At 56.8% G+C, this 114,273-nt stretch carries 105 protein-coding genes and 1 riboswitch (1 of these 106 only partly in view); of the genes, 55 read left to right on the plus strand and 50 right to left on the minus strand.

The window, feature by feature from the left end:
• Positions 1 to 134: 134 nt before the first annotated feature.
• Positions 135 to 2,153 (plus strand): excinuclease ABC subunit UvrB, encoded by a 2,019-nt coding sequence (gene uvrB, locus WFN75_RS02530; protein WP_046886944.1) that lies wholly within the window; start codon positions 135 to 137, stop codon positions 2,151 to 2,153.
• A gap of 51 nt (positions 2,154 to 2,204) precedes the next feature.
• On the opposite strand, the gene yvcK is transcribed toward uvrB, so the two are convergent.
• Positions 2,205 to 3,113: a uridine diphosphate-N-acetylglucosamine-binding protein YvcK gene (yvcK, locus tag WFN75_RS02535; RefSeq protein WP_207293268.1), complete on the minus strand. Its 909-nt coding sequence runs from the start codon at positions 3,111 to 3,113 to the stop codon at positions 2,205 to 2,207.
• 225 nt (positions 3,114 to 3,338) lie between these two features.
• A riboswitch (molybdenum cofactor riboswitch) is annotated at positions 3,339 to 3,475 on the plus strand.
• On the opposite strand from yvcK, the gene moaA reads away from it, so the two are divergent.
• The 6 genes from moaA (at position 3,463) to WFN75_RS02565 (ending at position 6,929) form a co-directional block, all read left to right on the plus strand.
• The gene (moaA, locus tag WFN75_RS02540; protein ID WP_046886942.1) at positions 3,463 to 4,452 is read left to right on the plus strand and encodes a GTP 3',8-cyclase MoaA; all 990 of its coding nucleotides are present in this window, start codon (positions 3,463 to 3,465) and stop codon (positions 4,450 to 4,452) included. It overlaps the preceding riboswitch by 13 nt.
• 19 nt (positions 4,453 to 4,471) lie before the next feature.
• Complete coding sequence (moaB, locus tag WFN75_RS02545; RefSeq protein WP_336995570.1) at positions 4,472 to 4,984, plus strand: molybdenum cofactor biosynthesis protein B; 513 nt, start codon at positions 4,472 to 4,474, stop codon at positions 4,982 to 4,984.
• 3 nt (positions 4,985 to 4,987) lie between these two features.
• Positions 4,988 to 5,473 (plus strand): cyclic pyranopterin monophosphate synthase MoaC, encoded by a 486-nt coding sequence (gene moaC, locus WFN75_RS02550; protein WP_336995571.1) that lies wholly within the window; start codon positions 4,988 to 4,990, stop codon positions 5,471 to 5,473.
• Entirely contained in the window at positions 5,466 to 5,711 is a 246-nt protein-coding gene (moaD, locus tag WFN75_RS02555; RefSeq protein ID WP_207293271.1) for a molybdopterin synthase sulfur carrier subunit, read from the plus strand. The genes moaC and moaD overlap by 8 nt, the downstream gene beginning before the upstream one ends.
• Before the next feature lies 1 nt (position 5,712).
• The gene (gene moaE, locus WFN75_RS02560; RefSeq protein ID WP_325946438.1) at positions 5,713 to 6,165 is read left to right on the plus strand and encodes a molybdopterin synthase catalytic subunit MoaE; all 453 of its coding nucleotides are present in this window, start codon (positions 5,713 to 5,715) and stop codon (positions 6,163 to 6,165) included.
• Between the two features lie 56 nt (positions 6,166 to 6,221).
• Positions 6,222 to 6,929 carry a Bax inhibitor-1/YccA family protein gene (locus tag WFN75_RS02565; RefSeq protein WP_040076479.1) on the plus strand — a complete coding sequence of 236 codons (708 nt, stop codon included), beginning with the start codon at positions 6,222 to 6,224 and terminating at the stop codon, positions 6,927 to 6,929.
• Between the two features lie 35 nt (positions 6,930 to 6,964).
• Here WFN75_RS02565 and WFN75_RS02570 read toward each other — a convergent pair whose 3' ends face one another.
• Genes WFN75_RS02570 through WFN75_RS02580 form a run of 3 tightly spaced genes read right to left on the minus strand, consistent with a single transcriptional unit; the run spans position 6,965 to position 9,929 of the window.
• Entirely contained in the window at positions 6,965 to 7,930 is a 966-nt protein-coding gene (locus WFN75_RS02570) for a lysylphosphatidylglycerol synthase domain-containing protein (RefSeq protein WP_046886938.1), read from the minus strand.
• A complete protein-coding gene (gene clsB, locus WFN75_RS02575) occupies positions 7,930 to 9,171 on the minus strand; it encodes a cardiolipin synthase ClsB (RefSeq protein WP_046886937.1) in 1,242 nt (413 codons plus the stop codon). Before clsB ends, WFN75_RS02570 begins: the two co-directional genes overlap by 1 nt.
• Positions 9,168 to 9,929 (minus strand): endonuclease/exonuclease/phosphatase family protein, encoded by a 762-nt coding sequence (locus WFN75_RS02580; protein ID WP_046886936.1) that lies wholly within the window; start codon positions 9,927 to 9,929, stop codon positions 9,168 to 9,170. The genes clsB and WFN75_RS02580 overlap by 4 nt, the downstream gene beginning before the upstream one ends.
• A gap of 133 nt (positions 9,930 to 10,062) precedes the next feature.
• Here WFN75_RS02580 and WFN75_RS02585 point away from each other — a divergent pair, with 133 nt between their 5' ends.
• A complete protein-coding gene (locus WFN75_RS02585; RefSeq protein ID WP_336995572.1) occupies positions 10,063 to 10,473 on the plus strand; it encodes a YbhQ family protein in 411 nt (136 codons plus the stop codon).
• On the opposite strand, the gene WFN75_RS02590 is transcribed toward WFN75_RS02585, so the two are convergent.
• Genes WFN75_RS02590 through cecR form a run of 5 tightly spaced genes read right to left on the minus strand, consistent with a single transcriptional unit; the run spans position 10,435 to position 16,075 of the window.
• Positions 10,435 to 11,541, minus strand: a complete 1,107-nt coding sequence (locus tag WFN75_RS02590; protein ID WP_046886935.1) for an ABC transporter permease — start codon at positions 11,539 to 11,541, stop codon at positions 10,435 to 10,437. The two genes, WFN75_RS02585 and WFN75_RS02590, sit on opposite strands and share 39 nt — an antisense overlap.
• Positions 11,542 to 11,550: 9 nt before the next feature.
• Complete coding sequence (locus WFN75_RS02595; RefSeq protein WP_040076473.1) at positions 11,551 to 12,684, minus strand: ABC transporter permease; 1,134 nt, start codon at positions 12,682 to 12,684, stop codon at positions 11,551 to 11,553.
• Positions 12,674 to 14,413 carry an ATP-binding cassette domain-containing protein gene (locus WFN75_RS02600; protein ID WP_336995573.1) on the minus strand — a complete coding sequence of 580 codons (1,740 nt, stop codon included), beginning with the start codon at positions 14,411 to 14,413 and terminating at the stop codon, positions 12,674 to 12,676. The genes WFN75_RS02595 and WFN75_RS02600 overlap by 11 nt, the downstream gene beginning before the upstream one ends.
• Positions 14,406 to 15,401: a secretion protein HlyD gene (hlyD, locus tag WFN75_RS02605; RefSeq protein ID WP_286933421.1), complete on the minus strand. Its 996-nt coding sequence runs from the start codon at positions 15,399 to 15,401 to the stop codon at positions 14,406 to 14,408. Before hlyD ends, WFN75_RS02600 begins: the two co-directional genes overlap by 8 nt.
• On the minus strand, positions 15,401 to 16,075 hold the full coding sequence (cecR, locus tag WFN75_RS02610; protein WP_233801288.1) for a transcriptional regulator CecR: 675 nt from the start codon (positions 16,073 to 16,075) through the stop codon (positions 15,401 to 15,403). Before cecR ends, hlyD begins: the two co-directional genes overlap by 1 nt.
• A gap of 232 nt (positions 16,076 to 16,307) precedes the next feature.
• On the opposite strand from cecR, the gene rhlE reads away from it, so the two are divergent.
• A complete protein-coding gene (gene rhlE / locus WFN75_RS02615; RefSeq protein ID WP_040076469.1) occupies positions 16,308 to 17,672 on the plus strand; it encodes an ATP-dependent RNA helicase RhlE in 1,365 nt (454 codons plus the stop codon).
• Between the two features lie 96 nt (positions 17,673 to 17,768).
• Entirely contained in the window at positions 17,769 to 19,946 is a 2,178-nt protein-coding gene (dinG, locus tag WFN75_RS02620) for an ATP-dependent DNA helicase DinG (protein ID WP_336995574.1), read from the plus strand.
• Here the strand turns inward: dinG and WFN75_RS02625 are convergent.
• The 5 genes from WFN75_RS02625 to WFN75_RS02645 all read right to left on the minus strand — a co-directional run bounded on the left by WFN75_RS02625 (position 19,933) and on the right by WFN75_RS02645 (position 25,298).
• Positions 19,933 to 20,436, minus strand: a complete 504-nt coding sequence (locus WFN75_RS02625; RefSeq protein ID WP_212477382.1) for a fimbrial protein — start codon at positions 20,434 to 20,436, stop codon at positions 19,933 to 19,935. The two genes, dinG and WFN75_RS02625, sit on opposite strands and share 14 nt — an antisense overlap.
• 5 nt (positions 20,437 to 20,441) lie before the next feature.
• Positions 20,442 to 21,431 (minus strand): fimbrial protein, encoded by a 990-nt coding sequence (locus tag WFN75_RS02630; RefSeq protein WP_046886931.1) that lies wholly within the window; start codon positions 21,429 to 21,431, stop codon positions 20,442 to 20,444.
• Between the two features lie 20 nt (positions 21,432 to 21,451).
• The gene (locus WFN75_RS02635) at positions 21,452 to 23,995 is read right to left on the minus strand and encodes a fimbria/pilus outer membrane usher protein (RefSeq protein WP_336995575.1); all 2,544 of its coding nucleotides are present in this window, start codon (positions 23,993 to 23,995) and stop codon (positions 21,452 to 21,454) included.
• A 24-nt stretch (positions 23,996 to 24,019) separates the two neighbouring features.
• Complete coding sequence (locus WFN75_RS02640) at positions 24,020 to 24,694, minus strand: fimbrial biogenesis chaperone (protein WP_263617095.1); 675 nt, start codon at positions 24,692 to 24,694, stop codon at positions 24,020 to 24,022.
• A 67-nt stretch (positions 24,695 to 24,761) separates the two neighbouring features.
• On the minus strand, positions 24,762 to 25,298 hold the full coding sequence (locus WFN75_RS02645) for a fimbrial protein (protein ID WP_212477388.1): 537 nt from the start codon (positions 25,296 to 25,298) through the stop codon (positions 24,762 to 24,764).
• Positions 25,299 to 25,516: 218 nt separating this feature from the next.
• Here WFN75_RS02645 and ybiB point away from each other — a divergent pair, with 218 nt between their 5' ends.
• Positions 25,517 to 26,479 carry a DNA-binding protein YbiB gene (gene ybiB / locus WFN75_RS02650; RefSeq protein ID WP_336995576.1) on the plus strand — a complete coding sequence of 321 codons (963 nt, stop codon included), beginning with the start codon at positions 25,517 to 25,519 and terminating at the stop codon, positions 26,477 to 26,479.
• A gap of 97 nt (positions 26,480 to 26,576) precedes the next feature.
• Here the strand turns inward: ybiB and ybiJ are convergent, their stop codons facing one another.
• The 4 genes from ybiJ to WFN75_RS02670 form a co-directional block, all read right to left on the minus strand.
• The gene (ybiJ, locus tag WFN75_RS02655; RefSeq protein ID WP_040076463.1) at positions 26,577 to 26,837 is read right to left on the minus strand and encodes a DUF1471 family protein YbiJ; all 261 of its coding nucleotides are present in this window, start codon (positions 26,835 to 26,837) and stop codon (positions 26,577 to 26,579) included.
• Positions 26,838 to 27,122: 285 nt separating this feature from the next.
• Complete coding sequence (locus WFN75_RS02660; protein WP_212477390.1) at positions 27,123 to 27,389, minus strand: DksA/TraR family C4-type zinc finger protein; 267 nt, start codon at positions 27,387 to 27,389, stop codon at positions 27,123 to 27,125.
• Positions 27,390 to 27,459: 70 nt separating this feature from the next.
• Positions 27,460 to 28,137 (minus strand): PKHD-type hydroxylase YbiX, encoded by a 678-nt coding sequence (gene ybiX / locus WFN75_RS02665; RefSeq protein WP_336995577.1) that lies wholly within the window; start codon positions 28,135 to 28,137, stop codon positions 27,460 to 27,462.
• A gap of 59 nt (positions 28,138 to 28,196) precedes the next feature.
• Positions 28,197 to 30,485: a catecholate siderophore receptor Fiu gene (locus tag WFN75_RS02670; protein ID WP_336995578.1), complete on the minus strand. Its 2,289-nt coding sequence runs from the start codon at positions 30,483 to 30,485 to the stop codon at positions 28,197 to 28,199.
• A 425-nt stretch (positions 30,486 to 30,910) separates the two neighbouring features.
• Between WFN75_RS02670 and WFN75_RS02675 the strand changes: the two genes are divergently transcribed.
• The gene (locus WFN75_RS02675) at positions 30,911 to 31,546 is read left to right on the plus strand and encodes a recombinase family protein (protein ID WP_336995579.1); all 636 of its coding nucleotides are present in this window, start codon (positions 30,911 to 30,913) and stop codon (positions 31,544 to 31,546) included.
• 103 nt (positions 31,547 to 31,649) lie between these two features.
• On the opposite strand, the gene mcbA is transcribed toward WFN75_RS02675, so the two are convergent.
• Entirely contained in the window at positions 31,650 to 31,913 is a 264-nt protein-coding gene (gene mcbA / locus WFN75_RS02680) for a DUF1471 family periplasmic protein McbA (protein ID WP_046886924.1), read from the minus strand.
• A 240-nt stretch (positions 31,914 to 32,153) separates the two neighbouring features.
• Here mcbA and rlmF point away from each other — a divergent pair, with 240 nt between their 5' ends.
• Positions 32,154 to 33,065 carry a 23S rRNA (adenine(1618)-N(6))-methyltransferase RlmF gene (rlmF, locus tag WFN75_RS02685; RefSeq protein ID WP_336995580.1) on the plus strand — a complete coding sequence of 304 codons (912 nt, stop codon included), beginning with the start codon at positions 32,154 to 32,156 and terminating at the stop codon, positions 33,063 to 33,065.
• Here the strand turns inward: rlmF and ybiO are convergent.
• The 6 genes from ybiO to rhtA form a co-directional block, all read right to left on the minus strand.
• Positions 33,062 to 35,287 carry a mechanosensitive channel protein gene (gene ybiO / locus WFN75_RS02690; RefSeq protein ID WP_046886923.1) on the minus strand — a complete coding sequence of 742 codons (2,226 nt, stop codon included), beginning with the start codon at positions 35,285 to 35,287 and terminating at the stop codon, positions 33,062 to 33,064. The two genes, rlmF and ybiO, sit on opposite strands and share 4 nt — an antisense overlap.
• A 128-nt stretch (positions 35,288 to 35,415) precedes the next feature.
• Entirely contained in the window at positions 35,416 to 36,138 is a 723-nt protein-coding gene (gene glnQ, locus WFN75_RS02695) for a glutamine ABC transporter ATP-binding protein GlnQ (RefSeq protein ID WP_040076456.1), read from the minus strand.
• Positions 36,135 to 36,794: a glutamine ABC transporter permease GlnP gene (glnP, locus tag WFN75_RS02700; RefSeq protein WP_040076455.1), complete on the minus strand. Its 660-nt coding sequence runs from the start codon at positions 36,792 to 36,794 to the stop codon at positions 36,135 to 36,137. The genes glnQ and glnP overlap by 4 nt, the downstream gene beginning before the upstream one ends.
• Before the next feature lie 74 nt (positions 36,795 to 36,868).
• Positions 36,869 to 37,615, minus strand: coding sequence for a glutamine ABC transporter substrate-binding protein GlnH (gene glnH, locus WFN75_RS02705; protein ID WP_040076454.1), 747 nt, complete (start codon positions 37,613 to 37,615; stop codon positions 36,869 to 36,871).
• A gap of 360 nt (positions 37,616 to 37,975) precedes the next feature.
• The gene (dps, locus tag WFN75_RS02710) at positions 37,976 to 38,479 is read right to left on the minus strand and encodes a DNA starvation/stationary phase protection protein Dps (RefSeq protein ID WP_040076453.1); all 504 of its coding nucleotides are present in this window, start codon (positions 38,477 to 38,479) and stop codon (positions 37,976 to 37,978) included.
• 301 nt (positions 38,480 to 38,780) lie between these two features.
• A complete protein-coding gene (rhtA, locus tag WFN75_RS02715) occupies positions 38,781 to 39,671 on the minus strand; it encodes a threonine/homoserine exporter RhtA (RefSeq protein ID WP_046886922.1) in 891 nt (296 codons plus the stop codon).
• A 354-nt stretch (positions 39,672 to 40,025) separates the two neighbouring features.
• Between rhtA and ompX the strand changes: the two genes are divergently transcribed.
• Entirely contained in the window at positions 40,026 to 40,547 is a 522-nt protein-coding gene (ompX, locus tag WFN75_RS02720; RefSeq protein WP_207293289.1) for an outer membrane protein OmpX, read from the plus strand.
• 67 nt (positions 40,548 to 40,614) lie between these two features.
• On the opposite strand, the gene WFN75_RS02725 is transcribed toward ompX, so the two are convergent.
• Both WFN75_RS02725 and mntS read right to left on the minus strand, forming a co-directional pair.
• Complete coding sequence (locus tag WFN75_RS02725; protein ID WP_336995581.1) at positions 40,615 to 42,198, minus strand: phosphoethanolamine transferase; 1,584 nt, start codon at positions 42,196 to 42,198, stop codon at positions 40,615 to 40,617.
• 278 nt (positions 42,199 to 42,476) lie between these two features.
• Positions 42,477 to 42,605 (minus strand): manganase accumulation protein MntS, encoded by a 129-nt coding sequence (mntS, locus tag WFN75_RS02730; protein WP_046886919.1) that lies wholly within the window; start codon positions 42,603 to 42,605, stop codon positions 42,477 to 42,479.
• A gap of 184 nt (positions 42,606 to 42,789) precedes the next feature.
• Here mntS and mntR point away from each other — a divergent pair, with 184 nt between their 5' ends.
• From mntR to WFN75_RS02775, 9 genes are all read left to right on the plus strand, one after another.
• Positions 42,790 to 43,263: a manganese-binding transcriptional regulator MntR gene (gene mntR, locus WFN75_RS02735; RefSeq protein ID WP_040076448.1), complete on the plus strand. Its 474-nt coding sequence runs from the start codon at positions 42,790 to 42,792 to the stop codon at positions 43,261 to 43,263.
• The gene (locus WFN75_RS02740) at positions 43,260 to 44,369 is read left to right on the plus strand and encodes an anion transporter (RefSeq protein WP_046886918.1); all 1,110 of its coding nucleotides are present in this window, start codon (positions 43,260 to 43,262) and stop codon (positions 44,367 to 44,369) included. Before mntR ends, WFN75_RS02740 begins: the two co-directional genes overlap by 4 nt.
• A 101-nt stretch (positions 44,370 to 44,470) precedes the next feature.
• The gene (locus tag WFN75_RS02745) at positions 44,471 to 45,565 is read left to right on the plus strand and encodes an HlyD family secretion protein (RefSeq protein WP_336995582.1); all 1,095 of its coding nucleotides are present in this window, start codon (positions 44,471 to 44,473) and stop codon (positions 45,563 to 45,565) included.
• Positions 45,562 to 47,133, plus strand: a complete 1,572-nt coding sequence (locus tag WFN75_RS02750; RefSeq protein WP_286933152.1) for a DHA2 family efflux MFS transporter permease subunit — start codon at positions 45,562 to 45,564, stop codon at positions 47,131 to 47,133. Before WFN75_RS02745 ends, WFN75_RS02750 begins: the two co-directional genes overlap by 4 nt.
• Positions 47,133 to 48,656 (plus strand): efflux transporter outer membrane subunit, encoded by a 1,524-nt coding sequence (locus tag WFN75_RS02755; RefSeq protein ID WP_233801309.1) that lies wholly within the window; start codon positions 47,133 to 47,135, stop codon positions 48,654 to 48,656. Before WFN75_RS02750 ends, WFN75_RS02755 begins: the two co-directional genes overlap by 1 nt.
• 99 nt (positions 48,657 to 48,755) lie before the next feature.
• Positions 48,756 to 49,796, plus strand: a complete 1,041-nt coding sequence (locus WFN75_RS02760; protein WP_336995583.1) for an aldo/keto reductase — start codon at positions 48,756 to 48,758, stop codon at positions 49,794 to 49,796.
• A gap of 157 nt (positions 49,797 to 49,953) precedes the next feature.
• Positions 49,954 to 51,330: a glycoside hydrolase family 1 protein gene (locus WFN75_RS02765; protein WP_336995584.1), complete on the plus strand. Its 1,377-nt coding sequence runs from the start codon at positions 49,954 to 49,956 to the stop codon at positions 51,328 to 51,330.
• 49 nt (positions 51,331 to 51,379) lie between these two features.
• Positions 51,380 to 52,702: a PTS sugar transporter subunit IIC gene (locus WFN75_RS02770; protein ID WP_288821362.1), complete on the plus strand. Its 1,323-nt coding sequence runs from the start codon at positions 51,380 to 51,382 to the stop codon at positions 52,700 to 52,702.
• 16 nt (positions 52,703 to 52,718) lie between these two features.
• Complete coding sequence (locus WFN75_RS02775; RefSeq protein WP_046886912.1) at positions 52,719 to 53,435, plus strand: GntR family transcriptional regulator; 717 nt, start codon at positions 52,719 to 52,721, stop codon at positions 53,433 to 53,435.
• Positions 53,436 to 53,477: 42 nt separating this feature from the next.
• Here WFN75_RS02775 and ldtB read toward each other — a convergent pair whose 3' ends face one another.
• Entirely contained in the window at positions 53,478 to 54,398 is a 921-nt protein-coding gene (gene ldtB / locus WFN75_RS02780; protein ID WP_040076439.1) for a L,D-transpeptidase, read from the minus strand.
• 222 nt (positions 54,399 to 54,620) lie between these two features.
• Here ldtB and WFN75_RS02785 point away from each other — a divergent pair, with 222 nt between their 5' ends.
• A complete protein-coding gene (locus WFN75_RS02785; protein WP_040076438.1) occupies positions 54,621 to 56,216 on the plus strand; it encodes an ABC-F family ATPase in 1,596 nt (531 codons plus the stop codon).
• 253 nt (positions 56,217 to 56,469) lie between these two features.
• Here WFN75_RS02785 and WFN75_RS02790 read toward each other — a convergent pair whose 3' ends face one another.
• Both WFN75_RS02790 and WFN75_RS02795 read right to left on the minus strand, forming a co-directional pair.
• A complete protein-coding gene (locus tag WFN75_RS02790) occupies positions 56,470 to 58,833 on the minus strand; it encodes a glycoside hydrolase family 31 protein (RefSeq protein ID WP_336995585.1) in 2,364 nt (787 codons plus the stop codon).
• Positions 58,834 to 58,850: 17 nt separating this feature from the next.
• Positions 58,851 to 60,152 carry an MFS transporter gene (locus WFN75_RS02795; RefSeq protein ID WP_046886910.1) on the minus strand — a complete coding sequence of 434 codons (1,302 nt, stop codon included), beginning with the start codon at positions 60,150 to 60,152 and terminating at the stop codon, positions 58,851 to 58,853.
• Between the two features lie 287 nt (positions 60,153 to 60,439).
• Here WFN75_RS02795 and WFN75_RS02800 point away from each other — a divergent pair, with 287 nt between their 5' ends.
• The gene (locus WFN75_RS02800) at positions 60,440 to 61,513 is read left to right on the plus strand and encodes a LacI family DNA-binding transcriptional regulator (RefSeq protein WP_336995586.1); all 1,074 of its coding nucleotides are present in this window, start codon (positions 60,440 to 60,442) and stop codon (positions 61,511 to 61,513) included.
• Here the strand turns inward: WFN75_RS02800 and WFN75_RS02805 are convergent.
• From WFN75_RS02805 to WFN75_RS02820, 4 genes are all read right to left on the minus strand, one after another.
• A complete protein-coding gene (locus tag WFN75_RS02805; protein ID WP_336996220.1) occupies positions 61,510 to 62,772 on the minus strand; it encodes a DUF1479 domain-containing protein in 1,263 nt (420 codons plus the stop codon). The two genes, WFN75_RS02800 and WFN75_RS02805, sit on opposite strands and share 4 nt — an antisense overlap.
• 160 nt (positions 62,773 to 62,932) lie before the next feature.
• Positions 62,933 to 63,748, minus strand: coding sequence for a Cof-type HAD-IIB family hydrolase (locus WFN75_RS02810; protein WP_336995587.1), 816 nt, complete (start codon positions 63,746 to 63,748; stop codon positions 62,933 to 62,935).
• A 209-nt stretch (positions 63,749 to 63,957) separates the two neighbouring features.
• Positions 63,958 to 66,390 carry a formate C-acetyltransferase/glycerol dehydratase family glycyl radical enzyme gene (locus tag WFN75_RS02815; protein ID WP_336995588.1) on the minus strand — a complete coding sequence of 811 codons (2,433 nt, stop codon included), beginning with the start codon at positions 66,388 to 66,390 and terminating at the stop codon, positions 63,958 to 63,960.
• A 4-nt stretch (positions 66,391 to 66,394) separates the two neighbouring features.
• The gene (locus tag WFN75_RS02820; RefSeq protein WP_336995589.1) at positions 66,395 to 67,294 is read right to left on the minus strand and encodes a glycyl-radical enzyme activating protein; all 900 of its coding nucleotides are present in this window, start codon (positions 67,292 to 67,294) and stop codon (positions 66,395 to 66,397) included.
• A gap of 128 nt (positions 67,295 to 67,422) precedes the next feature.
• Here WFN75_RS02820 and fsa point away from each other — a divergent pair, with 128 nt between their 5' ends.
• Positions 67,423 to 68,085 (plus strand): fructose-6-phosphate aldolase, encoded by a 663-nt coding sequence (fsa, locus tag WFN75_RS02825; protein WP_046886905.1) that lies wholly within the window; start codon positions 67,423 to 67,425, stop codon positions 68,083 to 68,085.
• A 98-nt stretch (positions 68,086 to 68,183) separates the two neighbouring features.
• Here fsa and moeB read toward each other — a convergent pair whose 3' ends face one another.
• Positions 68,184 to 68,936 (minus strand): molybdopterin-synthase adenylyltransferase MoeB, encoded by a 753-nt coding sequence (gene moeB, locus WFN75_RS02830; RefSeq protein ID WP_336995590.1) that lies wholly within the window; start codon positions 68,934 to 68,936, stop codon positions 68,184 to 68,186.
• Position 68,937: 1 nt separating this feature from the next.
• The gene (gene moeA, locus WFN75_RS02835; RefSeq protein ID WP_046886903.1) at positions 68,938 to 70,170 is read right to left on the minus strand and encodes a molybdopterin molybdotransferase MoeA; all 1,233 of its coding nucleotides are present in this window, start codon (positions 70,168 to 70,170) and stop codon (positions 68,938 to 68,940) included.
• A gap of 180 nt (positions 70,171 to 70,350) precedes the next feature.
• Here moeA and iaaA point away from each other — a divergent pair, with 180 nt between their 5' ends.
• From iaaA to gsiD, 5 genes are read left to right on the plus strand one after another with little or no spacing between them, the layout of a single operon-like run.
• A complete protein-coding gene (iaaA, locus tag WFN75_RS02840; RefSeq protein ID WP_046886902.1) occupies positions 70,351 to 71,292 on the plus strand; it encodes a beta-aspartyl-peptidase in 942 nt (313 codons plus the stop codon).
• A gap of 11 nt (positions 71,293 to 71,303) precedes the next feature.
• The gene (gene gsiA, locus WFN75_RS02845; protein ID WP_233801328.1) at positions 71,304 to 73,175 is read left to right on the plus strand and encodes a glutathione ABC transporter ATP-binding protein GsiA; all 1,872 of its coding nucleotides are present in this window, start codon (positions 71,304 to 71,306) and stop codon (positions 73,173 to 73,175) included.
• 36 nt (positions 73,176 to 73,211) lie between these two features.
• Positions 73,212 to 74,750, plus strand: coding sequence for a glutathione ABC transporter substrate-binding protein GsiB (gene gsiB, locus WFN75_RS02850; protein WP_212477427.1), 1,539 nt, complete (start codon positions 73,212 to 73,214; stop codon positions 74,748 to 74,750).
• A 48-nt stretch (positions 74,751 to 74,798) separates the two neighbouring features.
• Positions 74,799 to 75,719: a glutathione ABC transporter permease GsiC gene (gsiC, locus tag WFN75_RS02855; protein WP_040076424.1), complete on the plus strand. Its 921-nt coding sequence runs from the start codon at positions 74,799 to 74,801 to the stop codon at positions 75,717 to 75,719.
• Position 75,720: 1 nt separating this feature from the next.
• On the plus strand, positions 75,721 to 76,632 hold the full coding sequence (gsiD, locus tag WFN75_RS02860) for a glutathione ABC transporter permease GsiD (RefSeq protein WP_040076423.1): 912 nt from the start codon (positions 75,721 to 75,723) through the stop codon (positions 76,630 to 76,632).
• A 243-nt stretch (positions 76,633 to 76,875) separates the two neighbouring features.
• On the opposite strand, the gene WFN75_RS02865 is transcribed toward gsiD, so the two are convergent.
• On the minus strand, positions 76,876 to 77,616 hold the full coding sequence (locus WFN75_RS02865; RefSeq protein WP_046886899.1) for a nitroreductase family protein: 741 nt from the start codon (positions 77,614 to 77,616) through the stop codon (positions 76,876 to 76,878).
• A 112-nt stretch (positions 77,617 to 77,728) separates the two neighbouring features.
• A complete protein-coding gene (locus WFN75_RS02870; protein WP_233801334.1) occupies positions 77,729 to 80,158 on the minus strand; it encodes a membrane-bound PQQ-dependent dehydrogenase, glucose/quinate/shikimate family in 2,430 nt (809 codons plus the stop codon).
• A 241-nt stretch (positions 80,159 to 80,399) separates the two neighbouring features.
• Here WFN75_RS02870 and WFN75_RS02875 point away from each other — a divergent pair, with 241 nt between their 5' ends.
• Positions 80,400 to 80,837 (plus strand): GNAT family N-acetyltransferase, encoded by a 438-nt coding sequence (locus WFN75_RS02875; protein ID WP_336995591.1) that lies wholly within the window; start codon positions 80,400 to 80,402, stop codon positions 80,835 to 80,837.
• A gap of 46 nt (positions 80,838 to 80,883) precedes the next feature.
• Here WFN75_RS02875 and rimO read toward each other — a convergent pair whose 3' ends face one another.
• The gene (gene rimO / locus WFN75_RS02880; protein ID WP_040076420.1) at positions 80,884 to 82,209 is read right to left on the minus strand and encodes a 30S ribosomal protein S12 methylthiotransferase RimO; all 1,326 of its coding nucleotides are present in this window, start codon (positions 82,207 to 82,209) and stop codon (positions 80,884 to 80,886) included.
• Positions 82,210 to 82,422: 213 nt separating this feature from the next.
• Between rimO and bssR the strand changes: the two genes are divergently transcribed.
• Both bssR and WFN75_RS02890 read left to right on the plus strand, forming a co-directional pair.
• Positions 82,423 to 82,806: a biofilm formation regulator BssR gene (bssR, locus tag WFN75_RS02885; protein WP_336995592.1), complete on the plus strand. Its 384-nt coding sequence runs from the start codon at positions 82,423 to 82,425 to the stop codon at positions 82,804 to 82,806.
• 106 nt (positions 82,807 to 82,912) lie between these two features.
• The gene (locus WFN75_RS02890) at positions 82,913 to 84,031 is read left to right on the plus strand and encodes a PQQ-dependent sugar dehydrogenase (RefSeq protein ID WP_040076418.1); all 1,119 of its coding nucleotides are present in this window, start codon (positions 82,913 to 82,915) and stop codon (positions 84,029 to 84,031) included.
• Here the strand turns inward: WFN75_RS02890 and WFN75_RS02895 are convergent, their stop codons facing one another.
• On the minus strand, positions 84,032 to 84,658 hold the full coding sequence (locus tag WFN75_RS02895) for a glutathione S-transferase family protein (RefSeq protein ID WP_046886895.1): 627 nt from the start codon (positions 84,656 to 84,658) through the stop codon (positions 84,032 to 84,034).
• A 255-nt stretch (positions 84,659 to 84,913) separates the two neighbouring features.
• On the opposite strand from WFN75_RS02895, the gene dacC reads away from it, so the two are divergent.
• Positions 84,914 to 86,119, plus strand: coding sequence for a serine-type D-Ala-D-Ala carboxypeptidase (dacC, locus tag WFN75_RS02900; RefSeq protein ID WP_286808652.1), 1,206 nt, complete (start codon positions 84,914 to 84,916; stop codon positions 86,117 to 86,119).
• A 65-nt stretch (positions 86,120 to 86,184) separates the two neighbouring features.
• On the opposite strand, the gene deoR is transcribed toward dacC, so the two are convergent.
• From deoR to WFN75_RS02915, 3 genes are all read right to left on the minus strand, one after another.
• Complete coding sequence (deoR, locus tag WFN75_RS02905) at positions 86,185 to 86,943, minus strand: DNA-binding transcriptional repressor DeoR (protein WP_040076415.1); 759 nt, start codon at positions 86,941 to 86,943, stop codon at positions 86,185 to 86,187.
• 65 nt (positions 86,944 to 87,008) lie between these two features.
• Positions 87,009 to 87,617 carry an undecaprenyl-diphosphate phosphatase gene (ybjG, locus tag WFN75_RS02910; RefSeq protein WP_336995593.1) on the minus strand — a complete coding sequence of 203 codons (609 nt, stop codon included), beginning with the start codon at positions 87,615 to 87,617 and terminating at the stop codon, positions 87,009 to 87,011.
• A gap of 7 nt (positions 87,618 to 87,624) precedes the next feature.
• A complete protein-coding gene (locus WFN75_RS02915; RefSeq protein WP_263617204.1) occupies positions 87,625 to 88,353 on the minus strand; it encodes a phosphatase PAP2 family protein in 729 nt (242 codons plus the stop codon).
• A gap of 166 nt (positions 88,354 to 88,519) precedes the next feature.
• Between WFN75_RS02915 and WFN75_RS02920 the strand changes: the two genes are divergently transcribed.
• A complete protein-coding gene (locus tag WFN75_RS02920) occupies positions 88,520 to 89,755 on the plus strand; it encodes an MFS transporter (protein ID WP_336995594.1) in 1,236 nt (411 codons plus the stop codon).
• A 35-nt stretch (positions 89,756 to 89,790) separates the two neighbouring features.
• On the opposite strand, the gene WFN75_RS02925 is transcribed toward WFN75_RS02920, so the two are convergent.
• Positions 89,791 to 90,603 (minus strand): Cof-type HAD-IIB family hydrolase, encoded by an 813-nt coding sequence (locus WFN75_RS02925; RefSeq protein ID WP_040076412.1) that lies wholly within the window; start codon positions 90,601 to 90,603, stop codon positions 89,791 to 89,793.
• The gene (locus WFN75_RS02930) at positions 90,603 to 91,811 is read right to left on the minus strand and encodes an MFS transporter (RefSeq protein ID WP_040076411.1); all 1,209 of its coding nucleotides are present in this window, start codon (positions 91,809 to 91,811) and stop codon (positions 90,603 to 90,605) included. Before WFN75_RS02930 ends, WFN75_RS02925 begins: the two co-directional genes overlap by 1 nt.
• An 81-nt stretch (positions 91,812 to 91,892) precedes the next feature.
• On the opposite strand from WFN75_RS02930, the gene WFN75_RS02935 reads away from it, so the two are divergent.
• The 7 genes from WFN75_RS02935 (at position 91,893) to crtB (ending at position 99,030) form a co-directional block, all read left to right on the plus strand.
• Positions 91,893 to 92,444: a TetR/AcrR family transcriptional regulator gene (locus WFN75_RS02935; protein ID WP_207293317.1), complete on the plus strand. Its 552-nt coding sequence runs from the start codon at positions 91,893 to 91,895 to the stop codon at positions 92,442 to 92,444.
• A 223-nt stretch (positions 92,445 to 92,667) separates the two neighbouring features.
• Entirely contained in the window at positions 92,668 to 93,246 is a 579-nt protein-coding gene (locus WFN75_RS02940; protein ID WP_046886889.1) for a YrbL family protein, read from the plus strand.
• A 260-nt stretch (positions 93,247 to 93,506) separates the two neighbouring features.
• Positions 93,507 to 94,421 (plus strand): polyprenyl synthetase family protein, encoded by a 915-nt coding sequence (locus tag WFN75_RS02945; protein ID WP_336995595.1) that lies wholly within the window; start codon positions 93,507 to 93,509, stop codon positions 94,419 to 94,421.
• Positions 94,418 to 95,449 (plus strand): type 2 isopentenyl-diphosphate Delta-isomerase, encoded by a 1,032-nt coding sequence (gene fni, locus WFN75_RS02950; protein WP_212477443.1) that lies wholly within the window; start codon positions 94,418 to 94,420, stop codon positions 95,447 to 95,449. The genes WFN75_RS02945 and fni overlap by 4 nt, the downstream gene beginning before the upstream one ends.
• Complete coding sequence (crtY, locus tag WFN75_RS02955; RefSeq protein ID WP_336995596.1) at positions 95,446 to 96,624, plus strand: lycopene beta-cyclase CrtY; 1,179 nt, start codon at positions 95,446 to 95,448, stop codon at positions 96,622 to 96,624. Before fni ends, crtY begins: the two co-directional genes overlap by 4 nt.
• Positions 96,617 to 98,095 carry a phytoene desaturase gene (locus WFN75_RS02960; protein ID WP_336995597.1) on the plus strand — a complete coding sequence of 493 codons (1,479 nt, stop codon included), beginning with the start codon at positions 96,617 to 96,619 and terminating at the stop codon, positions 98,093 to 98,095. Before crtY ends, WFN75_RS02960 begins: the two co-directional genes overlap by 8 nt.
• Complete coding sequence (gene crtB, locus WFN75_RS02965; protein WP_040076405.1) at positions 98,092 to 99,030, plus strand: 15-cis-phytoene synthase CrtB; 939 nt, start codon at positions 98,092 to 98,094, stop codon at positions 99,028 to 99,030. Before WFN75_RS02960 ends, crtB begins: the two co-directional genes overlap by 4 nt.
• Here crtB and WFN75_RS02970 read toward each other — a convergent pair.
• Both WFN75_RS02970 and WFN75_RS02975 read right to left on the minus strand, forming a co-directional pair.
• Positions 98,957 to 99,505, minus strand: a complete 549-nt coding sequence (locus tag WFN75_RS02970) for a sterol desaturase family protein (RefSeq protein WP_040076404.1) — start codon at positions 99,503 to 99,505, stop codon at positions 98,957 to 98,959. The genes crtB and WFN75_RS02970 overlap by 74 nt on opposite strands.
• A 250-nt stretch (positions 99,506 to 99,755) precedes the next feature.
• The gene (locus tag WFN75_RS02975) at positions 99,756 to 101,441 is read right to left on the minus strand and encodes an aspartate:alanine antiporter (RefSeq protein ID WP_336995598.1); all 1,686 of its coding nucleotides are present in this window, start codon (positions 101,439 to 101,441) and stop codon (positions 99,756 to 99,758) included.
• 278 nt (positions 101,442 to 101,719) lie between these two features.
• Here WFN75_RS02975 and WFN75_RS02980 point away from each other — a divergent pair, with 278 nt between their 5' ends.
• Positions 101,720 to 102,109, plus strand: a complete 390-nt coding sequence (locus WFN75_RS02980; protein ID WP_040076400.1) for an inner membrane protein YbjM — start codon at positions 101,720 to 101,722, stop codon at positions 102,107 to 102,109.
• A 13-nt stretch (positions 102,110 to 102,122) separates the two neighbouring features.
• Here the strand turns inward: WFN75_RS02980 and WFN75_RS02985 are convergent, their stop codons facing one another.
• Entirely contained in the window at positions 102,123 to 102,392 is a 270-nt protein-coding gene (locus WFN75_RS02985; protein WP_040076399.1) for a GrxA family glutaredoxin, read from the minus strand.
• A 183-nt stretch (positions 102,393 to 102,575) separates the two neighbouring features.
• Here WFN75_RS02985 and nfsA point away from each other — a divergent pair, with 183 nt between their 5' ends.
• The 11 genes from nfsA (at position 102,576) to WFN75_RS03040 (ending at position 113,234) form a co-directional block, all read left to right on the plus strand.
• Entirely contained in the window at positions 102,576 to 103,298 is a 723-nt protein-coding gene (gene nfsA, locus WFN75_RS02990; protein ID WP_046886879.1) for an oxygen-insensitive NADPH nitroreductase, read from the plus strand.
• A gap of 72 nt (positions 103,299 to 103,370) precedes the next feature.
• A complete protein-coding gene (gene rimK, locus WFN75_RS02995) occupies positions 103,371 to 104,273 on the plus strand; it encodes a 30S ribosomal protein S6--L-glutamate ligase (protein ID WP_046886878.1) in 903 nt (300 codons plus the stop codon).
• Between the two features lie 61 nt (positions 104,274 to 104,334).
• On the plus strand, positions 104,335 to 104,811 hold the full coding sequence (locus tag WFN75_RS03000) for a YbjN domain-containing protein (RefSeq protein ID WP_040076396.1): 477 nt from the start codon (positions 104,335 to 104,337) through the stop codon (positions 104,809 to 104,811).
• A gap of 346 nt (positions 104,812 to 105,157) precedes the next feature.
• On the plus strand, positions 105,158 to 106,270 hold the full coding sequence (gene potF, locus WFN75_RS03005; RefSeq protein ID WP_040076395.1) for a spermidine/putrescine ABC transporter substrate-binding protein PotF: 1,113 nt from the start codon (positions 105,158 to 105,160) through the stop codon (positions 106,268 to 106,270).
• A 94-nt stretch (positions 106,271 to 106,364) separates the two neighbouring features.
• The gene (gene potG / locus WFN75_RS03010) at positions 106,365 to 107,498 is read left to right on the plus strand and encodes a putrescine ABC transporter ATP-binding subunit PotG (RefSeq protein WP_286777757.1); all 1,134 of its coding nucleotides are present in this window, start codon (positions 106,365 to 106,367) and stop codon (positions 107,496 to 107,498) included.
• Positions 107,499 to 107,507: 9 nt separating this feature from the next.
• Positions 107,508 to 108,458: a putrescine ABC transporter permease PotH gene (gene potH, locus WFN75_RS03015; RefSeq protein ID WP_336995599.1), complete on the plus strand. Its 951-nt coding sequence runs from the start codon at positions 107,508 to 107,510 to the stop codon at positions 108,456 to 108,458.
• Complete coding sequence (gene potI, locus WFN75_RS03020) at positions 108,455 to 109,300, plus strand: putrescine ABC transporter permease PotI (protein WP_040076392.1); 846 nt, start codon at positions 108,455 to 108,457, stop codon at positions 109,298 to 109,300. Before potH ends, potI begins: the two co-directional genes overlap by 4 nt.
• Before the next feature lie 57 nt (positions 109,301 to 109,357).
• Positions 109,358 to 109,846: a YbjO family protein gene (locus tag WFN75_RS03025; protein ID WP_336995600.1), complete on the plus strand. Its 489-nt coding sequence runs from the start codon at positions 109,358 to 109,360 to the stop codon at positions 109,844 to 109,846.
• Between the two features lie 40 nt (positions 109,847 to 109,886).
• A complete protein-coding gene (gene rlmC / locus WFN75_RS03030) occupies positions 109,887 to 111,017 on the plus strand; it encodes a 23S rRNA (uracil(747)-C(5))-methyltransferase RlmC (protein WP_336995601.1) in 1,131 nt (376 codons plus the stop codon).
• A 70-nt stretch (positions 111,018 to 111,087) separates the two neighbouring features.
• Complete coding sequence (locus WFN75_RS03035) at positions 111,088 to 111,780, plus strand: response regulator transcription factor (RefSeq protein WP_040076389.1); 693 nt, start codon at positions 111,088 to 111,090, stop codon at positions 111,778 to 111,780.
• On the plus strand, positions 111,777 to 113,234 hold the full coding sequence (locus WFN75_RS03040; RefSeq protein ID WP_286808630.1) for a sensor histidine kinase: 1,458 nt from the start codon (positions 111,777 to 111,779) through the stop codon (positions 113,232 to 113,234). The genes WFN75_RS03035 and WFN75_RS03040 overlap by 4 nt, the downstream gene beginning before the upstream one ends.
• Before the next feature lie 32 nt (positions 113,235 to 113,266).
• Here the strand turns inward: WFN75_RS03040 and artJ are convergent, their stop codons facing one another.
• Entirely contained in the window at positions 113,267 to 113,998 is a 732-nt protein-coding gene (gene artJ / locus WFN75_RS03045; protein WP_040076387.1) for an arginine ABC transporter substrate-binding protein ArtJ, read from the minus strand.
• A 171-nt stretch (positions 113,999 to 114,169) separates the two neighbouring features.
• Positions 114,170 to 114,273: the 3' portion of an arginine ABC transporter permease ArtM gene (artM, locus tag WFN75_RS03050; protein ID WP_040076386.1), read on the minus strand. The gene runs 565 nt beyond the window's last position; only the last 104 of its 669 coding nucleotides appear in the window; its start codon lies beyond the right edge, outside the window; the stop codon is at positions 114,170 to 114,172.

Here is a 114,273-nt window from a genome sequence, read left to right on the forward strand (position 1 = left end):
GGTTAAAGAGTAGGCGGTAACAGAAATGGCAATTCACGTTACTGGTTTTTCATCCAGTATAATTTACTGGCAAAAAACCGTATCGCGAGTAAAATTACTCACCTGCCGTATAATTGATCATCAGGTCGTCGTTAATGAGTAAACCGTTCAAACTGAATTCCGCTTTCCGTCCTTCTGGCGATCAGCCAGAAGCGATTCGCCGTTTGAAAGAGGGGCTGGAGGATGGTCTCGCGCATCAGACGTTGCTGGGGGTAACCGGCTCGGGTAAAACCTTTACCGTTGCCAACGTCATTGCCGACCTGCAACGTCCGACCATGGTGCTGGCGCCAAATAAAACCCTGGCGGCGCAGCTGTACGGCGAGATGAAAGAGTTCTTTCCTGAAAACGCCGTTGAGTATTTCGTCTCTTACTACGACTACTATCAGCCTGAGGCCTATGTCCCGAGTTCGGACACCTTTATCGAGAAAGATGCCTCGGTAAACGAACATATTGAGCAGATGCGACTCTCTGCCACCAAAGCGCTGCTTGAGCGTCGCGATGTGGTGGTGGTGGCCTCGGTATCGGCGATTTACGGTCTGGGCGACCCGGATCTCTATCTGAAAATGATGCTGCACCTGACGGTGGGCATGATTATCGATCAGCGCGCCATTTTGCGCCGTCTGGCCGAGCTGCAGTACACCCGTAACGATCAGGCCTTCCAGCGCGGTACATTCCGCGTGCGCGGCGAGGTGATTGATATCTTCCCCGCCGAGTCCGACGATATCGCCCTGCGCGTGGAACTGTTTGATGAAGAGGTAGAGCGGCTGTCGCTGTTCGACCCGCTTACCGGTCATGTGGAGTCGGTGATCCAGCGTTACACCATCTATCCAAAGACCCACTACGTGACCCCACGCGAGCGTATCGTACAGGCGATGGAAGAGATTAAAGTCGAGCTGGGCGATCGCCGTAAGGTGCTGCTTGCCAACAATAAATTGCTGGAAGAGCAGCGCCTGAGCCAGCGCACCCAGTTTGATCTGGAGATGATGAACGAGCTGGGGTACTGCTCCGGCATCGAAAACTACTCCCGTTACCTCTCCGGGCGCGGGCCGGGCGAGGCGCCGCCAACCCTGTTTGACTACCTGCCGGCGGATGGCCTGCTGGTGGTGGATGAATCCCACGTAACCATTCCGCAAATCGGCGGCATGTATCGCGGTGACCGGGCGCGTAAAGAGACGCTGGTGGAGTATGGCTTCCGCCTGCCTTCCGCGCTGGACAACCGCCCAATGAAATTTGAAGAGTTCGAGGCACTGGCACCGCAAACCATCTACGTTTCAGCGACGCCGGGCAACTATGAGCTCGAAAAGTCGGGCGGCGACGTAGTGGATCAGGTTGTACGTCCGACCGGTCTGCTTGATCCAATCATCGAGGTGCGCCCGGTGGCGACGCAGGTCGACGATCTGCTCTCTGAGATCCGCGCCCGGGCGTCTATCAACGAGCGCGTGCTGGTAACGACCCTCACCAAGCGCATGGCGGAAGATCTGACCGAATACCTGGAAGAGCATGGCGAAAAGGTACGTTATCTGCACTCGGATATCGATACCGTCGAGCGTATGGAAATTATCCGCGACCTGCGTTTGGGCGAGTTTGACGTGCTGGTGGGCATCAACTTACTGCGAGAAGGGCTGGACATGCCTGAGGTGTCGCTGGTCGCGATTCTGGACGCTGATAAAGAGGGCTTCCTGCGCTCTGAGCGTTCACTGATTCAGACCATTGGCCGTGCCGCGCGTAACGTAAACGGTAAGGCGATTCTCTACGGCGATAAGATCACCCCGTCGATGGCGAAAGCGATTGGTGAGACCGAGCGTCGTCGTGAGAAGCAGCAACAATACAACGAAGAGCACGGCATCACGCCACAGGGTCTGAACAAGAAAGTGGTGGATATTCTGGCGCTGGGTCAGAACATTGCCAAGACCAAAGCCAAAGGCCGCGGTAAAGCGCGCCCGGTCATAGTGGAAGACGATTCCGCATTACTGACGCCAAAAGCGTTGCAGCAGAAAATACACGAACTGGAAGGGCAGATGATGCAGCATGCGCAGAACCTCGAGTTCGAAGAGGCGGCGCAGATCCGCGATCAGCTGCATCAGTTGCGAGAGTTGTTTATTGCGGCGTCGTGATTAACGTCGGTTCCCTCGCCCGAGAGGTGAGGGAACCGGTCAAAACGTCATTCAGCCCAATGCCTGAATGGCGCTTTCCAGCGCGACACGCAGCAGATGTCGATCGTGACGATATTTGATATCGCTGGCCTCCAGCGGCTCCTGGATCACCACGCGTCCCTCCATTCCTGAAGTATCCACTTTGGGCCCCACGACCACCGCATCGATAATTTTCTTACCGACCCGCTCCTCCATCAGCTGCAATTTGTTCGCCAGCGTTAAGCTGGCCGCGGCCGGGCTGAGTTCGCGCCCCAGGTTACCGATATAGACCACCGGTGCCGGTGTACGGCGTAGCGCCTGCGCCAGCTCGTTAATCAACAGCAGCGGCATCAGGCTGGTATAAAAGCTGCCGGGGCCAATCAGAATCAAATCTGCTTCGCCTATCGCTTCTACCGCTTCGCGGGTGGCAGGCACGCTGGGGTAGATCATCAGCTCTTTTGGCGCTACGGTGAGCTGATCAATATTCACTTCGCCATAGACTTCGTGGCCGTCGGCATCAATAGCCATCAGATCAACCGGCAATTCGGACATCGGAATCAAAAACGCATCCACTTTAAGCAGGTTGCGAATGAGATTGATCGCCTCCAGAGGCCTGACGCTGAGATGGTCCAGCGCCTTTAACATGAGATTTCCGAGGTTATGACCCGAAAGCTCGCCATTACCGCCAAAACGGTACTCAAACATGGCCGAGGCGACGCTGGGTTCGGTAATTAACTGGTTTAAGCAGTTACGCATATCGCCCCAGGCGATCCCCCCTTCAGAGCGGCGAATTCGACCCGTTGAGCCCCCATTATCAGTGGTAGTTACAATCCCTGTCAGGCGTGAGCCGAGAGATGACAGAGATGACATCACTCGTCCCAGGCCGTGCCCTCCACCGAGGGCCACCACGCGATCGAGGTCGGCAAAAGTGCGGTTGCGCATAAACATTCCTTCAAATTACGAACCCGCTAACAGTAACCTAACTACCCCTAAAAGACGATGCCCGTCCGGAGGCAAAATGACGTACATCAATGCAAAAACAGGGTATTTGCGTATTCTGTAGCGAAAATAGACGATAAGCGCGTTATATATAATTTTATATAGCGAAAGCGCGGGATGGCGAATTCCGCTTTAACGCGCTACTATCGGCTTAACCACGTTTTCATTACTGAAAACATACACTCTAGCCTTAACGCCTGTGTCCACAATGATATGGCGTTCTGGCCGTGGCGGTTCCGCCACCAGGGTACAGAAAGAAATGACTGTGCCTCCCATATTTGGAAAGGTGTACATGGCTTCACAACTTACCGATGCTTTCGCGCGTAAGTTTTATTACTTACGTTTGTCGATTACCGATGTGTGCAACTTTCGTTGCACCTATTGCCTGCCCGAGGGTTACAAACCGGGTAGCGTAACCAATAACGGCTTTCTCTCCGTGGATGAAGTGCGCCGCGTGACGCGCGCCTTTGCTGCAATGGGCACCGAAAAGGTTCGCCTTACGGGAGGAGAGCCCTCACTGCGCCGTGATTTTGTCGATATTATTGCCGCTGTGCGTGAAAACGACGCCATTCGTCAGATTGCGGTCACGACCAACGGATACCGTCTTGCACGCGACGTCGCCCAGTGGCGCGATGCGGGCCTGACGGCAATTAACGTTAGCGTCGATAGCCTCGATGCCCGTCAGTTCCACGCCATCACTGGGCAGGACAAGTTTCAGCAGGTGATGGAGGGGATCGATGCCGCCTTTGAGGCGGGTTTCGACAAGGTTAAAGTCAACACCGTGCTCATGCGTGATGTAAATCATCATCAGCTCGACACCTTCCTGGCGTGGATCAAACCGCGTCGCATTCAGTTGCGTTTTATCGAGTTAATGGAGACCGGTGAAGGTAGCGAGCTGTTCCGCCGTCATCATATCTCTGGCATGGTGCTGCGCGATGCGCTGCTCAAACGTGGCTGGATCCATCAGATTCGTCAGCGCAGCGACGGCCCGGCACAAGTCTTTTGCCATCCTGATTACGAAGGCGAAATTGGGCTGATCATGCCTTATGAGAAAGATTTCTGTGCCAGTTGTAACCGCCTGCGCGTTTCGTCGGTGGGTAAACTGCACCTCTGTCTGTTTGGCGATGGCGGCGTGGATCTGCGCGATTTGCTTGCCGAGGATGCACAACAGCAGGCGCTTGAAGCGCGTATCTCCGAGGCATTGACGCACAAAAAACAGACCCACTTCCTGCATCAGGGCAATACCGGAATCACCCAGAACCTCTCTTATATTGGCGGTTAAGCGCATAAGGAAGCAGAACATGAGCCAGGTTAACGCCGAATTTATCCCGACGCGGATAGCCATTCTTACCGTCTCTGAACGCCGCGGCGAAGAGGATGACACCTCTGGTCACTGGCTGCGCGAGGCGGCGCATGATGCGGGCCATCAGATTGTCGATAAAGCCATTGTTAAAGAGAATCGCTACGCCATACGTGCGCAGGTCTCTCAGTGGATCGCCAGCGAAAATGTGCAGGTGGTACTGATCACCGGTGGCACCGGTTTTACGACCGGGGATCAGGCACCGGAAGCGCTGCTCCCGCTCTTCGATCGCGAAGTCGAAGGTTTTGGCGAGGTGTTCCGTATGCTCTCCTTTGAAGAGATTGGCACCTCCACGCTGCAGTCGCGCGCAGTGGCTGGCATCGCCAATAACACCCTGATTTTTGCTATGCCGGGCTCCACGAAAGCCTGTCGTACCGCGTGGGAGAACATTATCGCTCCGCAGCTTGATGCCCGTACGCGCCCGTGCAATTTCCATCCTCATCTTAAGAAGTAAGCTATGTCGCAACTGACCCATATTAACGCCGCGGGCGAAGCCCATATGGTGGATGTCTCCGCCAAAGCGGAAACCGTACGCGAAGCGCGCGCAGAAGCCTTCGTCACCATGTTGCCAGAGACTCTGGCGATGATTATTGATGGCAGCCACCACAAAGGCGACGTCTTTGCCACGGCGCGTATCGCAGGCATTCAGGCCGCTAAACGTACCTGGGAGTTAATTCCGCTTTGTCATCCGTTGATGTTAAGCAAAGTCGAAGTGAATCTGCAGGCCCAGCCGGAACAGAGCCGGGTGCGTATTGAGTCGCTGTGCCGTCTGACGGGTAAAACCGGCGTTGAGATGGAAGCTCTCACCGCCGCCTCGGTTGCGGCGCTGACCATCTATGACATGTGCAAAGCGGTCCAGAAAGATATGATAATTGGCCCGGTGCGCCTGTTAGCGAAGAGCGGCGGTAAATCGGGGGATTTCAGGGTGGAAAGCAATGATTAAAATTCTGTTTTTTGCGCAGGTACGCGAGCTGGTTAATACCGACAGCCTGACGCTGGATGCCACCTTCGACGATGTTGAAGCGTTGCGTGCGCACCTGGCGGGGCAGGGTGACCGTTGGGCGCTGGCGCTGGAGCCCGGTAAACTGCTGGCGGCGGTCAACCAGACCCTCGTTGAGTTTAACCACCCTGTGCGTGCCGGTGACGAAGTCGCCTTCTTCCCACCGGTCACCGGAGGCTAACATGAGTGAAACCTGCATCCGCGTGCAGACCACGCCCTTCAACGTAGGTGAAGAGTACCGCTGGCTTGCCGAGCGCGACGAAGACGGCGCGGTGGTGACCTTTACCGGTAAAGTGCGTAACCACAACCTGGGCGACAGCGTTAAAGCGCTCACGCTGGAACACTACCCAGGGATGACCGAGAAAGCGCTGACGGAAATCGTTGCCGGTGCGCGCGAACGCTGGGCATTAGGGCGCGTCACCGTCATCCATCGCATTGGTGAGATGTGGCCGGGCGAAGAGATTGTCTTTGTCGGCGTCACCAGCGTTCATCGCGGCAGCGCCTTCGACGCGGGCGAGTTTATTATGGATTATTTGAAAACGCGCGCCCCCTTCTGGAAACGCGAAGCCACGCCGGAAGGTGAGCGCTGGGTCGAGTCCCGCGACAGCGATAAAGCCGCAGCCCATCGCTGGTAGCCGGATTGCCGGGATGTGTTAGGCTTATGAGTATGTTTTCTTAACAGGAGTGAGTCATGGATCGATTTCCGCGTTCCGATTCGATAGTTCAGCAGACCCGCAGCGGGCTGCAGACCTATATGGCGCAGGTGTACGGCTGGATGACGGTCGGGCTGCTGCTAACCGCGTTTATCGCCTGGTATGCGGCGAATACGCCTGAGTTGATGATGTTTATCTTCTCAAGCAAAGTCACCTTCTTTGGGCTGATCATTGCGCAGCTGGGGCTGGTATTTGTGCTCTCAGGCCTGGTGCATAAGCTCAGCGCCGGGATGGCAACAACGCTATTTATGCTCTATTCGGCGCTGACGGGGCTCACGCTCTCCAGCATCTTCCTCGTCTATACCTACTCATCTATCGCCAGCACCTTTGTGGTGGCCGGTGGGATGTTTGGTGCCATGAGTCTGTATGGTTACACCACCAAACGTGACCTGAGCGGCTTCGGCAATATGCTGTTTATGGCGCTGATTGGTATCGTGTTGGCTTCGCTGGTGAACTTCTGGCTGAAGAGCGAGGCGTTGATGTGGGCGGTGACCTATATCGGGGTGATTGTCTTTGTCGGGCTGACGGCTTACGACACCCAGAAGCTGAAAAACATCGGCGAGCAGATGGATGTGCGCGACAGTAGCAACCTGCGTAAATACGCCATTCTGGGGGCGTTGACCCTCTATCTGGACTTCATCAACCTGTTCCTGATGCTGCTGCGTATTTTCGGCAACCGCCGTTAACGTTCAGGCCCGGCGAACCCTTCGCCGGGCCATTATCACTGTTTCTGCATCGCCTCTTCGTTTTTCGCCCGCAGCTTCTTCGCCCGACCTTCCAGAATCAGATACCCCACCGTCGCCAGCGCCAGCGGCAGGAAGTAATAGAGCACGCGGTACGCCAGCAGGGCGGCAATAATCTTGCCGTGCGACACATGTTCCCCGGCCAGCAGGGCAATAAATACGGCCTCGAGCACCCCGATCCCGGCAGGAATATGGACGATGACCCCGGCGATGCTGCTCACCAGCAGAACCCCAAGCACGAAGAAGTAATTCACATCTTCGCCGATCAGCATCCAGATGATGACTCCCATCGCCATCCAGTTTGCCGCCGAGATGGCCATCTGCGCCAGCGCAAACTTCCACGACGGCAGTACCAGCTTCTGGCCCTTAATAGTCATATGACGGCGTTTAGCAAAGGCGCAGGCCCAGAGATAGAACGCAATCATCGCCAGCAGCACAATGCCAATAATCCGCAGCGTACCCTGGTCGATATACCAGTGGTCGGGCAGTTGCACCACGCCTGCGGTAAAGATCACCCCGCCCAGCAGGATATAGCCCAGCCAGTTGGTGGTGATACTCAGCGAAAAGATGCGGGTGATGGTGCTGCCGGGCAGGCCGAGACGGGAATAGAGGCGATAGCGCATACCGATGCCGCCCACCCAGGTGCTCAGGGTCAGGTTAAAGGCATAGCAGATAAACGACACCAGCATCACCTGCCGCTTTGCCAGTTTGTGACCACAATAGGCCCGCCCCAGTAAGTCATAGCAGCCATAAATCAGGTAGCTCACTATCACAAGACCGAAAGCACTCGCCAGGATCCACGGGTTATAGTCGCGGATAACTTTGCCCACGTCCTCCCAGTCCACTTTCTGCGCGTAGATCACCAGCAGCACCGCTACGGCGATGAAAAAGAGCCCGGTGAGGATTTTTTTGGCCACCCGCCAGCGGGAATGTTTTTTACTCATCAGGGTTTCGCCCCCGTATTTTCAGCTTCGACACGATCCTGCGTCTCCATCTCGGGTTGCACTGGCGGGTCAACCTGCGCCAGCTTGGGCGTATGTGCGGGCAGCCAGCCAACCAGCGCCGGGAAATGACGCAGGAAGTGGAACACCACCACGCTTTTAGTCAGGTTCCACCAGGTGCGTTTCGGTACCATCGACTCATCCACGCGCACGCAATCCTTTTCAATAATGGTGTTCAGGTTTTCGCGCAACGTATGGTTAAACTCGCGATCGTGAATAATCAGGTTAGCCTCGAGATTCAGGGAGAGGCTAAGGGGGTCGAGATTACTGGAGCCCACGGTCGCCCAGTGATCGTCCATCACCGCCACTTTGCCATGCAGTGGACGGCGGCGGTATTCGTAGATCTGTACGCCGCCTTTCACCAGATAGTGATAAAGCAGACGCGCGCCTACGGTGACAATCGGCATATCAGGCTCGCCCTGAACGATAAGCTTCACCCGAACCCCACGCCGTGCTGCGTTACGCATAGCGTGCAGCAGCCGATAGCCCGGGAAGAAATAGGCATTGGCAATGATCACTTCCCGACGGGCGTTAGCCAGCATCTTCAGATAGTGGCGCTCAATATCATCCCGGTGCTCTTCGTTGTCACGCCAGACGAACAGCGCCTGAGCCTCACCGGGTTTGGTGTTCTCTTCCGGGCGGTGGCGGCGCTTCCACCACCGGCGGGCGGCGGCGTTGCCGGGCAGGTTCTCCAGCTCAAACTGTAGGATGTCCTGCACCACCGGGCCTTCCACCTCTATCGCGTAATCCTGCTTGGCTTCCGGGCCGTAGTCCGACATATGTTCATCGGAGTAGTTAATGCCACCGACAAAGGCGATGCGGTCATCAATGACCACAATTTTGCGGTGCATACGGCGAAAGACGTTGGTACGCATGCCCAGCAGGGGAGGGCGTGGATCGTAATATCGGAACACCACGCCGGCCGCGGTCAGCTCACCGACAAAATCATCGCTTAAATCGGGTGAGCCGTAGCCGTCCAGCAGGACTTCAATCTGTACACCGCGCTGAGCCGCACCGAGCACTGCAGCATGCAGCTGGCGGCCTACGCCATCTTCAAACCAGATAAAGGTTTCGAGAATAACTCTGCGTTCCGCTTTGCCAATGGCGGCAAAAACGGCGGGATAAAAGTTATCTCCGTTTTCCAGAAGCCGTATCCGGTTACCCTCTTGCCATGAGCATTTCATAAGTGGATCTCCGCACTCAAAGGGGCATGGTCGGACAGGTGACGCCAGTTTCTCAGCGCCAGCGCGGTAGGGGCGCTGGCATGGGCATTTTTCACATAAATACGGTCGAGACGCAGCAGCGGAAAGCTAACGGGAAAAGTGCGTGCTGGTCGACCGTGGGCGCGGGTAAAAATCTCATCTAATCCCGCCCGGGCTTTCAGCGGATGGTTAGCCCGCTGGCGCCAGTCATTAAAATCCCCGGCCACCACCACCGGATCGCCCTCCGGCAGGCCATTGACCCAGGTGGACATCATATCCAGCTGCGCCCGGCGGTGCGCCTCTCGTAGCCCCAGATGGACAGAGGCCACGTGCAGGGGGGCGTCGAATTCCGGCAGGGCGATACGGCAATAGAGCAGCCCGCGCTTTTCGCTCTCGCCCACCGAAACGTCATGGTTTTCGTAATGTTCAATAGGATAGCGTGAAAGCACCGCATTGCCATGGTGCCCTTCGGGGTAGACCGCGTTGCGCCCGTAGGCATAGTCGCTCCACATGGTATCGGCAAGAAACTCATAGTGGCTGGTATCGGGCCAGTTCTCCACGTGCAGCGGATGCACTTCGTGCGCCCCCATCACCTCCTGCAGGCAGACGATATCCGCGCTGACGGTGCGAACCGCGTCGCGTAGCTCCGGCAAAATAAAGCGGCGGTTAAATGCCGTAAAGCCTTTATGGATGTTGATCGTCAACACTTTTAGCGAAAAATGGCGGCTTTGTTGGCTCATAAGCTCCCTCCGGCGTTACTATCCTGATGAAAATAAAGTGTAGTCGTCGTCACAAAAAGATGCTGGGTTACGGAATTTTCCGTAAAGTGCGGTAGTCTGAAGAAGCAGATAAAAATCCTCCAGGAGAGAAGCCATGAAGTGGCAACAACGCATTCGCGTCGCAACCGGCCTGAGTTGCTGGCAGATTATGTTGCATTTAGCGGTTGTCGCTGTGCTGGTGCTGGCGTGGACCAGCGGAGCGCTGGTGCGCGTTGGGTTAGGTTTATGCGTGCTGTACGGGGTGACCGTCCTGCTGATGCTCTTTTTACAGCGTCACCATGAGCAATGCTGGCGTGAAGTGGCAGATGTGCTTGAAGAGCTGACCACCACCTGGTACTTCGGCGCGGCCATGATTGTGCTGTGGCTGCTGTCACGCGTGCTGCAGAACAATATATTACTGGCTCTGGCAGGGCTGGCCATCCTCGCCGGGCCGGCAGTGGTGTCACTGCTGACCCGGGAGAAAAAGCTACGCGATATTGCGTCTAAACATCGCGTAGGCCACTGAGCCCGTCGTGGCCGCTATCACCAGTAGCGGCCACAAACTTCCCCAGACAATATCCAGACTCGCGTCCTTCAGGTAGATCTGCTTGGTAATATCGGTAAAGTGCCGAATAGGGTTTACCCACGTCAGATTCTGTAGCCATACCGGCATGTTCTCGACCGGCGAAACATACCCCGACAGCAAAATGGCGGGCATCATAAAGACAAACACCCCGATAAAGGCCTGCTGCTGCGTAGAGCAAAGCGCCGAGATCAACAGCCCGAATCCCACCAGCGACAGACCATAGATCACCATCGTGAAGTAAAACAGCGCCAGCGACCCCGCGAAGGGGATGTGATAGGCCCAGATACCGATCCCCAGCACAATGGTCGCCTGGAACGTTGCGACAATCAGCGCCGGTACCGCTTTACCGACAAAGATTTGCCAGGTGGCCAGCGGCGAGACCAGCAGCTGGTCGAGGGTGCCCTGTTCCCGTTCGCGGGCCACGGACAACGACGTGACGATCATCACTCCAATGGTGGTGATCATGGCGATAAGCGACGGCACCACAAACCACTTGTAGTCGAGGTTAGGGTTATACCAGTTGCGCACCACCAGTTCGCTGTTGTTCGGTTTGGGTTTATCCGCCATCAGCTCTTGCTGATACTCCTTCACCACCTGCTGCAGATAGTTCGCGGCAATCTGGGCACTGTTGGAGTTCCGCCCATCCAGAATTAACTGCATAGGGGCGGTTTGCAGCCTGTCCAGGTTGCGCGAAAAATCGGCCGGGAAGCGCACCAGCAACAGCGCCTTTTGGGTATCGATGGTAGGCTGGATCTCCTGCGGGCTTTTCAGTAGCAGCACGTGAGTAAAGGCTTTAGCGCGGGCGAAGCGCTGGGTCAGCTCTACCGAATGTTTACCGTTGTCTTCGTTATAGATAGCAATAGTGGCGTTGGTCACCTCCAGGGTGGCGGCGAAGGGGAATAACAGCACCTGAATGAGCACCGGTAGCACCAGAATGGCGCGGGTCTGCGGCTCACGCAGCAGCGACTGCAACTCTTTACGAATTAACGTCCATAAACGATGAAACATGGCTGCTCCTTAATCCAGTCGCCGTTTCGTTTTCATCCAGGTGAGGCCGATAAACATCACCGCCGAGGCGATCAAAAATAGCAGATTGACCACCAGCACCGCCGGAATGTTACCTGCCAGGAACAGGCTCTGTAGCGTACTCACGAAATAGCGCGCCGGAATGATATAGGTCACGGCGCGGATCACCGCCGGCATACTGTCGATCTGGAAAATAAATCCGGACAACATAATCGAGGGTAAAAAAGCGGCATTCAGCGCCACCTGGGCAGCGTTAAACTGGTTCCGGGTGATGGTGGAGATGAGAAGCCCCATTCCCAGCGTGCTCAATAAGAAAAGTGAAGTGATAAAAAAGAGCACAATCAGCGAGCCGCGATAAGGCACCCCCAGAATAAAGACCGACACCAGCATGCAGAGCAGCATCGCCAGCATGCCGAGGAAATAGTAGGGGATAAGCTTGCACAGCAGCAGCTCCGTACGCGTGACCTCCGTAGAGAGTAGCGCCTCCATGGTGCCGCGCTCCCACTCCCGGGCGATAACCAGCGACGTGAGAATGGCGCCGATCACCGTCATGATGATGGTCACCGCGCCGGGAATGATAAAGTGCTGGCTGATGGCCGCCGGGTTAAACCAGTAGCGGGTCTGCACATCGATAAGCGGCTCAAAGGTCTCGCCCCGGTCTTCGGCACGCTGCATCTGCCAGAGCTGCCAAATCCCCTCCGCATACCCCTGCACAAAGTTGGCGGTGTTGGGCTCGCTGCCGTCGGTGATCACCTGGATCGGCGCACTGTCGCCCGGCGTGGCCATTCGGGCGGCGAAATCCACCGGGATCACAATCAGGCCGCGAATACGCCCGGCCTGCATCATCTGGATCAACTGCTGGCGGTTATCGCTGACGGTGGCGTCGATATAGGGTGAGCCGGTCATGGTATGGGTGAAGTCGAGCGCCTCTTCGCTCTGCTGCTCCAGTAAAATGCCCACCCGCAGCTTGCTGGAGTCGAGGTTAATGCCATAGCCGAAGATAAAGAGCAGTAGTAGTGGGATAACCACCGCAATCAGCCAGCTGCTGGGGTCGCGCACGATCTGCCGCGTCTCTTTGATACAGAGTGCGCGCACCCGGCGCCAGGAGAGGGCGTTATGCGCCATGGCCTTGCTCCTTATCCCAGTCGTTAATCAGCGTGATGAAAGCCTGCTCCATCGTCGGGTCAGGCATCGCCTCATCAGCGGCCTGCGCTTTAAGATCGTCCGGCGTACCGTGGGCAATCAGCTTGCCGCGATAGACCAGCCCAATGCGATCGCAATACTCCGCTTCGTCCATAAAGTGGGTGGTCACCATCACCGTCACCCCTTTTTCCACCATGCTATTGATATGCAGCCAAAACTCACGGCGGGTGAGGGGATCCACCCCGGAGGTGGGCTCATCCAGAAACAGAATGTCAGGCTCGTGCATCAGGGAGCAGGCCAGTGCCAGACGCTGCTTAAAGCCAAGGGGGAGCGCATCGGTGGCGTGGCTGGCGATGCTTTTCAGCCCGAAGGCTTCGCTCATGCGCGCAATCTTGTCGTTCTGTGCCCGCCCCCGCAGGCCATAGACCCCGGAGAAGAAACGCAGGTTCTGCTCCACCGTCAGGTTGCCGTACAGCGAGAATTTCTGCGCCATATAGCCCAGATGCTGACGGGCCTTGCCCGAGCTGACCTTGAGATCCATATCCAGTACCAGCGCCTTGCCGGACGTCGGCACCAGCAGGCCGCACATCATCTTGAAGGTGGTGGATTTCCCTGCGCCGTTCGGCCCCAGCAGGCCAAAAATCTCTCCGCGCTTCACGGCAAAGTTAACGTCATCCGTGGCGGCAAAATCGCCAAATTTTTTGGTCAGTGATTTGGCTTCAATCACCGTCTCGCCGGGCGTGCCTTCAACCGTATGCAGAATGGCCCCAAGCGGGGACTCCTCAGTCCCCGCGCCACCCAGCAGATCGATAAACGCATCTTCAAAGCGGGGGGCGGTCTCATTCATCTCAATGTCCGGCATCCCCGGGGCGCGACGAATATCCTCCGCGCTGGCCTCTTTTTTCAGGATCAGGCGTACCGATTTCCCCTGAATCATGCCGTCGCTCACCTGGGGTAGCGTCAGGACCCGCTGCAACAGACGGCGGTTGTTTTCGTCGGGGCTGTGCAGCAGGAAGCTGCGACCGTTCATGCCGGTGGTGAGGGCAGTAGGATCGCCCTGGTAGAGCAGCTTGCCTTCGTTCATCAACAGGACATCCCGGCACTGTTCGGCCTCGTCCAGATAGGAGGTACTCCAGAGGATCAGCATGCCGTCGCCTGCCAGCTCATGCACCATCTGCCAGAGTTCACGCCGGGAGATCGGATCGACGCCCACGCCGGGCTCATCCAGTAGCAGGACCTTCGGCTCGCCTACCAGGGTGCAGGCCAGCCCCAGTTTCTGCTTCATCCCGCCGGAGAGCTTGCCCGCCAGCCGCCCGGTAAAAGGGCCCAGCGCGGTAAACTCCAGCAGCCGCTGGAAGGTTTTTTGCCGGGTTTCGCCGGTGACGCTGCGCAGGTCGGCATAGAGGGTCAGGTTTTCCATCACGGTCAGATCTTCATACAGACCGAATTTTTGCGGCATATAGCCCAGTAAGGCGTGCAGGGCGCGATCGTCTTCGATGGGATCTAACCCCAGTACCCGCGCCTGCCCGTCGTCGGGCTTGAGCAGCCCGGCGAGCATACGCATCAGGGTTGTCTTTCCAGCACCGTCCGGGCCGACAAGCCCGGTCACGTAGCCCTTTTGCAGGGTACAGTTCAGGGGCGCCACGGCCGGGCGGTCCATTCCGGGAAACGTCTTCAGCAGTCCTGTGAGTTCAATAACCGCATCATTCATGACCATCCCCATCGTTGAGCGTAACGGTCACCGGCATCCCCTGGCGCAGGGCGTCGTCGGCATCGGTCACGATAATGCGCAGGCGATACACCAGGTCAGTACGCAGATCCGGCGTTTCGACGGTTTTTGGCGTAAATTCAGCGGTGGGTGAGACGAAGCCCACTTTACCGTGATAAGGCTTATCCGGGCGGCCATCCGTGTAGAGCAGCAGCTCGCGCCCCGGCTGCATCTGACCCAGGTTGGGTTCATCGATATAAGCGCGCACCCATACCGGACGGGTCAGGGAGAGGGTCAACACCGTGCTGCCGGCGTTAAGCATGCTGCCCGGCTCGACGGCGCGGGTCATCAGCGTGCCGTTTGCGGGGGCGGTAAGGGTGGTATCACGCAGATCCAGTTCGGCCTGCGCCAGCTGGGCCTGAGCCTGTTCAAGGCTGGCTTTTGCCTGGGCGATATCCTGCGGGCGGTTACCGGTGCGATATTGACTTAACTTATCCTGCGCCGATTTCAGCGTGGCCTGGGCCTGGTCGCGGGAGGAGCGGGCATTTTCCAGATCGTTAGCGGAAATTGTCCGGCTGCCCCACAGCCCTTGCTGGCGTTGATAGAACTTCTGCGCATAGTCATATGCCGCCTGCGCCTGTTTCACCGCTGCGGCGGCCTGCGCCACCTCTTCTTCGCGATAGCCCGCCTGCATCAGGTCATATTGCGCCTGCGCAACGGAGACGCCCGCTCTGGCCTGCAGCAGAGCGTTTTCAAACGGCGCCTTATCCAGTTGCCCCAGCGTCTGCCCGGCGGTGATGGCATCGCCTTCATCTACCGTTAACGACGCCAGCCGCCCCCCCACGCGGAAACTCATATTAACGGTACGAATATCCACATTACCGTACAGGGTCAGCCCTTTATCCTGCTGGCCCTGATACCAGAGCCAGCCTCCCGTCACGATGGCAACCAGCGCCAGCGCGGCCAGGATAACAACCACGGGTTTTTTCATCACTCCGGACTCCTTTGCGTTAATCCCTCTAAAACGAGATCGATATGGCAGCTCACGACCTGAAAAATTTGCTCTGCCCGCTCTTCATCAAAATGACTCCAGCCCGCGCGCAGCAGGATGGTCTCGCGCCCGAGGCGAAAGGCGAGGATCTCGCCCAGCAGCGCATGGGTGTGCAAGATGGTTTGGGTATCTTCCGCTGCGCGCCCGGTATAGGCGGCAATCAGCCGGGTCAAATGACCGTGCATCGGGGCGATAACCTGGTCATGCACGTGCTGATACGCCGTGGTGGGGGAGAGCTGCTCGCGGGAAATAAATTTACTGAGGTTCAGCGTGTCGTCGTGGGTCAGCAGCTGGATCATGTTCCTGGCCGCTTGCAGGATCAGGGCGCGCACCGCGCTTTTATCCGGCACGGGTTGCGCAAGCAGGGTTGTCGCGGCCTCCACATGTGGGCGGAATTGGGTGCCAATAAAATCGGCGATCCACTGGGCGCAGGCGAGGTACAGATCCTCTTTTGAGCCAAAATAGTAGGTGATGGCGGCGATGTTCTGCCCCGCCTGTGCGGCGATATCGCGAGTGGTAGCATGCAGGCCATACTCGCCAAACTGGGAGAGTGCAGCGGCAATCAGCTGGCTGCGGGCTTGTTCGCCTTTACTGGTGGTGGGGATTGTATTCATCGTCGCGCCAAAAAATTAATCAATCGATTGATTAACTTTATGGTTAAATTTTCGCCTTGTCCAGCCGACCGGAGATTTATTTTGTCATGCCCGCCGTCAGGGATATTTTATGCGCCAAGTCACAAAATCTGCTACACTCCGCAGCTTCGTGACATTGTGGTTTTTGTCCTGTCTATTCGTCTTATCTCCCTGAAAACTACACCTGTGACGGTCGGGGCGGTTCGGAGTTGTTATGTCTTTTGATACCCTTGGCCTGAATCCTGATATTCTGCGCGCCGTCGCAGAGCAGGGCTATCGCGAACCTACCCCTATTCAGCAGAAGGCGATCCCCGCCGTGCTGCAAGGCCGTGACCTGATGGCGAGCGCCCAGACCGGTACCGGTAAAACCGCAGGCTTTACGCTGCCGCTGCTGCAACGTCTGATCGAGAATCAGCCGCATGCGAAAGGCCGCCGTCCGGTTCGTGCCCTGATTCTGACCCCAACCCGTGAGCTGGCGGCTCAGGTGGGCGAGAACGTCCGTGAATACAGCCGCTATCTGAACATTCGCTCGCTGGTGGTCTTCGGCGGCGTGAGCATTAATCCGCAGATGATGAAACTGCGCGGCGGCGTGGATGTGCTGGTGGCAACGCCGGGCCGTCTGCTCGATCTGGAACACCAGAATGCGCTGAAGCTGGATAGCGTAGAGATTCTGGTGCTGGACGAAGCCGACCGTATGCTGGATATGGGCTTTATCCACGACATCCGGCGCGTACTGGCTAAACTGCCGGCGCGTCGTCAGAACCTCCTCTTCTCTGCGACCTTCTCGGATGAGATCAAATCGCTGGCAGAAAAACTGCTTCACAATCCGCTGGAAGTGGAAGTGGCGCGTCGTAACACTGCGTCTGAGCAAGTGACCCAGTATGTGCACTTTGTTGATAAGAAGCGTAAACGCGAGCTGCTCTCCCAGATGATCGGTCAGGGCAACTGGCAGCAGGTGCTGGTCTTTACCCGCACCAAGCACGGTGCCAACCATCTGGCAGAACAGCTGAACAAAGACGGCATTCGCAGTGCGGCGATCCACGGCAATAAGAGCCAGGGGGCACGTACCCGCGCGCTGGCCGACTTTAAATCGGGTGACATCCGCGTGCTGGTCGCCACCGATATCGCCGCCCGTGGTCTGGATATCGAAGAGCTGCCGCACGTAGTGAACTACGAGCTGCCGAACGTGCCAGAAGATTACGTTCACCGTATTGGCCGTACCGGCCGTGCTGCCGCCACGGGTCAAGCGCTGTCGCTGGTCTGCGTCGATGAACATAAGCTGCTGCGCGATATTGAGCGCCTGCTGAAGAAAGAGATCCCGCGCATCCAGACTCCAGGTTATGAAGTGGATCCCTCTATCAAAGCCGAACCGATCCAGAACGGTCGCCAGGGTGGCGGACGCGGTCAGGGCGGTGGACGCGGGCAAGGCGGAGGCGGCCGTGGTCAACAGCAGCCGCGCCGTACTGAAGGGGCAGCCGCTAAGCCTGCCAGCAAACCGCCGCGCCGTGATGGCGAAGGCAAGCCCGCCGGAGAAGGGCAGCGCCGTCGCCGTCCGCGTAAACCGGCGGCAGGACAGTAATCTGGAAGCCCGGCCGTAGAGCCGGGCTTTTTTTTTGCCGCTGGCAGGTGAACGTGCCACAATAGTGGCTGTTTATACAGTATTTCAGGTTCCCCGATGGCTTTAACCGCTGCGCTAAAAGCGCAAATTGCCGCCTGGTATAAGGCGCTGCAACAGCAGATACCCGACTTTATTCCCCGAGCACCTCAGCGGCAAATGATTGCCGATGTGGCGAAGACGCTTGCGGGCGACGAGGGCCGGCATCTGGCGATTGAAGCCCCAACCGGCGTCGGGAAAACCCTCTCATATCTCATTCCGGGTATTGCCATTGCCCGTGAAGAGCAAAAAACGCTGGTGGTCAGTACCGCCAACGTTGCCTTGCAGGATCAAATCTTCAGCAAAGACCTGCCTCTGCTGCGCAAAATTATTCCTGAGCTGCGTTTTACTGCCGCCTTTGGGCGTGGACGCTATGTCTGCCCGCGTAACCTGACGGCCCTCTCCAGCAGCGAAGCCACGCAGCAGGATCTGCTGGCCTTTCTGGATGACGAACTGACCCCGAATAATAAGGCCGAGCAGGAGCAGTGTGCGAAACTGAAAGGCGATCTCGACAGCTACAAGTGGGATGGCCTGCGGGATCATACCGATCAGGCCATCAGCGATGATCTCTGGCGGCGTTTAAGCACCGACAAAGCCAGCTGTCTGAACCGCAACTGCCACTACTACCGCGAGTGCCCGTTCTTTGTCGCCCGGCGTGAAATTCAGGAGGCAGAGGTCGTTGTGGCTAACCACGCGCTGGTAATGGCGGCGCTGGAGAGCGAAGCCGTTCTGCCGGAGCCGAAGAACCTGCTGCTGGTGCTGGATGAAGGACATCATCTGCCGGACGTGGCGCGTGATGCGCTGGAGATGAGCGCCGAGATCACCGCCCCGTGGTTTCGCTTGCAGCTGGATCTGTTCTGCAAGCTGGTTGCCACCTGTATGGAGCAGTTCCGTCCAAAAACGATCCCGCCGCTGGCCGTGCCGGAGCGGCTCAGCGAGCACTGCGAAGCGGTCTACACCCACATCGCTTCCCTGAATAACATTCTCGATCTTTATCTTCCGGCAACCCAGCAGGCCGAACACCGCTTCGCCATGGGGGAACTGCCGCAGGAGATCATGGCGATTTGCCAGGAGCTGGCGAAGTTGCTGGAAAAACTGCGCGGGCTGGCAGAGCTGTTTTTAAACGATCTGAGCGAGAAGACCGGCAGCCACGACGTGGTGCGTCTGCACCGGGTGTTATTACAGATGAACCGCGCGCTGGGGATGTTCGAGGGGCAGAGCAAACTGTGGCGGCTGGCCTCTATGGTTCAGGCCTCCGGCGCCCCGGTGACCAAATGGGCGACCCGCGACGTTCGCGACGGACAGATTCACCTCTTCTTCCACTGCGTGGGGATCCGCGTTAGCGATCAGCTGGAAAAGCTGCTCTGGCGCAGCGTACCGCACGTGGTGGTCACCTCGGCCACCCTGCGCTCGCTAAACAGCTTCTCGCGTCTGCAGGAGATGAGCGGCCTGAGAGAGAAAGCGGGAGATCGTTTCGTGGCGCTCGATTCGCCCTTCAACCACTGCGAGCAGGGTAAAATTGTTATTCCGCGTATGCAGTATGAACCGCTGATCGATAACGAAGAGCAGCACATCGCCGAGATGGCCGCCTTCTTCCGTGAGCAACTCGAAAGCAAAAAATATCCCGGCATGCTGGTGCTGTTTGCCAGCGGCCGCGCCATGCAGCGTTTTCTGGAAGAAGTGCCCGATCTCCGCCTGCTGCTGCTGGTACAGGGCGACCAGCCCCGCTACCTGCTGGTGGAACTGCACCGCAAGCGGATAGATAACGGCGAGCGGAGCGTGCTGGTGGGGTTGCAGTCCTTTGCCGAAGGGCTGGATCTGAAAGGGGATTACCTCACCCAGGTGCATATTCATAAGATTGCGTTCCCGCCGATCGACAGCCCGGTGGTGATTACCGAAGGGGAGTGGCTCAAGAGCCTGAACCGCTACCCGTTTGAAGTCCAAAGCTTGCCTGCGGCGTCGTTTAATCTGATTCAGCAGGTGGGGCGTCTGATCCGTAGCCACGGCTGCTGGGGGGAAGTGGTTATCTATGACAAACGCCTGCTGAGTAAAAACTACGGCCAGCGATTGCTGAACGCGCTGCCTGTTTTCCCTATTGAGCAGCCCGGCGTGCCGCCGGTAAAAAAACGCCCGACAAAACTGACCGTCGGGCGTAAAAGGAGCATCCGTGCTAAGGGGCGCAGTCCTACTGGTAAGTGAATGTCACCTGCACCACGCTGCTGAAAGTACCGGCGGTGACGGGCAACGAGGTGGTGTAATAGCGGGCGGCGAGCGGAAAGGTCGCGGAGTGGTCGGTCTGGTCGATCAGCACGTTAAAGCTTGCCTGCGGGGCAATGAACATATTGTCCTGCGGGTCTGCAAGCTCCAGGGCCAGACCTTTGGCGCTGCCCATATTGGCGAATTTGGTGGGGTGTTGGCTGTCCGCCTGCCCGTAAAAAAAAGCGTTCGCCAGCGTGAGGGTTTTAGGGCAATGGGTCACCTTCAGGGTAAAATCCTTCCACGCGCCGGTATCCCCCACATCTTTGAAATCACTGGATGCCGCCTGGCCTAAATCAACGGTTAACGCTTTGCTGGCGCTATCAACGGTGCAGGTATTGGCATAGATATTCCCCACCATCTGCACCTGGATCTCCTCAGCATAACTCTGCGCCATTAGCGCGGCTGTCAGCAGAAAAATACGTGTTTTCATCATTATCACCGGTAGGCGAGCGTAATGGTCGCAACGGTGTTGGCCGGGCCGGGCGTGACCTCGTCGCGGGTCTGGATGTAGCGAACCTGGAAGGGAATATCCAGCGTCTGATTCTCGATCGCCTCGCCCTGGGTAGGGACATACTGATTGAAGGTGGCGATATGATCGTCAAACAGCATTCTTACGCCGACCCCTGTGGCCATCCCGTTTTCCGGGGTGAGTTTGAGTACGCCGTCGAGACCCGGTTCATAGCCGTTGGCGCTGGTAATTTTGATCTCTGGCTGTACCGTTGAAGTACAGTTAACGGTGGCATTAAACGTTTTCGCCGGGGTAGAAAGGGTACCCACCCCGGTAAAGTCGCTGATGGGGAAATCACCCAGGTTAACGGTCAGGTTTTTTGGCGATACGGAACAGGTGACGATGTTGAGATTGACGTTGCCGGCATAGGCAATGGAGTTAGGGCTACCGATCCCGTCGTGACCGTAAACGCCAAGCCCGAACTTGGTCTGGCTTTGCTGTAGGGTACCCGACACCACCTTCATGCTCGTTTTAATGAGCTGAAGCGAAAGGTTAAAATCGAAGCTGGCGTTCCCGTCGGTTGATACATAGCTGATGGGCGTACTGCGCGAGTCGCAATAGACGCCGCCTGCGCCGGTAATACGCTGCCCTTTATCGTTCACCAGGGCGACGCCAATGCCTTCCACGCCAGATTCATACACTCCCGCCATGCCGGGTATTTCACTGCCGGTACCGTAATAGCAGGCGACAATCTCCATCCCCCCCTCAAGGCCGTTGTCACAATGACCGGCTATATGCACGGACTGGTCAGTTCCCGGGATCGTCGATCCGACGGGGAGCGTCGTGGGCACGGAAATCGACGAAATATTAATTTGCTTCGGCATATCCGACGAGAGACAGGCCGCTTTGGCATGCGGCATAACGAGTGCGCCGGTGGCCAGAACGAGTAACAAAAGGCACTGTTTAACAAGCTGCATAATCAAACCTTCAGGGTAATTTACTGACACTGCGCGGCAGCGTTAATAATGTGTGTTTTATCTTTCTTGTCCGTTAGCACGTAGTCCGCTACGCAGTGGTCGCGGGCATCCTGCCCCCAGCTGACGGTCAGATGTCCGCGCTGAGGTAAACCGGTAAGCCAGGTTTGGCCATCATTGCCTACGATAAACTCGTTATCCTTGTCCTCTGTTGTCACCGTTGCGCCAAAGGGCAGCGGCTTGCCGTTGTGCGTTAGCGTCATTAATACGCGTCGACCTACGCGGGTGCTAAAGGTGGCGCGTACTATCGCGCCGCGCGTCGGGGTCACCACCTGTGCCGCATGGGTCACATCGGCATCGTCCGGCAGGGTTTCCGTATTGAGTGCGATAGTGTTGTGGCGATAGGCGGTAACAAATGGCACCACGGTATAGCCGCGGAAGTCTGTTTCGACGCCGGTCTGGTTAGTCACTTCTGTTCCGTGGGTGCCCGGTGCTTTAACCAGCGCGATGGTTTCGCCCAGCGGCTGGCTCAGGGTCACGCCATTTGCATGGGCCACGACGCCCCCCTGCAGGCCAAGGTTGGCGGTGCGCTGGTACTTATCCTGACTGAGGCCGCCGCTGACTTCGCCATAGGTGGCTTTGTAATCGGCGTTCAGGCTGGTGGAACTGCCAGCGCCGGTATTGCTGAGCCCCTCCTGAACATTCCAGTTAAGGTTGTTCTGCGCCAGCGCCGTGCCGTTCAGGCCGAGCGTCTGGGTGGTGCCTTCTTTACTGTTATTCAGGTTGTAGCTGGCCCAGGTGTTGTGCATCCAGCGATCGAGCGGGAGAGAGACGCTCAGGGCGAAAAGATTGTCATTGCTGACCGAATCCCCGTTCTCATCGCTGTCGTGCGTATTTTTATTCAGACTGTAGCTCAGGCTGTAGGTCACCCCATCCCAGCTATTGTTGTAGCTGAGGCTCATGGAGGTCATATCCTGGTCCTGACTCCAGTAACGCTCTTTCACCAGACTCAGCGCGAAGGCGCCCCAGCCCTCCGGCAGCACCTGGTCGATGGTCGCTTCAGCGCGATCCTTGCGCTGTTCTGGCGCGCTCCAGTCGTCGGAACGGGTCCAGGACTCCATCGTCTCCTGTAGCGTATAGAACCCCTTGCTGTTGTAGCGATAGCCAGCCAGCGAAAAGTTGGTGCCTGTGCCGGCAAAATCTTTGCTATACCGCACGCGCCACGATCGACCCTGGCTGCGCTTTTGTTTTTTGAGCAACGCCTTCGCCCGGGTCACGTCGATGGAGAACGCACCCAGATCGCCAACGTTTTTACCGGTGCCCAGCGCCTGGGCCTGGTAATGGCTACTCTGCTGTACGCCGCCGTAGAGGGTCATTCCGTGCGATAAACCATAGATGGCGCTACCCTGGGCGAACGGCGTCTTTTCCACGTTGCTGTCATACGAGCGGTAACGCCCGGCGGTGACGCTGTAGCGCAGATGTTTTTCACGCTGCAAAACCGGCACTGAGGCGTAGGGCACCACGAAGTGGCGCTCGCTGCCGTCCGTCTCTTTCACCGTGACTTGCAGGTCGCCGCTGCTGCCGGTGGGGTAGAGATCATTTATCTCGAAGGCGCCCGGGGCGACGGTGTTCTGATAAATAACGTAACCGTTCTGGCGCACAACGACCTGCGCGTTACTGTGGGCGGTGCCGCGAATAATTGGGGCATAGCCTTTTTCGCTATCTGGCAGCATGTCGCTGTCGGAATTTAACTGCATCCCGGTATAAGAGACGCTATCAAAAACGTCGGCCGGGGAACTGCTCTGCCCCAGCGTCAGGTCGCTTTTCATCGCCACGATATCGCGCTGGGCATAGGTATAGACCGAAGAGAAATGGTGCTGCTCCTCGTGACCGGTGGTGCTGCGATTCCAGGTCGAGTAGTTACGTAAACGCCACGCGCCAAGGTTAAGTCCGGGGCGAAGGTTAACGTACTGGCTGCTGTTATCCGGTGTCCCTGGGATACGCGCCTGACTCTGGCTGGCCGTTGCGCTGTAGTTCAGCAAACCGGCGGTGATGCCTTCATCAAACTCCTTCGGGTCGATATAGCCACGCGGTATCTGGCCCAGCGCAGATTGTGGAATGCTCAATAGCAGCTGCTGGTGGCTGATACGAAAGGTGGCGGTCGCGGCGGGAATAGCGCCTAAATCGGCACACCCGCCTTTTGCGGTCAGTTGCGGAAAAAGGGAGGTCTTAATCCCCAGCTTTTTGAGTTCGTCCAGACTGAAGCAGGGTTGCAGCGTGCTATTACCTGCCTGCGCTTTGCGTAAAGTGAAGGTGACGTCGCGCGTAGCCATTTCAGTGTTATTAATGAAAATAGAGACCAGATATTTTCCAGGGGCCTGGCCGGGCCCTTTTTCATATATTGATAGATCGGTTTTCGCCTGCTGAGGATTATCAATATCCAGCAGCGCCGGGTTAAAGTAGTCATCCGCCGAACTTTGCTGCGCAATACAGAACATTACCAGCCCTATAAGCAGGGCCGGCAACGAAGGTATTTTCCAGGAGAACGGTTTTTTATGACTATACATAACGTATTGCGCCAGAGGCAGTAATTAGTTAATTGTTTTTGTCCATGTCTGGCTAATACTGCCGTAATCGGTAATGACCGAATACGCCAGGGTATTTCCGCTGCTATGGGCCGGCAGCGCGATATGGGTTTCGCCTTTCGGCACGGCCCAGGTCGCTTTTTTAACGTTGTGACCGTTCAGCGTCACGCTCTGGAAATTCATGTAAAACGGCGTGGGGTTATTCACCACCAGGTCATTTCCTTCCCGATGCCAGGACAACCGATCGGCAACGGCTTCCGGTTTGCCTTTCACGGCGGCAGGGCGGTAAATGAGCTTTATGCGGGTGTTGATAGCAATTTGCAGCGTGTTCACCCCATCCATTTTTTTAGAAGAGGGGATGGATTTAATATTTAGCCAGAAGAGTGATTCACGATCTTCGGGCAAGTTTCCCCCCGTACGCACGACACGTAATACATTCTCCTCATTGCCATCCAGACGAAACAGCGGAGGGGTGATCAGGAAAGGGGCTTTGGCCAGGTTTTTACCGCCGGCATCGACCCAGGACTGCACCAGATAATCCGTATCGTCTGGATTCGAAATACCAAGAGAAGATTCCTTTTTTTCTCCCTGATAGACCAGGCGCGTGCCGTTAATAATAACGCCGGCATGCGCTGTTGCGGCTACCAGTAAAAGAGAACTCAGTAAATAACCGTGACGCATAAATATATCTCAACGTGAATAAGAGATATCAGCCCTGACACAGGCTGATATCTCTGGAGGGATCATATCAGTTATAGATAACGGTAAAGGTCGAAACAGAATTAGCCGGGCCGGCTGTTACCGTAGGCCCTGTCTGGATATAACGTCCTGCAAATTCCAGATCGTTTACCGTACTTCCTGCCGTCAGTGGATATTGACGAGAAGGGGTGTATAAGCTGACCGGTTGATCGGTAGAGTCGAGCAATTGAATTGCCACGCCGGTCGCTGCGTCTGCATCGGGTGTCAATGCCAGCGCACTGTTGTTATCACTGTCCGGGGTGCCGCCAAAATTAATGGCAGCGGAGGTGACGGATTCCGGGCAATTCTTTAGCTGAATATCAAATCGTGTCGGCGTGCTGGTGGAGCCTGCACCGGTAAAGACCGTTTTAGAGACCTGGCCCAATTCGACATTCAGCGGGTTACTTATTCCATTCACGACCTGACAGGCGGAATCGATAATTTCGCCCGTAAAGTTAATTTGTCCTTCGCCATCTGTCGCCGCCAATGCGGATGCCGAACATCCTATTGTTGCAGCAATAAAAAAACCTAAAGCAACCTTGTTCATACGTAATCCTGATTGTGTTACCTCAACAACTTTTCGCTGCTTATTTAATCAGATTGTCCTTCTGTAAGAATCTTTTGCCCGAACCACTAATATTTCATTAAGCGCTTGCATTCTTTTTTTATTGAAAAAACAGCGCATTCAACGCGGCGGATAAAAAGCTTTCGGGGCGCTGTTTATCAGGGCTATAGTGTTTACATCATGCCGGAAGGAGAGATGCCGTGGATTATCGTAAAATTATCAAAGAGGTAGGTCGTGGAAAGAACCACGCCCGCGACCTGGATCAGGAGACCGCACGTGCGCTCTATAGCGCAATGCTTAATGACGAGGTACCTGACCTTGAGATGGGCAGCATCCTGATCGCGCTGCGAATCAAGGGTGAGGGCGAAGCAGAGATGCGTGGGTTTTATGAGGCGATGCAGTCACGCACCCTGCGCCTGACGCCGCCGGTGGCGAAACCGATGCCGATTGTGATCCCAAGCTATAATGGCGCGCGCAAACAGGCCAACCTCACGCCGCTTCTGGCCATCCTGCTTAATAAACTCGGCTTCCCGGTGGTGGTGCACGGCGTCAGTGAAGATCCTACCCGCGTGCTGACCGAAACCATTCTTGCACTCCTGGGCATTCAATCCACCCTGACGGCCGGGCAAGCTCAGGCCAAACTTGAAGGAAACCAGCCGGTTTATATTCCCGTCCATGCGCTTTGCCCGTCGCTGGACAAGCAGCTCGCCCTGCGCTGGCGGATGGGGGTTCGCAATAGCGCACATACCCTGGCAAAACTGGTGACCCCTTTTGAAGAGGACAAGGCGCTGCGTCTTTCCAGCGTGTCTCATCCGGAGTATGTCACCCGGGTGGCGAGCTTTTTCGCTGACATTGGCGGACGAGCGCTATTAATGCACGGCACGGAAGGGGAAGTGTATGCCAATCCGCAGCGCTGTCCGCAAATTACCCTGATTGAGCCGGCGGGTACGCGCGTGGTATGGGAAAGAGGCGAGGAGCAAAGCGAGGTGGTCTTGCCGGAGGGTAAAGATCCACAGGTGACCGCCCACTGGATCACCCAGTGCCTTTCTGGGCAGGTGCCGGTTCCGCACTCCATTAAGTTACAGCTAGCCTGCTGTCTGTTGGCCACCGGGCAGGTCGAGACGGTAGAAGCGGGTCTGGCTCGCGTCGCACAGTCATTTTAGGCAAAAAAAAAGCCCGTCCAATCCAGGACGGGCCAAAACAAGGGTAATAACAACAGGGTCAATGAGGGTTGGAGCAGTGATTCAGTAAAACAGGCGCTTATTTATAGATAACCGCGGTACCGCTAAGTTTGTTGTTGGTGTTCGCAGACGTAATGGTATAACCGCTTGCACCTGCCGCTGCGGCTTTCTGAGCCAGCTGCGCTTCAAGACCGTCCAGCGTGGTCGCACCTTCTGCGCTTACCACACCGATTTTATTCATGCCGCTTGCCTGAGAAGGCGAAACAGATTGTGCCGCAAAGGCACCAAAGGAAAGCGCAGACAGGGCAACAGCAGCAACAGCATATTTGATGGTTTTCATGGTTAATCTCTCGCAGGTTATTCTGTAAAGGGGACGATGTTCCGTCGATGTGATGAGTATCACGCTTTTTTGCGAAAGATAAAATCGAAGAGAATTGACGTCGTTGTTCGAAAAAATTGAATGACAAATAAGTTATTGAATATTAATAAATTCAGGACGCGTCTTTACGTATCTTCGCGCAGCGCTTTACAGACGAAACGGTAAGGGCACATTTTGCGAAACGCATGCTGAAATTTCGTGCACGCAAACGAAACCGCTTGCGTTGCGAAGAAGGGTAAAGAAAAGTCAGCGTAACTGGCTATCCTTAGATCCTCTGCGATTATATCCTGCATATCCGTTACTTTGTGAATCTTTATCCTGCTGACAGGTGATGCACAACCGTACCCCTGGCACTGCCTTGCGCCGCGCTTCAGGAATCGGGTCGCCGCACTCTTCACAGAATGCCAGACTTTCACCCTGCGGGATCTCGCCGCGCGCCCGCGCAACGGCATCTTCAATCGTACTGTTGATCTGTTGATTGACCGCGTCATCATTTGCCCAACCGGAAGCCATCGCATTACTCCTGCCTCTGTTAACCCTTCTTCAAATATGGGGTTAAAAAAGAGGCAGTCAAGGCGTGACATCAGATTTCAGACCACTCTCGCAGCAGGTTGTGATAGAGGTTGAGTAACGACAACACCTCCTCACTTTCACCGTGACGGGTGCGCAGCGTCTGGATATTGCGGTCCAGCTCGAAGAGCATCGCCCGTTTTTTATCGTCGCGGATCATCGACTGGATCCACATAAACGAGGCTACCCGCACGCCGCGCGTCACCGGGGTGACACAGTGCAGGCTGCTGGCGGGATAAAGAATCAGATCGCCGGCCGGTAGCTTCACGCTGTGCTGCCCGAAGGTGTCGTTGACCACAAGCTCGCCGCCATCGTAACTCTCGGGTTCACAGAGAAAGAGGGTGGCGGAGAGATCGGTTCGCATCCAGCCGCTTTGCGGATGGCTACGCACGGCACCATCCACGTGAAAGCCATAGGTCTCCTGCTGCTGATAGCGGTTAAACAGCGGGCTGGAGATTTGACGGGGCAGGGCGGCGGCAAAGAAGAGTGAGTGCTGATTGACGGCCTGTAGCACGGCGGACTGGAGCTTCTGGTACAACTCGCTCTGGGTATCGACCTGCTGATTATTTTTGACCTGCGCGCCCTGGTTGCCCACCGTCGCACGGCCATCGATCCAGGGGGCGAGCGCCAGCTGCGCGCGGAGCTGGGCGACTTCATCAGTCGTGAGTACGCCAGGAATGTGATACATCATAAGAACTTCTCCGGGAAGAGGCTGTGGGGAGAAAGGTGGGGCCGTAGCCCCACACGACATCAGAAGTGCATGTTGGCGGTTAACATCCAGGTACGTGGTTCGCCCGGATGGTAGCGATATCCGCTCTTGTTAATCGAAGAGACATACTCTTCATCAAACAGGTTATAGACGTTCAACTGCAGATCCAGATTGCGGTTGATGCGATAGCCCAGCTTCGCGTCGGCGACCCAGTAGCCTTCGCTGAAGGATGGTGTGCCCACGGCGCCATCGGTGCCGCGATGCATACTGCCGATGTAACGCGCGCCTGCGCCAACAGAGAGCGCATCGGTGGCCTGGTACTGGCTCCATAAGGTGAAGGCGTGCTCCGGGGTGTATGGCAGGGAGGAGCTGCCATCCTGCGCGACATCTTTACCGCTGCGCACCGAGGCGTGCTGCTGAGTATAGCCGCCGATAATTTGCCACTGCGGCGTAATATTCCCCACCGCCGACAGCTCGTAACCCTCTACGCGTTTTTTGCCGTACTGAGAGTAAGTGCCGTCTTCGTTTTGCTCCACTTCGTTTTCAATATCGGTACGGAACACCGCCGCCGAGAGCAGCAAGCGTTTATCCAGCAGCTCCCACTTGGTGCCAATCTCGCTGGTTTTCGCTTTCTGCGGTTTAAAGTCGGTACGGTTAGCGCTGCTACCGGTGCCCCCCTGGGCCAGCGCGAAATTGCTGCCCCCCGGTGGTTGCTGGGAGATGGCATAGTTGAGGTAAACATTGCCATTGTCGGTCAGGTGGTAGAGCGCACCCGCTTTCCAGTTCACCAGGTTACCGGATTTCGCCGTATCGACGGTGGTGACCGGCGACCCTTTTGCTACGCCCGTCGGGCAGGCGACCGCACCGCGCCCGGTACCGCCGCAGCTGCTGGCGCTGTCATATTCGGTACGGTAGCTGTCGAGACGAATACCGCCGTTCAGCTCAAAATCACGGGTAACTTGCAGGGTATCAAAAGCGTAAATGCCGAAGGTATCGGTCTGGCCGTTGGCATTCGCCCCATTGCGGTTGAGACCGCCAATATGCACGCTGCTGTCTGGGTGATAGAGATTGACCGCCGGCGGGGAAATGGCATTTACCCCGTAGTTGGTCTGGGTTTCGCGTGTGAACTCGACCCCTGTGCTGATGTCATGGCCCACCGATCCGGTAAAGAATTTGGTGGTCAGGTTGGTCTGGTTAGTCAGGATCTTATTGCTGACATCTTTGGTGTTGGCCAGGCGTGACCAGGTCCAGCTATCCACATTGTTAGGATCCGGCCGGGTAATGTTATTGGCGCCGCCCATCACCGCCGTCATCAGATAATCCTGCTTCACGCGCGACCAGCGGGTGGTGTTACGCAGGGTCGTGACGTCGTTGATGTCGTGTTCAAAGCGCAGGGTGGCGGTATCGGTGGTGGAGTCGTCGTAATCGGAATCCGTACCGTAGAAGTTATGGGTATCCACTTTGCCAGCGCCATTCAGCGCCGAAGTTGCGGCATTGGGGGCCGAGTAGCCCGGCAGACCCACGGTCGGAATGCCCCCGTCCGGAGTGTTGTGCTGCGTGACGTGGAGGTAGTTCAGATAGAGACGGTTTTCCGTACCCAGCCCCCATGCCAGCGACGGTGCCACACCGTAGCGTTCATTTTTAACGTTATCGCGGCCCGCGTCGTGGGTCTTTTCACCCATCAAATTGAGGCGAAACGCAGAGGTCTCGCCCATTGTCTGGTTGATATCCAGCGTGCCCCGGCGCATATAGGCGCTGCCGAGACTGGCTGAGGCGTCGATGCCCGAGTCCAGACGCGGCTGCTTGCTGATCATATTAATCGAGCCGCTTGGCGCGCTACGGCCATAATCGCTGCCGGACGGGCCCTTGATCACCTCGACCTGCTCCGTATTGAAGGTGTCTCGCGATACGCTGCTGATATCCCGAATGCCATCTACATAAATACTGTTTGAGGTGTCCACACCGCGCATATAGACCGCATCGCCGGTAGTCGAGTTACCATTCTCACCCGCAAAAAAGGCGCCGACGCCCGGCACGTTTTTCAGCGCATCGGTCAGGTTGGTCACCCCCTGATCCTTTAATACCTGCTCAGAGACCACCGTCATGGTGCGAGTGGTGTCGGCGATGGGGCGCGCAAACTTGGGATCGGCGGAGTGGGTGGGGGCATACAGAGAGGGCGGTTGAGCTTCAACCACCAGCGTATCGTCAGATTTTTTATCGGTTTGATCCGCAGCAATAGCGGTAGCGACAGGCGTCAGGCCGATACACAGGCCCGTGAAGAACGTCAGCGAAGAGAAGCTGCTGAACGGAGTATTGCGATTGTTTTCCATATTGTTTAGCGACTTATAATTTTTAGAATCACATTTCATTACGTCTATGCCACGCGAATACAGTAATGAACCTACAAATGATAATAATTGTGATAAACATTATCATTTGGCGTGACTTTTTATCACTCTCCTGAAAAAAATGAAATACATAAATTTACATTAGCTACTAAAAATCTTCACATTGCTGCACCGCTGCCAGCACCCTTATGCGCAGGGGTGACATCTTGTCTCTGAACTTTCCGTGCCTCTTTTCGGCGATAAATTATAATTCAGGACAGCAAGCCAGCTTAGGCTGCCTCTGGCGCAGTGCCTCTCGCTTTTGAATCTGGTCTAATGCGATGAGCAACAGGGGCAAATAAGGGCAATGCGATAACCCGAATGCGAGATCAGCTGTGCGACAACCTTAATGCGAGAGCGGGGGCGATATGTTCATCAGAGCTTATTTACAAGCGTCTGCAGAAGATCCCTGGGCCGATCGGGTGAAAGAGGTGCTGGACGGCTTTGTCCAGGCCCGGGGTCATCGTATTGCCAGCTACTATCGGGAAAATTTCGCTTCCCTCACGTCTGACCGCCCCGAGTTCGCGCGTCTGCTGGCAGAAAGCTTGCCGGGGGACATCCTGCTTATTGATCGTATTGATCGCTTAATCCGCCTGACGAGCCACGACTGGAGCCGTTTGACCAACCAGGTGACGCAGCACGGGCTACGGATCCTGAGCCTGGATCTCCCGGCGACCTGGCAGATGATGAGCGGCCCTTCAGATCCGGCGGTAGCGGTGGCGATTAATCATACCTTACTGGACACCCTGGCCGCTCTTGCCCAACAGGCACTGCAGCATCAGCGCGTTCGGCAACAGGAGGGTATTGCCCGGGCGCAACGTCTGGGTAAATTCAAAGGGAAGCCGCCGGATCGCGAGCGGCATAAAAAGGTGTTGTACTGTCGGCAGGTGAAAAAGATGAGTATTCAGGAGACTGCGCAGGCGACCGACTATAGCCCATCACAAGTTTGCCGTATTCAGGCTTTATATCGCCAGACGGAGAAACCTCTGGCAGAGCGAGAATAAAAATACTGCGCCCTAAGATGTCATGCCGATCAATCGAGCACGATTACACCACGCTTAACCGATCAGCATTACACCTAAAGATGCAGCCTCAATGGCCGGAAACTTACTTGTAAATAGTGGCAGTCCCGAACATTTTATTATCACCGCTGGCCGATTCCACGGTGAATCCTGTCGCACCCTGTTCACGGGCTTTTTCCGCCAGTTTACTCTGCAGGTCATCGAGATTGCTGGCCCCGGAAACGGAGACAGTGCCGGCGGGACGGAGCTGATTATTCGCATCACCACGCATAAGCGGTTCTGCCGCCAGGGCGGCGAATGATGCGCCCGCCAGCGTACCGGCGGCAAGCATTACGAGATATTTTTTCATGGTCACACCTCTTATCACTTCAGATGAGTCAAGGTAAGTGTAGGACGGCAATGCGTGTGATTCAGCGCAAAAAATTGATGGAGATATGCTTATTTTTTGAACGATATTTTTTGACAATTCAATGACAAATCATAGACATCCAGGCATTTGATTTTTGACGCTTTGTTCTCATGCGTAGAGAATGATTTACCCTTGTGCCAGCAAAGAGTATCTTACGCCGCTGTTTTAAAGGAGAACGCCATGACATCCCAGAAGCCGGGGTTGCACCCACGCAACCGCCATCACAGCCGTTACGACATGAATGCCCTTTGCCAGAGCTGTCCGGCGCTGCGCGATTTTATTATCTCGTCACCTGCGGGCGAGCCAACGGTGAACTTCGCCGATCCGCAGGCGGTAAAGACGTTAAATAAAGCGCTGCTGGCCCATTTTTACGGCGTCGCGCAGTGGGATATTCCGGAGGGCTATCTTTGCCCACCCGTACCTGGGCGCGCGGACTATATTCACCATCTGGCAGATCTGCTGGCGGCGGATCGCGGCGGCGTGGTACCTGCAGAGGCCACGGTGCTGGATGTCGGTACCGGCTCGAACCTTATCTACCCGCTGATTGGCGTCCATGAATACGGCTGGCGTTTCACCGGCAGCGAGATTGACCCGCAAGCTTTTGCCAGCGCCACGGCGATCATAAACCACAATCCGGGCCTGAGCCGTGCCATCCGTCTGCGTCGCCAAAAAGACGCCACGGCGATCTTCGCGGGCATCATTCATAAGAATGAGCACTACGATGCCACCCTCTGCAATCCCCCGTTCCATGACTCCGCCGAAGCGGCACGCGCGGGCAGCGAGCGCAAGCGTCGTAATCTCGGCCAGGCGGCGGATGGGGCGCTGAACTTTGGCGGCCAGCAGCAGGAGCTCTGGTGTGAAGGGGGCGAGGTCGCGTTTATCAGTAAGATGATCGCCGAGAGTGCGCAGTACGCAAGACAGGTTAAGTGGTTTACCACCCTGGTGTCGCGCGGTGAAAATCTGCCGCCGCTCTACCGTGCGCTGACGGCGGTCGGTGCGGTAAAAGTGGTGAAAAAAGAGATGGCCCAGGGTCAGAAGCAGAGCCGCTTCATCGCCTGGTCCTTCCTCGACGATAACAAACGTAGCCGTTAAAGCGTCGGCGCCTGTGGCGGCAGCGTGGGGGGAGCAGGGGAGGCCGGCGACGGCAGCACCTGATAGGTTTGAACCGGCATCCTGACGTCGGCCAGATCGAAGTGCTTCTTCACCATGCTGTCGAGAGCGAAACGCACCGTCCACTGCTTCAGCGGCTGGGTAGTGAAGGAGACGCGCAGCGTAAAGGCGGTATTCGTCAGCCCTACAATCCCGGCGAACGACGGCTCGCCGATAATCAGGCCCCGAATATCCTCCTGCTCCATCAGCTCGTCTACCGCCGCCTTTAACGCCCCTTTGGCCTTCTCCGCATCTTCATGGCGATCCACATCGTAATTGGCGACCACCGAGCCGATACCGCGAACAAAGTTGGCGAAGGTGGTAATCGAAGACCAGGGGATAATGTGATACGCCCCGGTATCTTGCCGTACCCCCACAGAGCGAATCGACATCCGCTCTACCGTGCCGGTTAACGGCCCAATCGTCACCAGATCGCCGGTGTTCATCCCGTTTTCAAACTGGATAAAGATCCCGGTGATAATGTCTTTGACCAGCGTCTGGGAGCCGAACGAAATCGCCAGCCCCAGCGCCCCGGCGCCGGCCAGCAGAGGAGCGATATTCACGCCGATCTCTGAGAGCACAATCATGATAGTGATAGTACTGATGATCACCGCCAGCGCGTTGCGGAACAGCGTCAGCAGCGTGCGGGCGCGGGCGCTGGGCAGCGGACGGCCATGAATGTCTGACACCAGCCGGTTTTCAATCAGGCTGGCGAGCAGCGTCCAGCCGACGGCAGAGAAGAAGAGGATCAGTGCAATGCGGATCACGATATCCACCGCTTTTTCCCCCGCGCCGTTGTGCAGCCAGTTCCAGAAATCAAACAAGCTCCAGGCATTGAGTAGCAGCATAATCGCCACCGCCACGCAGAGGATCCTGGCCACCTTCAGTGAGGCGGAAATCCAGCCGTTAAGCCGTTTTTGCAATTCCGGGTAGTTGCGCTGCACCTGCGGCGACAGGGTGATGGTTTTGGCCAGCCAGCGTGAAAGCAGGCCAGAGATAAAGGCCGCAATTCCGATAATCGCCAGGCTCTGGAAGGTGGCACCCATCATAAACTTCAGGCTGTTGCCGGGATCGAACAGCGAGAAGAAGCAGAGCACAATAAAGTAGGCGCAGGCCAGCCAGTGCCACACCAGCGCAAACGCGCGAATAAATAGACTGAAGAAGGATAAGGAGCGGTCAGCCAGGTGCAGCAGTCCCTCGGTAATGGCCCGCTTATTATGAAAGATAAGATAGAGCGCCCAGACGGTGATGCAGAGCATAATCAGCACGTTAGCCAGCGCCCCGATCTGCACATTGACCTGGTTGGAGATAATGGGCACCGCCACCAGCAGGCCATAACCAATGAGTCCGCTCAGGGTACTCAGGCGCAGCGACCAGTATTTTGCGGTCCGATCGTCGATGTTGAACGGACGTAGCTCCGGAACGTGAGGGCAAAATATTAGCCGTAGAATAGCTTTAAAGAATTCGATCAGCGCGAATGCGTTAAGGAACAACCCCTGCTGGAAGGCAATGGTTTTGTTACCGGCATGCAGGTTATCACTCAGCAACTGGCCGACGAAAAGGGTGAGTACCAGCAGCAGCAAGTCGATAATAAAGGCGGTGGTAATCATCAGCGGCAGATGTAGCCAGCTACTCTTCTCGCGGTTTTTCTTACGTCCCCACGCGCCCATTTTACGGTACAGCGGCCAGGCGCAAAGGCGCACCAGCCAGTAGAACGCAAAGACCAGCCCGGCGAGGATCAGGAAATGGCTGGCGGCATTGAGAAAGGTATCCGGATTAAACGCTTTGTGTGGGGAGCCAATCAGGTTGCGGTAGAGTTGCGCAAAGCGGGTTGCCAGCGCTTCGCCATAGTGACGCCCAACATCCGTGACATTCTCCAGCACCGTTTTCTCTTCTTCGATGGCCGGCGGCGTGATTTTGGGCGCCGTCTCCTGCGGCGGCGTGGCAGCCGCGGTACGCAACTGCCCGATCAACTCCTGACGTGACGCGTCATTTTCAAGGACATCCGCCAGAGCGGAGTAAGCCGCTTTCTTCTGTTCAACGTCGGGCTCTGCCGGGGCTGCCCCCTCTGCTGCCGGGGTCGTCCCCGTGGTGACGCCCGGAATAGTAATCGCCTGCGCAGGGGCACACAGCAGGCTAACAAGCAGCAACAGGATCCACGGCACGGCGTCCTCCGATGACAATATTCAGCAAAAAGATAAGTATAGATGGCGGGGGAGGGAGAAATGGTTTTGAGAACATTCCGGCGTAAAAAAGCCGGGCGAACCCGGCTTAGCGTATTAACAAAGCACCGTCAGGAGACGTGCTGCAGGAACTCCTGCAGACGCTGGCTTGGCGGATTCTCGATCAAGGTCTGCGGGTTGCCATCTTCAGCAATACGCCCTTTATCGATAAAGATCAGACGTGAAGCGACTTTCTCGGCAAAGCCGATTTCGTGGGTCACAATCACCATCGTCATCCCTTCTTCCGCCAGGTCCTGCATCACCTTCAGGACTTCATGGCGCAGTTCCGGGTCAAGCGCAGAAGTAGGCTCATCAAACAGCATCATCTTCGGCTTCACCGCCAGCGCGCGGGCAATCGCCACACGCTGCTGCTGACCACCGGAAAGTTCAGAAGGATAGTGGTGACCACGTTCGGCCAGGCCCACTTTCGCCAGCAGCTCTTTTGCCAGCTTCTCAGCTTCCGCTTTATTGGCACCGCGCACGCGCAGCGGGCCAAACATTACGTTTTCCAGCGCGGTCAGATGCGGGAAAAGGTAGAACTGCTGAAACACCATCCCCGCTTCCTGGCGGATAAGGCGTTCATCGACTTTCGGGTCATTAACCTTCAGACCATCGACAATCAGGTCGCCGCTGGTGATCTCTTCCAGTTTGTTAATGCAGCGCAGCAGCGTGGATTTACCGGAACCCGATGGGCCGATGATCACGACCACTTCGCCCGTTTCGATCTTCAGATCGATATTATGCAGCACCTGGGTCTGACCAAAGTGCTTGGAGACGTTTTTGAATTCAATCACAGGATTTTCATCCTTCTTTCCAGACGACGTAAAACAAAGCTCAGTGCCAGCGTAATAATCAGATAAACCACGGCAACGGCGGTCCAGATCTCGAGCGCACGGAAGTTACCGGCGATGATCTCCTGGCCCTGACGCGTCAGTTCGGCCACGCCGATCACAATGAACAGCGAGGTATCTTTAATGCTGATGATCCACTGGTTACCCAGCGGCGGCAGCATACGGCGCAGCGCCAGCGGCAGAATAACGTGGCGAATGGTCTCGCGGCGAGAGAGACCCAGGGCGAGGCCCGCTTCGCTAAAGCCTTTATGAATCGACAGCACTGCCCCACGGGTGATCTCCGCAATGTAGGCACCGGAGTTGATCATGATGGTGACCACGGCCGCGCTGAACGGATCGATACGCAGGTCAGTAAAGGCCATAGGCAGGGCGAAGTAGATGAACATCACCTGTACAACGATAGGTGTGCCACGAATGATTTCAATGAAAACCAGTGCGATGTGGTTGGCAATCCAGCCGCCGTAGGTGCGGGCGAAACCGGCGACGAGGCCGATAATCAGCCCGCCAATGAGACCGAGGACCGAAATCCACAGGGTCATTTTGGCGCCTTCAAGCAACAGAGGAATGGCGGGCCAGATGGCGCTCCAGTCAAACTCCATGATTAGTTCCTGTTTTTACCGTGGTGAAGACAACAGGGGGCGAAGCTCGCCCCCACAGAAGAGCAAACGCGTTATTATTTTGGTTCAGTACCGAACCATTTTTTATAAATTTCGTTATAAGTGCCGTTCTCACGCAGGGTTTTCAGCGCGCCGTTCACTTTAGTACGCAGATCGTCGCTGCCTTTCGGGAAGGCGATACCGTATTCCTGCGCTTCCAGAGACTCACCTACCGCCTTGAACTTGCCGTTGCCTGCGGTTTTGATGAAGTAAAGGATGTTCGGGGTGTCGTGCAGCACCGCGTCAGCGCGGTTGGTGCCCAATTCCATATAGGCGTTATCGATGTTCGGGAACTGACGCAGGTCTTTGGTTTTGATGTTTGCTTTTGCGTAGTCAACAGAACCGGTCCCGCTCTTCACCGCAACCACTTTACCGTCGAGATCTTTAGCGCTTTTCACATCGTTGTTATCGGCTTTGACCATCACCAACAGGCCGCTTTTGTAGTAGCCGTCAGAGAAGTCGATCGCTTTTTTACGCGCATCAGTAATAGTGATACCGGCCAGTGCCAGGTCCACGTTTTTGGTCTGCAGTGCCGGAACGATGCCGCTGAAATCCATTGGCTTCAGGGTGTAGTCCAGTTTCAGCTCTTTAGCGATAGCTGCCCACAGATCCACGTCAAAACCAACGTACTGGTCGCCTTGCTTGAATTCGAACGGAACAAATGCGGTGTCGGTGGCAACGATCAGTTTTTTATCAGCAGCCTGAGAAGAAACCGCGAAAGCCAGGGTCAGTGCAGCCAGTGAGACTTTTAATACAGACTTCATAGCATTTCCTTTTATATCCACGGGGCGATCCCCTGCGAGAACGAACGGCTATATGAAAAAATCGTGCCAACTTTGCAAGTGGTTGTTTCACAAAGGAGCTACACCAGAGTCTTGCGCATCCTGTGGTGCAATTTGCTTTCTTTGCACCACAATGGAGCACTGTTTTGGTGCAGGTGATTTTTGATCGCTATAGCCCTGCTATTAAGCGCATATATTGATGAAAAAACAATCTCGCGTTAACGATTGTGTGAGGTGATTATTACAAATCTGTCACTTTTGCCTGGCATATAGACGATTTGTTGCACCATAGATGTGCAAAACCCCCGCCGAAGCGAGGGTCAAAGGCTGAAAAACAAGGTATTACTCGATGTTAGCTTCGATGAACCACAGATACTGATCCAGGTCGCGAGACGCTGCGGTAAAGATATCAGCGGTATCTTCATCTTTGGCTTCGCCAATGGCTTTACGCACGTCGTTAGCGACTACGGCATAACGGTCTGCCAGCTCTTTCAGGTGATCCTGTACGCTGTGAATATCCAGCGGGTAGCTTTTCAACGGAGTTTTATTGTTGATAACCTGCGTGGTGCCCAGCGCCACGCCACCCAGCTGAACGGCACGCTCAGCCATGGTATCCATATGTGCAGTCAGTGAAGTACGGAAGCCATCCAGCATCTCATGTACGGCAATAAAGTTGGCGCCGCGCATATTCCAGTGGGCCTGTTTAGTAATCAGCGACAGGTCAATGAACTGGATCACCTGGCGATTCAGCAACTCGATTGTTGCTTTCTTATCGCTATCCGATACATCGTTGCGGGTATAAAGCAGATTAGACGCTTTCGTTTTAACCAGTTTAGCGGTACTCATAATCTCATATCCTCTTGATGTTTGTGTCCCAGGTAATTACTGGAGATAAGTATAGCACCACATTTTTAGCCTGCGACCCGGTACTGCCTATCGGTTTAATAGAAAGAATAATTAAGACTTATTAAAGGTCCTGAAAATCAGAGCCTTATAATATTTCGTTGTAAAAGATTCTTATTTATAAAAATCGGCAAGAGAGGAGAGGGAATATTTCCGATTGATGACAATTTGTGCGGGCATATTTAATTTCGCGCAATCTGGCTTATATTCTGCATGGCGCGTATTGGCCATGCAGAATTACCCGTCAGCGGTTGATATCTACCTCTTCGACCTTGCTTTCGCGCCGCAACGTCAGGGTTGAGCCCATCGACGCGGCAATAATAGAGCAGAGCGCCAGCGTCTGGGTAAAGGTGAGCGTTTCGCCGAGAAACACCATACCTGACATAGCCGCCAGCGCGGGCTCCATGCTCATCAGGGTGCCGAAGATACGCGTGGGCAGGCGGGTGAGCGCAATCATCTCCAGTGAGTAGGGGAGCGCTGTTGAAAGGACCGCGACCGCAAGCCCGACGGGCAAAATCGACCACTGCCAGATCGACTCGGTGGCCTGCGCCATCCCCAGCGGCACAAAGATGATAGCGGCAATCAGCGATCCCAGCGCCACCGTTGCGGGGCCATGCTCTTCCCCCGCACGCTGACCGGTAAGGATATATAAAGCCCAGCAGGCACCCGCGCCAAGCGCCAGCGCGGCACCGGTTAAATCCACATGCGCAATGTCCTGACCGAGGGGGAGCAGGAACCACAGTCCCAGTACCGCCAGCACCACCCAGACAAAGTCTACCGGGCGGCGCGAGGAGAAGAGCGCCACCGCCAGCGGGCCGGTAAACTCCAGCGCCACCGCAATTCCCAGCGGGACGGTCTGTATTGATAAATAGAAGAGGTAATTCATCGCCCCCAGCGACAGGCCATAAAAGAGCAGCGGCAGGCGCTGTGATTTTTCAAAACGCAGACGCCAGGGCTTAAAGATAATTACCAGGATAAGCGTGCCGAGCGCAATACGCAGCGCCGTTACGCCCGGCGCGCCGATCACGGGAAAAAGAGATTTCGCCAGCGATGCGCCGCTCTGGATAGACAACATGGCGATAAGAATTACGACAACCGGCATCCAGACCGGCGATTTGCGGGGCAACCCAGGCATCCTTTCTCCTGTCAATTTATGTCAAACGAAGTAAAGGTGGCAGTGTAATTGAAATAAGCTGTCGCGGTTGAGACTTCGTTGAAAAAAAGTTCCCTGAAATCCGTAGAATGGCATTCATAGACCGGGCTTATTGCCAAGCAGTTTAGGAATAGTCTGGATGAATGTATTGAATCTGACGCGCACTATTACATTTTTGGGATGTATTTTCGGTGAGATTTGAAAGAGATAACTGATTATGGAAATAATTAGTTACACCAAAAGGGCCGTTAGACATCACTAATCAGAAAGAGTTTCACAAGAATTTTTGATATATTTAAAACTTACGGACTTACTTGAAGCACATTTGAGGTGGTTATGAAAAAAATTGCATGTCTTTCAGCACTGGCAGCCGTTCTGGCCGTTTCCGCAGGCACCGCAGTAGCGGCAACTTCTACCGTTTCCGGTGGTTACGCTCAGAGCGATATGCAGGGCGTTATGAACAAAACTAACGGCCTGAACCTGAAATACCGCTACGAGCAGGACAACAACCCACTGGGTTGGATCGGCTCCTTCACCTACACCGAAAAAGATCGCTCTTCCGGTGATGTGTATAACAAAGCACAGTACTACGGCATCACCGGTGGTCCTGCTTTCCGTCTGAACGACTGGGCAAGCATCTACGGTGTAGTGGGTGTGGGTTACGGTAAATTCCAGCAGACTTCCGACACCGGTCTGGTTCGCTCTTCTGACGACACCAGCGATTACGGTTTCTCCTACGGTGCAGGTATGCAGTTTAACCCAATCGAAAACGTTGCGCTGGACTTCTCCTATGAGCAGAGCCGCATCCGTAACGTTGACGTTGGCACCTGGATCGCGGGCGTAGGTTACCGCTTCTAATCACTCCGGTGAGCCAATAAAAAATCCGCCCCTGTGGCGGATTTTTTTGTCTTCAACAACCCAATCCTTACCGACTTTGGGTGGCGAAAATGTCGCTCCCCAGATGGTTATAGTCCACTTTCTGCAACTTGAAGTTCGTGACATAGACCGGCGGTGCCTTTTGGCTGGAGATAAAGCGGTAGTGACTGGCGATCTCTTTTGCCTGAATTCCCGTCCACTGAGAGAAGAAGCTCAGGAAATCGTTCGCCGAGCGGCGGGCCTTGATGATGCGGTGGCTCTTATCGTCGCTGGAGATCACCATAAAAGGCACCTGGAAGTTTTGCTGGAAGGCGTCATCATGGGCCAGATACTGCACCGCTTTACCGCGCTCTTTAAACGCCAGCCCGTGATCGGAAAAATAGACCATCGAGAAACTGTCGCCCGTATTTTGCAACTGGCTATACAGCTGACTTAACAGCTGGTCGGTCTGCGTCATGGTATAGAGGTAACAGGAGGTCTCTTTCGACTGCACAAACTCGGCGTATTTGCCTTTGGTGCGATCACAGGCCTGTGGGTGCGAGCCCATCAGATGCAGCACAATAAGCTGCGGCTGCGTACGATGCGTGCTGAAAACCTGCGCAGTCATCTTCAGCAGTGCCTCATCCTGGGTATTTTTATCGGCTTCAAAATCACCGCTCTTCAGGAACTGCACCTCGTCGGCACGCTTAGCAATACTGGCGATGGCGGTATCATATTCGCCAATCTGGCCCTGATTGGAAAACCACCAGCTCTGGAAGCCGGCACGGTTCGCCAGGGTGACGAAGTTATCCTGATACTGGGGTTTGTTATCCACTACCCGATTAAGCGTCAGCCCCAGTGACTTCTGCGTAGAGCCGCTGGCGGCAATATAATCGGTAAACAGGGTGCCATTCACCGCACTGGCAAAAGGCGTGTTGTTCCAGTGGCCGCCAAAGGCGCCCAGCGCATCGCGGCGAGCGCTTTCGCCTATCACCACCATATAGATGTGATATTTCGGCTTCACCGCCGTCACGTTCCAGGTATCTTTCATCTGCGACAATGCGCTCATGCGCGCCTGTTCGTCGATCACTTCCTGGTTGTTCACCACCACATCTTTCACAAAACGGAAGACCGGGTAGCCGCTATCTTTCAGCCTGAAGACGCCACCCCATGCCAGGTTCTGCACCGGGGCGACAAAAAAGGCGGCAAGGCTGACGGCCAGGTAGAGGCTGTCCAGTCTGTTCCACCCTTTTTTGGCTTCGGGTTTACGTCGCACAGCAATAACGCCCAGCGCAAAGATAAACAGGCCAACCACATAGCTGTACCAGGGGAAGATGGTCAGGATCTCTGTCGACTCCTCCATATTGGTGGAGTGCATCGCCAGCAGGGTATTAAAGTTGGGTGCCCCATAGGCCTGAGAGAAGGGGAAGTACATTGCCCCCACCAGCGAGCAGATGCCCAGCAGCCCTTTCTGCACGCGCGGTGCGCTACGCCACAGCAACAGCAATACGCAGGTAAAGGCCACCGCGTAGAGCAGACTGAAAGGGTAGCCCAGCGCAAAATTAATCAGCAGTGATTGTAAAAAGTAGAATCCCGTCCACGGGCTTAAGGCCCGGCCGCGGGTCACAAGTGATTCTTTCAGGGTTAAATTCATAGGTCACAATCATGAAAACGCCATGTGCTCACCCTGGCGCCAAGGGTCAAAACCTGCCTGAGAGTGCGGAGAAGGGGAATTGGGGTCCGCGTCTGCGAGCCGCAAATAGTGCAGGGCTGCAAGAAGATAGTGCCAGCGGCGATGAAGGTCAACAGCTATAAAGGGGATGTTTTGCGAAGAGGGCTACAAATCCGTAAAAAAGATCCGGCAATTTGCCTTACGGCCCAGTCTACAAAGGAAGTGTGACAAAAAAATGAAGCGGCGTACCGCGACGCCGCCTAGCGGGAAGGTTTATCGTTCTGCTGTGATTTGCCAGTAATCATGTCGCAAATCATGTTCAGCAGCATTAAGCGTACTGTGAATGGGGAGTGGCTAAACACCTGTATACACCTCTTGAATTCGTTCATCTCAACCTCCTGATGAATGATCCCTTCGATCCTTGAAGGTGACTGCATTACATACAGATATAGCACAGGCTATATTTTATAGCTATGGCTATTACGTTAATTTTTTGTGCTTGTTCACGCATGGTTTACAATGGCCGCACTTGAATTGCGCTGCTGGAAGCGTCACCCCCATTGAGGAAGCACAATGACCCATCGTGCAGGTAAAACCACGACAAGAAAAAAGACGCAGCTGGTAAATGTTGAAGAACACGTTGAAGGATTTCGTCAGGTTCGCGAAGCGCATCGTCGCGAGCTGATTGATGATTATGTTGAGCTGATTTCCGATCTGATCCGTGAGGTGGGCGAAGCACGCCAGGTCGATATGGCCGCGCGTCTCGGCGTCTCCCAACCGACGGTGGCAAAAATGTTGAAAAGACTCGCCTCGGTGGGGTTGATCGAGATGATCCCCTGGCGCGGCGTTTTCTTAACCCCTGAAGGTGAGAAACTGGCGCAGGCCAGCCGCGAACGCCATCAGATTGTGGAAAACTTCCTGCTGGTGCTGGGCGTCAGCCCCGATACTGCCCGCCGCGATGCGGAGGGGATGGAACACCACGTTAGCGAAGAGACTCTGCAGCAATTCAGCGAGTTTACCCGCAAATACGGACCTGCCTCTGAATGACCCTTCCAGGCCTGGGGGCACTGGCCCGCGATCGTTTCTTTCATCTGTTAGTCTTGATTGGCGTCGGGCTCAGTTTTTGCGTTCCTTTCGCCCCCCAGCGCTGGCCTGCCGCTATTGACTGGCACACCATCATTACCCTGAGCGGGCTGATGATGCTCACCAAAGGGGTAGAGCAGAGCGGCTTTTTCGACGTGCTGGGACGCAAAATGGTTCGTCGCTTCGCCACGGAACGCCGCCTGACGCTGTTTATGGTCTTCTCGGCGGCACTGCTCTCCACTTTTCTGACCAACGACGTGGCGCTGTTCATCGTGGTGCCCCTGACGCTAACGCTGCGCAAGCTCTGCGAGATCCCGGTCAATCGATTGATCATCTTCGAAGCGCTGGCGGTCAACGCCGGTTCACTGTTAACCCCGATCGGGAACCCGCAGAACATTCTCTTATGGGGACGCTCTGGCCTGTCGTTTGCCGCCTTTAGCTGGCAGATGGCGCCCCTGGCGGCGGTAATGATGGTTACGCTGGGGGTGATGTGCTGGTTTGCTTTCCCGGCAAAACCGCTGCAGTACCATACCGGCACGGCGGCCACGCAGGCGTCACCGCGTCTGGCGTGGAGCTGCCTGGCGCTCTACCTGGTCTTTCTGGTGGCGCTCGATCTGAAACAAGAGCTGTGGGGGGCGCTGCTGGTAGCCGGCGGCTTCTTACTGCTGGCGAGGCGCGTCCTGGTAAGCGTCGACTGGACGCTGCTGTTGGTCTTTATGGCGATGTTTATTGATGTGCATTTGCTGATTCAGGTGCCGGCGCTGCAGGGTGTGCTGCAAAACGTAACCCATTTGTCGCAGACGGGATTGTGGATCACCGCTATAGGGCTGTCACAGGTGATAAGCAACGTACCTTCGACCATACTGCTGCTCAACTATGTCCCCCCCAGCGCACTGCTGGCCTGGGCCGTCAACGTCGGCGGTTTCGGGCTTCTGCCCGGTTCCCTCGCCAACCTGATTGCCCTGCGGATGGCGAACGATCGCCGTATCTGGTGGCGCTTCCACCTCTGGTCAATCCCGATGCTGGTCTGGGCATCGCTGGTCGGATTCGGACTATTCCTTCTCATATAATGCGCAATTTGTCAGTTTTTCCTGGCAAATGTATAGCAACGTCCTAGCTTTATTGAACGGCATAGTGTGATGCCGCTCACTGACAGGACCGTTGCTGAACTATGGCTGAAGATCAAAAGTCCCCTGCTGACGAGCAGGAAAAAAACAATAATGAGCGTAAGCGTCCGGGTAAAAAACCGTTAATTATCCTCGGCATTGTCGTGGTGGTGATGGTTATCGTGGCGCTGGTGTGGTGGTTTTTAACCCGTAACGAAGAGACAACCGACGACGCCTTTACCGACGGCGACGTGGTGACCATTGCGCCGAAGACGGCAGGCTACGTCACCGAACTGCGCGTGCGCGATAACCAGCGCGTGAAAAAGGGCGATCTGCTGGTGGTGATCGACCCGAGAGACACCACCGCCCAGCGCGATCAGGCGCAGGCCCAGCTTGGCCTGGCAACCGCACAGCTGCATCAGGCCCAGGCGCAGCTGGCGCTCTCAAAGGTGCAATACCCCGCGCAGCGTGATGAAGCGAAAGCCCAGGTGCTAAAAGCTCAGGCGGATCTCGCGAATGCGCAGGCGGAGTATCGTCGTCAGCGCGGGGTCGATCCGCGTGCGACCACCCAACAAAGTATCGATTCCGCTAATGCCCAGCTGCGTAGCGCGCAGGCTGGCCTGGCCAGCGCGCAGGCGCAGCTTGAGGTGGCGGAGCAGGTTCAGCTGCAGATTCGCCAGCAGGAGACCAACGTCGAAGCGCGTGAACGTCAGGTTGACCAGGCGAAAGCGCAGCTCGAAACCGCCAATCTCAATCTTTCGTACACCGAGGTGCGCGCCCCGTTCGACGGCTTTGTCACCAAACGTAACGTTCAGCCCGGCACGCTGGTGCAGGCGGGAACGGCGCTGTTCTCGCTGGTCTCACCGAACGTCTGGGTGGTGGCTAACTTCAAAGAGTCTCAGCTTGAAAGGATGAAGCCGGGCGATAAGGTACAGGTCTCCGTGGATGCCTGGCCTGACATGGAGCTTGAAGGCCATATCGACAGTATCCAGCAGGGCAGCGGCTCGCGTTTCTCCGCCTTCCCGTCAGAAAACGCCACCGGCAACTTTGTTAAAATCGTGCAGCGCGTGCCAGTGAAAATTGTGATTGATAAGGGGCTGGATCCGAACAAACCGCTGCCGCTGGGGCTGTCGGTTGAACCGAAGGTCACAGTGGAATGACGGATCAGAGTCACGATAACTGGAAGCCCGCCAGTAACCCCTGGGCGGTGGCGATTGTCGTCACCCTGGCGGTGTTTATGGAGATCCTCGACACCACCATTGTCAACGTGGCGCTGCCGCACGTGGCCGGGTCGCTCTCGGCCAGCTATGACGAATCCACCTGGGTGTTAACCAGTTACCTGGTGGCAAACGGTATTGTCCTGCCCATCTCCGCCTTTCTGAGCCGGCTGTTTGGCCGCAAGCAGTTTTTCTTAATCTGCATTGTGATGTTCACCATCTGCTCATTCCTCTGCGGCATTGCCACCGAGCTGTGGCAGATCATCCTGTTCCGCATCATGCAGGGCTTCTTTGGCGGCGGCCTGCAGCCTACCCAGCAGTCGGTGCTGCTTGACTACTTCAAGCCTGAGGACAGGGGCAAAGCCTTTGGCCTCTCGTCCATCGCCATTATCGTCGCCCCGGTTCTCGGGCCGACGCTGGGCGGCTGGATCACCGACAACTACTCGTGGCGCTGGGTCTTTTTCATCAACATACCGGTCGGGATCGTCACGGTGCTGGCGATCTACCAGCTGTTGGAAGATCCACCCTGGGAGAGCAAATCCAAAGAGAAACTCTCTGTCGACTGGACGGGGATCGGCCTGATCGCGCTCGGGCTGGGCTGCCTGCAGGTGATGCTCGACCGGGGTGAGGACGACGACTGGTTCTATTCAAACGTGATCCGCACCTTCGCGGTGCTGACGCTTATCGGCATCATCGGTGCCATTTACTGGCTGATGTATGCCAAAAAGCCGGTGGTCGACCTGCACTGCATGAAGGACAAAAACTTTGCCGTCTCCAGCCTGCTGATGGCGGGGATGGCAATGATCCTCTACGGCAGCTCGGTGGTTATTCCGCAGCTGGCCCAGCAGGATCTTGGCTATACCGCCACCTGGTCGGGCATGGTGCTATCGCCTGGGGCAATATTGATCGTATTGACCATACCGCTGGTGCTGAAGCTGATGCCGGTGGTGCAGACGCGCTGGATCATCGCCTTCGGCTTTACCTGTCTGGCGGTGTCGTTCTTCTGGTCCCGCACGCTGACCCCGGATATCGATTTCGAAACCCTGGTACTGTTCCGCAGCGCCCAGTCGATTGGACTCGGGTTCCTGTTTGTACCGCTCACGACCATTGCCTTTATCTCGATTCCGCGGCAGCTCAACGCCGATGCGGCGGCGCTGTTTACCATGTTCCGCAACGTCGCAGGCTCGATAGGCATTTCGCTGTCGACGGCGGCGATCACCGAGCGTTCCCAGGCGCACAGCGCACATCTGGCCTATCACGCCACGCCGTTCAACGAGCAGTTCCAGCTGGCGATACGCGAAAGTGCTCAGGCGATCCAGAATTTCACTACCCAGGTCGGCGACCCGACCGGCATCGCCACCGGGCGGATGTACCAGACCATGATCGAGCAGTCGCGCTTTTTGGCCTACATCGACGTCTTCACCCTTCTGAGCGTGGTGGCCTTTTTACTGATCCCGTTTTGTTTGTTGCTCTCGCCGGTTAAGAGCGAGGGGAGTGCAGGAGCACACTGATGATACACAGACGTTTACACCCTCTGATGATAATGCTGTTGCTCGCAGGCTGCGCCGTGGGGCCGGACTACCAACAGCCCGCACCGCCTGCGGTCACCCACTGGAACGACAAGGGGGATGGCGAGGTAAATTCGAAAACCGTTTCGGCCGCCACCAACCCACGCTGGTGGAAAACCTTCAACTCGCCGCAGCTCGATAGCCTGATTGAACGCGCCATCGCCGGAAACCTCTCCCTGCAGCAGACAGTGTTGCGCATTGCCGGAGCGCGGGAACAGATCAACCAGGCGGGCGGGGCGTTTTATCCGTCGGTAAACGGCAGTTTACAAGCAACGCGCCAGCAGCTCGGGCTGGAAGGAGAGCTGAAATCGCACGGGGTATACGACCAGCTTGATAATGTCGACCCGCAGCTGCGGGGCGCGTTAGGCCCGCTGACCCAGCCGATCAACCTTTACCAGGGCAGCTTTGACGCCCAGTGGGAAATCGACCTGTGGGGCAAGGTTCGCCGTCAGGTTGAAGCCGCCGAAGCGCAGCAGCAGGCGGCGATTGAGCAGCGTAATGACGCGCTGGTGTCGCTGGAGGCGGAAGTGGCGCGGGCGTGGCTGCAGCTGCGCGGCGCACAGAGCATTATCGCCACCCTCAATACCCAGATTGAGAGTGCCCGGCAGACGCTGGATCTCACCGATAACCGCCAGCGCGGCGGGTTGTCACCCCAGATGGACGTGGAAAATGCCCGCGCGCAGCTCGGTACGCTTGAAGCGCAGCTTCCGCAATATCAGGCGCAGGCGCGACAGGCGATGAATGGCCTGGCGATCCTCCTCGGCAAACCGCCGGGGGCGCTGGACGCGGAGCTGCAGTCCGCCCAGCCGATGCCCGCCTTGCCGGACATTGTGCAGACGGGGATCCCGTCCACGCTGGCACGTCGCCGCCCGGACGTACGCGAGGCGGAGGCCAATCTCCACGCCGCCACGGCGCAGATCGGCGTTTCGGTGGCGCAGCTGTTCCCGAGCTTTACCCTCTCCGGTCAGTTTGGTCTGCGCAACAGCGAAACCAACTGGCTCACCGACTGGAGCAGCCACTTCTACAGCTTTGGCCCGCAGGTCTCCATTCCCATCTTCCAGGGTGGGCGGCTGGTCTCCAGCGTGAAGGTGGCGCGCGCGCAGCAGGGCGCTGCGGTGCTGGACTACCGCCAGACGGTGCTAACGGCGCTCGGCGACGTGGAAAATGCGCTGGTGAGCTACCGTACCGATCAACAGCGTGAGGCAGGGCTGGCGAAAACCATCGATGCACTGCAAAACGCCTTTGATCTGGCAAGCGACAGCTACCGGCAGGGGATTGCCACCTTTATCGACGTGCTGGATGCCCAGCGACAGCTGGCGCAGGCCGAGCAACAGCGCGCGCAGGCGCAGGTGCAGAGCGCCCTTGACCTGGTCGCGTTGTACAAGGCGCTGGGCGGTGGCTGGGAGCCGTATCAGCAGGTGCAAATGCCAGACTACCCCGTCTTTGGCGATGCACCTCGCGGATAAGATGGCGAGAATTGGGCAAGAAACGGACAGGAACCGCACATTCGCGGTCGGCGTGCACCGGGTATAACTATGGGGTACTCAACAAACAAGGAGTCTCAAATGCGATATCAAAAACTCGGTAATACCGGCCTGTTCGTCTCTGAACTCTGCCTCGGTACCATGACCTTCGGCGGCGAAGGCGGCATGTGGGGCAAGATTGGCCAGCTCCAGCAGAGCGACGCGGAGCAGCTGGTAGGCCGCGCACTGGATGCCGGTATCAACTTTATCGACACCGCTAACGTCTACTCGGAAGGGCGTTCGGAGGAGATCACCGGCCAGGCGTTGAAAAACCTGAAGGTGCCGCGGGAAAACGTGGTGGTGGCGACCAAAGTCTTTGGCGAAACCGGCACGGGCGGGGTGAACTCACGCGGTAGCTCGCGTTACCACATCATCAGCAGCGTAAAAGAGAGTCTACGCCGGCTGCAGCTCGATCATATCGATCTCTATCAGTTGCACGGTTTTGATCCCGCCACCCCCATTGAAGAGACTCTTTATGCGCTGGATAACCTGGTGCAGCACGGCCATGTTCGTTATATCGGGGTCTCTAACTGGGCGGCCTGGCAGATCATGAAGGCGCTGGGTATCTCCGAGCGGTTGGGTCTGGCGCGGTTCGCCTCTCTGCAGGCTTACTACACCATCGCCGGGCGCGATCTGGAGCGCGAACTGGTGCCGATGATGCAAAGCGAAGGGGTAGGCTTGATGGTCTGGAGCCCGCTGGCGGGCGGCCTGCTCAGCGGGAAATACGATCGCAACGGACAGAGCGAATCCGGCGGCCGTCGTCTGGAATTTGACTTCCCGCCGGTGGAAAAAGCGCGTGCCTTCGATTGCGTCGACGTGATGCGCACTATCGCAGAGAGCAAAGGGGTCTCGGTGGCGCAGATTGCGCTGGCGTGGTTGCTGCATCAGCCGGTGGTCAGCAGCGTGATCGTGGGGGCGAAGCGGGTGGATCAACTGGATGACAACATTGCCGCCACCGAAATCCGCCTGAGCGAAGACGAGCTAAAACAGCTTGATGCCGTTAGCGTCTTGCCGCGGGAGTACCCCGGCTGGATGCTGGAGCGCCAGGGAGAATATCGTCGGAATCAACTCGAACAGCAGTAATTTTCCACTCCCTTTCAGGGCCGGAGCCGCAGCGCGGATCCGGCCTTTTTTATTCCACACGCCTCACAAAAAACGATCCCGATCTTTGCCTGCTTTATCCGCTTTGGCTATATGACTAGTCATGAAATTTAAATGACTAGTCATATAGGGAGTGCGCATGAAAGCATCTTTGCCAGCCAATTTTTTATGGGGCAACTCGGTCTCCAGCATGCAGACCGAAGGGGCGTGGAACGAGGGTGGGAAGGGGATGTCGGTCTACGATATTCGCGAGGCGGGAGAGAATACCTCAGACTGGAAAGTCGCCACCGACTCGTATCATCGCTACGCGGAAGACTTCGACCTGATGCAGGATCTGGGCATGAACTGCTATCGCTTCCAGATCGCCTGGAGCCGCGTCTGCCCGCAGGGTGACGGTGATTTCAACGACGAGGGGATCGCCTTTTACGATCGCTTTATCAACGATCTGATCGCCCGCGGCATTGAGCCGATGGTCTGTCTCTACCATTTCGATATGCCGCTGGCGCTGGCCCAGGAGTACAACGGATTTACTGATCGCCGGGTGATGGAGGCCTTTATCCGTTATGGCAAGAAGATGATCGACTGCTTCGGCGATCGGGTGAAATACTGGCTGACCTTCAACGAGCAGAACATCTTCCATATGCCCGAGGCGTTTCGCATTTCCGGCTATATGAAAGGCGAGAAAACTCTGCGCGAGCTGTACGCACTCCAGCATCACACCATGGTGGCGCATATGACGCTGACCGAGTACCTGCATCAGTCCCGGCCAGGTCAGCTAATGGGCGGTATGCTGGCGCACCAGCTGATCTATCCCGCCACCTGTAAACCGCGCGATATCTTTTGCGCGCAACAGTATGACGAATTCCTGAACCAGAACCTGCTGCGCGTCTTTGCCGGTCAGGGCTACAGCCCGGCGGTGATGGCGGTGGTGGCGCAGGAAGGTTTTGAAGATATCTACCGGGCCGAGGATCTGGCCCTGCTGGCACGTACCAAAAATGACTATATGGCGTTCAGCTATTACGCCAGTAAGACCCTGGATAGTGATGCGATCCCGGAAGAGACGCCGGTTAACTATTACTTGCTGCACGGCGAGAAAAACAACCCCTATCTGAAGGCGACAGAGTGGAACTGGCAGATCGATCCGCTGGGCTTTCGCACCATTATCACCCGCTACTACAACGACTGGCGGCTGCCGGTCTTCCCGATTGAAAACGGCATCGGCGTGATTGAGTCGTGGGACGGCGTAAATCCGATTGAGGATGACTACCGTATCGACTACCACCGGGAGCATATCGAGGCGATGAAGGCGGCGATGTTTGAAGATGGTGCCGAGGTGATCGGCTATCTCGGCTGGGGCTTAATCGACATTCTGAGTTCGCAGGGGGACATGCGTAAACGCTACGGCGTGGTGTACGTCAACCGCGAAAACCATGACCTGAAAGACCTGAAGCGCGTGCCGAAAAAAAGCTACGCGTGGCTCAAACAGGTTATCCATAGCAACGGGCGCGAGATGTAAGCCGTACGCTGCCGGGCCGTTTTTGTGACTGATTAAGGGAACTATCCGTATGTCTGATACAAAAATTACACCTGCGATGCAGTCCTTTGTCGACAGATTTGTGGAGTTCTCGGCGCGCCTGGCCAATCAGGTGCACCTGCGCTCTCTGCGTGATGCGTTTGCCACGGTGATGCCGATCTTTATCCTCGCCGGGCTGGCGGTGCTGATCAATAACGTGGTCTTCCCGTGGATTTTCACCGGGGAGACGCTGGCCCACTATCAGGTCTGGGGCGAGGCGATTATTAACGGTACGCTGAATATCGCGGCGCTCCTGCTGGCCCCGATCATTGCCTGGTCGCTGGCGCGTAACAAAAATTTCGACAATCCGGTCTCGGCAGTGGTCATCGCCGTCAGCAGCTTTATCATAATGATGCCGATGCGGCTGCAGATCGTCCCCGTCGGCAGCGACACCGCGGTGAGCGTTACGCAGATTCTTACCTTCGCCAATATTGGCTCGACGGGCATTTTCGCCGGGGTGCTGATTGGGCTAATCTCGGCGGAGATCTTTATCGCCATCTCCCGGCTAAAAGCGCTGCACATTTCGCTGGGGGATAATGTCCCTCCGGCGGTGAGCAAATCCTTTACCGCGCTCATCCCCACCATCATTACGCTCTCGCTGTTCGCGGTGCTTGCGGCCTTGCTGGCAAACGTGCTGCACACCGATTTGATTCACCTGATCACCACTTTTATCCAGCAGCCGCTGCGGCTGATCAACACCAGCCTGCCGGGTACGCTCTTTATCTACAGCTTTGGCAACTTCCTGTTTACGCTTGGCATTCATCAGTCAGTGGTTAACAGTGTGATTCTGGAACCCTTCCTGTTGATCAATACCAACGAGAATATGCTGGCCTTCGCCAATGGCCAGCCCATCCCGCATATCATCAACAGTATCTTTGTCCCCACCTTCGGCATGGTGGGGGGGACCGGTAGCACCATCTCACTGCTGATCGCCATCTTTATCTTCTCGCGTCAGCAGTCGGCGAAACAGGTGGCTCGCCTGTCGCTGGCGCCGGGGCTGTTTAACATTAATGAACCGGTGATATTCGGCCTGCCCATTGTCTTTAACCTGCCGCTGATGATCCCCTTCGTGCTTCTTCCGGCGCTGGGGATCTGGTTTGCCTGGCTCTGCACCACATTGGGATTTATGTCGCGCTGTGTTGTCATGATCCCCTGGACCACGCCACCCATACTCAGCGCCTGGCTGGCCACGGCCGGCGACTGGCGGGCGGTAGTGGTACAGTTGGCAATCATCGTATTTGGTGTATTCTTCTACCTGCCTTTCCTCAAGGTTGCCGAGCGAGTGGCATTGAAAAACAGTGAGATAGCGAACTAAACATAAGGAAACGGCGATGGCGGCGAAGTACATCACCATAGCGCGGGAAATTAAAAAACGCATTATTAGTCAGCAGTATGCCGCCAACGAACCGCTGCCCGACCAGTTTGCGCTGGCCGCGGAGTTCAGCTCCAGCCGCATGACCATCCAGCAGGCGATGCGTCAGCTTATTGTCGAAGGGCTGGTCTATACCCGGCAGGGGCAAGGCACTTTTATCCGCAAGAATTTTCTACAGCTATCTCAGTGGGATCTCTCCGGCAGCGACTACTTTGGCGCCACCAAAACCTGGGAGCATCTTGGTACGGTCTCCAGTCAGGTCGTCCATTTCGAACTGCGCTTTCCCAACGAAAAAGAGCAGGCCTCACTGATGATAAACGCCGATGCCCCGGTGTATGACTTTATCCGCCTGCGCCTGCTTAACGGCGAGCCGATGTCGCTGGATGCTACCGTCATGCCGCTCAACCTGGTGCCGGGGCTGAACAAAAGCCATCTCGAAAGCTCGGTGTTCCGCTACGTGCAGGAGACGCTGGGGCTAAAAATCATGGGGTCATATCGGGTCGTCAGAGCCCTGAAACCCAGCGCGCTGGATATGCAGCATCTGGTCTGCGAGCCGTCCGATCCGGTGCTGGAGGTGGAGCAGGTGATCTATCTGGAGGATGGAACGCCGCTGGAGTACGCCCACTGTCACTACCGGTACGACCACGGCGGGATTGTTATTGTGAATAACGGATAAAAAAAGCGGGCCCCGGGCCCGCTTTTTTATGTCGCTGGTTTATCAGTTCAGGCGAACTGGCATACCGGAGCGGTTCTGAATAGCCTGGTCAACAACGGAGGCATCTACGTCAGCCTGGCTGGTAATCGCCTGCACGTTGCTCTTCAGGGTGATCGGCACGGTAACGTTGTTATCGATCTGATCTTCGCTGGTAGAGAGCGGGTTATGCACTTCCAGATAACGGCTGCCATCTGGCTCGGTGGTCGCTTTCACAGGTTCGTTGATGAACTGTACGCGGGTACCGACCGGCACGTTTTCGAACAGGAATTTGATATCGTCATTACGCAGACGCACACAGCCGTGGCTCACGCGCAGGCCGATACCAAAGTTGGCGTTGGTGCCGTGAATAGCATAAAGGCGGCCAATGTAGAGCGCGTACAGACCCATCGGGTTATCCGGGCCAGCCGGAACAACAGCCGGCAGCGGCTCGCCAGCGGCAATATATTCCGCGTGCATCTTGGCGGTTGGCGTCCAGGTTGGGCCCGCTTTCTTACGCTCAACTTTGGTGGTCCAGTTCATCGGGGTGTCTTTACCCAGCTGGCCGATACCGATTGGCAGAACGATGACGGTATTGGTCCCTTTCGGATAGTAGTAGAGACGCATTTCAGCACTGTTGATGATGATACCTTCATGCACGGTATCGGGCAGGATCAGCTGCTGAGGAATATTCAGCACAGTACCGCCTTTCGGCAGGTACGGATCGACGCCAGGGTTAGCTTCCATCATGTTGGAGAGACCCAACTGATATTCAGCAGCAAAATATTCCAGCGGCTGCGTGTTACCTTCTTCGATGGTCACAACCTGATTCTGACCGACCAGACGGCTACCGTCAGTGGGCAGAGGATAGGTGACAGCAGAAGCGGTCTTGCAAAACCCTACGACGGCAAACGCCGCTGCTAATAGCGATGTTAATTTCATATTCATGTTATGCGAGGTATCTGTGCCACTGTGGCATGTAGTTAAAAGGGCTGAATGGTATAGGGAGCGCATTATATGTCCATTACCCCATTCAGGGAATTCAGATGTGTACGAAATCACATTTTTTTCGACATTGTTAAAGTTTAGCGTCTCGTCGCAACATCGGGATCTCAATTCGGAATTGTGGCATAATGCCGCGTTTATCACACTTTTCGCAGGAATCTCCCCGTGTTAGTTACCAGCAACGTCACTATGCAGTTTGGCAGTAAGCCGCTGTTCGAAAATATTTCCGTCAAATTTGGCGGCGGCAACCGTTACGGCCTGATTGGTGCCAACGGTAGCGGCAAATCCACCTTCATGAAGATCCTCGGCAGCGATTTAGAGCCGACGCTGGGCAATGTCTCAATGGACCCCAACGAGCGCATCGGTAAGCTGCGTCAGGATCAGTTCGCCTTTGAAGAGTTCACCGTGCTCGACACCGTGATCATGGGACACGGAGAGCTGTGGGAAGTGAAGCAGGAGCGTGACCGTATCTACGCCCTGGCCGAAATGAGCGAAGAAGATGGCTACAAAGTGGCCGATCTGGAGACGCAGTACGGCGAAATGGACGGTTACTCCGCCGAAGCGCGCGCGGGCGAATTGCTGCTCGGCGTGGGCATTCCGGTAGAACAGCACTACGGCCCGATGAGCGAAGTCGCGCCAGGCTGGAAACTGCGTGTGCTGCTGGCACAGGCGCTTTTCTCTAACCCTGACATTCTGCTGCTCGATGAACCGACGAACAACCTGGACATCGATACCATCCGCTGGCTGGAGCAGACGCTGAACGACCGCGACAGCACCATGATCATTATTTCGCACGACCGTCACTTCCTGAATATGGTCTGTACGCACATGGCGGATCTGGACTACGGCGAACTGCGCGTTTACCCGGGCAACTACGACGAGTATATGACGGCCGCAACCCAGGCGCGTGAACGTCTGCTGGCAGACAACGCCAAGAAGAAAGCGCAGATTGCGGACCTGCAGTCCTTCGTTAGCCGCTTCAGCGCCAACGCCTCTAAATCGCGTCAGGCAACCTCGCGCGCTCGTCAGATCGACAAAATAAAGCTCGACGAAGTCAAAGCGTCAAGCCGTCAGAACCCGTTCATCCGCTTCGAACAGGACAAGAAACTGTTCCGTAACGCGCTGGAAGTGGAAGCCCTGGCTAAAGGCTTTGAAAACGGTCCGCTGTTTAAAAACTTTAACCTGCTGCTGGAAGTGGGCGAGAAAATTGCCATTCTGGGTGCCAACGGCGTGGGTAAATCTACCCTGTTGAAAACGCTGGTGGGCGAACTGCAGCCGGACAACGGTACCGTGAAGTGGTCCGAAAACGCGCAGATCGGTTACTACGCTCAGGACCACGAGTACGAGTTCGAAAATGACCTGACCGTCTTCGACTGGATGAGCCAGTGGAAGCAAGAAGGCGATGACGAGCAGGCGGTACGCAGCATTCTGGGGCGTCTGCTGTTCAGCCAGGACGACATTAAAAAGCCTGCCAAAGTGCTCTCCGGTGGTGAAAAAGGGCGCATGCTGTTCGGTAAGCTGATGATGGAAAAACCAAATATCCTGGTGATGGATGAACCTACCAACCACCTGGATATGGAATCTATCGAATCGCTGAACATGGCGCTGGAAATGTATCAGGGCACCCTGATCTTCGTCTCTCACGACCGTGAGTTCGTCAGCTCGCTGGCGACCCGCGTGATCGAGATTACGCCAGAGCGCGTGGTGGACTTCACCGGTAACTACGAAGATTACCTGCGCAGCAAAGGTATTGACGGCTAATTTCCCGTCGTCTTCCACGCTGCAGATGCGTTGGCTGCACCTGCTCACCCCGGTCACTTATTTATGTAAGTTTCCGGGGATCCACAGGTTTACCGCCTTCCTGCAGCGCGAAATACTCAGGGAAGGTGTCGTGCTTTTATTCCCTCTCCCTGTGGGAGAGGAGTAGGGTGAGGACATCAGACCGCACTACGACGTTACCTCTCTCTTCCCTCTCCCTGTGGGAGAGGGTTAGGGTGAAGGGCAACAAGCCGCACTACACCTCCCACTCACCCCCTTCAACACCGTTCACCCGCAGCTTGCGTGTTTCCCCTGCCGGTAATGACACCTTCAGCACCTTCCACGCCGGGCGATAATCCCCCCGCGCGTTCACCTTCAGATTAATGCTCGCCCCGTCGCAGACCATCTCCCACTCCACCCACAGCGCATTGCCCTGCTGATAACCCCAGCTCTCGCCGTCGTCCTCAAACAGCAGGCCAGACGTGGTACCCACGCCTTTTAGCGGGAACAGCTTCAGCTCGCGAGCATCGTCTTTTTCAGCATTCACGTGCGTGATGCGCTCGCTCAGCGGCAACGCGGCCCCGGCACGCACCAGCAGCGGCAGCTTCTCCAGCGGCGCGTCGCGCACAATCCACTGGCCGCCAGCAAACCACTCGTGGGTATAAAAATCGTACCAGCCGGCTTCGTTATCCGGCAGCCAGAGGCGGCGCGCACGCTGCCCGGCTTCGACCACGCTTGCCACCAGCAGATCGCGGCCCAGCAGGAAGTCGTCGCACTCTTCAAAGGTCTGCGCATCATGCTCATGATCGAGGAAAGTAGGACGCAGCATCGGCTCGTCGTCAGCGTGAGCCTGCCAGAGCAGCGTATAGAGATAGGGCAGCAGGCGATAGCGCAGCTCAATCGCGCTGCGAATGGCCGGCGTCACGCCGGGATACATCCACGGCTCGTTAACGGTCTGGTCATCATTCCATGAATGGATGGTAAACCGCGGATGCATCACGCCGTTCTGTACCCAGCGCACAAACAGCTCGGCATCCGGCTTATCGCCAGAAAAACCGCCGACGTCATGCCCGACGTTAAAGAGCCCGGAGAGGCTCATCCCCAGCCCCATACGAATGTTATAGCGCAGGGTCTCCCAGTTGGTGCGGTTATCACCGCTCCAGGTCTGGACGTAGCGCTGCATCCCCGCGCAGCCGGAGCGGGAGATCAGGTACGGGCGTTTTTCCGGGGCGAAGCGCTGCTGCGCCTCCAGCGAGGCGCGCATCATCAGCAGCGGCATCACCGGGCGAATATGCTTGATGGCGATCGGCTGGCCGAAGCCATAGCAGCGCGCTTCGCCGTCCCAGACTTCATACTCGTTGTTATCGTTCCAGGTGGAGTCGATCCCCATCTCCAGCAACTGCGTGGTCACGCCTTCCTGCCACCACTGCACCGTCTGCGGATTGGTAAAGTCGAGGTGCGAGCCTTCGTCATCCCAGAAGCTGGAACGTTCTGGCGCATTGGTTTCTGAATCACGAATGAACAGGCCTCTTTCTGCCACCTCGTTATAGCGCGGGTGATCCTGTAGCAGGCACGGCTTGATGTTGGCCGCCAGTTTTAACCCGGCGTCGTGGAACGCCTGAGTCATCACCTTCGGCTGCGGCACTTTGTCATGGTTCCAGTTGAAGACGTAGCGCTTGCCGTTGATCGAGGTATAGCCGGACGAGAGCTGGAAGGAGTCGCACGGAATCGCGTGTTCTTCGCACAGGCGAATAAAGTGCATCAGCTGATTCTGCGCGTCCGGCGCGTCGGTATAGTGCATGGTCGATCCGCTGTAACCCAGGCTCCATTTCGGACCGAACAACGTCTTCCCGGTGAGGCGCACAAAGGCTTTGGTGACATCCAGCACCCGTTTCCCGGTAAACATGTAGTAATCGATGTCACCCGCTTCTGCCTGCCAGCGGCGGTAGGCGGTGTGGTAGTTATCAATTTCGTTGCCCAGATCCAGCCAGCAGCTGCTCAGGTTGTCGTAAAACAGGCCATAGCTCACGTCATCCCGGCGGGTGAGGGTGAACGGAATGTGTTTGTACAGTGGATCGGTGCTGGCGGCGTTGTAGCCCATCGCGTCGAGGTTACGCATCTCGTAGCGTTTACCGTTGCGCTGCAGATCGCCGGCTTTCTCGCCCAGGCCGTAAAAACGCTCATCCTTGCGGCGGCTCAGGTAGTGTGCCACGCCGTCGCCGTGGGCATTCAGCAGGTAGGCGCTGGTCGGGCGGTCATTCACCAGCGGCTGCCACTCGCCCGCGTCATCGCAATAGTGCCACTCCAGCCACAGCGGCTGGTGGACCGTCACACGCAGCTGCTGGGTAGCAACCGTCAGCATGTCGCCCTGCTGCGTCAGCTGCCAGGCCGGGCAGGAGAAGCCGCTCAGATCGTCACGATGGCGTCCTTCCCAGGGCACATCTTGCTCCGGGGCGATACTCCAGGTGCGGTCCAGCGCCAGTTCGCCTTTGCGCTTAATCAGCACGCGGAACAGGTTCTCTTCCAGCACATACAGACACAGACGGTGCTGATTATCGACCAGCAGCTCAATATGGTTCGCCGACTCTGTTGCGACGGTCCAGTTTTTCAGGGTTTTCATATGCAATAGATCCACTATCAGGCGCGCTTGGCGCGACGTTCAGCAATAAATGCTACCAGGAAAACAGCGCCAATCAGGTCAAAGAAGCCCATGGCAATAAAGAGGGGGTTGAAGCCGATTTTGTCGGCGGTCACACCAATCAACAAAGAGAAGAAGAAGCTGGCGATCCATGCCGCCGAGCCGCGCATCCCGTTGACCGTCGCCATCTGGCCTTTATCAAACGACTCCACGACCAGCGCACTCAGCATGCAGGAGATGATCTGATGCCCGAAGCCGCCGATAGAGATCAGCACGATGGTGATATAGGGATCGCGGGTGATAGCCACCACGGCCAGCGAGATCATCAGAAATGCGCCGGTAACCGAGCTTGCCACCACGGAGTTGACGCGGGTGCAACCGAACAGACGGGTGTAGAGGCGGGTCAGGTAGCCGCTTGCCACGCTGCCAAGGTCAGCGGCGAGGAACGGCAGCCAGGCAAACATCGCTATCTGCTTCAGGTCCATGCCGTGCTCTTTAGCGAGGTAGAGCGGCACCCAGAAGCTCAGCACGGCCCAGGCCGGTTCCGCCATAAAGGCCGGGATGGCGATACCGTAGAAGCGTTTGTTCTTTGAGACGGTTTTCAGCGCAGTCAGGAAGGGCAGCTTCACCGCAGGTGGTTCGTTGTCCTGCTTAATAAACGCCAGCTCATCCTTGCTCAGGTTCGGGTGCTGCTCCGGATTGTGATAAAACGCCCACCAGAGGATCACCCACAACAGCGCCAGCACGCCGGTAAACATAAACGCCCCCTGCCAGCCAAAGGAGGCGTGGGCGAAGTAGATGATAGGCGGAGCCAGCATGGCGCCAATCGAGAAGCCCACCCCCGCCCAGCCGGCGGCCACAGGACGTTCTGATTTTGGGAACCATTCGCCGATAGTTTTGGCGTTGGCTGGCGTCGCGGCTGCTTCCGAGGCACCCATAAAAAAGCGCAGGATCGCCAGGTGCAGCCAGCTACCGGCACCCGCATGGAAGATACACATCAGCGCCCAGATACCGGCGCAGACCATAAAGCCAATCTTCAGGCCAATCACGTCAATCAGCCAGCCGCACAAAGGCTGGAAAATGGTGTAGGCGATCTGGAAGGCACCCACGATCCAGGAGTATTGCTCGGTAGTGATCCCCAGGCTCTCTTTTAGCTCCGGAGCGAGAATGCCTAACGAGTTACGGGTGATGTAGTTGACGGTGACGCCCATTAAGAACAGTACCAGTACATACCAGCGCAGGTTCTTAATCACGCGACGGGTTTTGCTTGTCGCTACGGTGTTATTGATGTCCTGACTCATTTTACTCTCCACAAGACGGACGGTAGGGGATATAGGTTCAGGTGTCACACGGCGCTTTATGATGTTGATTGTTATCCGTTTACCAGTGCAAAGTTGCTATACAACTAGTATGGAAGTTGTGTGACAAGTTCACCTTAAGGGAGAAAATGAGAGGGCAATAGTGGATTTTGTGCAAAAATTCTCATTATTGACCGAAACCCTTTGGCATGATGGCCTCCAGGTCAGTTACAAACTGATAACAAGGCTATGAAAATTTTTTCATTTAGCAAATGGAGCCAGATCACAAAATGGATAAAAGGTTAAAAATCACCGAAATCGCCGCCCGCACGCAGCTCTCTATTAGCACAGTTTCACGGGTACTGGCGGGTAAAGCGAATACCAGCGAAAAAGCGCGTAACCGGGTGCTGGCGTGTGCGCGGGAGTTGGGGGTGATGGACGGTCTGGCGGCCGGGCGCCTGCTGCTGAATAGCCTTGTGGTCTTTGCGCCGCAGCGGGCGTTTGACGAGCGGTCCGATATCTTTTACTACCGGGTCATCCAGAGTGTAAGCAAAGGTCTGGCGTCGCATGATGTGCGCCTGCGTTACTGCGCCCTGGAGGAGAACGACAGCGATGCGCAGCTCTTTCTGACGCGAATGAATGAGACCGAGACCCAGGCCGCCATCCTGCTGGGTATCGACGATCCCCATATTCACGATCTGGCGGTGGACGTGGGTAAACCCTGCATGCTAATCAACTGTCGCGACCGCCATATGCGCTTGCCCGCCGTGGCACCCGACCACCGGGCAATTGGCGAACGGGCCGCTGAGTACCTGTTCGAAATGGGACACCGGGAGGTGTTAAACGTACTCTGTCTGCGGCGTTACACGATGGAGCTACGTCTGGCCGGGATACGCGATGCGTGGCAGTCGCACAACCTGACGTTCCGCGATAAACGCGATCTGCTGGTGGCGCCCAGCTTTAGCGCACGCGAAACAGAACAGCTCATCGGCGAGTGGCTCACGCAAATGCAGGGGAGGGATCTGCCCACCGCGTTTTTAGTGGGGGGGGATTTTATGGCGGCGGGCACCATCAGCGCCCTGCAAAAACAGGGGCTGCGGGTGCCGCAGGATATCTCGGTAATGAGCATTGACGGCTTCAATCTCGCCGCCATTCAGGATGTGCCGCTCACGGCGGTGCATGTTCCCCGCGATGAGCTGGGAACCGAAGCGGTGTATATGCTTCAGCAGCGGCTGATGCGCCCCGAGGCGCCGGTTGGCACTTTGCTGCTCAACGGCACGCTGGCCGTGCGGGAATCTGTCCGGCGGATACGTCAGGGGAAACGACGCACCGCCGTAGAACGTGAAGGACTTTACGATAACTAAGCCATGCCCAGCGCACGCTTGCCGTGAATATTGAGATCGTTCAGGGTAAAGCGGTCTTGCCAGTCTGTTTCGTAATCTTCGCGTGGGAAATCTCCCGGTGATGCCCCGGTCTCCAGCGCGGCCTTAACTTTCTTCGCATAGGCGAGATTCTTTTCGCACATCGGCGCGGCCGGGATGTACATGACGTTGCCCCAGCCCTGCTGATTTTCTACCGGTGCGACGGAGTGGATCACATCGCAGTGCCACCAGACGGAATCGCCCGCTTCCAGCGCCGGTATGCTGGTCAGCGCCTCGATGAGCAGCGGATGCCACTTCTCTGAAATGGGCAGCACGCGACCCGGTGCGACACCGCAGAGTTCATCTTCCGGCACGTCGTCCAGCAGCGGACGCAGCAGAATGTAGGCCATTGCTTCCGGGATGGGGACCACGTGCAGCAGCCCCTGATCCGGGATCATGTCTGACAGCGCCGTCCAGCCCTGGAAGGTGCGGAACACAGAGCACTTGGTGGTGTTGTCCACGGTGTACTCCTCCACATCGGTGCGGTGCGCAGCGTTCCAGGGATCATACTCATCCACATTGCCATCAAATACGCGGGCAAAGACCTGTTGATAGGCCGGCAGCAGCCAGCGCTCCAGCGCGCCGGAGTCGGTGTGCGCGCCCAGCCCTTTAGAGGTGGTTCCCGGTGGACGGCGGCGAATGCGATCCGGATAGATGACGCTTACGTCCGGGTTAAACCACTGCTTACCGTTGCTTTCGAATGTCCATAAACGGTTCAGGAAGGACTGCACCTGCGCCATCTCTTCACTCTGGCGCGCCTGCATTTGCGCCTGAGACCAGTAGATCGGGTAAATCTCCGGGCGGGAGGCGGTGAGGGTGCCAAAGAAGTTATCCCCTGGCCCTTTGTACACCTCGTCGAAGTGATTACGATCCAGATAGTCGAGCATGGCGTTATCCCATGCCAGCGCCTGCTCACGGGGGAAGTGGCCTTTAATCACTGCGCAGCCGCGGCGTTTCACTGCGGCACGCTGCGCCTCGCTAAGCGTCCCGTTCTTAACGTCGGCGAAGGGGATGACTGGCCAGACGGGATCGCCGCTCTTTTTCAACGCAGCGATCTCAGCCACGCGGTCGGCGATCTTAGCGTGCAGACGATTAAACACCGCCTGTACGTCGCTGATCTGCGCGCGCAGCTCACGCTTCATCTGACGGATTGCCGCTTTGTGGTCGGCGGGCAGGGTTTCACTGGTAAAGGTTAAGCTCATCACACCCTCTCTTTCTTTCATTCGAAAGTAAAAAACATTACAAGTGATACTTTAAGTTAAAAATAAGTTAATGCAAGTTGAAAAACTTGATCGGGTGCACAGGACGAGAAGGAAGAGAAAGAGAAGGCGTTTCGCCGGCAGGGCGCCGACGAAAGGGGAATCATTGACTGAACGGTGCGCTGTTATCGAGCACGGCCTGAATCACGTTCAGGGCACCCTGATGGTTATTGTCATCGGTCTGATAACGGGAAATCGCTTTGATCGCTTCCCCCGCATTGCCCATGGCGAAGGGGTAACCGACAAACTTCAGCATCTCGGCATCGTTGCCGCTGTCGCCGATAGCGACGCAGGCCTGCGGGGAGATAGCCCAGCGCTTCAGCAGGCGGCTAATGCCGTTCGCTTTATGCAGGCCTGGGATAATTAAATCCACAAAGCCAAAACCGCTGGTTACCGGTTTCATGATGCCGTCGAGAGAGACATGCAGCGCGTCGATCAGGTTCGGGATATCGGAGTCGGGCAGGTTCAGTGAGAATTTGAACAGCACATCGTCAATCTCGTGATAATCACTGACCCGCTGGAGACGGTGGTAGTGCTTTGACATTAGCGCCACAAACGCGTCCGGGGCCTTATCGCTGACGTAAGCACTCTGCAGCCCGCAGGCCACGAAGTTCAGCTGTTGATCTTTCAGCAGTTCGCCAATCACGATCTGCGATTCATGACGGGTAAGCTCGCCGTGGAAAATCTGCTCGCCGTGATCAAAGACCAGCGCGCCGTTTTCCGCCACGAAAGAGATCTGCTCTTTGAGGTCCGGAAAGAAGGAGATGAGCTGGTAGTACTGGTTGCCGCTGGCGACAACGAACTCTATGCCACGGGCCTGAAGCTGTTCGAACTGTGCTTTGAAGCGGTCACGGTCGTACTGCTTGGCGTCATTGAGAAAAGTTCCGTCCATATCGGTGACGATAACTTTAACGGTCATAAATTGCGCTCCTGAATATTGCTGCGACCAGCAACATTCTAATAACAAGGTGACGGGGAGCACAAATTTAATTTCATTCGAAAGTCAAAAACACAACGGCAGCCGGAGCTGCCGCTTAGTGTTTTCTCCCTCTCCCCGTGGGAGAGGGCCGGGGTGAGGGCATCAGCGTGCGCAATTCCCTTCGCCCTCAGGGGAGAGAGGCCGCCGCGTTACAGCGTATGCTCCGTACGCGCAATGATATCGTCCTGGGCATCCGGCGACAGGGCGGTAAAGAACGCCGAATACCCCGCCACGCGCACCACCAGGTCGCGATACTGATCCGGATGTCTCTTCGCCTCCAGCAGCGTCTCGCGTGACACAATGTTGTACTGAATATGCCAGCCTTTGTGCACCTCGAAGAAGGTACGCAGCAGCACCATAAGCTTCTGGCGATCGCTGTCGTTATCAAGCGTGGCCGGGTTCAGCTTCTGGTTTAGCAGCACGCCGCCAAGGATCGCTTCGGTCGGTAACTTCCCGACAGAGCCAATCACCGCCGTTGGGCCGAGGTGGTCGGTACCGGAAGCCGGGCTTGCCCCCTCCGCCAGCGGCGTATGCGCCTTACGCCCGTCCGGGGTGGCCATGGTGGCAGCGCCAAAGGGCACGTTCGCTGAGATGGACGAGGTCCCGGCATAGTACTTGCCGCCTATCGGACCGCGACCGTAGCGCGGATTGTGGTACTGCTTCAGTTCGTCGATATAGGTCTGGTATGCGCGCGTCAACAGCAGATCCACGCTGTCGTCGTCATTGCCGTACTTCGGCGCGCCGTTGATCAGGCGCTGGCGCAGCTGTTCGTGCGTCAGCCCGTCGAAGTCGTCCGCCAGAGCTGCGGCAAGCTGCTGCTGCCCAATGGTACCCTGCTCGAAGACCAGTTTCTTCACCGCCGCCAGGCTGTTGCCGAGGTTCGCAATACCCACCTGCAGGCCCGAAACCCAGTCATATTTTGCGCCACCCTGCTTGATACTTTTCGCGCGCTCAATGCAGTCATCTACCAGCGCCGAGCAGAGAATATCGTGGACGTTCTCTTCCAGCATGGTGTCCACCACGTACTCAATTTCGATAGATTTACGGGTGTAGTAACGTATCTGGCGATCCCAGGCGGCCATCACCTCGTCGAAATCGGTAAAGTTGCCGGCTGAGAGCGCTTTGACCTGGGGCAGGAACACCTTACCGCTGGTGGCGTCCCGGCCGCCTTCCATTGCCGCCAGCATTACGCGGGCGAAATTAATAAAGCTCATGCCGGTACAGCGGTAGCCCCATTTGCCGCCAACGGCGGTTTCGATACAGCCAATTGCCGCATAGTCGTAAGCATCCTCTTTTTCCACGCCGAGCTTGATAAACTCCGGAATGACGATTTCATCGTTGTTAAACGCCGGCATGCCAAAGCCGCAGCGGATCACCTGCACGCAGGCGTCGAGGAAGTCATTGCTCATGCCCGCGTGATAACGCACGCTGAGGTTTGGCTGGGTAGAGCGCAGACGGCCGCAGGATTCAAGAATCGCGTAGGAGAGCGGGTTCACCGCATCCATCGGTTCACCGTTGACCAGCTTCTGGCCGCCAATGGTCACGTTCTGATAGAGCGGACTCCCGGCCGAGGCTTTCGAGTGCGAGCCGGAGCGGATCTTGTTCACTTCCAGCAGCTTCAGCCAGCAGCTGTGCAGCAGCTCAATGGCGTGCTCGCGATCCAGACTCTGTTGCAGCTCCACGTCGCGACGGTAGAAGGGGTAGAGGTACTGGTCCATGCGGGCAAACGAGACCGAATGACCGTTCGACTCAATCTGCAGGATCAACTGGATGAAATAGCAGAGTTGCAGCGCCTGCCAGAAAGTCTCTGGCGGCTGGTGCGCAATCACATCGCAGTTTTCCGCCATCGCCAGCAGTTCATCGCGGCGGCTTTCGCGGGTTTCAGTGGCGGCCATCTCACGCGCCAGGGCAGCAAAGCGTTCAATATGCAGGCTGACCGCCTCCAGCACGATATCAATTGCCTTCAGGAACTGATCGCCGTGCAGGTCGTCAAGGCAGGTGAGGTTGATTCGCGAACGGCGTTCATCCACCTTATGGCGCAGACCATCCAGCCCTTTTTCCAGCAGCAGCGGGAAGTTCACCGCCAGGTGAGCATCGCCGGAGGTCATGTTACCTTCGGCCTTGATGATACCGCTCTCCAGTAACCCTTTTTGCTCATCGGTGAACATGCCGTAGCAGCGATCCTGCACGGTCTGACCACGCCACCACGGGCAGACCTCATGCAGCACGCGTTTGTTCTCATCGCTCACCGCAAAGCCTGCGCCAGGACGGTCGGCCAGGTCGTCGATCTCTTTCTCAATCCAGGCGACGGTATACTCCGGGAAGATAGGCGCGGCGCGGACTTCGCTCGCCTGGTTTCCGATAATCAGCTCATCGTGTTTGATCCAGATGGTCCGCTGCGCCAGATGGTGGGCCAGCGCCAGCGCGCGACGCACCGGGATCGGTTTGTCCATATGCTGCTGGTACATCTCGGTATAGTGCTGAGCACGCTCGGTACAGACCGGCGGCTTGACGATATGAACCAGCGCGGTTTTATGGGCTTTAATGCGATCGCTCAGGGTAGTGAGATTCAGGGTCGTCATAACGTTATCCTCGTAGGGTCGCCGTTAACCCTTTCTGGCTGGCATACTGCTGTGCAAAGGCCAGTAAATCAGGGTTATCAAGCGGTTTATCAGGGGCAGAGTAGGGTTCGCCGAGCAGGCTGTACTTATTCATGCCCAGCGTGTGATAGGGTAAAAAATGGATATCCTGAACGTTGAGTTCGTCGGCGGCAAAATTAGTAATGGCGGTCACCGAGGCCTCATCGGCGTTAAAACCCGGGATCAGCGGTACGCGGATGGTAAGGGTTTTGCCCGCGGCGGCGAGCCGTTTCAGGTTGTCCAGTACGCGCTTCGCAGAGCCGTTGGTCCACTGTTTAAAGCGTGCGCTATCGACCTGTTTCAGGTCGGCCAGGAAGAGATCGACATAGGGTAATGAGGGTTCAATATTGTGCCAGGGAACATGCAGGCAGGTCTCCACGGCGGTGTGTATGCCTTGCTCCCGGCTGGCCTGAAACAACGCCTGCGCCAGCGCTGGGTTCATAAAAGGTTCGCCGCCGGAGAGAGTCATACCGCCGCCGCTGCGATCGTAAAAAGGCTTGTCGCGAACCACCCTGGCCATGATCTCCTCTACCGGCTGCGCTTCCCCGCAGACGGTGAGCGCCTGGGTTGGGCAGCAATCGGTCAGCGCGTTGAACGCGGCCTCATCCAGCTTTTCGCGATGAATCATCAGGCCATTTAACGCGCGTTCAATAACGCCTGGCGTCGCCTGCTGGCACAGCTCGCACGCCTCCATGCAAAGGCGCGCATCAAACAGCAGATCGCGGTGACGACGGCGGCTTTCAGGATTTTGACACCAGCGGCAGCTCAGGGAGCAGCCTTTCAGGAACACGACGGTACGGATACCGGGGCCGTCGTGGGTAGAGTAGCGCTGAATGTTGAAGATCATGATTATGCCTCTGGGTTGCGTATGAAGATTAAATGACTTTCGAATGAAAGTTATCTTGACGTGCGTCAACTCCAGGAGAGGTTTTGCCGTGCTAGGGTAAATGCAGATTCATTTTTGAGGACACTATCATGGAACTCTATCTCGACACTTCCGACGTCGCTGCCGTAAAAAGACTGGCGCGCGTCTTCCCGCTGGCGGGCGTGACCACGAACCCGAGCATCGTGGCGGCAGGAAAAACGCCGCTGGAGGTTCTGCTACCGGAACTGCACGACGCGCTAGGGGGCAAAGGGCGCTTATTTGCTCAGGTCATGGCATCACACGCGGAAGGGATGGTGGAAGAGGCCATTAAACTGCGCGGCATGATGGCGGACCTGGTAGTTAAAGTACCGGTGACGGCAGAGGGGCTGGCGGCAATCAGGATGCTGAAAGCCGAGGGGATCCCGACGCTGGGTACCGCCGTGTACGGGGCAGCGCAGGGGATGTTATCTGCGCTGGCGGGAGCGGAGTACGTCGCGCCGTATGTTAACCGCGTAGATGCGCAGGGCGGGGATGGGATCCAGACGGTGGTCGAACTTCAGCAACTGCTCACCCTGCATGCGCCGCAGGCGAAAGTGCTGGCAGCCAGTTTTAAAACGCCGCGCCAGGCGCTGGATTGCCTGCTGGCGGGCTGCGAATCGATTACCCTGCCGCTGGATGTGGCGCAGCAGTTGCTTGCTTCTCCGGCGGTTGAGGCGGCGGTGGCGAAGTTCGAACAGGACTGGCAGGGGGCGTTTGGCCGGACGTCGATTTGATTCTGTTGCCGGGTAGCGCTGGCGCTTATCCGGCCTACGGTTTTCTCCCTCTCCCTGTGGGGAAGGGCCGGGGTGAGGGGATCAGGCCACAACAAGGCTTAACCTCCGCACACCTCACATCCCGGGTTACGCATCAGCTTCATTTCGCGGAACTGGCAGGTCATGGCGTCATACATCACGATTTTTCCGGCGGCAGGCGTTCCGTAGTGCGTCAGCACCTTGATCGCCTCCATCGCCTGCAGCGACCCGATGATACCGACCAGGGGGGCCATCACCCCCGCCTCCACGCAGGTGAGCGCGTTTTCACCGAACAGACGGCTCAGGCAGCGATAGCAGGGCTCACCCTCGGCCCAGGTGAAAACGCTGATTTGCCCTTCCATGCGAATGGCCGCGCCGGAGACCAGCGGCGTTTTGTGGGCGAAGCAGCCGGCGTTTAGCTGGTGGCGAATGGCGACGTTATCGGTGCAGTCGAGCACCAGATCGTGCCGGGCAATCAGGGCAGAGAGCGCTTCGTCATCCAGCATCGCGTCAAGGAGGGTGAACTGAACGTTGGGATTAATACGTGCCAGCGCCGCGTGGGCAGAGGCCACTTTGGGCTGGCCGAGCGTGGCGTCGCTGTGCAGCGTCTGGCGCTGCAGGTTTGAAACCGAGACAGTATCGAAGTCCAGCAGCGTCATCTGGCCAACCCCCGCCGCGGCCAGGTATTGCGCCGCCGCGCAGCCCAGGCCACCGAGTCCGACCACCAGCACGCTGGCCGCCTTCAGCGCTTCCTGACCCTCAAAGTCAAAACCGCGCAGCACAATCTGGCGGTTGTAACGCATCATCTCCTGGTCGCTCAGCTCAGCCGTCATATCAGCCTCCGAACAGGTGGTTAAAGCGTTCGACCTCAACCCATTCGCCCGCCTCTACGTTGCCGCGCTCACGCTCAAGCACGATAAAGCAGTTGCCCTGGCTGAAGGAGCTAAAGATATGCGACCCCTGATGCCCGGTGGAACTCACTTCCAGCTCGCCGTTGGCGTTGTGCGCCAGGATGCCGCGCTGGAAATCGAGGCGACCAGGGGATTTCTTGAGCCGCGTTGCGGTGCGTACCCGCTGGCGAACCGGCAGCGGACTGGCATTGCTGCCGGAGAGCTTCGCCAACAGCGGGATCACCAGCTGATAGAAGGTAAGGGCGGCCGAAACCGGGTTGCCCGGCAGCCCGCAGAACCAGCTCTGTTGCAGTTTGCCGAAGGCGAAAGGTTTGCCCGGCTTGATCGCCAGCTTCCAGAAAGCAATCTCTCCCAGCTCGTCGAGTATGGTTTTGGTGTAATCCGCTTCGCCTACCGATACGCCGCCGGAGCTGATCACCACGTCTGCAACGCGGTCTGCTTCCATAAAGGTGGCGCGCAGTTTTTCCGGATCGTCCGGAATAATGCCGAGATTTATGACGTCACACCCGAGCTGCTCCAGCATCAGATGGACCGCCAGCCGGTTGGTGTCATAGATTTGACCCTCCTGCAGCGGCTGGCCCGGAAGCTGTAATTCATCGCCGGTGGAGAAGAGCGCCACGCGCACTTTGCGTACTACCGCCACCTCGGCGATACCGAGAGAGGCCAGCACCGGCAGCTCAGCCACCGTCAGCGTTGTCCCGGCGGCAAACACCGTTGCCCCGAGGGCGATATCTTCTCCGCTGCGGCGAATGTTCTGACCCGCTTTTACCGGCGCGGTAAAACGTACGCCGCTCTCCGTCTGCTCGGTCTCTTCCTGCATGACCACCGCGTCGCAGCCTTCCGGTACCGGCGCGCCGGTCATGATGCGAATACAGCTTCCCACTGGCCACTCGCCATGGAAAGGCTGCCCGGCAAAGGCTTTCCCGGCAACCGGAAGAGCGGTGCCAGCGGCCAGATCCGCCAGACGAACGGCGTAACCGTCCATCGCCGAGTTATCGAAACCCGGTACGTTCAGCGGCGAGACGATATCGGCTGCCGTTACGCGACCAAAACACTGCAACAGAGGCAGGGTTTCGGACGCCGTTAGCGGCGTCAAACGTTCAAGCATCTGCGTAAGTGCCGTCTCAAGCGGCATCAGTCCGGCGGTAAAATCCATAGGTAACTCCAGCGGGATGACAACGAAAGCGCCCATTATGGCAGAAAAGTGCCGCTAACTGTATGACACCATGGGCTTAGGCTTTACATCACTGTATCGTCTTTCTATATTCAAAAATTATCTGAAGCTCCATCAACGATAATGATATTTATAAAAAAAGCCGCGAACAGGTGATGTGAAATGAGCAAGGCAGTCATCGCAATTCATGGAGGCGCCGGGGCAATTACCCGATCGCAGCTAAGTATGGAGCAGGAGAGGTGCTATATCGAGGCGCTCTCCTCTATTGTGGAAACCGGCCAGCGGATGCTGGAAGCGGGAGAAAGCGCACTGGACGTGGTAACCGAAGCCGTGCGCCTGCTGGAGGAGTGCCCGCTGTTTAACGCCGGGATCGGGTCGGTTTTTACCCGCGATGAAACCCATGAGCTGGACGCCTGCGTGATGGATGGCGTCACCCTGAAAGCGGGGGCAGTGGCCGGCGTGAGCCGTCTGCGTAATCCGGTGCTGGCCGCACGGCTGGTAATGGAGCAAAGCCCGCATGTCTTACTGGTGGGGGAAGGGGCGGAGAATTTTGCCTTTGCGCAGGGGATGGCGCCGGTTTCGCCCGAGCTCTTTTCAACGCCGGCGCGTTTCGAGCAGCTGCTGGCCGCGCGTGCTGAAGGTGAAACCCGTCTCGATCACCACGGCGCCCCGCTGGATGAGTCCACCAAAATGGGTACCGTCGGCGCCGTAGCGCTGGATAAAGCCGGCAACCTGGCGGCGGCCACCTCCACCGGGGGCATGACCAATAAACTGCCCGGTCGGGTGGGCGACAGCCCGCTGCCTGGCGCAGGGTGCTATGCCAATAACGCCAGCGTCGCCGTCTCCTGCACCGGTACGGGCGAAGTATTTATCCGCACGCTGGCGGCCTATGACATCGCGGCCTTAATGGATTACGGCGGCTTAAGCCTCGCAGAAGCCTGCGAACGGGTAGTGATGGAAAAACTGCCGGCGCTGGAGGGCAGCGGCGGGCTGATTGCGGTCGATCGTGAAGGTAACGTGGCGTTGCCGTTTAACAGCGAAGGCATGTACCGCGCCTGGGGCTACGCTGGCGATGCGCCATCGACCGGTATTTATCGTGAATAAGGGGGTATCAGGTGCCGCACAGTGATGAACTGGATCAGCAGCAGGTGCTGTCCGTTCGCAACCTGAATGTCGCGTTTCCTGAAGAGCGGCAACTGATCCCGGCAGTTAAAAACCTCTCGTTAACCCTGAAACGCGGCGAGACGCTGGCCATTGTAGGGGAGTCGGGCTCGGGAAAATCGGTTTCCGCCCTCTCGTTAATGCGCCTGATTGAGCAGGCCGGCGGCGTGCTGACCTGCGACCAACTGCAGCTTCGCCGCCGTAATGGCCTGGTGAGCGATCTCGCCGGGCTGAGCCAGTCGCAGATGCGCGACGTGCGCGGTGCGGATATGGCCATGATTTTTCAGGAACCGATGACCTCTCTCAATCCGGTGTTCCCGGTCGGGGAACAGATTGCCGAGTCCATTCGCCTGCACCAGGGGCTGAATGGCGAGCAGGCGCTGGAAGAGGCCAGACGGATGTTAGAACAGGTGCGTATTCCGCAGGCGCAGACTATTCTCTCCCGCTATCCGCATCAGCTCTCTGGCGGTATGCGCCAGCGCGTGATGATCGCGATGGCTCTCTCGTGTCGCCCGGCGGTGCTCATTGCCGACGAGCCGACCACGGCGCTGGATGTCACCATTCAGGCGCAAATTCTGCAGCTGATTAAAGTGTTGCAGCAAGAGATGGCGATGGGAGTGATCTTCATTACCCACGATATGGGCGTGGTGGCCGATATCGCCGATCGCGTGCTGGTGATGTATCAGGGCGAGGCGGTGGAGACCGGTAGCGTAGAGCAAATTTTTCATGATCCCCAGCACCCTTATACCCGAGCCCTGCTGACAGCGGTACCGCGCCTTGGGGCGATGAACGGCAGCAATCTGCCACGCCGTTTTCCGCTGATTTCCCTGAAAAACGGAGGCCAGCAGGAGGCTGAAACCGAGCAGGACACCGTGATGCCGGGGGATCCCATTCTGCAGGTGCGCGATCTGGTAACCCGCTTCCCCCTGCGCGGGGGGCTCTTCAACCGCGTCAAACGCGAAGTGCACGCGGTCGAAAACGTGAGCTTCGATCTCTGGCCTGGCGAAACCTTATCGCTGGTGGGAGAGTCCGGCAGCGGCAAATCAACCACTGGCCGGGCATTGCTGCGGCTGGTGGAGGCGCAGGAGGGGACCATCACCTTCAACGGTGAGCGAATCGATACCCTGGAAGCGAGCAGGCTGCAGCCGCTGCGCCGGGATATTCAGTATATTTTTCAGGATCCCTACGCCTCGCTCGATCCCCGCCAGACAGTGGGCTATTCGATCATGGAGCCGCTGCGGGTGCATAAGATGCTTGAGGGGGAGGCCGCGCAGCGACGGGTGGCCTGGCTGCTGGAGCGGGTGGGTCTTAAGCCCGAACATGCCTGGCGGTACCCACATGAGTTTTCAGGCGGACAGCGACAGCGAATCTGCATCGCGCGTGCGCTGGCGCTCAACCCGAAGGTGGTGATTGCCGACGAGGCGGTTTCGGCGCTGGATGTCTCTATTCGGGCGCAGATTATTAACCTGCTGCTCGACCTGCAGCGAGAGATGGGCATCGCTTTTCTCTTTATTTCGCATGACATGGCGGTCGTGGAGCGCATCAGCCACCGTGTGGCGGTGATGTATCTCGGACAGATTGTGGAGATTGGGCCGCGTCGGGCAGTGTTTGAAAATCCGCAGCACCCCTATACCCGCAAACTGATGGCGGCGGTGCCGGTGGCCGATCCGGCCCATCGTCGCCCGCAGCGGGTACTGCTGCAAGATGAGTTACCCGGCAATATTCGCAAGCGGGGAGAGTTCACCGAGCGGGTGACATTGCGCGAGGTGAGCCCCGGCCATTTTGTGGCGTTACCGCCGCAGGGTAATGCGGTTTCACGGTTATAACAGACGACAGACAGCAGGGAACAACAGGAGAATAACATGACCAAATTTGTTGCTCGCACATGGCTGTTAGCCGCGAGCGTAACGGCAGCGCTGGCTGCTGCGCCAGCCTGGGCGGCTAAAGATGTAGTGGTGGCCGTGGCCTCCAATTTTACGACGCTTGATCCCTATGACGCCAATGACACCCTGTCGCAGGCGGTAGCGAAGTCGTTTTATCAGGGGTTGTTTGGCCTGGATAAAGAGATGAAGCTAAAAAACGTCCTGGCAGAGGGCTATACCGTCTCTGACGACGGGCTGGTCTACACCATCAAGCTGCGCAGCGGCGTGAAGTTTCAGGACGGCACTGATTTTAACGCTGAGGCGGTGAAGGCGAACCTCGATCGCGCCAGCGATCCGGCTAACAGCCTGAAGCGCTACAACCTGTACAAGAATATCGCCAGCACCGAGGCGGTGGATGCCACCACGGTGAAAATCACCCTTAAAGAACCGTTCTCAGCATTTATCAATATTCTGGCGCACCCGGCGACGGCGATGATCTCTCCGGCCGCGCTGAAGAAATATGGCAAAGAGATCGGTTTTCACCCGGTGGGTACCGGCCCGTATGAGCTGGACACCTGGAACCAGACCGATTTCGTGAAGGTGAAGAAATTCGCCGGATACTGGCAGAAAGGGCTACCGAAGCTGGACACCATTACCTGGCGTCCGGTGGTGGATAACAACACCCGTGCGGCGATGCTGCAAACCGGTGAAGCGCAGTTTGCTTTCCCGATCCCTTATGAGCAGGCGGCGATCCTCGCAAAAAACAGCAAACTGGCGCTGGTGGCCAGCCCGTCAATCATGCAGCGCTATATCAGCATGAACGTGACGCAAAAGCCGTTCGACAACCCCAAAGTGCGTGAAGCCATCAACTATGCCATCAACCGTCAGGCGCTGGTGAAAGTCGCCTTTGCCGGTTATGCCACGCCGGCAACCGGCGTGCTGCCTCCGTCGATCGCCTTTTCCCAAAGCTATCAGCCCTGGCCATACGATCCGGCAAAAGCGCGGGAGCTGCTGAAGGAGGCCGGTTATCCGAACGGCTTTAGCACCACCCTCTGGTCCTCGCATAATCACAGTACCGCGCAGAAGGTGTTGCAGTTTACGCAACAGCAGCTGGCGCAGGTGGGCATTAAAGTCCAGGTTACCGCCATGGATGCCGGACAGCGTGCAGCAGAAGTGGAAGGTAAAGGGCAGAAAGAGAGCGGCGTGAGAATGTTCTACACCGGCTGGTCTGCTTCTACCGGCGAGGCTGACTGGGCGTTATCACCGCTGTTTGCTTCACAAAACTGGCCGCCGACCCTCTTCAATACGGCGTTTTACAGCAATCCGCAGGTGGATAAAGATCTGACCGATGCGCTGAAAACGACCAACGCAGAAGAGAAAGCCCGCCTCTACAAGGATGCGCAGGATACCATCTGGAAAGAGTCGCCGTGGGTACCGCTGGTGGTAGAGAAACTGGTCTCGGCGCATAACAAGGCGCTGACCGGGTTCTATATCATGCCGGATACCGGGTTTAGCTTTGACGACGCCGATTTAAAATAAAGCACTCACTCCTGCGGGCGTTGCGCCCGCAGGATGAGAGGAATGTGCATGCTGAATTATGTGATTAAACGCTTGCTGGGTCTGCTGCCTACGCTACTGATCGTGGCGGTACTGGTCTTTTTATTCGTGCATATCCTGCCGGGCGATCCGGCGCGATTGATTGCCGGACCCGAGGCGGATGCCACGGTGATTGACCTGGTGCGTAAACAGCTGGGGCTGGATCAACCGCTGTATGTGCAGTTCTGGCACTACATGGTGAATGTACTGCAGGGGGATTTTGGCACCTCGATGGTGTCACGGCGTCCGGTTGTCGACGAGATTGCCAGCCGCTTTATGCCCACCTTCTGGCTGACTATCACCAGCATGCTGTGGGCGATGCTATTCGGGCTGGGCGCCGGTATTGTCGCTGCCGTCTGGCGTAACCGCTGGCCAGACAGGCTGGGAATGGCGCTGGCAGTCACCGGTATCTCGTTTCCGGCGTTTGCGCTGGGGATGCTGCTGATGCAGATTTTCTCCGTTGAGTTGGGCTGGTTGCCTACCGTGGGCGCCGATACCTGGAAACATTACGTTCTGCCTTCCGTTACGCTCGGGGCAGCGGTGGCGGCGGTGATGGCGCGCTTTACCCGCGCCTCGTTCGTCGATGTCCTTAACGAAGACTATATGCGTACAGCGCGGGCCAAAGGGGTAAGCGAAAAGTGGGTTATCCTCAAGCACGGACTACGCAACGCCATGATCCCGGTGGTGACCATGATGGGGCTGCAGTTCGGCTTCCTGTTGGGCGGCTCGATTGTGGTTGAAAAAGTCTTCAACTGGCCAGGGTTAGGGCGCCTGCTGGTCGATTCGGTGGAGATGCGCGACTACCCGGTGATTCAGGCGGAAGTGCTGCTCTTTTCCCTGGAGTTTATCCTCATTAACTTAGTGGTGGACGTGCTCTACGCCGCCATTAATCCGGCTATCAGGTACAAATAAGATGCGATTGTTAAACTGGCGCCGACAGGCCGTCCTGAACGCGATGCCTGGGCTGAAGCCAGACCGGATCCGCACCCCGTGGTTTGAATTCTGGCGTCGTTTTCGCCGCCAGCCGGTGGCGATGATCGCCGGGCTGTTTGTGCTGCTGCTGATTGCCGTGGCGGTGCTGGCGCCGTGGATTGCCCCTTTCGATGCGGAAAACTACTTCGATTACGATCGCCTTAACGATGGCCCGTCAATGATGCATTGGTTCGGTGTGGATTCGCTCGGGCGCGATATTTTTAGCCGCGTGCTGCTCGGGGCGCAGATCTCTCTGGCAGCGGGGGTCTTCGCGGTACTGATTGGCGCGGCGATCGGCACCGTACTGGGGCTGCTGGCAGGGTATTACGAAGGCTGGTGGGATCGTCTCATCATGCGCATTTGCGACGTGTTGTTTGCTTTCCCCGGCATTCTGCTGGCGATTGCGGTGGTGGCGGTGATGGGCAGCGGTATGGCTAATGTCATCATTGCCGTGGCGGTATTCTCCATACCGGCCTTTGCCCGACTGGTGCGCGGCAATACGCTGGTACTGAAGCAGCAGACATTTATCGAATCGGCGCGCAGCATGGGCGCCAGCGATGCCAATATCCTCTTCAATCACATCCTGCCGGGCACCGTCTCGTCGATCGTGGTCTACTTCACCATGCGTATCGGGGTGTCGATTATCTCGGCGGCCAGCTTGTCGTTCCTCGGACTGGGTGCGCAACCGCCTACCCCGGAGTGGGGGGCGATGCTGAATGAAGCGCGGGCAGATATGGTGATTGCGCCCCACGTTGCGCTCTTCCCCAGTATGGCTATTTTTCTCACCGTGCTGGCGTTCAACCTGCTGGGCGATGGGCTGCGCGATGCGCTGGATCCGAGGATTAAGGGCTAATCTGTGAGTAAAATGCGGGATTTGTGCCAGGCTAAATACTTTTCACTGTAATGAAAGGAGACCCGTTATGAAAATCTGGATCGTGCTTAGCCTCGCGGCAGCGGTAAGTTGCTCTGTTATGGCCTCGAAAGGGAGATTTGAATCCCAACCTCAGCCGCAGACGCAGGTTGTCGACACGCGCTAAGCCTTCAGTTAACGTCAGTCTCTGTACGAAAAAGCCATCCCGTCAGGATGGCTTTTTGTTTATTTATCGACGCCGAAGCCTTGCTTCACAATCGCCGGCAGCACATCCGGGAAGTAGATATGCTTGTAATAACCGCTCACGCTTTCGCTCCAGGTTTCACCGTCGGGGCGGTTGATGGCCTGCCAGTGCGCCGTCATCTGTTGGTTATACTGCGCAATTTTCTCTTCCAGCCCTGCGGTAACGTAAGCTTCATCGTGACGGAAGGTCTCGAGCGGAAGACGTGGCTTGTGATGGGAGGGAACATCGACATGGCCAATCACCACGCCCGCCACCGGGAAGGTGTGTTCCGGCAGTTCGAGCAGATCAATCAACGCCTGCGGACGCAGACGGATACCGCCAATAGGGACAATACCCAGCCCTTCAGAGCGGGCCGCCGCCATGACTGAGCCCAGCGCGATGCCTACGTCGGTTGCGCCAGCGACGAGGCTCTCGATACTCTGATGTGCCACCTGCTCGTGGCCTGCCAGCTGCATGCCCACCTGCGTTTTATACATATCCAGCACGAAGGTGATAAACACCGGCGCTTTAGCTATCCACGGCTGGCCGCCCGCAATCTGGGCAATCTGCGCACGTTTTTGCGCATCGCGCGTCACGACAACGGAAACCTGCTGGGAATGTACGGAAGTGGGCGCACGGTATGCGGTGCTGATAATGCGCTCGAGCGTGGCGTCATCAACGGCCTGGTCGGTGAAGCTGCGTTCGCTTTTATGGTCGTTAAAGAGATCGATAATCGTATTCATAGTGTCTCCGGTGTGAAGAGCAAGAGACTACCAGCCCGCTGAGGTTTTCCCTTTAACACTCTTTGCGGTATGCAGGCCCAGCCCTCCCCGCAGGGAGGGCTGGGGTTACCAGTTACGGCAGTTTATAAGCAATCACATAGTCGCCGCGATCCGGCGAGTTACGTGCGCCGCCTGCGGTGATCAGCAGATACTGCTTACCGTCCACCGGCGATTTATAGCTGATAGGGGTGCTCTGGCTGCCAACCGGCAGACGGGCTTTCCACACCTCTTTACCGTTGGCGGTATCGAACGCACGCAGGTAGTAATCCTGCGTTGATGCGATAAATACCAGACCTCCCTGGGTCGCCAGGGTACCACCGATGGTTGGCATGCCGATGGGGATTGGCAGCCCCATCTTCACGCCAAACGGACCGGTGTCCTTCACGGTACCTACCGGCACCTGCCAGGCGATCTTCTGGGTTTTCAGGTCGACGGCGGTCAGGGTACCGAACGGCGGTTTCTGGCACGGGATCTCAATAGGCGACATAAAACGTACTTTGGCGTTAATGGCGTAAGGCGTGCCCGCCAGCGGCACCGGACGGCTGATGGCGGCCGCTTCGTTACCGTCGTTTTTCGCGCCCTGAATTTCAGGGGAGGCCGGGATCAGTTGCACTTCCAGCCCGACGCGCATGTCATTAATAAAGAGATACTGGTTCACCGGATCGAGAGACAATCCGCCCCAGTTCATTCCCCCCAGGGAGCCTGGCAAGTTCAGGGAGGGGTCATCACCCGGCGGCGTGAACAGGCCGTTGTAACGCTTCGATTTAAACTGAATACGGCACAGCAGCTGATCGAACGGCGTGGCGCCCCACATGTCAGACTCTTTCAGCACATCCGCGCCGATGGACGGCATGCCCACGGAGAAGGGCTGGGTTGGAGAGTAGTTCTCTTTCGGGATCTGGCCCTGGGTGACCTTACGCTCTTCAACTTTGGTCAGCGGCTTGCCGGTCGCGCGATCAAGCACAAACAGCTGCCCGGATTTGGTGCCGAAAATCAGCGCCGGAGTGGTTTTACCCTCGCCGGTAGGGAAGTCAGAGAAGGTAGGCTGCATCGGGACATCAAAGTCCCACAGATCGTTATGAACGGTCTGGTAAACCCATTTCACCTTGCCGGTGCTGGCGTCGACGGCCACCATCGAGGCACCAAACTTACGATCCAGCGCGTTATGTTTCACGCCCCACAGGTCAACCGCCGCGCTGCCGGTAGGCATAAATACGGTGTTGGACTGCGGATCGTAAGACATCGGCGCCCAGACGTTCGGGGTTGAGCGGGTGAACGTTTCGCCCGCAGCAGGCGCCTGCTGGTCATCCGGCTTACCGGGATCGAATGCCCAGCGCAGCTGGCCGGTGATCACGTCGAAGCCGCGCACCACACCGCCTGGCATATCGGTCGCCACGTTATCGGCCACACGGCCGCCCACCACGATGGTGGTACCCGCTAGCGTTGGGGCTGAGGTAGGGTAGTACTGACCGGTATCGGCACCTTTACCCATCTGCGCGCTTAAGCTCACGCGACCATGGTGACCAAAGTCTTCGCAGAACGCGCCGGTATCGGCATCCAGCGCAATCAGCTCTGGCGTCACGCTGTTCATGATAATACGGCGTTGACACTGGGCATCGGCATGCAGGGAGACGGTAGCAACCGGCGAGGAGTCTGGCAGCGTAGGCTGCTGCAGCGGGGCGTTGGCATCAAAGTACGCCAGGCCGCGACAACGCATCCACTTCTTCTGCGTGGCGTTGATTTCGGTTTTCCATAACGCTTTGCCGGTGGTTGCGTCTACGGCAATCACGTTGTTGTGCGGCGTACAGAGGAAGAGTTTATTGCCAATCTGCAGCGGGGTTTGCTGATCTTCAGCGCCGCCGCCGTTCGGGCTCAGCGGAATATCCCCCGTACGGTACGTCCAGGCCACCTGCAGATTTTTTACGTTATCACGGGTGATCTGGTCCAGGGCCACAAAGCGCGATGCGCCCGGCGTGTTGCCATAATTTGCCCAGTTAACCTGTTCTTCACCGGGTTTCACTTTCGTCAGCGGCAGTGTCGCGCCCGATGCGCTCACCGGATCGTGGGGAACAAACATGCCCGCAACGGTACCGGCGAAGGCCACCACCAGAACGGCGGTGATGGCGGCCGTCCCTTTCCAGCACGGCTTTTTGCCTGCCCGGCGTAACAGCAACGGCAAAGAGAGCGCCACCAGGATGGCGATACCGGTCAGGGTCAACAGGCGTGATACCAGCGGCCAGAAGTCGATGCCCACGTCCGCTAATGCCCAGATGAGGGTTCCTGCCAGAACCACAAAATAGAGAAGGGCACCGCTGACCCGCTGGCGGACAATCTGGATAGCCGAGAGTATCAGGCCGCACCCGGCGATAAGGAAGTAAGGGCTCCCTTTTAAACTGACCAGTTCCCAGCCATACCAGGCGAAGAAGAGCCCCATCGCCAGAATGATGAGACCTAAAACCCCTAACCAGGCCGCAGCAGGTTTGGGAATATTTTGCACGGACATACTTTTACCCTGTTGGTTATAAAAAAGAGGGACCAAAAAAACGCGTGACACAAATGCTCATTGTGTGAGTGATTTTAATCAAAAGTGAAGTTTTATAATCGAAAGCGCAAAATTGTACAACAGCGAAGTAACAATGTGGTTACGAGAATTCGCTTTCATTCAAAAGTTTTGCCGCTGTTTACCTACCGTTTAAGCTGGCAGTATCATGGCCCTCTCTTGGGCACAGCAGGAATAGAAAACGATGGTGAAGGTACGCGAAGCGAAGGCGGAAGATTACGCAGCATGGTTAACGCTCTGGAAGGGCTATCTGGCGTTTTACGGATCTGAACTGGATGACGCCGTGACGCTGGCGACCTGGCGTCGGGTACTTTCCGCAGAGTCGGGCATGATCTGCCGGATCGCCGAAAGCGAAGGTCAGGTGGTGGGGTTCGCTATTTGCGTCCTGCATGAAGGCACCTGGGTCACTACGCCGCTGTGCTATCTGGAAGATCTCTATGTTGATGCGTCGATGCGCGGTCGGGGTGCGGGCAGGGCATTGATCGAGGCGATCATTGGCGAAGCGCGGGAAAAAGGGTGGTCGAAGGTCTACTGGGTCACGCGAGAGGGTAATCCGGCGAGGGCGCTGTACGACAAGCTGGCCACGGTGGATGATTACGTGCGCTACCGGATAACGATTTGAGAGCGATTAGAAGCCCTCTCCCGGCAGGAGAGGGCAAGAGCAAAAGTTAAACCCGGCTACCCCACAGGTCATACTCGTCCGCGTTTTCAACTTTAACGCGAATAATATCACCCGGTTTCACCTTCGTTTCACCGTTCAGGTAGACCGCGCCGTCGATTTCCGGTGCATCGGCCATGCTGCGGCCAATGGCGCCTTCTTCGTCCACTTCGTCAATGATGACCATGATTTCGCGGCCCACTTTCTCCTGCAGGCGCTCGGCAGAGATCTGCTGTTGCAACTGCATAAAGCGATTCCAGCGCTCCTCTTTCACCTCTTCTGGCACCTGATCCGCCAGCTCGTTAGCCGTTGCGCCTTCGACCGGGCTGTACTTGAAGCAGCCTACGCGATCCAGACGCGCCTCTTTCAGGAAGTCGAGCAGCATCTGGAAATCTTCTTCGGTTTCCCCCGGGAAGCCCACGATAAAGGTCGAGCGTAGGGTCAGTTCCGGGCAGATTTCGCGCCACTGTTTGATGCGCGCCAGCTGGCGGTCAACGGAGCCAGGGCGTTTCATCAGCTTCAGGATACGCGGGCTGGCGTGCTGCAGCGGAATATCCAGATACGGCAGGATTTTGCCTTCAGCCATCAGCGGGATCACGTCATCGACGTGCGGGTAAGGATAGACATAGTGCAGACGCGTCCAGATACCCAGTTTCGCCAGCTGTTCGCACAGACCCACCATGCTGGTCTTCACCGGCTCGCCGTTATGGAAGCCCGAACGGTGCTTCACATCCACGCCGTAGGCGGAGGTATCCTGCGAGATCACCAGCAGCTCTTTCACGCCCGCATCGGCCAGACGCTTCGCTTCCGCCAGCACTTCGCCAATCGGGCGGCTCACCAGATCGCCACGCATGGACGGGATGATGCAGAACGTGCAGCGGTGGTTGCAGCCTTCAGAGATTTTCAGGTAGGCGTAGTGACGCGGGGTCAGCTTCACCCCCTGTTCCGGCACCAGGCTCAGGAACGGGTTGTGCTTCGGTTTCGGCACGTAGTGGTGAACGTGCTCCAGCACCTGCTCATAGCTGTGCGGCCCGGTGATCTCCAGAACCTTTGGATGCACTTCGCGGATCTGGTCCACTTTGGCACCCAGGCAGCCGGTCACGATCACTTTGCCGTTTTCGGTCAGGGCTTCACCGATGGCTTCGAGGGATTCCTGCACGGCGCTGTCAATGAAGCCACAGGTATTCACGATAACCATATCGGCATTGTCATAGCTCGGCACCACATCATAGCCTTCGGTACGAAGCTCAGTGAGGATGCGTTCTGAATCCACCAGGTTTTTTGGGCAGCCCAGGGAGACGAAGCCGATTTTCGGCGGGTGGCTAACATTGCTCATAGATTAAAAAGTAGTCAGTTATAGGATTCTCAGGGCAGGGATTGTACAGCGTTCCACAGGCTATTTATAGCGATCTGTGCAGGCTGCTTATCGGCCAGGTTGTAACATTGTAAATAATGTTAATCCGTTAATATTTATTGACCTGAAACATTAATTTGTACAAAAAACAGCCATAATCTAACTGGGTACATAGCTGACAAAGGGGGGAAAAGCATGTCCGTTGACAGACTCAAACGCGATCTTCTGAGCAAACTGATTAACGCCCGCATCGATCTGGACACCTATTTGACGCTAAGGAAAGCGAAAGGGTATATGTCAGTCAGCGAAAGCGACCATCTGCGAGATAACTTCTTCGAACTTTGTAATTACATGCGTGAGAAAGCGCCTCTTTTGCGTGAGCACTGCAGCGCTGAGGAGCAGGCGGTACTGTACCGCGCTGCGCAGTCGCTCTCTGCCGTAGGCGTTTGCATGATGACCGGGGGACACGACTGCCCCACTTTTATCGCCGTTAACGCAGAGAAGCTGGAAGTCTGTTTGACAGATTTAACCCGCTGTATTAAGTCTCTGAAGACGCAGCAACCGCTCAATCAGAATTAAGCCCCGGGGTAGGCCGCTCCCCCTTATGTTTAAGTTTATGTAAAAGTGTTAACGCCCCTGCGCTATGTGGCTAATCTTTAAGCCATACGTCGAAAAGGAGTGCGTTATGCGTCGATCTTCGCTTATTTTCCTGCCATTCATGCTGGTCTCCACCGCTGTGCTTGCCGCGCCTGCTGAAGTGAAAGTGGATGTGCTGCAAAACAAACTCGATCACCCCTGGTCGCTGGCTTTCCTGCCCCAGAATCAGGGCATGTTAATCACCCTGAAGGACGGTCAGCTCAAACGCTGGCAGGCCGGAAAAGGCCTCTCCGACCCGATTGTTGGCGTGCCTGACGTCTGGGCTAAGGGGCAGGGCGGCCTGCTGGATGTGGTACTGGCGCCGGACTTCGAAAGCTCGCGGCGGGTGTGGCTCAGTTATGCCGAGGCCGGGAGCGACGGCAAAGCCGGAACCGCCGTAGGCTACGGGCGCTTAAGCGACGATTTCTCCCGTCTGGAGGCCTTTAAGGTGGTCTTCCGCCAGCAGCCGAAGCTCTCGACGGGCAACCACTTTGGCGGCAGGCTGGTCTTTGATGGCAAAGGCTATCTCTTTATCGGTCTGGGCGAGAACAACCAGCGTCCCACGGCGCAAGAGCTGGATAAATTGCAGGGTAAGGTTGTGCGGCTCACCGACGAGGGCGAGATCCCCAAAGACAACCCCTTCGTAAATACCTCGGGCGCGCGTCCGGAGATCTGGTCTTACGGTATCCGCAACCCGCAGGGCATGGCGATGAACCCCTGGAGCGACACGCTATGGCTCAATGAGCATGGCCCGCGCGGCGGCGATGAGATCAACATTCCAGAGAGGGGTAAAAACTACGGCTGGCCGCTGGCGACCCACGGTATTAATTACAGCGGCCTGAAGATCCCCGAGGCGAAGGGTGAGCACGTCGAGGGTACTGAGCCGCCGCTGTTTGTCTGGAAAAAATCCCCGGCCCTGAGCGGGATGGCTTTCTACAACAGCGATGTTTTCCCGCAGTGGAAGAACAAACTCTTTATTGGTGCGCTGAAAGAGAAAGACGTGATTGTCATGACGGTAAATGGCAACAAGGTCACGGAAGAGGGGCGGATCCTGGGGGAGAGGGATCAACGCATTCGTGATGTGCGGGTCGGCCCGGACGGCTACCTATATGTGCTGACGGATGAAACGGACGGGCAACTGCTGAAAGTCAGCCCGTCCGGTACCTGATTAGCTCACCGGGATCATGACCACTTTGCGGTAGGCGGGTCGCTCACTCAGGGCGGCCATCCAGCGTTCGAGGTGGGGGCGCGGCGTCCAGCTAAGGCCAATGTTGGTCAGGTTCCAGACAAAAGGCGCGACGGCGATATCCCCCAGACCGAAGGCGTCACCGGAGAGCCATGGCCCGGCGGCCAGCGTCTCATCCAGCATGGCAAACAGCCCTTCGAGGGTCTGCTTCGCCGCCTCAATGGCAGCATGGTCGCGCTCAGCTTCTGGCGTTCTCACCAGCCCCATCAGCACCACCCGGTGCGCAGGGGAGAGGGTCTGATTGGCCCAGTCCATCCACTTCTCGCCGATCGCGCGGGCGGCCGGGGCATCAATCCATAGCCGGTTAAGCCCATACTGTGCGGCCAGGTAGCGGACGATGGTGTTTGACTCCCACAGCGTGACGTGGGTTTCGTCGTCTCGCAGCAGCGGCACCAGCCCGTTTGGGTTCATCGCCAGGTACTCCGCCTCCTGATTCACGCCATATTGCAAACCGGCCATGATCTGGTTGAACGGTAAATCGAGCTCCTCCAGCGTCCAGAGCACTTTTTTGACGTTGGTTGAGTTATTTCTGCCCCACAGCGTAATCATAATCACCCCTTTAAATGACAAACAACCGGCGGTTGCGATTCAATGTCCAGGGGGCATAGAGTGAGATAATCCAAACAATTACGCAACAAAAGAGAAAAAAATCGACAGCGTCAAAGCGTATCGGGGGGTTATTGCATAAACTTTAAAAACTTTACCAGGATTTGGTTTTATTGAACGCATTAGTACGTTATTACTCATCGTTTCTTGCGACGCGGTGACGTGGCGTGATTTTTGAATGGAAACTCGGGTGGCATTATGACGCGAAAAACAACTTCTCTGCGCAGTCTGGCGGCAGGCTCAGCGCTTCTTTTTCTTTTTGCACCTACGCTCTATGCAGCAGAACAGGCGGCACCGGAAGCCCCGCCGGTGGATGCTCGCGCGTGGATCCTGATGGATTACGCCAGCGGCAAAGTGCTGGCAGAAGGGAATGCAGATGAAAAACTCGACCCGGCCAGCCTGACAAAAATCATGACCAGCTATGTCGTTGGTCAGGCGTTGAAAGCAGGAAAGATCAAGCTCACCGATATGGTCACCATTGGTAAAGACGCCTGGGCCACCGGTAACCCGGCGCTTCGCGGCTCGTCGGTCATGTTCCTGAAGCCGGGCGACCAGGTGGCGGTCTCGGATCTGAATAAAGGCGTCATTATCCAGTCAGGCAACGATGCCTGCATCGCGCTGGCGGATTACGTGGCGGGCAGCCAGGATTCGTTTATTGGTCTGATGAACGGCTATGCGCAAAAGCTCGGCTTAACCAATACCACCTTTAAAACCGTGCACGGCCTTGATGCCCCAGGGCAGTTCAGTACCGCCCGCGATATGGCGCTGCTGGGTAAGGCGCTGATTCACGACGTGCCGGAAGAGTATGCCATCCATAAAGAGAAAGAGTTTACCTTCAACAAGATCCGCCAGCCGAACCGCAACCGCCTGCTCTGGAGCAGCAATATCAATGTCGACGGGATGAAAACCGGTACGACCGCCGGTGCCGGGTATAACCTGGTGGCCTCGGCAACGCAGGGGGATATGCGCCTGATCTCGGTGGTGCTGGGCACTAAAACCGACCGCATCCGCTTTAATGAATCGGAAAAACTGCTGACGTGGGGCTTCCGCTTCTTCGAAACGGTCACCCCGATTAAGCCGGATGCGACGTTCGTTAGCCAGCGCGTCTGGTTCGGCGACAAAAGCGAAGTGAACCTCGGTGCCGGTGACGCCGGTTCGGTGACCATCCCACGTGGTCAGCTTAAAAATCTGAAAGCCAGCTTCACCCTGACCGATCCTCAGTTGACCGCCCCGCTGAAAAAGGGCCAGGTGGTGGGCACTATCGACTTCCAGCTGAACGGGAAATCTATCGAGCAGCGCCCGCTTATCGTGATGGAAGCGGTGGAAGAGGGCGGTTTCTTTAGCCGGATGTGGGATTTCGTCATGATGAAATTCCACCAGTGGTTTGGCAGCTGGTTCTCTTAAGCAAACGCGAACGGCAACCCGAAGGTTGCCGTTTTCATATCTACTGTTCTGCGGTGGGCGAAGGATTAATACATCAGCTTAATCTGCTGCGCCTTCGCCAGCGCCACCATCTCATCGTCCGGACGGCAATTACTGACAATCACGTCAAATTGCCCTAAATCCCCCATCCGCGCCGGGCGTACTTTGCCAAATTTACTGTGGTCGGCCACCAGAACATGCTGCTGCGCCATACTCAGCGCCCAGTGTTTCACCGGTAACTCATCCAGATTGAAGCAGGTCGCCCCGTGACGGGGATGCAGGCCTGCCGCGGAGTAGAAGGCGATATCCGGACAGAGGTTGTTTAAGGTGTCATGCAGATTCAGCGGTTTGAAAATCGCATTACTGGCATGGAACTCGCCGCCGCAGAGAATCACCCGGCACGCCGGTTTTTCCTGAAGCGCGAGAAATGTATTCAGCGAGTAGCAGACCCCGGTAAAAGGCAGGGCGTTATCGATAGCGTCGATAATCCAGGGGGTGGTGGTACCACAGTCGAAAAAGAGCGTCTGATGAGGCTGCACCAGGGTGGCGGCCAGTCGCGCCGCCTTGCGCTTCTCTTCTACCAGCCGGGTCTTCTGGTCACTCAGTAAATAGTGGCTGGCGCTGCGTGGCTCCAGCACGATATAGCCACCGAGAAGCACAACCGGACCGCTCTCACTATTAAGATCGCGCCGCACCGTCATCTCCGAGACACCAAGCAGGGCGGCGGCCTCTTTCAGATGCAGTTTATCGCTGCGCTTGAGTGCGTTAATCAGTTGAGCCAGACGTTCTTCGCGACGTGTTTCCATAGGTCCTCGGCAGTTGGTAAGCCCCCGCTACGCTGGGGGCTCAAGTGTAACCTGCCGAACCAGGGTTAGTCACGTATCCAGCCTTTACGGATGGGGAGGGCGAAACAGATGCGGTACAGCTGAGAGAGGGCGCGATAAAGCCTCTCGCCAAAAAGGTTCCACAGGATCTGCGCGCTGAGGCAGCCCATCATCCCCACCATCAGTCCGCCGAGCATATCCAGCGGCCAGTGAACGCCGAGGCAGACGCGAGACCAGGCGATAGCGAGGGCCAGCGCCATCAAGATGATTCCGGACCAGAGGCGATGCCAGAGCACGAAGGCCAGGGCAAAGGTGAAGATCACCGTGCCATGGTCGCTCGGGAAAGAGTCATCGGCGGCATGGTGCAGGAAGTTATAGCCAATATGATCAACGAACGGACGATCGTGTGGGAAGGTGTGGCCCAGCCCCCAGGAGGCCAGCAAGCTCACGCCCAGCGCCATCGCAATCTTGATGACCAGTTGACGCTGGGCACCTACCTGTTTGCGGGGTCCCCAAAGCCAGAGGATGACCACCAGCGCCGGGACGATATTAATTAAGTCTTTTGCCACAAAGGTGGCGAAGTCGATCATCCACGCCGGCGAAGCGGGGGTGGCATTGATCCAGTAAAACAGTCCATAGTTCAGATTTTCTAACATACCCTCGTCACTCTTTTGCAAACCAGCGGGTCATCAGCGCATAGGCTGCCAGCTGGGAAAACCAAACCCACCAACCCGCCCACAGGTTGTGTGAGAAAAAATGTGCGCCACGCATCACCTGGCCGTACCCCATCACCAGCCCGAGCACCACCCCGAGTGCCATCATTCCCCAGGCGAGGCGGGGGCGATCGTGCCAGAAGGCAAAAAACAGCCCCATCACCATAAAGCCGCTCGACGAATGGCCGCCGGGGAAGCAGCGCCCGGGGCCGCTGTTCAACGGCGTGGTGCCAAATAGCGGAAACGAGACGGCATCACCGCCGTACTCCACCAGATCCCAGGGGCAGCTATGATGGCTAACCGCTTTCAGCGCGCCCACCACCAGCGTGCCCAGCCCCATCAGTAGCGCCCCGACGACCAGCTGCGGATTACGTCTCCAGACCCCGTAGAGCAGCGTGACTGCCGCCAGGGTGATGGTGAGATATTTCGCAAGCCGATGGTTAAGCACATCCAGCAAGACATTCTGCTTGAGCGGAAAGGTGTGCAACGCGGCGTCGTACCAGTAGCCGGTCAGTAGCCTGTCCAGGGTCTCATCCCGGCCTAACCAGCTAAAAAGTGCGGCCAGAATCAGTAGCGCAATAAGCTGATAACCATAAAAACGGTTCGGCAAGGGGTAAAGTCTTTTTGTCTTAGTTGTCTTTAACTTAGACAATTCTGAAGCCGGAGTAATCTGTGTCATAATAAAGGTCAATGACGGAAAAACCTCAAGCATACGGATGCCAACTTAAGGAAACCTTAAACGACAGCGAAATGTGCGCAATTTCGGCTACGTCTGGTTAATTTGCTACCGCTGGGGCGGCCATTTCATTACACTCAGCGCGATTTTTATCTAAGAAAGAGACTCCATGTTAAACCGTTCTTCTTCCGGCAACCGTCTGGGTCGTCAGGCGTTGCTGTTTCCTCTGTGTCTGGTGCTGTACGAATTTTCGACCTATATCGGCAACGATATGATCCAGCCGGGTATGCTGGCGGTCGTCGAGCAGTACAACGCGGGGATTGAGTGGGTACCCACGTCCATGACCGCCTATCTGGCCGGCGGGATGTTTTTGCAGTGGCTGCTGGGGCCGCTGTCGGATCGCATTGGCCGCCGCCCGGTGATGCTCACCGGGGTGGTCTGGTTTATTGTTACCTGTCTCGCCATCCTGCTGGCGCAGAACATTGAGCAGTTTACTTTCCTGCGTTTCTTGCAGGGGGTAAGCCTCTGCTTTATCGGTGCCGTGGGCTATGCCGCAATTCAGGAGTCGTTTGAGGAGGCGGTCTGTATCAAGATCACCGCGCTGATGGCGAACGTCGCGCTGATTGCGCCGCTGCTCGGTCCGCTGGTGGGCGCCGCCTGGGTCCACGTGGCGCCCTGGGAAGGGATGTTTATTCTGTTTGCGTTGCTGGCGGCCATCTCATTCTTTGGCCTCTGGAAAGCCATGCCCGAAACGGCGACCCGGCTGGGTGAGACGCTTTCCATGCGGGAGCTGGGACGCGACTATAAAGCGGTGATGAAGAATGTGCGCTTCGTGGCGGGGGCGCTGGCGACCGGCTTTGTTAGCCTGCCGCTGCTGGCGTGGATTGCCCAATCGCCGGTGATTATCATCAGCGGCGAGCAGCTCAGCAGCTATGAGTATGGTCTGCTGCAGGTGCCGATCTTTGGCGCGTTGATTATCGGCAACCTGGTGCTGGCGCGGCTCACCTCGCGTCGTACCGTGCGTTCTCTCATCATTATGGGGGGATGGCCAATTACGCTGGGCCTGCTGCTGGCCGCAGTGGCAACGGTCGTTTCTTCGCACGCTTACCTGTGGATGACCGCCGGGCTAAGCCTCTATGCGTTCGGTATTGGCCTGGCCAACGCCGGGCTGGTACGTCTGACCCTCTTCGCCAGCGACATGAGCAAGGGTACCGTCTCGGCGGCGATGGGAATGTTACAGATGCTGATCTTTACGGTGGGAATCGAGGTGAGCAAGCACGCGTTCAGCTTCGGTGGCAATGGTCTGTTCAGCCTCTTCAATCTGGCAAACGGTCTGCTGTGGCTGCTCCTGATGGTGATCTTCCTGAAAGATAAACGGGTCGGAAACGCGCTGCAGCCCGATTAACCAGCAGGCCGGGCGATGGCCCGGCCTGTCAGTAGTTAATTAAACGGCGCTTCGCGTTTTAACACTTTATCAATCACCTGCAGCACGCCCTCTTCGTTGTTGTGCGGCGCTTCAAAGCGGGCTACCGCTTTGATGTGATCCCCGGCGTTAGCCATCGCAAAACCAAAGCCCGCCTGTTTGAGCATCTCGACGTCATTCCCGCTATCGCCAAACGCCACCACTTCATGATCTTCAATGCCCCACAGCGCCTGCAGCAGGCGCAGGCCATTGGCTTTATGCACGCCGGGAATAATCAGGTCGATGCTGCCGTTGCCGGTATGAACGGGCACCATGATGTCGCCCAGTTCGTCGTGGATCAGCGCCTGAATGCGCGGGATCTCTTCATCCGAGACATTGAGGCCAAACTTGAAGAAAATGTCGTTAAAATTATCGAAATTCTCCACCTTTTCCAGGCGATGATAATATTTTGCCGCAATCTCGTGAAAGGCATCGCCATAGTGTTTTAGGGTGTAGGCGCTGTTCTTACCGCAGGCGATCACCTCTATCCCCGGCAGGGTGCAGAGATAGCGTGAGACGGTGGCGAAGTGCGATTGCGTCAGCTCGCCGTTAAACACATCCTCTCCGGCATTCACTACCCAGCCGCCGTTTTCGGCGACAAAAGCGATCTCATGGGCAATCTCCGGGAAGAAAGAGATGAGCTGGTAATACTGATTGCCGCTGGCAACCACAAAACGTATTCCCTGTTCCTTCATTTGCGCGTACTGCTGCAAAAAGCGCTCGCGATTGTACTGCTTGCTATCGCTTAAAAAGGTGCCATCCATATCCACTGCAATCAGTTTGATGCTCATTATCCATTCTCCGTGGCAGATTCTGCCTGAGGCGCCGGTTTTGCCACCGCTCGCGCCACCAGCGCAGCAATAATCACTAACCCTAACACGACCAGCATTGCACTACGTAACCCGTAATGCTCGCCAAGGAATCCTAACAGCGGCGGGCCTACCAGGAACGCAAGGTAGCCGGTTGTCGCCACTACGCTGACGCGGGTTGGCGCGTCCGGACCGGTATCGCTGGCCGCCGAGATAGTGAGCGGGAATCCCAGCGAGGCGCCCAGTCCCCAGAGGATCACCGAGACGCCGGCTACCCAGTCCACATCTACAAAGATAATCAGCGCGATGCCCAGGCCACCCAGCAGGGCGCTGGCGCGCACTACGCTGACGCGGCTGTAACGGTCGATGAACCAGCCGCCGGTGAAGCGTCCCACGGTCATACCCAGCGTAAACCCGGCATAAATCAGTGAGCCGGAGGTAGGGCTAAAGCCGTGACCATCCACCATCAACAGCGGCAGCCAGTCGTTGGCGGAACCCTCGGCAAAGGCCATGGCCAGCACCACGACGCCAATCAACATCAGCTGAATATCGCGATAGAAGGGCAGCCCTTTTTCGCCCCCGCTGGCCTCTTCGCCGGCGTTTTTTCCGGTGCCGTCAGGAATGGCGGTAATGCCAAGCAGGATCGGCGCGATACAGACCAGCGCTGCAAAAAGAATGTGCAGATTTGCGGCCACGCCAGAGGCAGTGAGTGCCATGCCCACCCCTGCGCCCGCCAGGGTACCGAGACTGTAAAAGCCGTGCATCATGGGCAATACCGTTTTGCCCATCTCGCGTTCGACCGCCGCCCCTTCGACGTTGATGGCCACTTCCGCCGCCCCGAAGCTGCCGCCGAAGACGGTAAGTCCGAGGGCAAACATCAGCGGTGACGTGAACCAGAGCGCCGTGCTGAGGATCACCATTCCTACCACTGCGCAGCACATAGTCGTGCGAATCACTTGTCGCGTACCAAAACGCTTCACCAGCCAGGCAGAGCAGAGAATACCGCTCATCGAACCGACGGAGAGGCCAAACAAGACGATCCCCATCTCTGCCGTCGATACCGATAAAATATCGCGGATAGCGGGGGTACGCGTGGCCCACGAGGCCATGAGCAGCCCGGGAATAAAGAAGAACATAAAGAGCGCCCACATACGGCGCTGCAGAACTCTGCGAGGCGAAATGGCAGTCATGTTTTGTTCACCAGAGGGAGATTACTGACGACAACAGTAGCAAGCTTGTGTACATTTGTACACAAACTGGCAGAGGGTAAAATGAGCAGACGACCAAACGATCCGCAGCGCAGGGAGCGTATTCTTCAGGCGACGCTGGACACCATCGCCGAACACGGTATTCATGCCGTTACCCATCGTAAAATTGCCAGCTGCGCAGGCGTGCCGCTGGGTTCGATGACCTACTATTTTGCGGGCAAAGATGCGCTGCTCGAAGAGGCATTTACCTGGTTTACCCAGCAACAGATGTCCGTGCAGTACCGTGACTTCTTCGCTGGCGTCACCGGGCCCGAGATGGCGTGCGAGGCGATCACCACCCTGATATACAGTTCCCAGGTCACCACACCGCACAATATGGAGCTGATGTACCAGCTCTATGCGTTTATGAATCGCAGCGCTCCGCTAAAAAGCGTCATGCAGGACTGGATGAAGACCAGCCAGACGACGCTTGAGCAGTGGTTCGACCCGGTTACTGCCCGGGGGCTGGATGCCTTTATCGAAGGGATGACGTTGCACTTCGTAACGGACAGAAAACCGCTCACGCGGGAGGAGTTGCGCGCCATGGTGGGGAGAATTGCGGGCGAGGGGGGCTAAACGGGGCCCGCCACGCTAATATTGAAATAACACCCTAAATAAAAATAAATAACGCAGTTTCCCCCTCGTCCTCTATTTTGCGCGTCTGACGGATATATCCACGGACGCCCGCCCTCTTAATTTGCATATTTGTGCGACTCTGGTGTCAGGATAATAATGACCCAGCCCTCGTTTAACATTTGTTTAGAAAGCAGAGGCGATCATTATTCATATAAGGAGAAATATGATGATGAACCTGCATAAAACAATTGGACGTGGCCGACACCGCATTTGCTATCAACATCCGCAGGATAGTAGTAAGTGCATTAAAATTCTCTACAATCCGGACGACGGCGGAGTAAAAGAGGTCCGCCGCGAGGTTGGCTACTACCGCAAGCGCTTAACGCAAATTCAGCACAGCCGCGCGATCCCTGATTTTCATGGTAAAGTGGAAACGGCGCTTGGCGAAGGGTACGTTTTTGATCTGATAAGAGATTATGACGGCGAAATATCCAAAACGCTGGGGCACTACATTAAAAACGATTTACTGAGCGCCGAGGAAATTGACAACCTCCTCTATGAACTGCGCAATGATTTAATTGCCCATCGCATCGCGACCATGAACCTGAAGGATTATAATATCCTCTATCGCCGTACCTCAGAAAAAGACGGCTACCTGGTGGTCATCGATAATATTGGCGAATCCGAATTTATCCCGGTTGCTTCGTTATTTAGCAGCCTGCATCGCCGTAAAATCGACAGAATTTTCGCGCGTTTTATGGATACGCTCCCCCTGGCACCCGCCTGTGCTTCGCGATCCTGATCACTGATGCCGGCATGTCCCTCCTGCCGGCAGCGTTTTTTGTTCGCTCTAAATCTATACAAATGTAAATTCTTGTAGAATTTTAGCTTGTACATTTCTTTTAACTCATTGATTTTAAATATCGAATTTCGCTGCCCATAATTCTTTTTCGCTCGCTAAAAACAAAACGCAAAAGGATGCGCTACGCTTTCTACATCCTCCCCGGGATCCGTTTACCCATCTTCTGCGGAGCTCGCCATAACAATAACGGGAAAGCGACTATGACTCTCAGCCATGAAGATGATGCAAAGATACTTCTGCCTGCGTTTGAACAACGCCTTGAGCAGCTTCTCCCTGCCGGTGAACAGGTAGGGCAGGTCTATGCGGCAATGCGCGATGCAACGCTTATAGCCGGCAAGCGGATGCGTCCGTTATTGCTGGTGTTGGCCGCCACAGACATGGGGTGCAAACGCGAGCAGCCGGGCCTACTGGATCTGGCCTGTGCCATCGAAATGGTCCATGTTGCCTCGCTTATCCTGGATGATATGCCCTGCATGGATAATGCCCAGATGCGCCGTGGGCGGCCGACCATTCACTGTCAGTATGGCGAAAACGTCGCCATACTTTCTGCGGTCGCGCTCCTGAGCCACGCCTTTAACGTTATTTCACGCGCGCCCGCGCTCACGCATGAGGCGAAAGCCCGCGCCATTGCCGAGCTCTCTATGTCCGTCGGGCATATGGGGCTGGTGCAGGGACAATTTCGCGATCTCAACGAAGCCCGGCAGGCGCAAAATGTGGATGAGATCCTGCTGACCAACGAGCTGAAGACCAGCAGCCTGTTTAACGCGACGTTGCAGCTGGCGGCGATTGCGGCCCAGGCTCCGCCTGCGGTTAATGAGCGGCTACGTTTTTTTGCCCGCGATCTGGGGCAAGCATTTCAGCTGATTGACGATCTTACCGACGGCTCCAATACCACCGGTAAAGATCCCCATCAGGATGAGGATAAATCCACGCTGGTGGCGGTCCTTGGCGCCCAGACCGTTTTTCAGCGGCTGCTTGAGCATGTCAACAGCGCTGACCAACACCTGGCGACAGCCTGTCAGCACGGAAGTGCCGCCCGCCGCTATATTCGTGCATGGTTTGATAAACAGTTGTCGCACATCAGCCAGAGCCTTTCCCTTTCGGAGTGTCAATGACCAGTCTGTCGCAACGGAAAAGCGATCATCTCGATATCGTCCTCAGGAATGCCGCAGGTGTCAGGAAATGCACCAGCGGCTTTGAACGCTGGCGGTTTGAACACTGCGCCCTGCCAGAGCTACACCTTGATGAGGTTGATCTTTCAACCTCCCTGTTTGGCCGAACCTTGCAGGCACCGCTGCTCATCAGCTCCATGACTGGGGGGACGCAGCGGGCGACCCTGATTAATCAAAACCTGGCCAGGGCTGCCCAGACTCTGGGGCTGGCAATGGGGGTGGGATCGCAGCGCGTAGCGCTTGAAAGCCCCGCAACCCAGGGATTGACCCGTTCCCTCCGGGATGCGGCACCGGATATTGTCCTGCTGGCGAATCTGGGCGCGGCGCAAATTGCCGGTCCTCAGGGACGCGATTTCGCGCAGCGTGCGGTAGAGACCCTGGCGGCTGACGCACTGATCATCCATCTCAACCCTCTGCAGGAGGCCCTGCAGCACGGCGGTGACCGCAACTGGTGCGGCGTGCTTAATGCCATTCAGCAGACGGTAGAAGCGCTGCCGGTACCGGTGGTAGTGAAAGAGGTGGGCAATGGTTTATCGGTGCCGGTTGCGCGCCAGCTGGCAGAGGCGGGTGTCGCCATGCTCGATGTGGCCGGTGCAGGCGGAACCAGCTGGGCCGCCGTAGAGGGCGAACGCGCCATCTCGGCGCACGACCGTGCGGTGGCCATGGCGTTCACCGACTGGGGGATTCCTACTGCGGTGGCCTTAAAAGATCTTCACCAGGCGCTGCCGGAGATGCCGCTCATCGCTTCGGGCGGTATCGCCAACGGCGTGGAGGCGGCGAAGGCACTCTGCCTGGGGGCCAGCCTGGTCGGACAGGCGGCTGGCGTTCTGCAAAGCGCGCTGATTTCCAGCGATGCGGTCATCGCCCATTTTGAGACCATGATTGCCCAGCTTCGGGTTGCCTGTTTCTGTACGGGCAGCGACAGCCTGGCGGCGCTTCGCAAGGCCACCCTGGTAGCCGGGACCCCATGACAACACGCCAATGGGATCTGATTCTGGCGGGAGGCGGGCTGGCCAACGGGCTGATCGCCTGGCATCTATCGCACCGTCGTCCTGAACTTCGCGTCCTGATGCTTGAAGCGCAGACGCGCCCTGGCGGGAATCATACCTGGTCCTTCCACCAGGACGATCTGACCCCTGACCAGCACCGCTGGCTGGCTCCGCTCGTCAGTTACCGCTGGCCGGGTTACGACGTCCGTTTTCCGGCGCTGACGCGTACGCTGCCAGGCGACTATCTCACGCTCACCTCAGACCATTTTGCCGATGTGCTCAGCCAGGATCTGGGCGATAGCCTGCAAACCGGGGTGAGCATCGCCTCCCTCACGCCGACGAGCGTTACGCTGACGGACGGTACCTTACTGGAGGCCGCGGCGGTGATTGATGGCAGGGGCTATCAGCCAGAGGCCCATTTACGTACCGGCAGCCAGTCTTTTCTCGGCCAGCAGTGGCGGCTCAAAAAGCCGCACGGCCTGACGCGCCCGATCCTGATGGATGCGACGGTCGACCAGCAGGGCGGGTATCGCTTCGTCTATACCCTCCCTTTTTCAGCCACTGAGCTTTTGATCGAAGACACCCACTATATTGATGATGCCCGGCTTGAGAGCGTCGATGCGCGGCAACATATCGCTGACTATGCCCGCCAGCAGGGCTGGCAGTTAGAGACGCTGGTGCGCGAGGAGCAGGGGCATCTGCCGATTATGCTCTCAGGTGATGTTAACGCTTTTTGGCGGGCACGTGAGGGACAGCCCTGCAGCGGCCTGCGGGCGGGGCTTTTTCATGCCACCACCGGCTACTCCCTGCCGCACGCCGTTGCCCTTGCCGAAGCCATTGCCGACGCGAAGGATATCAACGCACAAGCCTTGTCCCGGCTGATTCACCGATATGCCCTGCGCCAGTGGCGCGCTCAACGTTTTTTCCGCGTCCTCAACCGCATGCTTTTTCTGGCGGGAGAGGCGGATAACCGCTGGCGGGTGATGCAGCGATTTTACACCCTGAATGAAGGGCTGATAGGCCGTTTTTACGCCGGGCAGCTGACGCCCGGTGATAAAGCACGAATTCTGGCAGGCAAACCGCCTGTTCCGGTCGGCGAAGCGATGCTCGCCATTTTGCAACTTACTCCCCGGCTGCGAGCCTTTTATCATGACTAAAACTATTATTATCGGCGCCGGATTCGGCGGCTTAGCGCTCGCCATCCGGCTACAGGCGCAAGGGATTGACACGCTGCTGCTGGAGCAGCGCGATAAGCCTGGCGGGCGTGCTTACGTCTATCAGGAAGAGGGGTTTACGTTTGACGCAGGGCCGACGGTCATCACCGATCCCAGCGCCATTGAAGCGCTTTTTACCCTCGCCGGAAAGCGGATGGAAGATTACGTCGAGCTGCTGCCGGTGACCCCGTTCTACCGCCTGTGCTGGGAGACGGGGGAAGTATTTGATTATGACAACGTCCAGGACAAACTGGAGGCGCAAATCGCGCGCTTCAATCCGCGCGACGTCGAAGGCTATCGGAAGTTTCACGCCTACTCACGGGAGGTCTTTAAAGAGGGGTATCTGAAGCTCGGCACCGTTCCCTTTTTATCATTCCGCGATATGCTACGGGCCGGCCCTCAGTTAACCCGCCTGCAGGCCTGGCGCAGCGTTTACAGCATGGTCTCCCGCTTCATTGAGAACGAACAGCTTCGCCAGGCATTCTCCTTCCACTCGCTGCTGGTAGGGGGGAATCCCTTCGCCACCTCCTCTATTTATACCCTTATTCATGCCCTGGAGCGGGAGTGGGGGGTCTGGTTTGCCCGTGGCGGCACGGGGGCGTTGGTGCAGGGGCTGGTGAAGCTCTATCAGGATCTTGGGGGCGAGATAAGGCTGAACGCTGAGGTGACCCGGCTGATTGCCGACGACAACCGCATCCGCGCCGTTGAGCTGAAGAACGGGGAAACTATCCAGACCGCGGCGGTGGCGTCTAACGCCGACGTGGTGCACACCTACGAAAAGCTGCTCGGCCATCATCCTGCCGGCGCGGCGCGCGCGGCCTCTCTGAAGCGTAAGCGGATGAGCAACTCGCTGTTTGTGCTCTATTTTGGTCTCAATAAACAGCACGATCTGGCGCACCATACCGTCTGCTTTGGCCCGCGCTATAAAGCCCTGATCGATGATATTTTCAATAAAAACACCCTGGCAGAGGACTTTTCGCTCTATCTGCATGCCCCCTGCGTGACTGACCCCTCCCTGGCACCGCCCGGCTGCGGTAGCTATTACGTGCTGGCGCCGGTGCCCCATCTGGGTACGGCCGATCTCGACTGGCACACAGAGGGGCCGCGCCTGCGCGACAGGATCTTTGACTATCTTGAGCAGCACTACATGCCGGGCCTGCGTAGCCAGCTGGTGACCCATCGCATCTTTACCCCCTTTGATTTTCGTGACCAGTTGGGCGCGCACCTCGGGTCGGCCTTCTCCATTGAGCCCATACTGCGCCAGAGCGCGTGGTTCAGGCCGCACAATCGTGACAGCAAAATCGAGAACCTTTATCTGGTGGGCGCAGGTACCCACCCGGGCGCGGGAATTCCGGGAGTGATCGGTTCGGCAAAAGCGACCGCGGGGCTGATGCTGGAGGCGCTTTCCGGATGAATAACACCCTGATGGAGCACGCTGACCAGACCATCGCCGTCGGCTCGAAAAGCTTTGCCACCGCGGCGAAACTGTTCGATGCCCCCACCCGACGCGGCGTGCTGATGCTCTACGCCTGGTGTCGTCATTGCGATGATGTGATAGACGGGCAGGCGCTGGGGTTCAATATTGAGACCCCGGAAGCGACGCCGGCGGAGCAGCGCCTGGAGACGCTCAAAAGCGAAACCCGCCGCGCCTGGGAAGGGGCCGTGATGACGGAGCCGGCCTTTGCCGCTTTTCAGGAGGTGGCGCTGGGCCACAATATCCCCTTGCCGCTGGCACTGGCCCACCTTGAGGGCTTTGCCATGGACGTGCGCGAAACCCGCTACGAAACCTTCGAGGATACGCTGCTCTATTGCTACCGGGTCGCGGGGGTGGTGGGGTTGATGATGGCAAGGATCATGGGGGTGCGCGACGAAGCGGTGCTCGATCGCGCCTGTGATTTGGGGCTGGCATTTCAGCTAACGAATATTGCCCGGGATATCGTTGAAGATGCCCGCGTGGGCCGCTGTTATCTTCCTGCCCGCTGGCTGGCGGAGGTAGGCCTTACACCGGAGCAGGTCGCCGACCCTGGAAAGCGTCAGCAGGTTGCCCGCCTGGCACAGCGGCTGGTGGCCGAGGCCGAGCCTTATTATGCGTCAGCCCGGGCGGGGTTGGCCGGTCTGCCTTTGCGCTCGGCGTGGGCGATTGCCTCCGCGCACGGCGTTTACCGGGAGATTGGCGTGAAGGTCAGCGCAGCAGGAGAGCAGGCCTGGGATAAACGCCAGGGCACTAACGCCCTGGAGAAATCCGCATTGTTGATGAAGGGCGCTGCCCTGGCGCTCACTTCTCGTTTCGGCTCGCAGGCGCCGCGGCCGGCTGGTCTGTGGCAGCGTCCGCTTTTGGCGAGCGCGTAGCCTGCGCATCGGCCTTACGCTGACGTAAGGTCGCCTGCAACTTCTCCACCGGCGGGGCATAGAGAAAGCCAAAGGAGACGCAGCCCTCTTTTCCCCGCACCGCATGGTGCAGACGATGGGCCAGGTAGAGTCGCTTCAGATAACCACGGCGCGGTATATAGCGGAACGGCCAGCGCTGGTGCACCAGCCCGTCATGGACCATAAAGTACAGCGCGCCGTAGAGCGTCATGCCTGCGCCAATCCACTGCAGCGGCCACATCCCCCAGGTTCCCCATGCAATCAAGCCAATCGCTAACAGCGCAAAGACGACGGCATAGAGGTCGTTCACCTCAAACCAGCCCGTGCGGGGTTCGTGGTGAGAGAGGTGCCATCCCCATCCCCAGCCGTGCATGATGTACTTATGCGCAAGCGCCGCGATGAGCTCCATGGCGGCAACGGTAAGGAGTACGATCAAGGTGTTGTAAAGCGCGAGCATGCTTGCTCCTGTTTATAAGTCCTGGTGATTAAGCGTAACACCTAATTGCGGGAGTGGAGGGGGAGAGGAGAGATTTGTTGGGGGATTTTAGACAACAAAAAACCCATCAACCTTGAACCAAAACGGCGGGGTTGATGGGCTCCACAAATTGGGGACATCAAAGAAAAGCAGTGGCAATAGTTATGACTGACGTCTGGAGGAAAAGTTCTGTGCAAAGTGAAAATATTTTCATCTTTACGCAAATTTTCCGTTAGCCCAGTCCCGGCCAGATAATGATAATCAAGGTCCCCGCCAGCGTTAACAGGACGTTAGCGATAGCATAGGTGCCCGCGTAGCCCAGCGCTGGAATGTTGCTGCGGGCGGTATCGCTGATAATTTCCATTGCCGGGGCGCAGGTGCGTGCCCCCATCAGCGCGCCGAACAGCAGGGCGCGGTTCATGCGCAGCACCCACACGCCGAACAGGAAGCTTAAGACTACCGGCACCAGACTGACGATAAGGCCTGCGCCGAGCATCTGCCAGCCGACAGACCCCAGGCTGTGGCCAATGCCGCTGCCCGCGCTCAGGCCCACGCCGGCCATAAACACCATCAGGCCAAACTCTTTCACCATATTCAGCGCACCCTGTGGGATATAGCCAAACGTCGGGTGGTTCGCACGTAAAAAGCCGAGCATGATCCCGGCAAACAGCAGACCTGCGGCATTGCCGATGCCAAAACTAAAGTTGCTGAACTGGAAAGTGATCATCCCAATCATCAGGCCAACAATAAAGAAGGCGCAAAACGCCAGCAGGTCGGTCACCTGGCTGTGAATAGAGATAAAGCCCACGCGGTCAGCCACGGTTTTAACGCGGCGCGCGTCGCCGCTCACCTGCAACACATCGCCTTTGTTCAGCACCACGTTGTCATCGATCGGCATCTCGATCTGGCTGCGGATCACCCGGTTCAGGAAACAGCCGTGATCGGTTAGCTTAAGCTGTGACAGACGGCGACCGACGGCGTTGTGGTTTTTCACTACGATCTCTTCGGTCACAATACGCATGTCCAGCAGATCGCGGTCAAACACCTCTTTACCGTTACGGAAGCTCGGATCAAGGCGGGCATGGGCATCCGGATAGCCTACCAGGGCGATATCGTCTCCCATCTGCAATACCGCGTCTCCATCGGGGTTCGCCAGAATGCCGTTACGCCGAATACGCTCGATATAGCAGCCGGTCTGACGATAAATGCCCAGCTCGCGCAGGTTCTTACCGTCGGCCCAGGCGACCAGCTCTGGCCCCACGCGATAGGCGCGGATGACTGGCAGATAAACTTTGCGTTTGCTGTCTGTATCCAGACCACGTTCGCGCGTAATCTGCTGCGCGCTGGTCTGTAAATCCTGATGCTGTAATTTGGGCAGGTAGCGGGCGCCGACGATCAAACTCACCAGGCCAATCAGGTAGGTGAGGGCATAGCCCAGGCTGAGGTGATCCAGGGCGAGAGAGAGCTGGGTATTATCCAGGCCGAGATGACGTAGCGTATCCCCCGCGCCCACCAGTACCGGCGTGGAGGTCATCGAACCCGCAAGCATGCCCGCGGTTAACCCGATATCCCAGCCAAACAGCTTCCCTAAGCCCAGCGCGATCAGCAGGGCACTGCCGACCATGACCAGCGCGAGCATCAGATAATTCTTACCGTCGCGAAAGAAAATAGAAAAAAAGTTGGGCCCGGCTTCCACGCCAACACAAAAAATAAACAGCATAAAACCGAGATTCAGGGCGTCGGTGTTAATGCTGAAATGTTGTTGGCCTAATAATAAAGAGACCACTAAAACGCCAATGGAATTACCAAGTTGTACTGAACCGAGGCGTAATTTCCCGAGGCAAAGACCCAGCGCCAGTACGACAAATAATAACAGGATGTAATTCCCGTTTAACAAATCTGCGACGTTTATATTCACGGAGGATAACTTCTTGTTTACCAGTAAGTGGTTGAATAGATGGGGTATTTAGGCTACTGTTTCTGCTATCAGAAGAGAGGCTAACAACGCCTTTTTTCGCAACATAATATATCCCAAACAATAATATCAGACCATTAGTTTAATCGTTACGGTGCACTGCATCCGACAACGGTTAGACAACCATGCAGCGTGTTTTGGCAAGGAATGCCGCATATCGTATCAAATTGGGCGTCCGGGGGACGATAAATTTATTTGAATGAAGAGAGGCAGGGGGTTGTTTGGATATTAAACGTCACTGGCCAGGAGTTGCTCGCTGTTTTTTACTGTACACGGCAGTCTGTCTCTGCCTGACATTAAATGTAAAAGGGGCATTTCTTGCTGGCAGGCATCCTGAGTTAGGGCTGCTGTTCTTTATCATACCCGGTGCCGTTGCCAGTGCGCTTACGCGCAGCGGAGAGGTGGTGAAGCCGTTGCTGGGGGCGACGCTGGCGGCGCCGTTCTGCCTGCTGGTGATGCGTCTGTTTACTGTCTCTGGGCGCTCCTTCTTTCAGGAGCTGGCGTGGTTGTTAAGCGGCGTCTTCTGGTTTGCGCTCGGCGCGCTGGTCGTTATGTTTGTGCGGCGGGCGCTCATCCATCCGCGTCGCAAAATAAAAACGCCCTCAAAGTGAGGGCGCTTTAACATTACTGAGCGGCAAACAGGCCCAGATTCTCTTTGGCGTAGGCTTCAAAATCGGTAAAGCCGCCAATGTGGGTCTGGTCGAGGAAGATTTGCGGCACGGTTTCAACCGGTTTACCCACGGTCTTTTCCAGATCCGCTTTGGTAATACCTTCCGCGTGGATATCAACATAACGGTAGTTGAAATCGTCACGCTCGGCGGTCAGTTTCTCTGCCAGCTCTTTAGCACGTACACAGTACGGGCAGCCCGGACGTCCAAAAATAACTGCAAACATGGTTCTCTCCTGAATTGAAAGCCTGACGGCGAATAACGCTATATTGCCGATAACTTACGGTAATAGAAAGCAGGTTTCGCCTGTTGCATTGATATCTTCAGGCTATGTTTCGCCAATTACAGCGCCAGATTCTTTGCCTATACTGGCTCCATTGCTGTTTTTAGCCAGGAGAAGAGAGACATTATGACCCCGACGATTGACCTGTTACGCGCTCACCGTTCCATTCGCCATTTTACCGACCAGCCCATTACTGATGCTCAGCGCGACGCAATCATTGCCGGGGCGCAGGGGGCCTCCAGCTCCAGTTTTCTGCAATGCACCTCAATAATCCGCGTTACCGATCCGGCGATGCGTGAACAGCTGGTCGGCCTGACGGGCGGGCAGAAGCATGTGGCCCAGGCGGCGGAGTTCTGGGTCTTTTGCGCCGATTTTAACCGCCATCTGCAGATCTGCCCGGACGCGCAGCTCGGTCTGGCGGAGCAACTGCTGTTAGGCGTGGTGGATACGGCGATGCTGGCGCAGAACGCGCTTACGGCGGCGGAGTCACTTGGGCTGGGTGGCGTCTACATCGGCGGCATTCGCAACAGTATCGAGGCGGTAACGGAGCTGTTAGCGCTGCCCAAACATGTGTTGCCGCTGTTTGGCCTGTGCCTGGGCTGGCCGGCAGACAACCCGGATGTGAAGCCGCGCCTGCCCGCCGCGCTGGTGGTGCATGAGAATCACTACCAGCCGGTCGATAAAGCGATTCTGGCCCAGTACGACGACGAGCTGGCCCACTACTATATGACGCGCGGCAGTAATAACCGTCGCGACACCTGGAGTGACCATATCCAGCGCACCATCATTAAAGAGAATCGTCCGTTCATCCTCGATTATTTGCACAAACAGGGCTGGGCAACGCGATAACCCCATTTTTCCTGCGCCTGCCTGCGTGTATGATACGCAGGCTTTTACCAGATCATGTCTGAGAGGTGCAGGGTGAAAATTGCCATATTGTCCCGGGATGGAACGCTCTATTCGTGTAAACGCCTGCGTGAAGCGGCGGCAAAACGCGGCCATCTGGTGGAAGTTCTCGATCCGCTGTCCTGTTATATGAATATCAGCCCGGCGGCATCCTCCATTCACTACAAAGGGCGCCAACTGCCGCACTTTGACGCGGTGATCCCCCGCATTGGCTCGGCCATCACCTTTTACGGTACCGCCGCGCTGCGTCAGTTTGAGCTACTGGGTAGCTATCCGCTCAATGAGTCTGTCGCCATTACCCGCGCCCGGGATAAACTTCGGTCCCTGCAGCTGCTTGCCCGTCAGGGAATCGATCTGCCCGTGACGGGCATTGCCCACTCCCCGGATGATACCAGCGACCTGATCGATATGGTCGGCGGCGCGCCGCTGGTGGTGAAGCTGGTTGAAGGCACGCAGGGTATCGGCGTGGTGCTGGCCGAGACCCGCCAGGCCGCAGAGAGCGTTATCGACGCCTTTCGCGGCCTGAATGCCCACATCCTGGTGCAGGAGTATATCGAAGAGGCCAAAGGCCGCGATATCCGCTGCCTGGTGGTGGGTGATGAAGTGGTGGCCGCCATTGAACGCCAGGCCAAAGAGGGCGATTTTCGCTCTAATCTGCACCGGGGTGGCGTCGCCAGGGTAGCCAATATCACCCTGCGTGAGCGGGAGATCGCGCTGAAAGCCGCCCATACGCTGGGGCTTGATATTGCGGGGGTAGATATTCTCCGCGCCAACCGCGGTCCGCTGGTGATGGAAGTGAACGCATCGCCAGGCCTTGAGGGGATCGAAAAAACCACCGGCGTGGATATTGCCGGTAAAATGATCGCCTGGATCGAACGTCAGGCAACGCCTGGCTTCTGCCTGAAAACGGGCGGATAAATAGATTGCCGCGCACATATTGCGTAAGCTATGCGAATTACAGTTAAGAGGCTCAACCTTTATGGAAACTCTCGTCGTACCCACGTTGGATACGCTACGTCAATGGCTCGACGATATGGGCATCAGCTTTTTTGAATGCGATACCTGTCAGGCATTACACATTCCCCACATGCAGAATTTTGATGGCGTGTTTGATGCCAAGCTCGATCTGATTAACGATGTGGTGTTGTTTTCTGCCCTCGCCGAGGTCAAACCCTCGGCGTTGCTGGCGCTGGCATCCGATCTCTCGGCCATTAACGCCAGCTCGTTGACGGTGAAAGCCTTCCTCGACATTCAGGACGATAACCTGCCGAAGCTGGTCGTGTGCCAGTCTTTATGCGTGGGGGCCGGTGTGACCTATCAGCAGTTCGCCGGGTTCTTACGCCAGAGCGAAGAGCAAATTTCGATGGTGATGATGGAAGCCAGCGCACACCACCTGCTCTATAACGCGGAAGAAGATCCAGAGAATAACGATTCATCCTCCCATTTTCTGCACTAACCTCGCCTGAGTAATACGCAGCCGCCACCAGCGTGGCTGCGTAACGCCATTTTTTCTGCTGCTTTTTCCCCACAGTGATAGCGTTAATCACTTCGTAATGACCCTTTTGGCTTACCACATAGACATTTACCGCGCGAAAAATTGATAAAAGGCGTTTTTTAATCTGGGCTATAGCCGCAGGAACGAACTACATTTATTCTTGCGAAGCTTTTTTTACTGTGAGCAAACCTGCCACCAGAGTTTTTTCTTCTGATCCCGGCAGAGCGACAAAATATGCATGATTCTTGCATAAGTGAGAATGCACATTTTAAGTTCGTTTTAATGAACTCCTGGAAGGAATAAAGCTATGACCGCCTTAAATAAAAAATGGTTATCGGGTCTGGTTGCGGGGGCCTTGATGGCGATCTCCGCCGGTACGCTCGCCGCGGAACAGAAAACGCTGCATGTTTATAACTGGTCTGACTATATCGCGCCGGATACCGTCGCGAATTTTGAGAAAGAGACCGGCATCAAAGTGGTTTACGACGTTTTCGACTCCAACGAAGTGCTGGAAGGCAAACTGATGGCGGGCAGCACCGGCTTCGACCTGGTGGTACCGTCTGCCAGCTTCCTGGAGCGTCAGCTTAGCGCGGGTGTCTTCCAGCCGCTGGATAAAAGCAAACTGCCGAACTGGAAAAACCTCGATCCTGAAGTGCTGAAACTGGTCGCAAAACATGACCCGGAGAATAAATACGCCTTCCCGTATCTGTGGGCTACCACCGGTATTGGCTACAACGTGGATAAAGTAAAAGCGGTGCTTGGCAAAGATGTGCCTCTCAACAGCTGGGACCTGGTTCTGAAGCCAGAGAACCTCGAAAAGCTGAAAAGTTGCGGCGTCTCATTCCTGGATGCACCAGAAGAGATTTTTGCCACTGTGCTTAACTACCTGGGCAAAGATCCAAACAGTAGCAAAGCGGATGACTACACCGGCGCGGCGACCGACCTGCTGCTGAAGCTGCGTCCAAATATTCGCTACTTCCACTCCTCACAGTACATTAACGACCTGGCGAACGGCGATATCTGCGTGGCAGTCGGCTGGGCGGGCGACGTCTGGCAGGCGGCTAACCGCGCGAAAGAGGCGAAAAATGGCGTGAATGTCTCTTACTTCATTCCGAAAGAGGGGGCGCTGGCCTTCTTTGACGTCTTTGCGATGCCTGCCGACGCGAAAAATAAAGACGAAGCCTATCAGTTCCTCAATTATCTGATGCGGCCAGAGGTGATTGCCCACATTAGCGATCATGTCTTCTATGCCAACGGCAACAAGGCCTCGGTACCGATGATCAGCGCGGAAGTGCGTGACAATCCGGCTATCTATCCGCCAGCAGATGTCTTTGCCAAGCTCTTCACCCTGAAAGTGCAGGAACCGAAAATCGACCGCGTACGTACCCGTGCGTGGACGAAAGTGAAAAGCGGTAAATAACGTCTGACGTCCTTGCCGGGCAGCCCGTAGCTGCCCGGCCACTGCACTAACAACGTGCAGTGGCACTGTTTTAGTTTATGCCGGAGAGCACCCCGTGAACGACGCGACCCCCCGCCCACAGGCGAAAACCCGTAAAGCGCTGACCCCGCTGCTGGAAATCCGTAATCTGACCAAATCTTTCGACGGCCAGCACGCCGTGGATGACGTCAGCCTCACTATCTATAAAGGCGAAATTTTTGCGCTGCTTGGTGCGTCGGGCTGCGGCAAATCGACGCTGTTGCGAATGCTGGCGGGCTTTGAGCAACCCACCGCCGGGCAGATTATGCTCGACGGGGTAGACCTCTCTCAGGTGCCGCCTTATCAGCGTCCAATCAATATGATGTTCCAGTCTTACGCGCTGTTTCCGCATATGACCGTGGAGCAGAACATCGCCTTCGGCCTGAAGCAGGACAAGCTGCCGAAAGCGGAAATCGCCAGCCGCGTGGCGGAGATGCTCAGCCTGGTACACATGCAGGAGTTCGCGAAACGTAAGCCGCATCAGCTATCGGGTGGGCAACGCCAGCGTGTCGCGCTGGCCCGCAGCCTGGCAAAGCGCCCCAAGCTGCTGCTGCTGGATGAACCCATGGGCGCGCTGGATAAAAAGCTGCGCGATCGCATGCAGCTGGAAGTGGTGGATATCCTCGAACGCGTGGGGGCCACCTGCGTCATGGTGACCCACGACCAGGAAGAGGCGATGACCATGGCAGGGCGTATCGCCATCATGAATCGCGGCAAGTTCGTGCAGATTGGCGAGCCGGAAGAGATTTACGAACACCCGACAACCCGCTACAGCGCCGAATTTATCGGCTCGGTTAACGTCTTCGAGGGGCTACTGAAAACCCGCGAAGAAGACGGGCTGGTGATTGACTCGCCCGGGCTGGTCCACCCGCTGAAGGTTGACCCGGATGCCTCGGTCATGGATAACGTGCCGGTTTACGTGGCCCTGCGCCCGGAAAAAATCATGCTCTGCGATGACGTCCCCGCCGATGGCTACAACTTTGCCGTGGGTGAGGTGGTACATATTGCCTATCTCGGCGATCTGTCGATCTATCACGTGCGCCTGAAGAGCGGACAGATGATCAGCGCCCAGCTGCAAAACGAACACCGTTACCGGAAAGGCCTCCCGACCTGGGGCGATGAAGTTCGCCTCTGCTGGGATGCCGACAGCTGCGTTGTGCTGACGGTATAAGGAGTGGCCATGAGTAAAATTGACTCACCGATGCCCGCGCGCGCTGCGGGCGGGACCCGCTGGCTGACGCGCCTGCAGATGGCGCACGGGCGCAAGCTGGTGATCGCGCTGCCTTATCTGTGGCTGGTTCTGCTGTTTTTACTCCCTTTCCTGATCGTCTTTAAGATCAGCCTCGCCGAGATGGCGCGGGCGATCCCGCCCTATACCAATCTGATGGAGTGGGCAGACGATCAGCTGTCGATCACCCTGAATATCGCCAACTACCTGCAGCTGACGGACGATCCCCTCTATTTCGAGGCCTACCTGCAATCGCTGCAGATTGCCGGGGTATCCACCCTCTGTTGTTTACTGCTGGGGTATCCGCTGGCCTGGGCAGTGGCGCACAGCAAGCCCTCGACGCGCAATATCCTGCTGCTGCTGGTCATCTTGCCCTCATGGACCTCTTTCCTGATCCGCGTGTACGCCTGGATGGGGATCCTGAAGAACAACGGGGTGCTGAATAACTTCCTGATGTGGCTTGGGGTCATCGATCAGCCGCTGGTGATCCTGCATACCAATCTCGCGGTCTATATCGGGGTGGTGTATGCCTATCTCCCGTTTATGGTGCTGCCTATCTATACCGCCCTGACGCGCATTGATTACTCGCTGGTGGAAGCCTCGCTGGACCTCGGCGCCCGCCCGCTGAAAACCTTCTTCAGCATCATCGTGCCGCTCACCAAAGGGGGGATCATTGCCGGCTCGATGCTGGTCTTTATCCCGGCCGTGGGAGAGTTCGTGATCCCTGAACTGCTCGGCGGGCCGGACAGCATCATGATTGGCCGCGTGCTGTGGCAGGAGTTCTTCAATAACCGCGACTGGCCGGTGGCCTCGGCGGTGGCGATTGTGATGTTACTGCTGCTGATCGTGCCGATCATGTGGTTCCACAAACATCAGCAGAAACAGATGGGAGACCACGGATGAACAACTTACCGGTCGTGCGCTCGCCGTGGCGCATCCTGATCCTCATCATCGGCTTTACCTTTTTATATGCGCCGATGCTGATGCTGGTCATCTACTCTTTCAACAGCTCGAAGCTGGTGACGGTGTGGGCGGGCTGGTCGACGCGCTGGTACAGCGAACTGTTCCATGACGACGCCATGATGAGCGCGGTGGGGTTGAGCCTGACGATTGCCGCCTGTGCGGCGACGATGGCGGCCATTCTCGGCACCATTGCGGCGGTGGTGATGGTGCGCTTTGGCCGTTTCCGCGGGGCTAACGGCTTTGCCTTTATGATCACCGCCCCGCTGGTAATGCCTGACGTGATTACCGGCCTGTCGCTGCTGCTGCTGTTTGTGGCCATGGGGCATGCCATTGGCTGGCCTTCGGATCGCGGTATGCTCACCATCTGGCTGGCGCATGTCACCTTTTGCACCGCTTACGTGGCGGTGGTGATCTCATCGCGCCTGCGCGAACTGGATCACTCCATCGAAGAGGCGGCGATGGATCTCGGCGCGACCCCGCTGAAGGTCTTTTTTGTGATTACCTTGCCGATGATCATGCCCGCCGTCGTCTCGGGCTGGCTGCTGGCCTTCACCCTGTCGCTGGATGACCTGGTCATCGCCAGCTTCGTATCAGGCCCGGGGGCCACGACCTTGCCGATGCTGGTCTTCTCCAGCGTGCGTATGGGGGTGAACCCGGAGATCAACGCCCTGGCGACGCTGATTCTGGGCGTGGTAGGTATTGTTGGCCTGATCGCCTGGCTGTTGATGGCAAGGTCTGAAAAACAGCGTGTACGTGATATCCAGCGTGCAAGACGCGGCTGAAGCTCCTAAAATCAGCCAACAAGCTTAACGGGTGCCGCGACAACGCGGCGCCGTTTCATGGAAGACACCACGTTGGGACTGATAAGCAAATCAAGCCATTCACACGCCCGCCTTAACGTTCCTGCCCTGGTGCAGGTGGCGGCGCTCGCCATTATTATGATCCGCTGCCTCGATTTAGTGATGATTTTTAATACCCTGGGTCTACGGGGACTGGGCGATTTTATCCATCGCAGCGTTCAGACCTGGAACTTAACGCTCATCTTCCTCGGCAGCCTGCTGCTGGTCTTTATCGAAATCTTCTGCGCTTTTTCGCTGGTTAAGGGGCGAAACTGGGCGCGGCTGATCTATCTCAGTACCCAGGTGATAGCCACGCTTTACCTGTGGGCGGCCTCGCTGGGCTATGGTTATCCTGAGCTGTTCAGCATTCCGGGGGAGTCCAGGCAGGAGATCTTTAAAACGCTGGTGATGCAGAAACTGCCGGACATGCTGGTGCTGCTGCTGCTGTTTGTGCCCGCCGCCAGCCGACGGTTTTTCCGTCTGCAATAACGTGTATAATCGCTGCCCCCAGACGTATTAAGGTTTCTGTATGCAGTGCGCACTCTATGACGCCGGCCGCTGTCGCTCCTGTCAGTGGATTGAACAGCCGGTCTCGCAACAACTTTCCGCTAAAATGGCCGATCTGCAGACCTTGCTGACAGGGTTGCCCGTCGAAGCGTGGTGCGCACCCGTCAGCGGTCCTGAACAGGGTTTCCGTAATAAAGCCAAAATGGTGGTCAGCGGCAGCGTAGAGAAACCGCTGCTGGGGATGCTGCATCGCGATGGCACACCGGAAGATCTGACCGACTGTCCGCTTTATCCTGCCTCCTTTGCGCCGGTGTTCGCCGCATTGAAGCCCTTTATCGCCCGCGCCGGGCTCACCCCCTACAACGTAGCGCGCAAACGGGGTGAGTTAAAATACCTGTTGTTGACCGAAAGCCAGCAAGACGGCGGCATGATGCTGCGCTTTGTTCTGCGCTCCGTCAGCAAGCTGGAGCAACTGCGTGCGGCTCTGCCGTGGCTGCAGGCGCAGTTACCGCAGCTGAAGGTCATTACCGCCAACATTCAGCCGGTGCATATGGCGATTCTGGAAGGGGAGGAGGAGATCTTCCTCACCGAGTCCCAGGCGCTGGCCGAAACCTTCAACGGCGTGCCGCTCTGGATCCGCCCGCAGAGTTTCTTCCAGACCAACCCCGCCGTAGCGGCCAGCCTCTATGCCACCGCCCGCGACTGGGTGCGGGCTTTACCGGTGAATCACATGTGGGATCTCTTCTGCGGGGTTGGCGGCTTTGGCCTGCACTGCGCCACGCCCGACATGACCCTGACCGGCATTGAGATCTCCCCTGAAGCCATCGCCTGCGCGAAGCAGTCCGCCGCCGAACTGGGGCTGAAGAATCTGCACTTTCAGGCGCTGGACTCCACCCAGTTCGCCACCGGGCAGGGTAGCGTGCCGGAGCTGGTGCTGGTCAACCCGCCGCGTCGCGGCATCGGCAAGGCGCTGTGCGACTACCTCAGCCAGATGGCGCCGACGTATATCATCTATTCCAGCTGCAACGCCCAGAGCATGGCGAAAGATTTGCACCATCTCCCAGGCTATGCCATTGCCCGCGTGCAGCTTTTCGACATGTTCCCCCATACCGCCCACTACGAAGTGCTGACCCTGCTGGTACGTAAAGTTTAAACAAAATGTGAACTCTTCCGCCGCCGGAAACGGGTAAGCTTGAGTGGTACCAGGAATGAAAGGCTAACCGATGAAACAGATCTTATTGGTGGAAGACGACGGCGATATCGCCGCTTTGCTACGTCTCAATTTAGAAGATGAAGGCTACCAGATTACCCACGAAGCAGACGGTAGCCGCGCGCTGCTGGCTATCGAAGATACGCGCTGGGACGCGGTGATCCTCGACCTGATGCTGCCGGGGGTGGATGGCCTGCAAATCTGCCGTCGCATTCGTCAGATGAGCCATTACCTGCCGGTGATCATTATCAGTGCCCGCAGCAGCGAAACGGAGCGCATTCTGGGTCTGGAGACCGGGGCCGATGATTACCTGGCCAAGCCCTTCTCGGTGCAGGAGCTGGTCGCTCGCGTTCGGGCGCTGTTTCGCAGGCATCAGGCCATGGGACAGCAGCCAGCCGGGCGTATTGAGGCGCACGGCATGACCATTGATCCGCTGGCCCGTAGCGTGACCCTGCATGGCCAGGCGCTGGATCTCACCCCGCGTGAATTCGATCTGCTTTACTTCTTTGCCCGTCATCCGGGTGAGGTCTTCTCCCGGCTGGCCCTCCTGGAACAGGTGTGGGGCTATCAGCACGAAGGCTACGAACATACGGTTAACACCCATATCAACCGCCTGCGCATCAAAATCGAGAAGGATCCCGCCGAGCCGGAGGTGATACGCACCGTCTGGGGCAAGGGCTATAAGTTTATGGGGAGTACATCATGACGCTCACCCGCCGCCTGACGCTGCTGTTTGTGTTACTGCTGGTGCTGTGCGCCGCGGTGGCTTGCTCGGTGCAGCTCTGGACCAGCAAGCAGTACGGCAACGCCATGATTCAGCGTCTCTCAGGCGGGCTGGCGCAGCATATTATCCAGCGTGAGCCACTGCTGGATAACCAGGGAAGGGTGGATCGCACCGCGCTGAAACCGCTCTTTGACCGTCTGATGACCTTCAACCCCAGCGTTGAGCTGTATGTCCTCTCGGCGGATGGTGAGATTCTGGCCGATGCTGCTCCGCCGGGGCATATCAAGCGCCAGCGGATAGATATCAACCCGGTGCTGCGCTTTATGGGCGGTGAGATGATGCCGGTTTACGGCGACGACCCGCGCAGCCCGGATCGGCAGAAGGTCTTCAGCGCCGCGCCGCTGCGTCAGGATGGGGAGCTGCGTGGCTATCTCTATATCATTTTGCAGGGCGAAGAGCTGAATGCGCTGGCTGAGATGGCCTGGGAAAAAACGCTCTGGCATACGCTTCTCTGGACGCTGCTGCTGGTGGTGCTCTTTGGCTCTCTGGCGGGTGGGCTGGTCTGGTACTGGGTTACTCGCCCGGTGCGGGTCTTAACGCAGGAGGTCAGCTTTCTTGACCAGGACAGTATCCGCGCCATTAAACAGCTGGCCGCCCAGCCGCAGGAAGAAAACCCCGCCAGCGAGGTTGCCTTACTGCGCAACACCTTTATTGAACTGGCTCAGCAGATAGCGTCTCAGTGGGATCGTCTGGCCGACAGCGACCGGCAGCGCCGGGAGTTCACCGCTAATATCTCCCATGATCTACGCACGCCGCTCACCTCGCTGCTGGGTTATCTTGAGACTCTATCGCTGAAAGCCGATTCATTGACGCCAGAAGAGACGAAGCACTACCTGACCATTGCGCTGCGCCAGGGGCAGAAGGTTCGCCACCTTTCGCAGCAGCTGTTTGAACTGGCACGGCTGGAACACGGCAGCATTCGGCCTCAGCGCGAGCGCTTTGCCCCCGGGGAGCTGATCTCTGATGTGGCGCAGAAGTTCGATCTGATCGTACAGACGCGGCAGCTACGTTTAAAAATTGAGGTGCCGCAGCAGTTACCGATGGTCAACGCCGACCTCTCGATGATTGAGCGCGTGGTGACGAATCTGCTCGATAACGCGGTTCGCCATACGCCACCGGGCGGCGAAATCTGGCTGAAGGTGTGGCAGGAGGGCGAGGCGCTGCAAATGGAGGTGAGCGACAGCGGGCCGGGTATTGATGCCGCGATGCGTGAAGAGCTCTTCCAGCGACCCTCAGCGTTAAAGCCGGAGGCGCGCGAGCATCGCGGCGGGCTGGGATTATTGATTGTTCGCAGAATGCTGGAGCTACACGGCGGCGGGATCAGACTGATGGAGGCCGAGCAGGGGGCGCGTTTTCGCTTCTACGTGCCCCTGTAAATAAGGCCGGGGCATGCCCGGCCTGAGAATATTTACTGCGGGAACCACTGGTCGCTGATTTTCTGATAGGTGCCGTCAGCTTTGATCGCTTTCAGCGCGCCGTTCAGTTTCTCGAGCAGGGCTTTGTTATCCGGGCGAACCGCAATGCCCAGCCCAGTACCGAAGTACTGCGGATCGGTAACTTTCTCGGTGGCTGTACCCAACTGCGGGTTGGTTTTCAGCCACTCATTCACCACGGCGGTATCGCCAAATACCCCATCGATACGGCCATTTTTCAGGTCGATAATCGCGTTCTGGTAGCTGTCATAGGCCACCGTTTTCACTTCCGGGTGCTTGTCCTGCAGGTACTTCTGGTGCGTCGTACCGTTTTCCATGCCGATGCGTTTGCCTTTCAGCTGCTCGAAGGATTTATAGGTATCTTTCTTCGCAATCACCACCGCCGAGTTTGCATAGTACGGGTCAGTGAAGGAGACCTGCTTGCTACGCTCCGGGGTGATGTCCATACCGGAGATCACGGCGTCATATTTTTTGAATTTCAGTGACGGGATCAGGCTGTCAAAGGCGTGGTTAGTAAAAGTGCAGTCGGCCTGCATTTGCTTACACAGCGCTTTAGCCAGGTCGATATCAAAACCGACGATCTGGTTGCTGGCATCCAGCGATTCGAACGGTGGGTAAGTGGCTGAAACGCCAAAGCTGATTTTATCGGCAGCCGTTGCGCCAGCGGCGAAGGTTGCCAGTAATGCGGCCAGAACTAACTTTTTCATTTTGAAGCTCCCGTCTGTCTATCTTGTCGTTATATGCCGTGTCTGCGGCTGGGAGTAACAATGTCAGAAAATGAATTTATATTCAATAAAAATGATTAAATATTTCTTGGGGAATAAAAAAAGACGGGCAGCGATGAGACTTGCCCGTCTTTGTTACTTTGCGTTATGCACTCAGTTGCGGTGTTCGAACGCCAGCGCTTTACGTTCAATCAGGCGCATCATCAGCGTCAGCAGGCCGTTCACAACCAGGTAGATGAGTCCGGCTGCGCCAAACA

The organism is Leclercia sp. UBA7405 (assembly GCF_037152215.1).
GTDB lineage: Bacteria > Pseudomonadota > Gammaproteobacteria > Enterobacterales > Enterobacteriaceae > Enterobacter > Enterobacter pneumoniae.

Excerpts from the sequence above, each read along its gene's own strand:
- uvrB (WP_046886944.1), top strand. The coding sequence starts at position 135 with ATGAGTAAACCGTTCAAACTGAATTCCGCTTTCCGTCCTTCTGGCGAT.
- yvcK (WP_207293268.1), bottom strand. The coding sequence starts at position 3,113 with ATGCGCAACCGCACTTTTGCCGACCTCGATCGCGTGGTGGCCCTCGGT.
- moaA (WP_046886942.1), top strand. The coding sequence starts at position 3,463 with ATGGCTTCACAACTTACCGATGCTTTCGCGCGTAAGTTTTATTACTTA.
- moaB (WP_336995570.1), top strand. The coding sequence starts at position 4,472 with ATGAGCCAGGTTAACGCCGAATTTATCCCGACGCGGATAGCCATTCTT.
- moaC (WP_336995571.1), top strand. The coding sequence starts at position 4,988 with ATGTCGCAACTGACCCATATTAACGCCGCGGGCGAAGCCCATATGGTG.
- moaD (WP_207293271.1), top strand. The coding sequence starts at position 5,466 with ATGATTAAAATTCTGTTTTTTGCGCAGGTACGCGAGCTGGTTAATACC.
- moaE (WP_325946438.1), top strand. The coding sequence starts at position 5,713 with ATGAGTGAAACCTGCATCCGCGTGCAGACCACGCCCTTCAACGTAGGT.
- WFN75_RS02565 (WP_040076479.1), top strand. The coding sequence starts at position 6,222 with ATGGATCGATTTCCGCGTTCCGATTCGATAGTTCAGCAGACCCGCAGC.
- WFN75_RS02570 (WP_046886938.1), bottom strand. The coding sequence starts at position 7,930 with ATGAGTAAAAAACATTCCCGCTGGCGGGTGGCCAAAAAAATCCTCACC.
- clsB (WP_046886937.1), bottom strand. The coding sequence starts at position 9,171 with ATGAAATGCTCATGGCAAGAGGGTAACCGGATACGGCTTCTGGAAAAC.
- WFN75_RS02580 (WP_046886936.1), bottom strand. The coding sequence starts at position 9,929 with ATGAGCCAACAAAGCCGCCATTTTTCGCTAAAAGTGTTGACGATCAAC.
- WFN75_RS02585 (WP_336995572.1), top strand. The coding sequence starts at position 10,063 with ATGAAGTGGCAACAACGCATTCGCGTCGCAACCGGCCTGAGTTGCTGG.
- WFN75_RS02590 (WP_046886935.1), bottom strand. The coding sequence starts at position 11,541 with ATGTTTCATCGTTTATGGACGTTAATTCGTAAAGAGTTGCAGTCGCTG.
- WFN75_RS02595 (WP_040076473.1), bottom strand. The coding sequence starts at position 12,684 with ATGGCGCATAACGCCCTCTCCTGGCGCCGGGTGCGCGCACTCTGTATC.
- WFN75_RS02600 (WP_336995573.1), bottom strand. The coding sequence starts at position 14,413 with ATGAATGATGCGGTTATTGAACTCACAGGACTGCTGAAGACGTTTCCC.
- hlyD (WP_286933421.1), bottom strand. The coding sequence starts at position 15,401 with ATGAAAAAACCCGTGGTTGTTATCCTGGCCGCGCTGGCGCTGGTTGCC.
- cecR (WP_233801288.1), bottom strand. The coding sequence starts at position 16,075 with ATGAATACAATCCCCACCACCAGTAAAGGCGAACAAGCCCGCAGCCAG.
- rhlE (WP_040076469.1), top strand. The coding sequence starts at position 16,308 with ATGTCTTTTGATACCCTTGGCCTGAATCCTGATATTCTGCGCGCCGTC.
- dinG (WP_336995574.1), top strand. The coding sequence starts at position 17,769 with ATGGCTTTAACCGCTGCGCTAAAAGCGCAAATTGCCGCCTGGTATAAG.
- WFN75_RS02625 (WP_212477382.1), bottom strand. The coding sequence starts at position 20,436 with ATGAAAACACGTATTTTTCTGCTGACAGCCGCGCTAATGGCGCAGAGT.
- WFN75_RS02630 (WP_046886931.1), bottom strand. The coding sequence starts at position 21,431 with ATGCAGCTTGTTAAACAGTGCCTTTTGTTACTCGTTCTGGCCACCGGC.
- WFN75_RS02635 (WP_336995575.1), bottom strand. The coding sequence starts at position 23,995 with ATGTATAGTCATAAAAAACCGTTCTCCTGGAAAATACCTTCGTTGCCG.
- WFN75_RS02640 (WP_263617095.1), bottom strand. The coding sequence starts at position 24,694 with ATGCGTCACGGTTATTTACTGAGTTCTCTTTTACTGGTAGCCGCAACA.
- WFN75_RS02645 (WP_212477388.1), bottom strand. The coding sequence starts at position 25,298 with ATGAACAAGGTTGCTTTAGGTTTTTTTATTGCTGCAACAATAGGATGT.
- ybiJ (WP_040076463.1), bottom strand. The coding sequence starts at position 26,837 with ATGAAAACCATCAAATATGCTGTTGCTGCTGTTGCCCTGTCTGCGCTT.
- WFN75_RS02660 (WP_212477390.1), bottom strand. The coding sequence starts at position 27,389 with ATGGCTTCCGGTTGGGCAAATGATGACGCGGTCAATCAACAGATCAAC.
- ybiX (WP_336995577.1), bottom strand. The coding sequence starts at position 28,137 with ATGATGTATCACATTCCTGGCGTACTCACGACTGATGAAGTCGCCCAG.
- WFN75_RS02670 (WP_336995578.1), bottom strand. The coding sequence starts at position 30,485 with ATGGAAAACAATCGCAATACTCCGTTCAGCAGCTTCTCTTCGCTGACG.
- WFN75_RS02675 (WP_336995579.1), top strand. The coding sequence starts at position 30,911 with ATGTTCATCAGAGCTTATTTACAAGCGTCTGCAGAAGATCCCTGGGCC.
- mcbA (WP_046886924.1), bottom strand. The coding sequence starts at position 31,913 with ATGAAAAAATATCTCGTAATGCTTGCCGCCGGTACGCTGGCGGGCGCA.
- rlmF (WP_336995580.1), top strand. The coding sequence starts at position 32,154 with ATGACATCCCAGAAGCCGGGGTTGCACCCACGCAACCGCCATCACAGC.
- glnP (WP_040076455.1), bottom strand. The coding sequence starts at position 36,794 with ATGGAGTTTGACTGGAGCGCCATCTGGCCCGCCATTCCTCTGTTGCTT.
- glnH (WP_040076454.1), bottom strand. The coding sequence starts at position 37,615 with ATGAAGTCTGTATTAAAAGTCTCACTGGCTGCACTGACCCTGGCTTTC.
- dps (WP_040076453.1), bottom strand. The coding sequence starts at position 38,479 with ATGAGTACCGCTAAACTGGTTAAAACGAAAGCGTCTAATCTGCTTTAT.
- rhtA (WP_046886922.1), bottom strand. The coding sequence starts at position 39,671 with ATGCCTGGGTTGCCCCGCAAATCGCCGGTCTGGATGCCGGTTGTCGTA.
- ompX (WP_207293289.1), top strand. The coding sequence starts at position 40,026 with ATGAAAAAAATTGCATGTCTTTCAGCACTGGCAGCCGTTCTGGCCGTT.
- WFN75_RS02725 (WP_336995581.1), bottom strand. The coding sequence starts at position 42,198 with ATGAATTTAACCCTGAAAGAATCACTTGTGACCCGCGGCCGGGCCTTA.
- mntS (WP_046886919.1), bottom strand. The coding sequence starts at position 42,605 with ATGAACGAATTCAAGAGGTGTATACAGGTGTTTAGCCACTCCCCATTC.
- mntR (WP_040076448.1), top strand. The coding sequence starts at position 42,790 with ATGACCCATCGTGCAGGTAAAACCACGACAAGAAAAAAGACGCAGCTG.
- WFN75_RS02740 (WP_046886918.1), top strand. The coding sequence starts at position 43,260 with ATGACCCTTCCAGGCCTGGGGGCACTGGCCCGCGATCGTTTCTTTCAT.
- WFN75_RS02745 (WP_336995582.1), top strand. The coding sequence starts at position 44,471 with ATGGCTGAAGATCAAAAGTCCCCTGCTGACGAGCAGGAAAAAAACAAT.
- WFN75_RS02750 (WP_286933152.1), top strand. The coding sequence starts at position 45,562 with ATGACGGATCAGAGTCACGATAACTGGAAGCCCGCCAGTAACCCCTGG.
- WFN75_RS02755 (WP_233801309.1), top strand. The coding sequence starts at position 47,133 with ATGATACACAGACGTTTACACCCTCTGATGATAATGCTGTTGCTCGCA.
- WFN75_RS02760 (WP_336995583.1), top strand. The coding sequence starts at position 48,756 with ATGCGATATCAAAAACTCGGTAATACCGGCCTGTTCGTCTCTGAACTC.
- WFN75_RS02765 (WP_336995584.1), top strand. The coding sequence starts at position 49,954 with ATGAAAGCATCTTTGCCAGCCAATTTTTTATGGGGCAACTCGGTCTCC.
- WFN75_RS02770 (WP_288821362.1), top strand. The coding sequence starts at position 51,380 with ATGTCTGATACAAAAATTACACCTGCGATGCAGTCCTTTGTCGACAGA.
- WFN75_RS02775 (WP_046886912.1), top strand. The coding sequence starts at position 52,719 with ATGGCGGCGAAGTACATCACCATAGCGCGGGAAATTAAAAAACGCATT.
- ldtB (WP_040076439.1), bottom strand. The coding sequence starts at position 54,398 with ATGAATATGAAATTAACATCGCTATTAGCAGCGGCGTTTGCCGTCGTA.
- WFN75_RS02790 (WP_336995585.1), bottom strand. The coding sequence starts at position 58,833 with ATGAAAACCCTGAAAAACTGGACCGTCGCAACAGAGTCGGCGAACCAT.
- WFN75_RS02795 (WP_046886910.1), bottom strand. The coding sequence starts at position 60,152 with ATGAGTCAGGACATCAATAACACCGTAGCGACAAGCAAAACCCGTCGC.
- WFN75_RS02800 (WP_336995586.1), top strand. The coding sequence starts at position 60,440 with ATGGATAAAAGGTTAAAAATCACCGAAATCGCCGCCCGCACGCAGCTC.
- WFN75_RS02805 (WP_336996220.1), bottom strand. The coding sequence starts at position 62,772 with ATGAGCTTAACCTTTACCAGTGAAACCCTGCCCGCCGACCACAAAGCG.
- WFN75_RS02810 (WP_336995587.1), bottom strand. The coding sequence starts at position 63,748 with ATGACCGTTAAAGTTATCGTCACCGATATGGACGGAACTTTTCTCAAT.
- WFN75_RS02815 (WP_336995588.1), bottom strand. The coding sequence starts at position 66,390 with ATGACGACCCTGAATCTCACTACCCTGAGCGATCGCATTAAAGCCCAT.
- WFN75_RS02820 (WP_336995589.1), bottom strand. The coding sequence starts at position 67,294 with ATGATCTTCAACATTCAGCGCTACTCTACCCACGACGGCCCCGGTATC.
- fsa (WP_046886905.1), top strand. The coding sequence starts at position 67,423 with ATGGAACTCTATCTCGACACTTCCGACGTCGCTGCCGTAAAAAGACTG.
- moeB (WP_336995590.1), bottom strand. The coding sequence starts at position 68,936 with ATGACGGCTGAGCTGAGCGACCAGGAGATGATGCGTTACAACCGCCAG.
- moeA (WP_046886903.1), bottom strand. The coding sequence starts at position 70,170 with ATGGATTTTACCGCCGGACTGATGCCGCTTGAGACGGCACTTACGCAG.
- iaaA (WP_046886902.1), top strand. The coding sequence starts at position 70,351 with ATGAGCAAGGCAGTCATCGCAATTCATGGAGGCGCCGGGGCAATTACC.
- gsiB (WP_212477427.1), top strand. The coding sequence starts at position 73,212 with ATGACCAAATTTGTTGCTCGCACATGGCTGTTAGCCGCGAGCGTAACG.
- gsiC (WP_040076424.1), top strand. The coding sequence starts at position 74,799 with ATGCTGAATTATGTGATTAAACGCTTGCTGGGTCTGCTGCCTACGCTA.
- gsiD (WP_040076423.1), top strand. The coding sequence starts at position 75,721 with ATGCGATTGTTAAACTGGCGCCGACAGGCCGTCCTGAACGCGATGCCT.
- WFN75_RS02865 (WP_046886899.1), bottom strand. The coding sequence starts at position 77,616 with ATGAATACGATTATCGATCTCTTTAACGACCATAAAAGCGAACGCAGC.
- WFN75_RS02870 (WP_233801334.1), bottom strand. The coding sequence starts at position 80,158 with ATGTCCGTGCAAAATATTCCCAAACCTGCTGCGGCCTGGTTAGGGGTT.
- WFN75_RS02875 (WP_336995591.1), top strand. The coding sequence starts at position 80,400 with ATGGTGAAGGTACGCGAAGCGAAGGCGGAAGATTACGCAGCATGGTTA.
- rimO (WP_040076420.1), bottom strand. The coding sequence starts at position 82,209 with ATGAGCAATGTTAGCCACCCGCCGAAAATCGGCTTCGTCTCCCTGGGC.
- bssR (WP_336995592.1), top strand. The coding sequence starts at position 82,423 with ATGTCCGTTGACAGACTCAAACGCGATCTTCTGAGCAAACTGATTAAC.
- WFN75_RS02890 (WP_040076418.1), top strand. The coding sequence starts at position 82,913 with ATGCGTCGATCTTCGCTTATTTTCCTGCCATTCATGCTGGTCTCCACC.
- WFN75_RS02895 (WP_046886895.1), bottom strand. The coding sequence starts at position 84,658 with ATGATTACGCTGTGGGGCAGAAATAACTCAACCAACGTCAAAAAAGTG.
- dacC (WP_286808652.1), top strand. The coding sequence starts at position 84,914 with ATGACGCGAAAAACAACTTCTCTGCGCAGTCTGGCGGCAGGCTCAGCG.
- deoR (WP_040076415.1), bottom strand. The coding sequence starts at position 86,943 with ATGGAAACACGTCGCGAAGAACGTCTGGCTCAACTGATTAACGCACTC.
- ybjG (WP_336995593.1), bottom strand. The coding sequence starts at position 87,617 with ATGTTAGAAAATCTGAACTATGGACTGTTTTACTGGATCAATGCCACC.
- WFN75_RS02915 (WP_263617204.1), bottom strand. The coding sequence starts at position 88,353 with ATGACACAGATTACTCCGGCTTCAGAATTGTCTAAGTTAAAGACAACT.
- WFN75_RS02920 (WP_336995594.1), top strand. The coding sequence starts at position 88,520 with ATGTTAAACCGTTCTTCTTCCGGCAACCGTCTGGGTCGTCAGGCGTTG.
- WFN75_RS02925 (WP_040076412.1), bottom strand. The coding sequence starts at position 90,603 with ATGAGCATCAAACTGATTGCAGTGGATATGGATGGCACCTTTTTAAGC.
- WFN75_RS02930 (WP_040076411.1), bottom strand. The coding sequence starts at position 91,811 with ATGACTGCCATTTCGCCTCGCAGAGTTCTGCAGCGCCGTATGTGGGCG.
- WFN75_RS02935 (WP_207293317.1), top strand. The coding sequence starts at position 91,893 with ATGAGCAGACGACCAAACGATCCGCAGCGCAGGGAGCGTATTCTTCAG.
- WFN75_RS02940 (WP_046886889.1), top strand. The coding sequence starts at position 92,668 with ATGATGATGAACCTGCATAAAACAATTGGACGTGGCCGACACCGCATT.
- WFN75_RS02945 (WP_336995595.1), top strand. The coding sequence starts at position 93,507 with ATGACTCTCAGCCATGAAGATGATGCAAAGATACTTCTGCCTGCGTTT.
- fni (WP_212477443.1), top strand. The coding sequence starts at position 94,418 with ATGACCAGTCTGTCGCAACGGAAAAGCGATCATCTCGATATCGTCCTC.
- crtY (WP_336995596.1), top strand. The coding sequence starts at position 95,446 with ATGACAACACGCCAATGGGATCTGATTCTGGCGGGAGGCGGGCTGGCC.
- WFN75_RS02960 (WP_336995597.1), top strand. The coding sequence starts at position 96,617 with ATGACTAAAACTATTATTATCGGCGCCGGATTCGGCGGCTTAGCGCTC.
- crtB (WP_040076405.1), top strand. The coding sequence starts at position 98,092 with ATGAATAACACCCTGATGGAGCACGCTGACCAGACCATCGCCGTCGGC.
- WFN75_RS02970 (WP_040076404.1), bottom strand. The coding sequence starts at position 99,505 with ATGCTCGCGCTTTACAACACCTTGATCGTACTCCTTACCGTTGCCGCC.
- WFN75_RS02985 (WP_040076399.1), bottom strand. The coding sequence starts at position 102,392 with ATGTTTGCAGTTATTTTTGGACGTCCGGGCTGCCCGTACTGTGTACGT.
- nfsA (WP_046886879.1), top strand. The coding sequence starts at position 102,576 with ATGACCCCGACGATTGACCTGTTACGCGCTCACCGTTCCATTCGCCAT.
- WFN75_RS03000 (WP_040076396.1), top strand. The coding sequence starts at position 104,335 with ATGGAAACTCTCGTCGTACCCACGTTGGATACGCTACGTCAATGGCTC.
- potF (WP_040076395.1), top strand. The coding sequence starts at position 105,158 with ATGACCGCCTTAAATAAAAAATGGTTATCGGGTCTGGTTGCGGGGGCC.
- potH (WP_336995599.1), top strand. The coding sequence starts at position 107,508 with ATGAGTAAAATTGACTCACCGATGCCCGCGCGCGCTGCGGGCGGGACC.
- potI (WP_040076392.1), top strand. The coding sequence starts at position 108,455 with ATGAACAACTTACCGGTCGTGCGCTCGCCGTGGCGCATCCTGATCCTC.
- WFN75_RS03025 (WP_336995600.1), top strand. The coding sequence starts at position 109,358 with ATGGAAGACACCACGTTGGGACTGATAAGCAAATCAAGCCATTCACAC.
- rlmC (WP_336995601.1), top strand. The coding sequence starts at position 109,887 with ATGCAGTGCGCACTCTATGACGCCGGCCGCTGTCGCTCCTGTCAGTGG.
- WFN75_RS03035 (WP_040076389.1), top strand. The coding sequence starts at position 111,088 with ATGAAACAGATCTTATTGGTGGAAGACGACGGCGATATCGCCGCTTTG.
- WFN75_RS03040 (WP_286808630.1), top strand. The coding sequence starts at position 111,777 with ATGACGCTCACCCGCCGCCTGACGCTGCTGTTTGTGTTACTGCTGGTG.
- artJ (WP_040076387.1), bottom strand. The coding sequence starts at position 113,998 with ATGAAAAAGTTAGTTCTGGCCGCATTACTGGCAACCTTCGCCGCTGGC.